Origin of the sequence: Vibrio sp. 10N.286.48.F5 (assembly GCF_041469785.1) — a bacterium.
Lineage (GTDB): Bacteria > Pseudomonadota > Gammaproteobacteria > Enterobacterales > Vibrionaceae > Vibrio > Vibrio crassostreae_C.
Map to the genome: position 1 here is coordinate 1 of NZ_JBFRLG010000005.1, position 112388 is coordinate 112388.

Here is a 112388-nt window from a genome sequence, read left to right on the forward strand (position 1 = left end):
TGGCGTAAAGCAAATAAAAAACCGATAGCTCATCAAGATCTTTGGGAGCTAGTGGATAAACGAAGTGCAGATAAACAAATTGAGGTGAGGAAAGTCGCAGCTTGCTCCGCAGGAAAAGATGCCGCTTATAGATACGCTCTCGCAGTGGCGAATGGTCAGTTATAACGATAATGAATCACTTGTTGGCTGAGCCAACAAGTGATTCCTTTTGTGTGGTCATCGGATCTTAATGCCTTGGGACGTGTTTGATGATTGGAAACTAATTGGTTCACTTAATCCGTAAAATTCAGTAGGTAAATAGTTGGAGATAAAAAGGTATTTTTCTACGTGCCAGTCAATCCCATGGGAACACACAGCATAGGAGGACGTCCCATGAGATTTCTGAAGCTAAAAGAAGTAATGCAAAAGACAGCACTGAGCCGTTCAGCGATTTACCGAAAAATGAATGAAGATCAATTTCCTCAGTCCATCAGCCTAGGGGATAGGGCAGTAGCTTGGGTGGAAAGTGAAGTACAAGACTGGGTGACTGATAGGGTTGCTGAACGCGATGAGCGAATAAACGATCAATAGGGAGAATTAAGGATAAGTAATTAATCGTTATTTGAATTCCCTCAAAGTTACTGTGGCTGTATGGGGCTTACAGGAAGAACATTGGAGAATGGCTTTTATATCATCATACTTCCCGTCTTGCACATGGCTAATAAATTCCTGCTCCCACATTCGATACAGATCTTCAACTTCTGATGAGTGGATACGTTGCCACCCCGATTCAACGGTGAAATAGAGTTGGTGACTAAAATCGAAATCAATGTGGCGCTTTAACTCTGGGTAGTGATTTCCTACATAAGCGAAATCAGTGATGTAAATGATTGTCACGTTTGCTTCATTGGTTATGTTGAGGCCAATTTCAACAGGGTGGCAACCACCGCTTTCAGCGCTATAGTGCTTATCACGGAAGCAAATAGTCAAGCGTTGGCTGGTGGTTTCTAAGCTATCTAAAGTTAATACCGTTTGACAGTGCTCACTTAATAGCTGATGAAACTGCTTGGATACGGGTAATGAGGTTGAAGTGAAGTTTAGTGTTGGCATGTGAGTTTCCTAGGAAGATGTTGAATCAAAGGTTCTATCCATGGCTAGCTTTATATAATCAAAAGCTTATGAAACGGATGGTTAGAAAATAATATTCGAGTAGTAAATTGAGTGTTCAAGGTTGGCGTGCTGATATTGGACTGATGGCACCAGAGATTGATAAAGAAGAAACTACAGTGTTTATCATTTAGTGTGCTCTGTGCCGCAGATAGTTATGCGATAGTTCAGCTATGCACGAAGATAATATATGCCTGAGTTTTTTTTGTTTCGGTGAGTTAGTCTGAACCTTGTTGAAACAGCAGTTTGGGAATGTTTGAAGGAGGATTCCCTAATCGGGAAATCTTGGAAAGCACTAATTTTATCGAGGATTAGATAGATAATGAAAAGAGTAAGGGATGGCGCATGTCGAGATTGCATGTAACTTACTGTTTGCAAGTTAACCAGAAAGCGTGCTCAGTCACCCCATTCGATTCATAGATAGGAGCGGTTAGGGTACAATGCTAAACCGTCGAGACAAGTCGTTGTAATGACGCATTTATTCATTTATGTATTTGGTAGCTAAAAATGATAACGAAAGAAGCACAAATTGAACAAGCGCTCATAGATAAGCTGGGCGATCTGAAGTATTCATACCGTAAAGATATCCGAACAGATCGAGTCTTGAAGCAGAACTTTCGTGAAAAATTTGAGGCGTTAAACTTTGTAAGCCTTACTGACAATGAATTTGAGCGCTTGTATCAAGACATCATTACGGCTGATGTCTTTGAAGCTGCTAAAACGCTGCGTGAACGCGGCTACTTTCAGCGTGAGGACGGCACACCGCTGCATTACACCTTAGTGAATATCAAAGACTGGTGTAAAAATGAGTTTGAAGTAATCAACCAATTACGCATGAACACGGATGAAAGCAATCACCGTTACGATGTGATTTTATTGATCAATGGCGTACCTACGGTGCAGATTGAGCTGAAAGCTTATGACATTGTGACTCGCCGAGCTATGGAACAAGTCGTTGATTACAAAAACGATATTGGCAATGGCTATACCAATACACTGATGTGCTTCATTCAGATGTTTATTGTTAGCAATGAACACCACACTTATTACTTTGCTAACAACCGTAATGAGCATTTTAGCTTCAATGCCGATGAGCGTTTTTTACCTGTTTATCAACTAGCTAATGAAAATAACCGTAAAATTTCTCACTTACATGACTTTGCTGATGCCTTCTTAGCGAAGTGTACTCTCGGTCAAATGATTAGCCGCTATATGGTACTAGTTCAGTCGGAACAAAAGCTTCTGGTTATGCGTCCGTATCAAATATATGCGGTGGAAGCTATTGTTGACTGTATCCATGAAGGGCGAGGAAATGGCTACATTTGGCACACAACAGGATCAGGTAAAACACTAACGTCGTTTAAAGCGTCAACGTTACTTAAAGATAACCCTGATATTGAAAAGTGCTTGTTCGTGGTTGACAGAAAAGACTTGGATCGTCAAACCCGAGAAGAATTTAACAAGTTTCAAGATGGCTGTGTGGAAGAGAACACCAATACAGAAACGTTAGTTCGTCGTATGTTGTCAGAAGACTATGCGGATAAAGTCATCGTTACAACGATCCAGAAACTCGGCTTAGCGTTAGATGAAAACAGCAAGCGCAACCAGAGTAAATTGAAAGAGGGTAAGAAAACCTTCAAAGAGCGATTAGAACCATTACGAGATAAACGTATTGTTTTTATCTTTGATGAATGTCACCGCTCTCAGTTTGGTGAAAACCATAAAGCGATTAAAGAGTTTTTCCCTGAAGCACAACTGTTTGGCTTTACGGGTACTCCTATATTCGAGAAAAACTCAACGTATACTCAAATCGATGGCAATGTGGGTTCCTTTAAAACTACTGAGAGTATCTTTGAACAAGAGCTACACCACTATACGATTACTCATGCAATTGAAGATAAGAACGTTCTAAGCTTCCATATTGACTTTTTTGGCAAACATTCTGAGAGCAAGCAACGAGCAGACGCTAGCAATGATGAAGCTGAAGCAGCGGTGACAAGAGTTACACCACCACCACGGGCTGTCGTTCAAGAGATATTAGAGAAACATGATGCTGTGACGAATCACCGTCGATTCAATGCCATTCTAGCAACGGCTTCTATCAACCATGCGATTGAATACTTCGAAGAGTTTAAGAGCCAGCAAGAGCTTAAAGCGTCAGAATCTGAAGACTATATTCCGTTAAATATTGCTTGTGTGTTTTCGCCACCAGCTCAGCTTAGTGATAAGGACAAAGAAAACTCAGATTTAAATACACTCGCTCGAAATGTGAAAGATATCCAGCAATTACAGGAAGATCTACCACAAGAAAAAGCCGATAACGAAGTTGAGCCTGAGCGTAAGAAGCAAGCACTAATCGATATTATTAATAGCTACAACCATCAGTATTCAACGAATCATACTATTAATGAGTTTGACCTCTATTACCAAGATGTTCAGCAACGGATTAAAGATCAGCAATACGAAAATGCTGATTATCCACATAAAAACAAGGTCGATATTGTCATCGTTGTTGATATGTTATTGACAGGTTTTGACTCCAAATACCTGAACACCTTATACGTGGATAAGAACCTAAAACACCATGGTCTTATACAAGCATTTTCACGTACTAACCGTGTATTGAATGATAGTAAGCCTTGGGGAAATATTTTAGATTTCCGAGGTCAAGAAAAAGAAGTCAATGAAGCGATTAAACTTTTCTCTGGTAAAAAAGAAGAAGGGGCTGAACAGATTTGGTTGGTAGATCCTGCGCCTGTTGTCGTTGAAAAATATAAAGCAGCGGTCGATAAGCTAGAAGCCTTTATGCAAAAGCAAGGCTTAGCATGTGAGCCTTCAGAAGTGACCAATCTTCAAGGTGACGCGCAAAGAGCTTCTTTTATTAATCACTTCAAAGAAGTACAAAAATTTAAGAACCAACTAGAGCAGTACACAGAACTGGATGACGAACAGAAAGCTCAGGTAGCAGAGACATTACCGATTGATACCTTACGTGGCTTTAAAGGAGCATATTTAGAAACAGCCAAAGACTTGAAACGCAAGCTAGACACGAATAAAGGGGCAGGAGACTTGCCTGAAGAGGTCGAACAGCTAGAGTTTGAGTTTGTGTTGTTTGCATCTGCTTTAATCGATTATGACTACATCATGGGATTAATTGCTAAATCGACTCAGGGAACAAGTAAGCAAAGCATGACGCGTCAGCAACTCATCGATTTGATTTGTTCGCAATCGAATCTGATATCTGAACGAGATGAATTAATTGCTTATATACATAGTCTACCTTCTGGTGAAGCATTGAATGTGTCACAAATTCACGCTGGTTACCAAGCATTTAAAATGAAAAAGGCTACCAGAGAACTAAATGATATGGCTATAAAGCACGGTTTAACTACTGAGAGTTTACAAGCATTTGTTGATGGAATTATGGGACGAATGATTTTTGATGGCGAGAAGCTAGGGGATCTGTTGGAACCATTAGAACTTGGCTGGAAAGAACGTACGAAGAAAGAGTTAGCATTAATGGAAGACTTGGTTCCTTATCTTCATAAACTAGCCCAAGGGCGTGAGATTTCGGGATTAGCAGCATATGAGTAAGATTGAAAATCAAACCTTAGTTCCTGAATTTAGATTTCCTCAGTTTTTGGAAGGTAACAACTGGAAAGCAGAAAAACTAGGAACTTTAGGTAAAGTTTCTATGTGTAAAAGAATTCTTAAAAGTGAAACGTCTTCTGTAGGTGAGATTCCATTCTATAAAATAGGAACATTTGGGAAAGTAGCGGACGCTTTTATAAGTCGTGATGTGTTTGAGAAATATAAGAAGAAATACTCTTATCCCAAAAAGGGGGATATTCTTATTTCTGCATCAGGAACTATTGGACGCTTAGTCGTTTTTGATGGTGAGGAGTCTTATTTTCAAGATTCAAATATTGTTTGGATTGATAATGATGAAAAGTTGGTAATTAACAAATTTTTGTATTATTGCTATCAAAATGTAAATTGGGTTGGTGATGGTAACGTTATTTCAAGGTTATATAATGATAATCTAAGAAATATATCAATATTTATTCCATCTCGTTTGGAACAAGAAGCTATTTCTGGCTGTCTATCCTCGATGGATGATTTGATTTCATCGAACGCTAAAAAGTTAAATTTGTTAAAACTACACAAAAAAGGCTTAATGCAAAATTTGTTTCCAGAAGGTGGGAAAAGTGTACCTGATTTAAGGCTTGATGGATTTTTTGAAGATTGGGAAAAGACAACATTTTCTAAACTATTCGAGATCGGAAGTGGTAAAGATCATAAGCATTTAGAAGATGGTGATATTCCAGTTTACGGTACAGGTGGTTATATGCGTTCAGTTAATGATTACTTATACGAGGGTAAAAGTGCATGTATAGGTAGAAAAGGAACGATCAATAGACCAATGCTCCTAGACGGAAAATTTTGGACTGTGGATACTCTTTTTTATACACATTCATTTAAAAGCTGTATTCCAGAATTTGTTTATTTGCTTTTTCAAAATATAGATTGGCTAAAGCTGAATGAGGCTGGTGGTGTTCCCAGTCTTTCTAAAGTAATTATTGATAAGGTTGAAGTTTTCATTCCAGAAGAAGATGAACAACAAGAAATCGTAAATATAATTTTTTCGTTAGATGACTTGATTGAACGGCAAGAAATGAAAATTGAAACTTTAAAAAAATATAAAGAAGGGCTCATGCAGAAGTTATTTCCTTCACTGGAAGGGGTGGAGTCATGAGTTTAATTGAAGTGGCAAACCAAATAACGGAAATGGATGAGCCAGTAGTTCTTATTTATGCCTTTAATGGAACAGGTAAAACTCAGTTATCAGTAGCTTATAAAAATATCACCAAAGAAAGAAATGATAATAAACATGCTGGTGTATATTATAACGCATATAGTGAGGATTTATTTCAATGGGACAATGATGAAAAAAATAATGGTTTAGATATTAAATTATCACTTATATACAGCAATCTAAACCAGTTTCATAGTTTTCTTTCTGATGATCCGAAATCGGTTGAAGATATATTATCTCTGTATAATGTTCGTTTTAGATTTAAGTTTAACTTGTATGAGAATGTTGAGAAAGGAATTGAGTCGATAAGTTTTTATACACTGGAAGATGAAGTCAACCCTATAAAGATATCTAGAGGGGAGGAAAGTATTTTTGTATGGTGTTTCTATCTTGCTTTGTTTGATGTGGATGGCTGGTCAAATGAGCAAGATGCGCATATTTTTATTGATGATCCTGTTTCTAGTATGGATGAGAATAATATATTTGTTACGGCGGATACTATTTTTGATCAAATAGCTTTACACTATTCTCAGAAAAAAATCATAATCACGACACACCATATAGGTCTGTTCTCCATCCTTGCTAACCGTTTAACCAAAGGAGCGGAAAGTGGAAAGTATAAAAACTTAACAGCATGTAGAATATTAAAGTCTTCAGAAGATGGAGTTGTTTTAGATACTCCTAATAGGAATGTTTTTTTGTATCATTTACACCTCTTACAGCTATTGAAAGAAGCTATGAAAACTCAGCTTTATACCTATCATTTTTCATTACTTAGGCAATTACTGGAAAATGTGTCTTCGTTTTTAGGGGATCCTCGTTTGGGGAGGTTATTATCTAAACTAGAACTAGATAATATCGAAGCACTGTTAGAAGTTATAAATACTCATTCACATAAAACACCTTATTACTATCAGACTGAAATGATGAATTCAAATGAAGAAGCTGATTTTAAAAAAGTTTTCAAAAAGTTAGTCGAAGTGTACCACTTTAAATTTTAAGCGAATTATTTATGACACAAGAAGAATTAAATCGATTAGGTAAAACTTTATGGGGTATCGCTGATACTCTACGTGGTGCAATGAACGCTGATGACTTTCGCGATTATATGCTGTCATTTCTTTTTTTACGTTACTTGTCAGATAACTTTGAAGCAGCAGCTAAGAAAGAATTAGGGCGAGATTACCCTGAAGTAAAAGAGATAGAGGTTACAGAGACTCTACCAGATGGAAAGGAAGTTAAGAGAACAGTAAAACTTTCACCGTTAGCTATTTGGTATAAAAGTAATGCTGATGATGTCGCTGTCTTCGAAAAACAAATGCGTCGAAAACTACATTATATTATTAAGCCTGAACACCTGTGGTCAAGTATTGCTGAAATGGCAAGAATCCAAGATGGTGAGCTACTTAAAACTCTAGAAGAAGGGTTTAAGTACATTGAAAATGAAAGCTTTAATAGTAGCTTTCAAGGCTTGTTCTCTGAGATCAATTTAAACTCAGAAAAGTTAGGGAAAAAGCCATCAGATCGTAATGCAAAGCTATGTGCAATTATCCAAAAAACTTCGGAAGGTATAGCTCAGTTCTCAATGGATACTGATACATTAGGCAATGCGTATGAGTATCTTATTGGCGAATTTGCCGCAAATAGTGGTAAAAAAGCAGGGGAGTTTTATACACCTCAACCTGTATCAAGCATTTTGTCAGAAATAGTAACTCTAGATAGCCAAGAACCTAGAGCTGGTAGAAAGAAAAATTTGAGTAAGGTTTTAGACTTTACTTGTGGGTCGGGTTCTCTACTGCTGAATATACGAAATAATATTATTAAGGCTGGTGGTAGCATCGGTAAGATTTACGGACAAGAAAAAAATATCACCACCTATAACTTAGCTCGTATGAACATGTTGCTTCATGGAGTAAAAGATACTGAATTTGATATTTTCCATGGGGATACACTATTAAATGATTGGGATCTACTGAATGAAAAGAACCCAGCTAAAAAGCTTAAGTTCGATGCTGTAGTTGCTAACCCTCCATTTAGTTATCGATGGGAGTCAGATAGAGCTGAATTTAAAGAAGATTTTCGTTTCAAAAATCACGGTATAGCTCCTAAATCTGCTGCTGATTTTGCTTTTCTTTTACATGGTTTCCACTTTTTAAGTGATGAAGGCACGATGGCTATTATCCTGCCTCATGGTGTCTTGTTTAGAGGTGGAGCGGAACAACGCATACGAAGCAAGCTATTAAAAGATGGGCACATTGACACTGTTATTGGTCTACCTTCGAATCTGTTCTTCTCAACAGGTATCCCTGTTTGCATTTTAGTGCTCAAAAAATGTAAGAAGTATGACGATGTTTTGTTTATCAACGCTAGTGATGAAGAGAACTTCGAAAAGGGTAAGCGTCAGAATAAGCTTCGCCCAGAAGATATTCAAAAGATAGTTGATACTTATAGGTTTAGAGATCAAGAGGAACGCTATTCTCGCCGAGTCTCAATGGAAGAGATCGAGAAGAATGATTTCAACTTGAATATCTCGCGATACGTAAGTACGGCTAAAGCTGAAGCTAAGGTGGATTTACAAGCAGAACATAAGAAGCTCGTTGATATTGAAAAAGATATCAATGAAGCCTTAGACAAACATAATAGCTTCCTTAAAGAACTTGGTTTGCCTCCATTACCTAGATAGCAATAGTTTGTAATCTGTTACAGGCTGCATACACAAATAAAGTGGTGCAGCCTTTATTATTTATCTTCATCGGTTAAATTTAGATAACTTTCAACTGTTTAGTCCCCGTTACAGAGAGGCTGCCTTTGGCGGCCTCTTCTATATGCTCACTCCACCAGCTCATCATTGGTCGGCGGCGTTCAAGGTAGTCAGTACGGTTATAAGCACTACGTACTTGGTTATCATCAACGTGGGCTAGTGATGCCTCGATTAAGTCACGGTCAAAGCCCTGTTCATTGAGCGTAGTACTCGCTAGCGATCTTAGACCGTGACTAACCAATCTTCCTGCAAACCCCATACGTTTTAGAGCCATATTTGCCGTTTGGCTGTTACATGGTTTCTTTGGATCGCGATCTGAAGGAAAGATAAATTCACGATGGCCGCTTATCGGCTTCATAACTTCTAATAGCGCCAGCATCTGCTCTGTGAGCGGGATGCGGTGCTCTCTTCTTTTTTTCATTCTCTCGGCTGGAATGGTCCATATCTTTTCTTCCCACTCAACCTCATCCCATCTAGCGCCTGAGGCTTCAGAGGGACGTGTCATGGTATGAAGTTGCCACTCAATTAAACAATGAGTAGTACGCTTTATACTGGCATTGGCGATAGCTCCCATGAGCTCTGGGAGTTCTGCGGGTGTCAGTGCTGCCATATGTTCTTTTTTTGGTTTTTTGAATACTTTATGAATATCTTTAAGTGGGCTGGCCGGAATAAAACCACAGTTAGCAGCATACCCCATGACCTCATTAAGGCGCTGAATTAGTCGCTTAACGGTCTCAAGGCTACCTTTGGCCTCTATGGGTCTGAGGAGATCTACAACTTGTGGAGCTGTAATTTGTTTAACTGGTGTATCGGATAGATAAGGAAAAATATGTAGTTCAAGAGAGCGCCAGATATCAACAGCATAGTCAGAAGTAACATTGTGTTTCTTGATTTCAAACCACTCTTTAGACACATTCAAAAATGTATGCTCATGAACTTCTATGTGTTCCTGTAGTTTTTTCTTTTTGTGTTCTTGAGGATCTATATCTTGTGCGATCAGCTCTCTTGCTTCTTGAGCACTTTTTCGCGCTTGTACAAGAGAAACATCAGGGTAGCGTCCTAAGTTGAGATTGGCGCGCTTTCTGTTTGTTGGGCGGTAGTAATTAAGTTGCCATTGTTTAGAGCCACTTGGTAGAACTCTTAATTTCAGGCCTTGTCCGTCAACGAGACTGTATTCTTTCTCTTTAGGCTTGGCGTTTTTTACTTCTGTCGCACTGAGCGGTTTGGTTTGTCTAGGCATGTTTAGGAACCAAAAGTTAGGAACACAATACTAAGGTTCCTACAATGGTTACTAAAAGTCAAAGATGTAGTGAAACCTCTTGAGATGCTATTGGATACTAAGTTATTGATTTTACATTGCTATAGATACAAAAAAAGACGCCCTGGGACGTCTTTAAATGTAGAATTGGTGGAGCTGGCGGGAGTTGAACCCGCGTCCAAAAATCATTCATCATTGGTACTACATGCTTAGTCGATCTTTAATTTCACCAGCAACCTGCGAACCGACACGCTAGTTAAAGGCTAACCTGAATTATAATTCGCGCTTTTCCTCTCAGGTGGGAGAATCCGCGCTAGCTAGTTTGGGTTTGATCTCTTATTGGTCCCCGTCTTACGAGCGGAAGCTAGGGTAAGAGAGCTCTGAGCAGGTTATTAAGCTGCTAGTGCGTAGTTTTCGTCGTTTGCGACTATTTTTTTGCGGCTTTTAACGTGGCCAACCGCCCCACGGCATGCACCTCAGACTTCAAAATTCCTGTCGAATCCTAAATCAGCCCCAAGTGTTATTTGCATAGTACCAGAAAAGCTTACCCTGTCTAGCACTGTGCGTTTAAGTGCTTAAAATTAACGCAAATTACTCTTCATAATTCGTGCTTTATCTCTCGCCCAATCTTTTTCTTTCATATCAGTACGTTTATCGTGCAGCTTTTTACCTTTCGCTACGCCAACTTTAATCTTCGCCCAAGAGCGAGACCAGTAAAGTGCGGTTGCGACAAGCGTCATGCCTTCACGGTTAATACGACCGATAAGGTTGTCGAGTTCTTTTCTCGACATTAATAGTTTACGGATACGTGTTGGGTTCGCCACGATATGAGTACTCGCTTGAGTTAGCGGAGTAATCGTCATACCACTGATGAATGCTTCGCCATCTCGGATGTATACGTAGCTTTCTGCGATATTGGTTTTGCCTTCACGTAGGGATTTTACTTCCCAGCCTTGTAGCTCAAGCCCCGCTTCTATCTCATCATCGATGAAATATTCGTGGCGAGCTTTCTTATTAAGCGCAATGGTATTACTACCGGCTTTTGATTTTGATTTATTCTTTGCCATAATGGCCTCATTATACGGAATGCGCCCTAGATGGGGAATCCTTTTTATTTGCGCTCTGGCCCAATACAATTAAAATTGCAGTTTGTGTTAATGTAACGCTGTCTTTAACAGGAGTCTATATGCCAAAGGTTACTCGTTCAGCATTAGTGTCTTTTAGTGCCGACCAGATGTTCAGCTTGGTCAATGATGTTGCTCGTTATCCTGAGTTTTTGCCAGGATGTTCTGGTTCTCGTGTGATCGAATCTTCAGATTCCGCGATGGTGGCTTCGGTTGATGTCTCTAAAGCTGGTATCAGTAAAACATTCACTACGTCGAATCGAATGGCGGATGGTGCTGAAATTTTAATGGAGCTGGTAGATGGCCCGTTTAAGAAGCTGGAGGGGGGCTGGTATTTCACTCCTCTAGACGACCAAGCATGTAAGGTTGAACTTAAACTAGAGTTTGAATTTTCTAGTCGAATGATTGAAATGGCATTTGGCAAGATTTTCAATGAACTGACAAGCAATATGGTCAGTGCTTTTACTCAACGAGCGAAACAGGTTTACTAAGCCATGACTATTGAATCAGATATGATCCACGTAGAGGTTGTGTTTGCGCTTCCGCACGAACAGCGTGTGTTTACCTTGGTGGTGAACAAAAACGCGACTGTGGAAGAGATTATTGCGCAGTCTGGTGTTTTGGAACTGTATCCAGAAATCGACTTAGCGAAAAATAAGGTTGGCGTGTTCAGCCGTAACGTTAAGCTAGATGCGACGGTTCGTGATAAAGACCGTATCGAAATCTACCGTGCACTGTTAGCCGATCCAAAAGAGATTCGCCGTAAGCGTGCCGAGCAAGCGAAAGCAGCAGCGGCTAAATCGTAATGCTAAACCAGTTTGACTAAGAAGAGAGCTCGCTATATTGGCGAGCTTTTTTGTACCTGTTGGTTAGACAACGCAGCTAATTTGTTAGCAGATATTAAAAAGCCTGCTCATGTGAGCAGGCTTTTGCGATTCTTGCTTTGTCGACGGATAGTTTTGTCGACTGATAGCTTTATCGGCCGAGAGCTTTGTTGACTGGAAAGCTAGCGAAGGCTTTCGAAGAATTCATCACTGGCTTCAAAATCACCATTGATCGTCACTAAGGTGCCCGTTGCATCAAAGTTAACAACAAGATTTTTTTGAATCGAGTCTTCATGGCCTTTTGTGTGGTGGTAAATGTAGTACCACGTATCTGGGTAGCCATTTTCGATAAGCATAGGTGAGCCCATAACGTAACGAACTTGTGTTTTTGTCATGCCAAACTTGAGCTGATCGACAGCTTCCTGTTCAACATAGTTACCCTGATTGATGTCAATTCGATAAACCAACTTCTCTAATAGAGAGCAACCGGTCAACATTGTTAGTGCAAGTGGAACTGCAACTAACCACTTTTTAATTCGCATAGTTTGAGATCTTTCTTCGCTAAAATACTGCCTGATAATAAACAAGCTCCAGCAAGAAGTAAAAAGCTCCTTGCGCTTTGAGCTTGTTATGACTGGCAATTTTGAATTAAGTTGCAAAATTGCCAAGAATTTTCGGTAAATTATCAGAAAGTTGCTGAATATGTAACCTATGCTGCGATTAATAACTCTTTTGCATTGGCAAGCGTCGATTCGGTAATCTGGCTGCCACCAAGCAGTCGAGCAAGCTCTGAAACGCGTTGTTGCTCATCAAGCGTGTGCATTTGAGTCTCGGTTTTACCTGATTTAGTGTTCTTCGCTACAAAAAGTTGTTGGTGACCGCAACCGGCAACTTGAGGTAAGTGAGTCACGCACATAACTTGTGTCGATTCGCCCAGCTTACGTAGCATTTTTCCGACAACCGCAGCGGTTGGTCCACTGATACCCACATCGACTTCATCGAAAATCAGGCTTGGTGTATCCACTTTTTGCGCTGTGATCACCTGAATCGCCAGTGAGATTCGTGATAACTCACCACCAGAGGCCACTTTCGCAATCGGCTGCATTGGTTGGCCTGGGTTGGTCGAAACAATGAAGGTCACGTTATCCATACCCAATGGAGAAGGGTGTGTGTTGGTGTTGTTCACTTCAATGGCAAACTGCGCTTTTTCCATGCTCAGTTCGTGCATGCTTTGCGTGATCAGCTTGTTGAGCTCTTTTGCGTAACGAGTTCGAGATTTATGAAGCTTCTCTGATTTAGCAACGAACGATTGGTATTGGTTTTCTACCTCGTTGGCCAGTTCTTCCAATTTTTCATCAGAGCAATCAAGCGCTTCAACTTGTTGTAGTAAGTCTTGATGGTGCTTATACAGCTCTTCAGGTAACACGTGGTGTTTACGAGACATCGACATCACTTTAGAGAAACGCTCCTCAACGTAAGCCATACGACCGGGATCAACATCAATGCTGTCTAGGTAGGTTCTTAACTCGTTGTTGGTCTCTTCGATCTGAATAATGGCTTCAGAAAGCAAGTTCGGTAACTCGGCCAATCTTTCATCTAGCTCAGCTAACTGAATTAAGGAGTTATTGGCCGATTGCAGAATACCAAGCGCATTAACTTCTTCGCCTTCATAAATAAGCTCGATAGCTTGCTGACAGGTTGTGGCCAGTTCTCCGCTATTGGAGAGGCGCTTATGCTCTTGTTCGAGGTCTTCATATTCTTCCTCCCCAATAGACAGCTCATTTAACTCTTTGATTTGGTATTCAAGAAGTTGTTTTTGAGCTTGGTTTTGCTGGCTATTTTCACGTAACTCTTTTAAGTGGTTATCCGCTTGTCGCCATGCTTGGTAAGCATTACGTGTCGATTTCAATAGGTTCAAGTGGCCTGCGTATTGATCAAGCATGGCCATTTGATAATCGCTTTTCATCAACTGGTGATGCGCGTGTTGACCATGGATGTTGATCAACAGTTGTCCAAGTGATTTCAATTGCGAAAGAGGGACAGGGCTACCGTTGATGAATGCACGAGAACGACCTTCTTTTGAGATGGTTCTGCGCAGGATGCACTCACTGCCATCAAGCAATTCGTTGTCTTCTAACCAGCGGGTTGCATGCAGATTGTTCTCAAGTAAAAAAGCGGCACTGACTTCGGTTTTTTCTTCACCTTGTCGAACCATTCCTGCATCGGATCTTCCCCCAAGACATAAGCCTAAAGCATCGATAGCGATAGATTTACCCGCACCAGTTTCCCCGGTGATTGTTGTCATGCCTTTAGATAGTTCTAGCTGTAAAGACTTAACAATAGCGAAATTATTAACACTTAAATGAGCCAGCATTTTTATTTACCTGTATAACTGAACAATACTGTATATAAGTTCAGTATATACTGTTTCTTTATACAGTAAAGTCGACAGGTGAAAATTTTTTGCGACCGTTATCAGAATTGAGGTTGTTCGTAGATCACTGAAACCGCTATAGATTCCCAACTCAGTCGTTCCTCCCTCTTGGGAGTGGAGGTATAAGGAACTGCAGAGAAGCTAGAGCCGACGGGCTTTTACTGGCAATAAAAAGGCTGACGAATGTCGTCAGCCTTTCAAATTTTCGGTTACCACTGGAGCGTTTATTCTTTTAGAACAGCTTACTCGACCAACCTAGTTTGTTACGTAGAACATGGTAGTAGTTGTAGTCTTTAGGATGGATCAACTTAAGTACATTCGGGCTTTGGTAAATGTGGATCTCATCACCAGGAGAAACAGGCAGTGAGATTTGACCATCGCAGCTCACCTCCTGAGTTCCACGGTTATCAGGCGATACGATAAGCTTAATACGACGCTTGCCATCCACCACTAATGGGCGGCTTGAAAGGGTATGCGGGAACATTGGCACGAGTGAGATAGCATTTAGGCTTGATGACAGGATAGGGCCGCCGCCGGAAAGCGAGTAGGCGGTAGAACCTGTCGGTGTTGAGACGATTAAGCCATCAGAGCGCTGTGAGAAGGCGAAGCTATCATCGATATACACTTCGAACTCGATCATGTGCGCCACTTGTCCGGGGTGCAGTACTGCCTCATTAAGTGCCGCATTGTGGCTTTTTATCTGGCCGTGACGATGAATTTCCGTTTCAAGTAAGAAGCGCTCTTCTTCCATGAACTCGCCTTTGAGAACATCAGTCAACGCGCTCTGGAAGTTTTCAGGGTTGAGATCGGTTAGGAAACCAAGATTACCTCGGTTAACACCAATCACTGAAATGTCGAAACGTGACAAGATTCTAGCCGCACCGAGCATGTTTCCGTCACCACCGACCACAATGGCGAGATCGGAGCGTTTACCTAATTCAATCAGGCTAGAAAAATGTTCTTTTGGGATGTCGTCTAAAATAGTGGCGAGTCTGTCATCAACAAACACTTGATAACCCTCAGCACTTAACCACTGATAGAGCTCTCTATGAGTCTGAATTGCTTGCTGATCTCGAGGTTTACCGATAATGGCGATGACTTCAAATGGCTTTTTCATAACGTTTCCAAACGAATTAGGCTTGAATCAAAATTCTTCATCCCCATAATAAAGGCAAGTTGAACGTCTATGCGAGTGTTTTATATCAATTTGGGGTGCAAACACGCCTGTCACTTGCATTGAAAACGAATTCTGGAGATATCATGAGCAACGAAGAAAACAAAGTAACCGAAGCAGAGCTAGATCAGATCATCGCTGAAGCTGAGAAAGTTGAAGAAGCTGAACTGAATGAAGACGCTGCTGATGAGCAGGAAGCAAAAATCGCTCAACTGGAAGCTGCACTGCTTTCTAGTGAATCTAAAGTGAAAGAGCAGCAAGATTCTGTTCTTCGCGCGAAAGCTGAAGTTGAAAACATGCGTCGCCGTAGCGAACAAGAAATTGATAAAGCGCGTAAATTCGCTTTGAACAAGTTTGCTGAAGGTCTGCTTCCTGTAATCGACAACCTAGAGCGTGCAATGCAAGCAGCAGACGCTGAAAACGAAGTGGTTAAGCCACTGTATGAAGGTGTTGAGCTAACGCACAAAACGTTCGTAGACACAGTTGCTAAGTTTGGTCTTAAAGAGATCAACCCTGAAGGTGAAGCGTTCAACCCTGAATTCCACCAAGCGATGTCTATTCAAGAAAGCCCAGATCACGAATCAAACACGGTTATGTTTGTGATGCAAAAAGGCTACGAACTAAACGGTCGTGTGGTTCGCCCAGCGATGGTTATGGTTGCTAAGTAATGACGTATTACGTTACCAAGTGGTTGACTGGCGCATTGACTGAATTAGTAGCAGCGACAAAATAAATCACTGGTTTACGTAAAATAAAAAGAGAGGCATAGGCCTCTCTTTTTTTGTGCCTATAACTTGAGAGTCCACGTAAATAAGCATCAAAACCGCATTAAGAATGTCGTTCTTTTTATTTCATTCAGATCAGCGATTTAGAGTTTTGTGTTATGAAACTTGTTGTGATTGAGTAAATGTTTTGATGTCACATTTGTGATGTTTTTGTAAATAAATACTTTTAATTGTTATCTTTATATGTAAAATCCACTGCCATATAGCGATTTTGGTCGCATATATAACTATAAAAGTACAAATTTCAAACACAACAAACTGGAGAAGAACGATGGATAAATCGCTCTCAAGTAAAATTTTTGTAGGCTTGTTCGCCGGTCTACTTATTGGTACTGCTATTCAGTACCTATTCAGCGGTATTGCTATTTTTGATACGTATCTACTTGGCGCTGCCGAAGGTGCTGGTGGTATGTTCGTATCACTTATCAAATTGCTTGTAGTTCCTCTTGTATACGTATCTATTGTTTGCGGTATTGTTGAGCTAAAAGATATTCGTTCATTTGGTCGTCTTGGTGGTAAAACCTTTGGTCTTTACATTATTAACACCATCATCGCGATTTCAGCAGCGCTAACGATTGGTCTTATTTTCCAACCAGGTGCAGGTGCGAACCTTGCGGGTACGGTTTCTGAGACAATTGCGCTTACAACAACTGAAACACCAGACATCTTCTCTCTTGTTGTTAACATCGTTCCTAGCAACCCTGTAGAAGCGTTCGCAAGCGGCGACATGCTACAAATCATCTTCATGGCAATTTTGACAGGTCTTGCTATTCAAGCGCTTGATTCTCGTGGTGGCCCAGCTATCAAGACATTCAAGATGGCTAACGAAATCATGATGAAGCTTATCGGCCTAGTAATGAGCTTGGCGCCTTACGGTGTATTTGCTCTGATGATTCAACTGGGCGCAACACTGGATGCAGACACGCTAATGTCAGTTGCTGGCTATGTGGCGCTTGTGGTTGCAATGCTTGTGTTCTGGATTTTCTTCTTCTATCCAATGATGGTTGGTTCATTCACTGGTATTTCTCCAAAGCAGTTCCTACGTGCAACTCGTGAGCAAGTTCTATTCTCACTATCTACAGCAAGTTCGAACGCAACAATCCCAGTAACAATGCGTACTCTTACTGACAAACTAAACGTATCTAAGTCAGTAGCAGGTTTCGGTGTACCACTGGGTGCAACAATGAACATGTCTGGTGTATCTATCTACATTGCACTCGCAACTATGTTCGTAGCAAACGCGTTTGGTCAGCCAATCAATACTGCTGATATCTTCACTCTTGGTCTAACTATCCTGCTACTGTCTATCGGTGCTGGTGGTGTTCCTGGTGGCGGTGTTGTGATGGTCGGTGTTCTATTGCACCAACTAGGTTTACCACCAGAAGGTCTAGCGATTGTTGCTGCTGTTGACCGTATCTGTGACATGTTCTGTACTTCTTCAAACGTAGTCGGTGATACAGCGGTTAACACTATCGTTGCTAAGTCTGAAAACGAAATTGGCGTTGAAGCTAACGAAGAAGCTGAGCTGCAAAAAGCAGAAGCTTAATTCTTAATTAAGACTCAATAACTGCGAAGCCCCGCTCAACCAGAGCGGGGCTTTTTTGTTTCTGATGATAAGTGCTTTGGGCTATCTGATAACTTAGCTAAAAAGATCTTTGATTGGTGTTAAGTCTCATTTTTTCTTTTTACTCGTGCCGAATTGGCCATCAGTTTTCAATCTTTAATATAGATCACATATAATAATACAATATTATTTTATTGTTCTGACAACCTACATTATGACGACATAAAGGAAACCCAATAATGAAGCTGTCTTACCTTAGCCTACTGACTGCCAGCCTTTTAGCCGCTCCCGCTCTTGCTTCTAATCACGATATTGGTCAACAGTTCAATCTTGACCCTGCAAAAGCGCCTGCACAAAACTTCGATTTATCTAAATGGAAAATTAACCTACCGGAGCTAACGACAGAAGGCTCTAGAAAAGGCAAAACATTGGAGATCGGTAAGCAAGAGTTGTCGAATGTAGACACACCTTACGTTCATCCTAAATGGTTCTACACTGATGCCGAATCTGGCGCGATGGTGTTTGTGGCTCCGAATACAGCACCAACGACACCAAACAGTAAGAATACGCGCAGTGAGCTAAGAGCGATGCTGGCAGACAGCTACTCGGCGCCGAGCAACAACTTCGCGATTTCAAGCCATAAGAACGCGGAAGAGTTTGGCTCTATCGGTGGCCAGATGACGGCAACACTTTCTGTTGATCAGGTGAGTACCAGTGGTAACTACAATAAAACAGGCGCATTTTCAGTCGTCATCGGGCAAATTCACGGCTCGGACAATGAACCTCTTAAAATTGTTTACCGTAAACTACCAGAGCATGAGCATGGTTCATTAACATGGAACTACGAGCTCAACCCGCCGAAAGAATTGAAAAACGCGAAAGATGAAAATGGAAAGAAACTTCGTAAAGACATTCGCCATGATGTATTTGGTCAATACAATCTGAAAAAAGGCAGCTCGGACCCTGCTGATGGCATCAAGCTAGGTGAAGTGTTCTCATACGATGTGAATATCAAAGATAACATCATGCACTTAACCTTTACTAAGAATCCAAACTCAGCCGATCCTATTGTGAAGACGTATGATGTTGATTTGGCCAAGGGTAAGTATCAGGGGCATGATATCGACCTTGGTTATGGACAGGACTGGATGTACTTCAAGGCGGGCGCATACAATCAATGCAACACTAAGAAGTCGAGCTCAGCCTGTGAATGGCGTGGTATGGAAGCGGGTGATTACACTCAAGCGAGCTTCTACCAGTTAGTGCTCAACCAATAATATGGCTGAATCAGTCACCATTTGAACAATATTTAACTGATTAATATCTATTTGAAAAAGACCTTCCACATGAAGGTCTTTTTTTATGGCATCTGGAATAGGGTTGAGGTTTCAATGTGGCGACAAATGCGAGAGTTTCTCAACATTGGAGCCTTAATTGGCAAGGGATCGGTCACTTTTTACCTTTATGTAAAAAGATACGGGAAAAAATAGATTTTTTTTACTTATTCCCTTGAAAACCAGTTTGCAGCCCTTATCTATGGTGCATACGAAAGCAAATTACATTTGCACTTTAATTTTGTGTATTAGGGTTGATTCCCTGATTACCACCCCCACATATGTGGGTATAGCAAAAACTTAATAGAAAATATTTCGGAGATGGCCTGATGGGTAAAATCATTGGTATTGATTTAGGTACTACTAACTCTTGTGTTGCTGTTCTTGACGGCGACAAACCACGCGTAATTGAAAATGCTGAAGGCGAACGCACAACAGCATCAGTAATCGCATACACAGAAGGCGAAACGCTAGTTGGTCAACCTGCAAAACGTCAAGCTGTTACTAACCCTCAAAACACACTGTTCGCTATCAAGCGTCTAATCGGTCGTCGTTTTGAAGATGAAGAAGTTCAACGCGATATCGAAATCATGCCTTTCAACATTGTTAAGGCTGACAACGGTGATGCATGGGTTGAAGCGCAAGGCCAAAAAATGGCTGCTCCTCAAGTATCTGCTGAAGTTCTTAAGAAAATGAAGAAAACAGCTGAAGACTTCCTAGGCGAAGAAGTAACTGGCGCAGTAGTAACTGTTCCTGCTTACTTCAACGATGCTCAACGTCAAGCAACGAAAGATGCTGGCCGTATCGCTGGTCTAGATGTTAAACGTATCATCAACGAACCAACTGCTGCTGCTCTAGCTTACGGCCTAGACAAGCAAGGTGGTGATCGCACTATCGCTGTATACGACCTTGGTGGTGGTACATTCGATATCTCTATCATCGAAATCGATGAAGTAGAAGGCGAGAAGACTTTCGAAGTTCTTTCAACTAACGGTGACACTCACCTTGGTGGTGAAGATTTCGATAACCGCATGATCAACTACCTAGTAGATGAGTTCAAGAAAGAGCAAGGTATCGACCTTAAAGCTGATCCACTAGCAATGCAGCGTGTTAAAGAAGCAGCAGAAAAAGCGAAAATCGAGCTTTCTTCTACTACTCAAACTGACGTAAACCTACCTTACGTTACTGCTGATGCGACTGGTCCTAAGCACATGAACATCAAAGTGACTCGTGCGAAGCTTGAGTCTCTAGTTGAAGACCTAGTTCAACGTTCTCTTGAGCCACTAAAAGTTGCTCTAGCGGATGCTGACCTATCTGTAGGCGAAATCACTGACGTTATCCTAGTTGGTGGTCAAACTCGTATGCCTATGGTTCAAGCTAAAGTAACTGAATTCTTCGGTAAAGAGCCACGTAAAGACGTGAACCCTGACGAAGCTGTTGCAATGGGTGCTGCTGTTCAAGGTGGTGTACTAGCGGGTGACGTTAAAGACGTTCTACTACTAGACGTTACTCCTCTATCTTTCGGTATCGAAACGATGGGCGGCGTGATGACTAAGCTTATCGAGAAAAACACAACTATCCCTACTAAAGCGGATCAAGTGTTCTCTACAGCTGAAGACAACCAAAACGCAGTAACTATCCACGTTCTTCAAGGTGAGCGTAAGCAAGCGACTTACAACAAGTCTCTTGGTCAGTTCAACCTAGAAGGTATCCAACCAGCACCACGTGGCATGCCACAAATCGAAGTAACATTCGACCTAGATGCTGATGGTATCCTGAACGTATCTGCTAAAGATAAAGCAACAGGTAAAGAGCAGAAGATCACTATCCAAGCATCAGGCGGCCTGTCTGAGGAAGAGATCGAAGCAATGGTACAAGAAGCAGAAGCTAACAAAGAAGCGGACAAAAAGTTCGAAGAGCTAGTAACTGCACGTAACCAAGCTGACCAAATGATTCACGGCACTAAGAAGCAAGTAGAAGAAGCTGGTGAAGCTTTACCTGCAGACGAGAAAGCTAAAATCGAAGCGGCTATCACTGCACTAGAAGAAGTTAAGTCTGGTAACGATAAAGAAGCTATCGACGCTAAAGTTCAAGAACTTATGCAAGCAGCTCAAAAGCTAATGGAAATTGCTCAACAGAAAGCTCAAGCTGAACAAGCTGGTGCTGACGCTGGTGAACAACCTAAGCAAGACGACGATGTTGTAGACGCTGAGTTTGAAGAAGTTAAAGAAGACAAAAAATAATTTCGTCGCAGAGTAGCCTGATTTCGTTATCGGAAGTGTCCACCTACTAACGTAGGCTCCGCGCTTCCACTTAGGACTCAAGCTATCTGCTTAGAAATTTGTCTCAAAGACTTATTATTGCGGGCGTCAGAGGTAACTCTCACGCCCGTAAATTTGTATTTAGACTTGTCGATCTAGATAATAGCTTTATTCGGCATTTCAGCCGGCAGAACTTTTATCTAGATTGATACACAGACTACTGAAGTGATCATTCGGTAGTAGCAATTATTTTGGTGACCTAGAACATGTCAAAACGTGATTTTTACGAAGTATTAGGCGTAAGCCGCGATGCATCAGAGCGCGATATTAAAAAAGCGTACAAACGCTTAGCGATGAAATTCCACCCGGACCGTAACCAGGGTGATGAGACCGCAGCAGATAAGTTTAAAGAAGTAAAAGTAGCGTACGAGATCCTAACCGATTCTCAAAAGAAAGCAGCTTACGACCAATACGGTCATGCAGCCTTTGAACAAGGTGGCATGGGCGGCGGCGGTGGTTTCGGCGGCGGTGGCCAAGGTGACTTCGGCGATATCTTCGGTGACGTATTTGGCGACATCTTCGGCGGCGGTCGTCGTGGTGGCGGTCAACAGCGTGCACAACGTGGTTCAGATCTACGTTACAACATGGAACTTTCTCTAGAAGAAGCGGTTCGTGGTGTTTCTAAAGAAATCGAAGTACCAACACTTGTAGAGTGTGATACGTGTGACGGCAGCGGCGCGAAAGCGGGTTCTTCTGCACAAACGTGTGGCACTTGTCATGGCCACGGCCAAGTACAAATGCGCCAAGGTTTCTTTGCGGTTCAACAGACTTGTCCTACTTGTAACGGTAAAGGCAAGATCATCAAAGACCCATGTAACTCATGTCATGGTCAAGGTCGCAAACAGAAGACGAAAACACTTAACGTTAAGATCCCAGCAGGTGTTGATACTGGTGATCGCATTCGTCTATCTGGCGAAGGCGAAGCAGGGGAGCACGGCGCTCCAGCTGGCGACTTGTACGTACAAGTACACGTAAAAGAGCACAATATCTTTGAGCGTGACGGCAACAACCTTTACTGTGAAGTGCCAGTAAGCTTCTCTATGGCTGCTTTAGGCGGTGAAGTTGAAGTTCCAACACTGGATGGTCGTGTAAACCTTAAAGTGCCAGAAGAAACACAAACGGGCCGTATGTTCCGTATGCGTGGCAAAGGCGTGAAAGGCGTTCGTGGCGGCGGTGTGGGTGACCTAATCGTTAAACTAGTGGTTGAAACACCGGTTAAGCTAAGCTCTCGCCAGAAAGAACTACTGCGTGAATTCGAAGAAACATGTTGTGGTGAAGCGGCAAGCAAGCACAAGCCAAAGTCTGAAGGTTTCTTCAGCGGTGTTAAAAACTTCTTCGATGACCTAACTAAGTAATTGATAGTGATTTGAAAATTTTAAAGCCTGCCAGTGTGCAGGCTTTTTTGATCATCTCGTTTAGTTAAAAAATGCAGCCATGTATATGCCTAGTCATTCTTTAATCAAACCAAGGGCATTAATTTCTACTAGTTCCAGCAATCTGCAGGGGATTCTTCACCTGAAGATTTTAGCGTCATTGTTTTGGGAGTGCCTAAGCAAGAGTCACCACTTTGCCCCTTAGTTGACTGTGCCGTGGCAGTTATTATATATGCCATGCTGCTTGAACTTGCGACAGAAAATACATAGCGATCACTTGGTGATTCACACATAGTACAAGCCCCTCCTGAAACAATACTTCCCCAGCTATATACACCATTGTAAGACTGCTCAAGCGTGAGTTGGATTTTTGCCATATCAGCTAATGCTGCTGTTCTATGGGATTTTATTACATGCTCGGTATAGCTTGGGTAGGCAATAGCGGTTAGTACTCCAATAAGAGCCACTGCGATCAATAGTTCGATCAATGTCATCCCTTTGTTACTTAAGTTGTTGTTGTTACATTTATTTTTTCGAATCATCACGAGTAGTTCCTTCTCTATATTCAGCCTATTTTTCTTCGGTGGTAGCATCCTTGCAAGATTAAATACGGTTACGTATCGGTTTACATAGGAATTTGGGAAATGTCTCGCGGGTTTACCTTCTTAGAGCTACTCATAACCATATCAGTGCTCTCTATATTATTGGCAGTTGCCGCTCCAAGTTTTAGTTCGGTCTCGGAAACAGTGAAAATGCAACGGCTAGCTACCGAGCTGAATGGTTTTATGATGCAGGCGAAATCTGAGGCAGTTATGAGAAATACTGATCTTTGGGCTCATTTTCTAATGAATGGTAACTCAAATGACACCGGTGATTGGAAAATTGAATTGACTGAATTCGATGTTCCGAATACCGGTACGGCAATCCTTACAATGGAAGGAGTTTCATTTCGAAACATAGATTTCACCGTTAACTACAGTTCTGAACAAATTAAATTTAGTGGAGTAAACGGTAAAGCTAAAGATGGGCATCTCTTATTTGATATGAACTCTAAGCCTTTAAAGCTTATAACATATAGTACTTCTGGAAGAATGAGAATCTGTGGTGTGGGAGGAGACTTTTATGGTTATCAGACCTGCACTTAAGAGGCAGCAATTCGGTGCAACATTAGTCGAATTAATGATCTCTTCTATTTTAGGAATTGTAGTTATTGGAAGTGTGGGGTCGGTATTTATATCGGGACAAAACATCGCATCCGAGAGAAGTAAAGAATTATTACTATTACAACAAGTTTCAGGAGCTCTTCAATACTTTAAAGAAGATATCCAGCGTGCGGGCTACGATGGAGGGACAGGTGTATCTCTAAAATTATCAGGCTCCACCGATACTTTATATATTTCTCCTGATTCAAAAACGGTTGCATATGCTTACACTCATCAATCAGAGATTCGAAATGTCGCTTTTGTATTTGATTCAGGCTTGGTCAAGGTGTGTGATAGCCCCTCCAGTATCGTAAAAACAGTATCAGCGGCGATTAGTGGGTGCTCTTCTATCTTTGAGCCGAATCAAATTAGAGTCGTTGATTTTCATGCGAATCAGTCAAGTATTGAATCTCAAGGGGTTAGTTCAGGTATTACAACCATTATGATTTCTGCTGAATTAGTAGGAGATACGTCCGTTAATTATTCATCAAGTGTGATTGTAAAAAATAGGAATTGGCGATGAATAAAAATCAACAAGGTGCGGTTGTTTTACTTACAACAAGTGTATTACTAGTTACTGCGTTAATGTTGACTTTTGGTAGTTATCGCTCTGTTTTTTATCAAATAAAAAGATCTCAGAATGAAGTAGAAGCGCGCAAGCAACATTGGGAAGCAGAGGGAGGTCTAGAGTGTGGGTTTACATATATTGTTAATCAAAAATTGCAATCAATACCCAATAATTTAGCGACAGTTTGTAACTCGTATAGTTTTTCTTCCTTAAATGCTGACTTTACAAACCCTGAAATTTTGCTTTCTCAAGTTGGTCATAGCAGTGTTAATAAAAAAATAATCTTTTCATCTTCAGTTGGTTATGGAGCTATGAAGTCGACTTCTGATGTTATTTCTTTTGGCTCAGCACTTTTTTCACCACCAGACCCTGGTGAATTTGACTCGGCTGCTGAAGCTTATGAGTGTATCGGGGCAGTGGTTAAATATAGGTTTATTGCGACTGGTATTACCAATCATGGCGTAAGTAGTTCTATTGAATCTCCAGGAGCCGGGCATGATCCCACTAAGGATTGTAAGCCTTCTCATAAGACATCGACAGCTGTTAAATCAGGGATATGGGAGAACTCCTTTGGAGTGATAAGTTCTCATAATGTTGGGTTAGATATTCAGCGAGATGACACTATCGACCCTTTTAAAGATTTTTTCGGAGTCGATAAAAGTAAGTGGCAAGAGGTTCGTGATGATGTAGATAACGAATTTATTAAAGTTTCAATGCCTTCTAGTAGTGTTGATTGCTATAGCCAATTTTCTGATTCAATAGTGAATGGACAGCCCAATAAAGTTTGGATTGATGGCTCTTGCCAACTAGCGCCAGTTGATGTGACGAATATTGTAAATTTACAGGCTGCACACCCGGGAACCGATTTGTTTTTACTTGTTCATGACGGTGTTTTTGGGGTCACTGGTTCTGGCGATATTAGCGGTGTATTTTTTCATTTTAATAATACTTACTCTCCCACTCCTTCTCAATGGGACTCGATGACGGAAGTGAAACCTTTTGTAAATTCAGTATTTAGTGACCTAATTAATACTATGTATGGTTCTTCAAGTACTCTTACGCCATACCATGCAACTTATGCGCAAGCTGGCGCATTCAGTTTCACGGGGGGACAATTTTTTGATACAGAAGGGCAAATGGCGCTATTTAATAACTCTCTGAATTTTTCATTCAATTCAGATGTTATTGATGAGTTCGAATTTTCACCTAAGCCAAGATGGCAAAAAGGTTCATGGAATGATTTATAAGCAAAAAGGTTTTAGCCTAATTGAAGTACTCATTTCATTTTTATTGATCGGAGTCGGTTCGCTAGGGCTAATTAAGTTACAAACATATGTTGAGCAAAAGTCTGACTTTGCTATTCATAGTGTAGAAGCTTTGAATTTGGCTGAAAATAAGCTGGAATGGTTTAGAACTCGAGGCGCATCTGCCGCTTTATCGAGTATAACGCCTGCGGATTTTGCTACGGATATTGTTGATGGCATGGATCACTCGCATTTTAAATATCAACTTGATTGGACAGTGACGAACAGTTTATCCGGAGCGCTGAAGACCGTTCAGATAACAAGCTCATGGGAAGACCGGTTTGGTAATAATCAAGCGATCGAATTACATACCATGATTTCTAAATACAGCGAGTTCGATTGATTGGGTTTATAACTTCAATGTCGTGATAGTTTGCTCTTCTCGGACATTGTTTACGTGCTAGTTAAAACTCTGTATATGGAATGGTGTTTTTTATGTTTTTATATTGTTGTGGTTGTATGGTATTTTTGCAAAATATGTCTCCATTTATGGAAAATTAGGTGGAATCTTGTGCTTTTTAACAACGACTTTAATAGAATATGTGCTGTACCAATAGGCCGTGGTCAAAACTTATATTAGGCCTAAACAAAACAACATCACATATGGAGTTACAATGAGTAACCAAGCCGTAAAAAAAGCACCATCGACTGAGAAGATCAGTGGTATGGACCGCTTTCTAAACTTCATTGAACGCGCCGGCAACAAAATTCCAGATCCAGCAATCCTGTTCTTCTGGGCTCTAGTTATTGTATGGGTAGCATCTGCACTTTTATCGAATCTTTCATTCGACTTAATCAACCCTCAAACGGGTGCTGCTCTTGAAGTAAACAACCTACTAACTGGTGAAGCGCTTGCTAGCTTCCTAGCGAATATGGTTACCACGTTCACAGGCTTCGCACCTCTAGGCATCGTACTTGTTGCTATGCTAGGTGTTGGCGTTGCAGACTCTTCAGGCTTCATTACGACTGGCCTTAAGAAGATGCTTAACTTCACGCCAGCTAAGCTACTAACGCCGATGCTAATCTTGGTTGCTATCGTGTCTCACACAGCAGCTGATGCAGGTTACGTTCTAGTAATCCCTCTTGGCGGTATCATCTTCCACGCTGCGGGTCGTCACCCTCTAGCGGGTATTGCAGCAGCGTTTGCTGGTGTATCAGGTGGTTTCTCAGCGAACTTTATCCCTTCAGGTATTGATCCGCTACTAGCTGGTTTCACTCAAACAGCGGCAAACGTTCTTGACCCTGCATATGTGATCAACCCTCTAGCGAACATCTTCTTTACTGGTTTGTCTTCAATTCTAATTGTGGCAATTGGTTGGTACGTTACAGAGAAAATTATCGAGCCTCGTCTTGCTAATACGCCTGTAGATGAAGATGCAGAACAAGCACCTGATCTAGGTACGTTCACAGCCATTGAATCTAAAGCATTCAAATTCGCTGGTTGGGCAATGGTTGCCGGTATTGGTCTGCTTATCGCGGCTCTAATGCCTGAAAACTCAGCACTTCGTTCACCTGAAGGCGAATTAACGGCGTTCTCAGCACCAGTAATGAAGTCTATCGTTCCTCTGATCTTCATCCTGTTTATTATTCCGGGTATCGTCTACGGCCGTGTAGCGGGTACATTCAAGAATAGTAATGATGTTATCAAAGCAATGTCTGAGACGATGGCAACGATGGGCGCATACATTGTAATGTCGTTCTTCTGTGCTCAGTTCCTATCTGCATTCGCTCAATCAAACATCGGTACTATGCTGGCACTTTACGGTGCTGAAGGCTTGAAAGCGATGGACCTTCCAGGTGAAGCAACGGTTGTTGGTATGATTCTACTAACGGCTGCAGTTAACCTTCTTGTTGGTTCTGCTTCAGCTAAGTGGGCACTGATTGGTCCTATCCTAGTTCCAATGCTAATGGTTGTGGGTATCTCTCCTGAGCTATCTCAAGCGGCTTACCGTGTAGGTGACTCAGTGTCTAACATCATCTCTCCACTAATGGTGTTCTTCCCACTGGTTGTTGTTTACTGTCAGCGCTACGTTAAGTCGACAGGTATCGGTACTCTAGCTTCTCTAATGATGCCATTCTCGATTGCGATGTTAATCGGTTGGTCTATCTTCTTGCTAGCTTACTGGGCTCTTGGTATCCCACTAGGTATCCAAGCACCTTACACTTACACAATGTAAGATTGAACTAAGCAAAACTAAGCTTTATTCATTGCTAAGCCCGCACCGAAATGTGCGGGCTTTTTTTCGCTATTTTTTCCGTTTTTTATATCCAAGGTTTTTATATCCAAAACTTTCTATATCCAAAACTTTTTATATTCAAAATAAAGGCACTCAGCTTATACTCCGGATTACGGCTAATTGTTGGCCGGTAAATTTAGGAAATCCAAGCCACATGAAAATTCTGCTTTTAGTAGGGTTAATTGTTTTAAATGGTCTGTTTGCCATGTCTGAGATTGCATTGGTAGCAGCAAAAAATAGTCGGCTGAAACGCTTAGCCGAAAAACACCGCTCCGCTCAGGTTGCTCTTGATCTCAAAGAAAACCCAACCCGCTTCCTCTCTACAATCCAAATCGGTATCACGGTAATCGGCCTACTCAGCGGGATTGTGGGTGAGGCGACGCTATCGGCTCCACTAGCCGTTCAACTTGAACTGTGGGGACTAGACCCAACACAAGCGAACATCTTGTCTACTGCGGTTGTGGTGGTAGGTATTACTTATTTCGCTATCGTTGTCGGTGAGTTGGTACCAAAGCGTTTTGCTCAGTCTCAAGCTGAAAACATTGCTGTGTTAGTCGCGCTGCCAATCTTCTGGTTATCTAAAATCGCGACGCCGTTTGTGTTTGCGTTGTCGGCTTCAACGGAAGGTATTCTTAAGTTGATGGGCCGAGGCGGTGAAGAAGATAGCGTTACCGAAGATGATATCCATGCACTTGTGAAAGAGGGCTCAGAATCGGGTGTGATTGAACGCGGCGAACAAGAGATGATTCGTAATATCTTGCAGCTTGATGATCGTCTTGTGAGCTCATTGATGACTCCGCGTCGAGACATCGACTTTCTGGATGTCGACCAACCCGTTGAGCAGATATTAAAGAAACTGCGTTCATCAAAACACAGTGTGTTTCCATTGTGCCAAGATCACCTCAATAAAGTGGTGGGTACAGTGTCAGCCAAAGCCTTGCTGAATCAGGCGGGCAATCTAAGCATTCAAGTGATCATGGGGCTGTCTCGCTCGCCGATCTATGTTCCAGAATCGATGAAAGCTCTGCGTCTACTTGGCTACTTTAAAGAGTCGGGCACCGAGATGGCATTCATTGTCGACGAGTATGGCGATGTTCAAGGTCTTGTGACTCATTACGATATTCTTGAGGCGATTGCTGGCGAGCTATCGAATAATCCGAACGATCTTTGGACCGAGCAAGTGGAAGACGGTTTGTTGGTGGATGGATTGATTCCTATCAGTGAACTGAAAAACCGTTTAGAGCTATCGGATTTTGAGGGCGAAAGCGAGAGCTTCCAAACGCTGAATGGCCTTGTGACATGGTTAATAGGGCGCTTACCGGATGCAGGCGAAGTTGTTCAATACCAGCAGTGGCAGTTTGAAATTATCTCTGTTGAGAACAATCGCATTGTGAGTATCAAAGCGACGCCAATAGCCGATGACATAGAAGACGCTAATAGCTAACAGTTCGACCAACCAGCAAGCGGCAATGGTTCATTGTCTGTTGTTGTCTATTACCTCTTTATTGTTCATTATCTCTAAGATTAGGTATGCTTCACCGCATACCTATTTTCGTTTTTATCCTTTGTTTCTGGAGTTCCCTTTGTCAGACCATCAATTCACCCCTCAAGATGAAATCTTCATGCGACGCGCCATTGAGGTAGCTAAGCAAGCAGAGAGCGAGGGAGAGGTTCCTGTTGGTGCGGTATTAGTGAAAGATGGGCAGATTATCTCTGAAGGATGGAACCGTTCGATTGGCAGCCACGATGCTACGGCACACGCAGAAATTGAAACCTTGCGTAAAGCCGGTCAAACCTTAGAAAACTATCGGCTACTCGATACCACTTTATACGTTACGCTAGAGCCTTGCCCAATGTGCGCAGGTGCCTTGCTACACAGCCGAGTAAAGCGCATTGTGTTTGGTGCTCCAGACTTAAAAGCAGGCGCTGCAGGTACAGTGTTGAATTTGTTTGAAAGCCAGGCCTCATACCACTATGCCGACGTTGAACATGGTTTGTTAGAGGAAGAGTGCCGTGAGCAATTACAAGCGTTTTTCAAGCGTCGTAGAAAAGAGATAAAAGAGAAGCGAAAGCAAGAACGTCTGTTGGAAGAGCAGCGTTTAGAAGCAGAGATGAAGGCTAGCAATAAGAAATAGCAGCGTACTTTCGGCACTCTCTATCGCAAGAGTGCCAAGCAAACTGACTGAGTAACTACATTTACTCAGCAATCATCTGCATGAAAGCGCGATTGCGCCAAATGATCTTCTTCTTATTATTTGAAAGCATACGCTTACGACGGTTTGCAGCAACGGTCTTATCAAGGCGTTTCGATTTCAGTTTCTTCATCATTTCAATGATTTCCTATTTGTCGTCTGACTTTTTAGTTTGGACTAACGATTTAATTATAGTGTTATTCGTTTGTTTGGCCTGTCGCACGCTTGGCTTAAATAGAAGAGCAGTTCTAGTCTAAAGCCAGCATTGCAGTGCAACAGAGCATAATCTTGATTGTGGTGTGCCGTTATAAGGTTCGATTGTTACTGCAATATGACACTCTAGATCTCATCATCATTTTCTTGCCTGCTTCCCTTATCCCTTAGTGACGAAAGAAGAGTCGAAAAAAGACAATAAAAAAGAGCAATGCTAGATGGCATTGCTCTTTTGGGTTTTACTGTGAAGGCTCAGAACTGCTTACTGTCGACTGAGCTGCGCTGATACTCGATTCAGCACCTGAGGTTTCTAAAGGTGGGATCACCACCAAACCTTCAAGGGTCGCTTCTTGTTCTTTATTGCGCTTATTTACATGGCCAATAATGCTTTGGTAATAACGGCGAATGTTTTCAACGTAGTTTCTCGCTTCATCACCACGCGCATACCCATATCGAGTTTGGCTGTAGTACTTCTTCTGTCTTAACAGAGGTAATCTGTCTTTCACATCGCCCCAAGCATCAGGATCTCCTCCTTGTGCCTTCGTGAGGCGACGCGCGTCCATCATGTGCCCGTAACCGACATTGTATGAAGCAAGTGCAAACCAGATCTTTTCGTGTTGAGTGATTGAATCTGGTACTCGGTTCACGATACGACGCAGGTACTCAACACCGCCTTGTACCGACTGGTTCGGGTCGAGACGGTTGGTTACCCCAACACTCTTCGCGGTGGGCAGTGTCAACATCATCATGCCACGAACACCCGTTGGTGAGCGCGCAACAGGGTTCCAGTGTGATTCTTGGTAGGCCAAAGCGGCAATCAAGCGCCAATCAAATTCTTGAGAGTACCTTTGAAATAGCGGCGACCATTTTGGCAACTTGCTGTCCAGTGCGCGGATAAAGGCACGAGTATCAACGTAGTCAAAAGTGCCGATGTGGCCGATGTATTTCTCTTCTAGTGAAGCCAGTTCACCAGACTGTTTTAGGTTACCGAAGAACTCAATCAGCAAAGCATACAGGCTTTCATCTTCCGATCTATTTAGGTACCAAGAGATAGGTTGGTCTTCTGTCAGCTCAAATGCCAAGGCAACATCTGGGTACAAACGTTGCGCCAGTGATAGCTCGATAGAGTCGGCCACTGTGAATAAACGTTCGCCTGTTGATACTTCTTTTAGCAGGTCATTGATGTCTGCATTGCCAACCGCGTCATAGATGAAGTCATCGTGCGTTTTCTGCAGCAGTTTGAGTGTTGGTTCAAAGTGCGAGTCTTTCACCACAACCAAAGAGGGCGTCAGCGTCTCGCTTGATACCGCAGCTTCTGATTCAGCTTGTGCTTTTACAAACTCAGCCTGACGCTCATTCTCAAAATTGATCAATTGCTCAAGGTTTCTTGGGCGCCATTGGCCCTTTTTGTACACGACCTGTTGGCTTACATAGTAATAAGCAGGCGCGGCGCGGTAAGCGCGTGTCAGTTTGTTATTTTGCGTTAAGCCGGTCGCGATAAGGTCGATCTCGCCTTTCTTCAACGCAGGGAATAAGCCTGACAAACGGTAAGCGGGTTTAACCTCAAGCTTTACACCAAGCTCCTGCGCAAATTCACGAGCTAATTCGTAATCCAAGCCAGCAGGACCATCAGGACCGATGTAATAAGAGAGTTGGTTATTTAGGGTGCCGACACGAAGAACGCCACGATCTCGTATCTGCTCAAGGACACTTTTAGGTTCAGATTCAATCTGGCATCCAGCCAACCCAAATAGGGCGATGGCGAGCAGAAGGAACTTAGACGAAAAGATGAGCGTAAATTTAGGCATCAAAATGAAATCTCGAAAAGTGGAAGCTCCTTTATACCAAACCCCGCAAGGCTGGCAAAGCAGGTTTAATTAAACAGTTGTAAAAGTGGTGATAAATGCAGCAAAAGTACCATTTACGCAGAAAGATAAAAAAAATCACGCAAACGGTTGCTTTTGGTGTTACGTCACAAAAAGAAATGCTTTATAATGCGCTCGCATTGAAGAGGTGGGATCGGCATAGGTTTTTAAACCTTCGGGAATAGCTTCGAAGAAAACAGTTAGGTTTTTCCTTTAACCCACTGAATTTATTCCAATACTACCTTAATCAACTGCATAAGAGACGTAAGCACATGAGAATTTTGCGTGGCTCCCCAGCTCTATCTGAGTTTCGTGTTAACAAGCTTTTAGAGCTTTGTCGTGAATTAAGCTTACCTGTAACAGGTATTTACGCTGAGTTTGCCCACTTTGCTGATCTAACGGCAGACCTAGATGAGTCTGAAGTTGAGAAGCTAGAAAAGCTACTGACTTACGGTCCAACGATTGAAGAGCATGAACCTGAAGGTTTACTGCTGCTTGCAACGCCACGCCCAGGCACTATCTCGCCTTGGTCTTCAAAATCAACAGATATCGCACACAACTGCGGACTGGCTAAAGTGTCACGTCTAGAGCGCGGTACTGCTTTCTACATTGAAACCTCTGCTGAACTTTCTGAACTTCAACTTGTTGAGCTGAAAGCAATCCTGCACGACCGTATGATGGAAGTGGTTTTCACTGACTTCGAATCAGCGGCGGCACTATTTACCGTTGCTGAGCCTGCTCCTTATGCGGAAGTTGACCTACTAACTGGTGGACGTAAAGCGCTTGAAAAAGCAAACGTTACCCTAGGTCTTGCACTTGCAGAAGATGAGATTGATTACCTTCTTGAAAGCTTCACTGAGAAGCTAGGTCGTAACCCGACGGACATCGAGCTAATGATGTTTGCACAAGCGAACTCAGAGCACTGTCGTCATAAGATCTTTAACGCTGATTGGACTATCGATGGCGTTAAGCAAGAAAAATCATTGTTCAAGATGATTAAGAACACCTTTGAAACGACACCAGAACATGTTCTGTCTGCTTATAAAGATAACGCAGCGGTAATGACAGGTTCTGAAGTTGGTCGTTTCTTCCCAGATCCAGAAACTCGCCAGTACAGCTACCACCAAGAAAAAACACACATCTTGATGAAAGTTGAAACGCACAACCACCCAACGGCAATCTCACCGTGGCCAGGCGCATCGACAGGTTCAGGCGGTGAAATCCGTGATGAAGGCGCAACCGGTATTGGTGGTAAGCCAAAAGCGGGTCTTGTTGCTTTCTCTGTATCTAACCTTAAGATCCCGAACTTCGTTCAACCTTGGGAAACTGACTTTGGTAAGCCAAGCCGTATCGTTACTGCTCTGGATATCATGCTTGAAGGTCCTCTTGGTGGCGCGGCATTCAACAACGAATTTGGTCGTCCAAACCTACTTGGCTACTTCCGTACTTACGAAGAGAAAGTAAACTCTCACGCAGGTGAAGAAGTGCGTGGTTACCACAAACCAATCATGCTAGCTGGTGGTCTTGGCAACATCCGTGATGAGCACGTTCAGAAGAAAGAGATCCCGGTAGGTGCAAGCCTAATCGTTCTAGGTGGTCCTGCGATGAACATCGGCCTTGGCGGCGGTGCGGCATCTTCAATGGATTCTGGTTCTTCTTCTGAAGATCTTGATTTCGCTTCTGTACAACGTGAAAACCCAGAGATGGAGCGTCGTTGTCAGGAAGTTATCGACCGTTGTTGGCAGCTTGGTGATGCGAACCCAATCGCATTTATCCACGATGTGGGCGCGGGCGGTATCTCGAATGCTCTTCCTGAGCTAGTCGACGATGGCGAGCGTGGCGGTATCTTTAATCTACGTGACGTGCCAAACGATGAGCCGGGCATGAGCCCACTTGAGATCTGGTGTAACGAATCTCAAGAGCGTTATGTAATGGCGGTTGCTGATAAAGACATGGCAACGTTCGACGCGATTTGTAAGCGTGAACGTGCACCGTACGCAGTGGTTGGTAAAGCAACTGAAGAACGTGATCTGAAATTAGAAGATTCACACTTCGACAACACGCCAATCGACATGCCAATGGACATCCTATTAGGTAAAACACCTAAGATGCACCGTGACGCGAAAACGCTAAAAGCTAACAACCCTGCGATTGACCGTTCTGGCATCGAGATGAACGAAGCGGTTGACCGTGTTCTTCGCTTGCCAACAGTCGCTGAGAAAACATTCCTTATCACCATCGGTGACCGCTCGGTAACAGGCCTTGTAGCTCGTGACCAAATGGTTGGTCCATGGCAGGTTCCTGTTGCTAACTGCGCAGTAACAGCGGCAAGCTACGACTCTTACCACGGTGAGGCTATGTCTCTTGGTGAGCGTACGCCAGTGGCACTTCTAGACTTCGGCGCATCGGCTCGTCTAGCGGTTGGTGAAGCAATTACTAACATCGCAGCGACCAACATCGGCGATATCAAACACATTAAACTGTCGGCTAACTGGATGTCTCCAGCAGGTCACCCAGGTGAAGATGCAGGTCTTTACGAAGCGGTTAAAGCGGTTGGTGAAGAACTATGTCCAGCTCTGGGTCTAACTATCCCAGTGGGTAAAGACTCAATGTCGATGAAGACTAAGTGGGAAGAGAATGGCGAGCAGAAAGAAGTAACGTCTCCGCTATCTCTTGTTATCACTGCGTTTGCACGTGTTGAAGATGTTCGTAAGACGATTACTCCTCAGCTTCGCACTGACAAAGGTAATACAAGCCTAGTTCTTATCGACCTAGGTAACGGCAAAAACCGTATGGGTGCAACAGCACTTGCACAGGTTTACAAGCAGCTTGGTGACAAGCCAGCAGACGTAGACAACGCAGCGCAACTAAAAGGTTTCTACGAAGGCGTTCAAGCACTTGTAGCGAACGACCAAGTTGTCGCTTACCACGATAAAGGCGATGGTGGTCTATTCGTAACGCTAGCAGAAATGGCATTCGCAGGTCACTGTGGTGTTAATGCAAACATTGAAGCGTTAGGTGAAGACACGCTAGCAGCACTGTTCAACGAAGAGCTAGGTGCAGTAATCCAAGTCCGTAACGACGACCTAGACGCAGTACTTTCTACTCTTGCAGCTAACGGTCTAGAAGCATGTTCTCATGTGATTGGCAGCGTTGTTGGTGAAGGGGAAGCATCAGATGAACTAGTGATTAAGTCTGGCGAGTCTGTAGTGATTGAACGTAACCGTACTGAACTACGTACTATCTGGGCTGAGACAACGCACAAGATGCAAGGTCTGCGTGATAACCCAGTATGTGCTGACCAAGAACACGAAGCGAAGAAAGACAACTCGGACCCAGGTCTGAACGTGAAACTGAGCTTTGACGTAAACGAAGACATCGCAGCACCGTTCATCAACACAGGTGCTAAGCCTAAGATGGCGATTCTACGTGAGCAGGGTGTTAACTCTCACGTTGAAATGGCAGCAGCATTCGACCGTGCAGGCTTCGAAGCAACTGATATTCACATGAGCGACATCCTAACAGGTCAAGCGGTACTAGAAGAATACAACGGCCTTGTGGCTTGTGGTGGCTTCTCTTACGGTGACGTACTAGGCGCAGGTGAAGGTTGGGCTAAATCAGTTCTATTTAACGACTCGACTCGTGACCAATTTGAAAACTTCTTCAAGCGTGAGGATACCTTCTCTCTAGGTGTGTGTAACGGTTGTCAGATGTTGTCTAACCTACGTGAGCTTATCCCTGGTGCGGAGTACTGGCCACGTTTCGTTCGTAACGAATCAGAGCGTTTTGAAGCTCGTTTCAGCCTAGTTGAAGTTCAGAAGTCTGATTCTGTATTCTTCAACGGTATGGAAGGTTCTCGTATGCCTATCGCTGTTTCTCACGGTGAAGGCCGCGTAGAAGTGCGTGACAACGACCACCTAAACGCGATTGAAAACTCAGGTACGGTTGCTCTACGCTACGTTGATAACAACGGTAACCAAACGCAGCAATACCCGAACAACCCGAATGGTTCGCCAAACGCTATCACAGGTCTAACAACGACGGATGGCCGTGTGACTATCATGATGCCTCACCCAGAGCGTGTATTCCGTACTGTTGCTAACTCTTGGTCTCCAGAAGGTTGGGGCGAGAATGGTGCTTGGATGCGTATGTTCCAAAACGCACGTAAGAATGTGGGTTAATCACTTTCTTACAGGCCGCATTAATCTAGGCTAGGTTATGCAAAACTGAAAAGCGCAGATCGAAATGTCTGCGCTTTTTTTGGTGGTGAGTGTGGTGTAGGGATCACCGTATAGTGGATGTGTGTATAACAAACTTTTGGACAGAAATGAGTTTTGGAAAATCAAACATTAGCAAATGACTAATAACTTCAGGTATGACAAATAACTAAACCTGATAGAAAAACTGCCACCAAAGAGCAAAAGACAAGACCTGACCCTATTGTTTTTTGTACGCAAAAAAACAGCAGTCAGTGATAGGGTTTAATCGCCAAATAAATTCTACGCAAACTACCATTTTCATGCCGGGCTAAATGACATGGTTCAGCATGCACTCCCAAGGGCCTCAAAGGGAAGATTGAGCACCTTCTGCCCATTTGGTCAGCTTTAAATCGTCCAAAATAAGCAGCACGCAAGGCACAACAATTGACGCTAGTAACGTAGCCGAGACTAAGCCAAACGCAATACTGGCAATTAACGGGATCAGAAATTGCGCTTGCGTACTGGTTTCGGTTAACAGTGGAAGCAATCCTGCAAATGTGGTTAACGAGGTGATAAATATCGCTCTAAATCGGTCACGTACCGCCTCTCGACAAGCGTCTATCAAGCGCTCGCCTTGGGCGATATTATTCTTAATAAAATTGACCAACAGAATGTTATCGTTAACGACGATACCCGCTAAGGTAGCAAAGCCAACCAAGCTTGGAATAGTCAAATCGAACCCCATGCCCAAGTGCCCCCATACCACACCAATCCAGCCCATAGGGATTGCCAGCAGCACAGCAATCGGTTGAGTGTAGCTTTGTAACAGGAACACTAAAATAAGATAAATCCCCACCACGCCAAGAGCAAAGAAGGTCGCCAGCGAGGAGCCCGTATCTGAGCTTTCTTTATCCTGACCTTGCGAGGTGAAGGTGATGTCTGGGAATTTGTGTTGAGTTTGCGAGACAAATTCGCTATTGAACTGCAGCATGATTTCACGCGCATTGGCAACCCGCGTATCGATATTGCCTTGCACAACCACAGTGTTCATCCCATTAATGCGGTGAATTCGCGAGAAGGCTTGTTTTCTGTCAAACGTCGCAACACTTGATAATGGAACTAGGGTTCCATTGCCTGCCGTCACCATCAAGTTATTCAACTCATACAGGCTAGCTTGGTGCGTAAACTCATCCAGTCTCACACTAATATCCACCAGCTCGCCTTGTTGGAAAACCGTCAGATCAGTACTGCCTTTTACCGCGCTGCGCAGCGTTTGAGCAATGTTGGAAGCATTAACTCCCATCACGCCAGCTTCATCTTTAAGGTTAACGTGAAATTCGGTTCTGCCCTCACGCAGATCGGTGGAGAGGTTATAGACACCGTCAAATCCCTTCAACCATTTCACCAGCGAGCGGCTGACTTGATTGAGCTCTTGTAACGACTCACCCTGAACCCGAATATCAATGCCATTGCCAGCAATGCCCCGTTCTTTATCGGTAAACTTGAGTGAAACCACATCCGCCGTAGGGCCTACTTTTTGTTTCCAATCTTGGATCAGATCTTTAATGCTCTGCTGCCTAAATTGCGCTGGCAATAGATCGGCACTGACGGTTGCCATATGCGGCCCCGACTCATTAGCATCAGCATTTGAGTTGAACATGATCGTGGTGCTCGCGACCAAAGGTTTTGAGCTTGGGTATTTCTCTGCGTATTCTTGGTTGAGTTCATCAAGCGCGTTTGAAACCTTCTCCACCACCGCCTCTGTCTGGCTCAGTAAACTGCCTTGAGGGAGCAAGATACGCGCCTGCAGCACATCACTTTCCAAGGCAGGCATGGCTTTGAATTTCAGCCAACCTGACGAAATGGAAGCGGTTGAAATCATCACCACCATCACCAATATCCCTACTGAAAGATAAGGTGCATTCATCGCCTTGACACTCACTGGCACAAAGAATCTGTCTCTGATGTTTTCAAAACCGGCAATGAACTTGTCCCGTATAGGATTAGAGCGAGATTCAGTATGGCTATGTGCCAAATGAGACGGCAAGATCAAGAAAGCTTCTATCAGACTAACAAGCAAGGTAATCAATAACACGATGGGAATATAGCGTAGTACTTCGCCCATCTTGCCTGTGAGAAACATCAGCGGCCCTATCACCATGATGGTGGTAGCAAACGATGCAATCACACCTGGGAAGACTTGTTTGGTACCTTCAACTGCAGCGTCAAACGCGGGTAGCCCTTGTTGCCTCTTGGCAGCGATGTTTTCTGCAATGATCAACGAGTCGTCCATTAGCAGACCAATCGCGACAATCAGCCCGACCAGCGTCATCATATTCAGGGTATAACCGAGAAGTTGTATCGCAAAAATGGCGCCAAGGAATGAAACCGGCAGCCCCATGGTGACCCAAAAGCTAAAGCGAATATTAAAAAACGCCCACAACATCAAAAATGCCAGTGCTAATCCCTGTGCGCCATTGCTGGTGAGGATTCTCAGACGCTCAATAATATTGGTGCTGGAATCTTGGGTGATGGTTAAAGCGACGCCTTCAGGGGCTCTCGCCTGTTCTTTTTCAACGATGCTGACGATCGCATCTTTGACCGTTAAGGTATCTTGAAATTGCGTTTTGGACACCTGAAGCAAAGCGGCACGCTGACCATTGAACAGGATTTGATTTTCATCGCTAGTGAACTTCTGCTGAATAACGGCAACATCACCGAGGCGAACCTGAGTCCCCGTCTCACTGGATTTAATCACGATATTTTCGAAGTCTCTGACGTTGCTGCCTAAGTGGTCGAAGCGGACGCTGATCTCTTCCAAGTCATTACTAAATACGCCAGCAGGAGTGCTGATACTTTGCTGTTGTACTAGATTGGACAAGTCGGACACACTCAGGCCGTACTGCTGCAACTTCCACTGCGATACGCGAATTTCTATTTCTTGATCCGCAAAACCGCTCACGGTCACCTGAGCGATCAATGGGCTCTCTTTTAACTTGTGCTTAATTTGTTGGGCATAGAGATATAAGTCCCTATCTGACATATTGCCGGTAATCGCGACACTGGCCACCGTTGCCACTCGGTCCAGTTTCGACACCGTGATCTGCTCAACTCGATCCGGAAAATCACTGATGGCGTTAACCTGCTGTTGAATATCGCTGGTTAAAGTGTCAATGTCTTCATCATCGCCGATTTCCACATTGGCGATGACCAAACTCTCTCGGGCATCACAGCTTAACTCTTTAATTCCACTCAGCTTATCGAGAGAATCTTCCAACGGGTAACACACTTCTTCCATCATCTCAAAAGGTGACGCGCCCGGATAAACGATCCGAACCTCAATATTTTTGGTCGGCGTCAACGGAAAAGTGTCTTTCTGCAGTTTGGGCAAGGCAAAAGCCCCTAACAGCAGTACCGCCATCATCAGGACATTGGCGCCAGTGGTGTGCCGAGCAAAAAAAGCGATCATAATTTGCCCTCTTTCTGAATCGCGTTTAGGGCTTTAAATCCGCTCTGCGTATCCAACCAAAGGCCGATTTTCTCATCCGGTTGCGGTTGTAAAGCCATCCCCTCAACGGCGGGTGAAAGTTTACTTAGCACAACCACATCACCGAATTCCACGCCAGATTTGATCACCGCAACCTGCCCTTGGACGAAATCTATCCTGACAGGTTTGCTTTTCAGTTTACCTTCAGAGACAGTGTAAACTTTACCATCATGGATGGCGTTTATCGGTAGCAAGACTTGTTGCTCCATCATTGGTGCTTTAATCGTGACTTTAACGAAAGTCCCACGAATAAGTGGTGGCTTCTCCCCGGGAATGGCTTGCTGATAGGGCTGATTTACTTGTGCAACTAGGCTTTGGCTTTGAGTCTGAGCATCGATTTCACCGCCGGAGCGGCTGATCTCGGCAGGCCAAGTAATTACTTTATCGCCTGCTTGGAGCTCGACTGTCGCGCTCAAGTTGCTATGAACATCTTCGTCAAGCGAGTCAAAGCGATTGGAATTTCTTAGCGGACGCATTTTACCAAGCGGAAACTGCGCGCGAACCTCAACGGCATCGATGTCATCCGCTTTGAGCAGCAATTCCCCCTTGTTGACATACTCGGCGAGTCCAACCAAGGTTTCGACAATGCGAATATCAAATGGGGCTTTAATTACGGTTTGTTCGAGATCTCGGTTTGCAAGTGCTAGTTCCGTTTGCAAAACCTTTTGCTGCGCTTGATTAATTGCCAGTTGGTTTTTCTGTGTCTGGAGCTGTTGCTGGCTGCTGAGCAAGTCTTTGGTCGCGCGGTCTTTCTCTGTTTTGGAGATATGCCCGGTTTCACTCAATTTGATTGAGCGGGCATATTCTGACTGTTGTACCTCAAACTCTTTCTCTGCAATCTTGAGCGAATCGATAATGGTCTGATTCGTTAGCATTAGCACTTCAAGCTCAGCTTGCAAACGGGCAATAGTAAGTTGATAAGCGGTGGGGTCAATTCTAAGGAGTTCGCTGTCTTTGCGGATAATAGCGCCCGTTTTGTATTGCTCAGAAACCCACACAACCGCGCCGTCAAGTTCAGACTGTGCCTGCCAGTCTTGAACAGACTCGGTATGTCCATATCCGATGGCAGAAGGTTGGATATTTCGCGGCTCGACTTTCAACACCCGAACCACCTTTTTAGCAGCCGTATTACTCGCATTAGGCGGTTCAGCCTTCATCCCTGGTGCGATCACCAATAACGCGATGCCCAACAAAACAGGAGGAACAAACAGAGCCCTTTGTAACCAGCTATACCTAGTCATAGCGATTCCCTTACTATATATTAGCTTTTCCTTAAGCAAAAGGTAGCACACCAACATAAGCGGATTTGCTTCCTTGATCTCAAAATAAGTCAGGCCTCACAAATGGAGGCCTGATTGAATTGAGCTACTGATTGTTTTTGCCTTTGCCCATGGTATTTTTGGGGTTCACCATGCCTTGATGAGCATTAAACTCTTGTTGAGAGATAGCGCGATCCGCGTTGCTATCTAACGAAGCAAAACTGTGGCTTTGATTGATATTTTTCAACGTACGTCCCTCTTCTGCTCGCTGGGCAATACGTTCTGAGCGTGCTTGATTGAACTCGGCTTCGGTTATCTTGCCATCACCATCGAGATCAAACTGTGAAAATACTGGGCGTGACATATTGTTATTCATGCCTTTATTCATTTCACCAGCCATTGCTCCGAAGGCAATAACGATACCGAGTAACGCGATTATCGTGCTTTTGATTTTCATGACGTTTTCCTTCTCTTTGTTTCACTACTTAAGAATATACTAATGTAAGTAAGATAACGTCATGTGATGTAAAGGTATGTAAAGATGGCTAAGTAGATATCGATTTATGTTCTTATCGGTTTGTAAGCGCAGCGCAACAGAAATTATGAAACTTCTGCCGCTAGTACTCTGGTAAGAGTACAGGCATAGCTATGTCCAAATGGTTTTCAAATTATCCCAAACTTTCAGCCACCGAAACCGAAACCGAAAAGCCAATGATATAAAATCCCTAGTTTCGAAAAATATGGCGATTTTTAGACATTCAGAGTGTTTTCGAACTTTTGCCCAGCAGTTTGCCTTGCAAATATCCAACAGACAAGGGATTACTTTTAGTAGGGCAAATACATGTTAACATTCTGTTAACTCTGACTGGTAATGGGGCAATAATGATTCCCAGAACATACAAAAAAGCCGCTGGATTGAACCCCAGCGGCTTATTATTTTCTAGCATCTAGCATCTAGCATCTAGCATCTAGTGCTTAGATTAGTTGTTGCTGTGCAGCTCGCTGTTTAGCTCAACCGCAGACTTGTTCGCTAGGCACTCGATTTGGCCTGTGATTGAGTTGCGACGGAACAGAAGATCAGACACGCCAGCAAGATCGCGAGCTTTAATGATTTCTACTTCATTGCCTTCTTTATCTAGCATGCGAACCTTAGTACCCGCAGTCACGTAAAGACCAGACTCAACTGTACAACGGTCGCCCATAGGGAAGCCAAGACCAGCGTTTGCGCCTAGTAGGCAGTTTTCGCCGATAGAGATAACCATCGTACCGCCACCAGACAGAGTACCCATGATAGAAGCGCCGCCGCCGATGTCTGAACCGTTACCTACAACAACACCCGCAGAGATACGACCTTCAACCATGCTCACGCCAGTTGTACCAGCATTGAAGTTGATGAAACCTTCGTGCATTACTGTTGTGCCTTCGCCTACGTGTGCGCCAAGACGAACACGAGAAGTGTCAGCAATACGAATACCTGTTGGTACTACGTAGTCCACCATTTTAGGGAACTTGTCTACGCAATCTACAGACAGAGCACGACCTGCAAGGCGAGCTTCGATTTGACGCTCAGCCAGCTCAGGTAGGTCGATAGGGCCTTCGTTTGTCCATGCGATGTTGTGCAGTAGACCGAAGATGCCGTCCAGTACCGTACCGTGTGGTTGTACTAGGCGGTTAGAGATAAGTTGTAGCTTTAGGAAGCCTTCAGCAACTGATGCTGGCTTCTCGTCAGTAGCAAGAACAACAAGAACAAGTGGCTGTTCAGACGCTGCCGCTTTTTCTGCTAAAGATGCGTTAGCTGCATCATCGTTTGCTGCGAATGCCTTCGCCAGTTCTGCGCTTTGTGCAGCAGAGATTTCGATAGCTTGGTTGCCTTCAGAGTAACCTGATACTTCTGCCACAGCCGCTACAAGAGCGTCGCTTGGGTTTAGAAGTGGGTTAGGGAAGAACGCTTCAATGATTTTATTGTCGCGGTTTTTGGTTGCCGTACCGAAGGCTAGTGAAAAGTAAGCCATGTTGAATCTCCATGTGTTGAGTCTTGATTTTGCTATTCCAAAACAACGACTCGAATAACAAGCGCTGCCGTTAGCAAAGTTAATTTAATTGCGTTCATCATAAAGAGAGCGCCCTCGTTATGAAAGGGCGTATCGGGATAAAGTCTGTAAAATGATATTGCTTGTCTTTTGAGAGATAGTTTTCATTATCCGGATATTATACCTCGCTCTTAAATATGGGCGTTCTTACTTAAGTAGCGCGGTGCCATTTCATTTCCATGCCTGACACTTATCTTTAGTCCATCCTCTTGTTAGCCGTATCAATAGAGTGAGTCACACTTTCTTTATAAATTCATGTTTATTATCAGAATTATTCGACTTCTGTTGATTAATCGCTTGTGCCTACAGTTAGGGTAAATACTCAACTTTCCAGACATGTAATTAAGAGAACGATCACTAAAACCCTGCAAGATGTCAGTATATTGCCTGCCATAACGACATTAAAACGATTAATAAAGGATCTTCTATGAATTTTACTAAGTCTTTACTGGTGTTATCTATCGGCGTAGCGATGGTTGGTTGTGGCTCGGACAGTGACGATATCGCAGTGACATGTGACACTGCCGCTTCTTGTACCAAGTTTACTGTTTTACATACCAACGATAACCATGGTCGCTTCTGGGAAAATAGTAAGGGTGAGTATGGAATGGCGGCTCGTAAGACGTTGATTGATAGTATTCGTGCGGAAGTGACTCAAAACGGTGGTGAGACGATCCTACTGTCCGGTGGTGACATTAATACTGGTGTTCCAGAGTCTGATATGCAGGATGCGATACCAGATTTTGTTGGCATGAACCTTCTTGGTTACGATGCGATGGCATTAGGTAACCATGAATTCGACAACACCTTGGATGTGCTTGAGATGCAATCTGAGCTAGCTGACTTCCCGATGCTTGCGGCGAATATTTATATCAAAGATGGAGACACAGTTACTGATGAACGCCTTTTCTCTCCATATAAAGTATTCACCATTAATGGTTTAAAGATTGCTGTTATTGGCCTGACAACCAAAGATACGGCTAAATTAGTTAATCCTGACAACGTCGCGACAATTCACTTTGCCGACCCACAAGTTGAAATCAAAAAAGCCATAAAAGAAATAGAGGCCAATGAAACGGTTGACCTGATTTTTGCTACCACGCATATGGGGCATTACGCAGATGGTCAGCATGGTAGTGAAGCGCCTGGCGATGTATTGCTTGCTCGCTCTCTAGAAGAAGGTCAGCTAGATGCAATTATTGGTGGACACTCTCAAAACCCTGTTTGTATGGAAGGCAATGAATACGCCGACTTCAACCCAGGGGATGACTGCAAACCTGATCAGCAAAATGGTACCTACATCATGCAAGCTCACGAGTGGGGTAAGTATGTAGGCAGAGCTGACTTTGAGTTTTATGACGGCAAACTGCATTTAGCGAAGTACGATCTGGTTCCTGTGAACCTAAAAGAGAAGGATGAAAACGGTGATTATCAGTTTATTCAATCTGAAATAAAGCCTGATGCAGCTGTAAAAGCTACTCTCTACCCATATCAACAACAAGGGCAAGATCTCCTCGATGTCATCATCTCAAAGACAGATGCAAAACTGGAAGGTGATCGTGATGTTGTTCGTTCAGAACAAACTAATCTTGGTCACTTGTTAGGAGAAGCATACCGCACTTATGAATTGGTGAATGCTGACTTTGGTGTAATGAACTCTGGTGGTGTCCGTGACTCAATTGCGGCAGGAGACATTGCTTATCGTGATGTACTGACGGTTCAACCTTTCGGGAACTTCGTGACTAAAGCAACGATGACAGGTGCTGAAGTAAAAGCGTATTTGGACGTTGTTGCGACGAAGACTGCAGGATCCGGCGCTTATGCCCAACTCGACAATATCAGCTTAACGGTTGACTGCGATTTGAGTGATGTGACCATTCGAGACATCAATGGCAAAGGTTTTGATTTAGCAGACACTTACACGTTCTCCGTGATCAGTTTCAGTGCGGCTGGTGGTGATGACTACCCAGTAATTGACGTTGAATCGACACAGTTAACGGATGCCTCGGTACTGCGCGAATTCTTTGTTAAGAACCCTGATGTCACTGCAGCGAATTACGCACCAGCGGATGGTGATCTAATCTACATGAGTAAAGGTTTAGAAGTAAAAGGCTGCCCTGCGAACTAATTTATAATTCGTAAACAAAAGCGCCAAAGAAAATAGCCAGCGAATCGCTGGCTATTTTTGTATCAGAAATTTGTTGTTCTGAGCTGAAACAAACAGTGCCTTATAAGCTTGCTCAATCCCTTCAATCAACATCTGCATACCGATTACCGCGAGTATCAACCCCATCATTCGAGTAATCACGTTCAGTGCGCTTGGTCCAACGGCTTTAACGAAGCGCTCGCCAAATACAAACAATACGTAGGTTAAGGCGCATAGTAGGCCAAAGGCGACGATGGTTTCGTAGATGCCTTCGGTGCTGGCAAAGTTCATCGCGGTGGCAATGGTGCCCGGTCCGGCTAATATTGGCATTGCCAGTGGCGAGACGGCGATACTGAGCGCCGCATCTTGTTGAGCGTCTGAGTTGACCTTCTCTTTTGCTTTAGAGTGTGTTGAGTCACCTTGCAGCATATGAAAGCCAATCAAGAACACGAGGATCCCGCCGGTGATACGAAGCGCGTAAAGCGTGATACCAAAGAGGTCGAAGATGAGTTTACCCGAGACAGCAAAGGTGCTGACGATGATGAAGGCGATGAACACTGAGCGGAAAGCGATAGACTTGACCGTTTCCCTATCATTATCACCTGTTAATCAAAGAAAGATCGGTGTGTTGGCGATAGGGTTCATGATGGCAAAAAAGCCCATGAACACGGTAATGGTATGAATGATGAGCTCTTTCATATTATTCCTTTGAAAATATGTAGTTAAATACGACAGCAGAATGTATTTAATCTTAGATACAAATAATTATTAGAAATAGATAGTAGAGCAAGTGTGAATAAAAAACAGCCAGCATAAGGCTGGCTGTTTGGTTTTAGTGATAGGTGTAGAGTTTTAGTCGTCCGTTATTGCTTGATTCTCAACTAACAGACTCTACATAACAGGCAGATTGTGGGACTCACTTTGTCGTTATGCGTGTTGAGATTCACTCACTGCCACAGCCAATGCAACCGTCGCTCCGACCATTGGGTTGTTGCCCATGCCGATGAAGCCCATCATCGCCACGTGAGCAGGAACTGAAGAGCTACCTGCGAACTGAGCATCAGCGTGCATTCTGCCCATGGTATCGGTCATGCCGTAAGACGCTGGGCCTGCTGCTACGTTATCTGGGTGCAATGTTCGACCTGTACCGCCACCTGAAGCAACTGAGAAGTATGGCAAACCTTGGCGAGTGCGTTCTGCTTTGTAGATACCCGCTACTGGGTGTTGGAAGCGTGTTGGGTTGGTTGAGTTACCCGTGATACTCACATCCACTTCTTCTCTGTGCATGATCGCTACACCTTCACGTACATCATCAGCGCCGTAACACAAGATCTCGCCACGAGGGCCTTGTGAGAAGCGGCGACGTTCTGTTTCAACTAGCTCACCCGTTTGGTAATCAAATTGAGTGCGAACATAAGTAAAGCCATTGATGCGAGAGATTAGGTAAGCGGCATCTTTACCTAGACCGTTCAAGATAACTTTCAATGGTGTTTTGCGTGATTTGTTCACGTTCAGTGCAATCTTGATCGCACCTTCTGCTGCAGCAAAAGATTCGTGACCCGCAAGGAAGGCGAAGCAGTGACTTTCTTCATTGAGAAGACGAGCGGCTAGCGCGCCATGTCCAATACCAACTTGGCGTTGTTCAGCAACACTGCCAGGTTTGGTGAATGCTTGAAGACCTTCACCAATAATATTAGCGGCTTGTTCTGCGCTGGTGGCTTTACGAAATAGCGCCAGTGCTGAGCCTAGGATATAAGCATCGGCAGCGCTTTCAAAAGCGATAGGTTGTGTGTCCATCACTAATGCTTTTGGGTCGACATTATGTGATAAACAGTATTGGTTTGCTTGCTCTAAAGAGTCGAAGTTCATTTCTGCCAATACGCGAGTTACTGATTCATTAAATTGAGTGTTCATCATATCTTTCCTCTTTTATTGGCAAAAATTATTGTTGACGTGGGTTAATGGTGGTCACGGCTTCGTCGAAGCGACCATAAGTCCCTGTCGCAAGGTCGGCCGCTTCATTCGCTGGCACGCCTTGGTTAATCGCCTTCATCATTTTGCCGAGGTTGAGATATTCGTAGCCAATCACTTCGCTGTGATCATCAAGTGCAAGCTTGGTTACGTAACCTTCTGCAAGCTCTAGGTAACGAACGCCTTTTGCTGCGGTTGAGTAGCTGGTGCCAACTTGGCTGCGCTGTGTTTGACCTAAGTCTTCTAGTGCTGCGCCGATCTCTAGGCCACCTTCAGAGAAAGCCGACTGAGTTCGACCGTAAACAAACTGCAGGAAGATTTCGCGCATCGCGACGTTAATCGCGTCACATACCAAGTCAGTATTCAGCGCTTCTAGAATGGTTTTTCCGGTGAGGATTTCCGCAGCCATCGCGGCAGATTGAGTCATACCTGAACAACCAATCGTTTCGATTAATGCTTCTTCGATGATGCCGTTTTTTACGTTAAGAGTCAGTTTTGCAGCACCTTGTTGTGGTGCACAAGTGCCAACACCGTGGCTTAAGCCAGAAATAGCGATGACATCTTTTGGGCTAACCATTGCGCCTTCAACTGGAATTGGAGCTGAATTGTGAAGATCACCCCTTTGAATAGGGCACATTGATTGAATTTCTGAAGAGTAGTGCATAATGTTTTCTCACTTATAGAGCCATTTAAGGCCTAGGGCGTTGAGAAAACAGGACGTGTTGGAAGAGGTGCGGCTAATTCACTACAGATCTTGAGTATCGATAATCCAAAGGTGTCATGGAACTTGGTCTTAATAGACTAAGTCCATTTCAAAATGGAGGAATAGCGATACGTCCAACAGTATTACCTGTTTTCGATTCTGTAGGAGTCATTAGCACTGTTCGGAAAGAACGGGCGGTTGAAGCAAAAGCTTAGGTGGAACCCCATCACCTGATGGCTATAGATTAGATCTTCCTCACACTTTCATGCAAGCGAATGTTTAGAGCGATTTCGACTATAAACAAGCTTCATTATATTTCGATAAGTATAAAAAAACGCCAATAACGAACTCTGATTAGAGGCGTCATTGACGTTTTTTAGAAAGATATCAGCTAGTTAAGCTGCATCTTCTTCTGCGTCTTCAACAGCTTCAAGCTTCTTAGCTTTTTTCGGAGCTGGCTTACGCTTAGCACCTAATGCGTAAAGAACTTCTTCTTTGTTCTTCGCTAGGTACATTGCAAGTTCTTCTTGCTTGCCTTCATCTTCAACTAAATCGCTTTTGCCTAACAGTTCAAAAAGCTCATCAGCCATATCCAGCATTTTGTCGTATGCGTCAGCTTCGGCTTTAGAGGTAAAAGTCATTTTCTCTTCTCCGTTGCGTTCCACCACGTACTTGACGATAACAGCCATGGTTAATCCTCTAAGTTTGATAAATTTTACTGGCTTTTTATACAGTTTCTGATGTTAAAAGTCCAGTTGGAGCCCGTACTATGCGGCCTCAATCTTGATGTGCCGCCCAGTCTTCACAATAACTCATGAAAGATTTCAGCAGTGGGCTTTGATATTTGTCTTTATGGACCAGCATCCAGAATCGGCGTTTCATATCAAGTGGCACATTAAGCGCTTTTACTCGGCCTGAATCGATCGCTCGCTGAGCAGCTAAACGGGACAAACAGGCAAAGCCAAGACCGGCAGAAACAGAGTTGATGATTGCTTCTGTGGTGTTGAGTTCAAAAGATTCATACCAATGTTCGATGCGCGGTGCGACGGCACGAAGGAAAAACTCGCGAGTCCCTGAGCCTGATTCACGTAAAATCCAATGGCTGTCTTCTAAATCGCTTAAAATCACTTTTTCTTTGGCAACGAGAGGATGTTGATTACTAACAATAATGCACATTTCATCGCTGCTAAACTGACTCGAAATGAGTTCAGGGTGTAATGTTTTTCCTTCAATTAGCGCGATATCAAGTTCATAATCCACCAACTTTTGGCAGATCAGGGCACTGTTTGAAATGAACAAGCTTTGATCCTGATGTTGAGTTCGTTCGCGAAAGCCTGACAAAATAAACGGTGCGACCTGATTACCAATCGTGTCACTCGCGCCGACCTTTAGATTGCCACTTAAAGGCTGATCATCACGGAACAAAACATCAATACCAGCAGCACGATGTAATATTTCATCCGCCAATGGAAGTAACTTATGTCCCTCTTGGTTGAGAATTAATCGGTTGTTGACCCGGTCAAATAGAGAGTGGCCGAGTTGTTTCTCCATTTCGCCTAGTGCCATGCTGACCGCAGCTTTAGACAGAAACAGAGCCTCAGAGGCAGCAGTCAATGTCGAGTGCTGAGTAATAGTGACGAACACTTTGAGCTGTTTTATTGAAATATTAGCCATCAGATTCCTAGTTTTACTCTGCTGGTGAAAATGGATTCTGTTCAGTATTGATGAACACTTGTTATATATAATTGGATATTGTTTAACGAAGCGCAAGCGTATTATGGCTTCAACAAGCTGATGAGTTCACAAGTTTAGTGAATTAGGTTTAAGAGAGGCTGACATGATTCAACGTATTAAATATAGATTAACAGGAGCTCCAACACCCATGGCAGGGTTAGCACTCGCAATTGCAAGCTTAGGCTGGTGTTGGGATGGTGTTCTAGTCGCACAAGGTATCTTACACACACCGGGTTTGGTGCAGTGGATCAGTGCTGGCATTGCGGCGGTATTACTTCTTGTTTTAGCTGTGAAATTTTTGATTCATGGTCACCTATTGCGTGAAGATCTTGCTCACCCTGTTGTCGGCAGTGTGGTACCAACATTTGCAATGGGGTGCATGGTGGTGTCAGCGTCTTTGGCGCCAATCTCTCAATTCTTACAAGAAGCTATGTGGTTGGCTTCTGTGGCTTTGCATGTTGTGTTTCTAATGAGCTTTTTGTACCACAGAGCTAAAAACTTTGAGATTCACCACATGGTGCCAAGCTGGTTTGTGCCACCGATCGGTATTATCGTCGCTGACGTCTCTTTCTCAGGTAATCCAGTTTTAGAGCCAGTAGCTAACGCGACTTTGGTATTCGGCTTATTGGTTTACGCAGTAATGCTACCAATCATGGTTTACCGTTTGATCTTCTCTCACGAAGTGCCAGATGCTGCAAAACCAACGATTGCGATTATGGCAGCACCGGCAAGCCTATCTTTGGCGGGTTACTTAACCGTTACTGCTAACCCTTCACCTGTGATCATTGGTTTACTATTTGGTATTGCAGTGTTGATGACGTTCATTATCTATATGGCGTTTTTCAAACTACTTCGTCTTCCATTTAGCCCTGGTTATGCAGCGTTTACCTTCCCAATCGTGATTGGTGCAACAGCCTTGTTCAAACTGGCTGCGTGGATGCAAGCACAAGGTATTGAAGCGCATTACATCAATCAAGTGTTTGGCCTAGCGTATCTAGAATTGATTGTGGCAACGTTTGTAGTGGGTTATGTGGCGGTTCGTTATTACATGAATTACAAACCTCACCGTGTTCTAAGCGCGGTAGGCAGTAGATTGTAAGAAGCAATAGTTCAAAAGATAAACGGAGCTTAAGTTTTCAGTATTTCATAAGCTTATATTCCTAATCCAAACTCGGCACTTATGCTAATCTGGCTTTATATTGTGGCAAGATTAGCGTGAGTGCACTTTGTTTACTGTTTACCATTCCAATAAAGTCGATACTTTAAAAATCCTTCTCGTTCATTTAATCAAAAGTGATCCTTTAGCCAACCCTTTCGAAAAAGAGCAGATCTTGGTTCAGAGCCCAGGTATGTCTCAATGGCTTAAGATGGAACTCGCCAAAGAGTTTGGTGTAGCAGCAAATATAGACTTTCCTCTTCCAGCAACCTTCATTTGGGATATGTTTACCCAAGTGCTTCCTGATGTACCTAAACGCAGTGCTTTTAACAAGGAAGCGATGACGTGGAAGCTGATGAGTTTGCTACCCGCTAAGCTTGACCACCCTGATTTCTTACCCTTACAACGCTATCTTGAAAACGACGAAGATGATTCGAAGCTGTATCAATTGGCTGAGAAGATTGCCGATATCTTCGATGGATACTTGGTATATCGTCCTGAGTGGATGGCGATGTGGGAAGCGGGCGAGCCCGTTACAGAATTGATTGATGGTGAAGGGCAGCAAGAACACCCTTGGCAGCCAATTTTGTGGAAGGCACTCTACGAGCAAACCCTGTCTCAAGGCCAATCGAAATATCACCGTGGTAACCTGTACCACGACTTCATTGAAGCGCTAGCCAACCAACAAGGTCAGCTACAACGCTTGCCGAAACGTCTGTTTGTGTTTGGTATATCGTCGCTGCCTCCTCGTTACATGGATGCCTTGAAAGCGCTGGGTGAGCAGATTGATGTTCACCTGATGTTTACCAACCCTTGCCAACATTACTGGGGCGATATTCGTGACCGTAAATACTTGGCTAGAGTGGAAGCGCAACGTCGTAAGCAGTTTGCTCTGATTGATGGCTTGCCTCAGCTAGAAGGCGAAGTCTCACCATTAAAAGATGGCATTGAAGCCAATATTGAAGACGAACTGCATACCAGCCAAGCGGTAGGCAATAGCTTACTCGCATCTATGGGTAAGTTAGGTAGAGATAACCTGTTCTTGCTATCTCAATCAGACAGCGAAGAGCATGAGTTCTTTATTGATGTCGAGAGAGATAACCTGCTGCATCAACTGCAAGCCGACATTCTCCAGTTAGAAGAACACCAAGATGATCACATCTTAGACTCCAGCAACCACAAACAAGTGGTTGAGCTGGGTGATCGCTCATTGACGGTACATGCTTGTCACAGCCCAATGCGTGAGGTTGAAGTTCTTCATGATCAGCTGTTAGCAATGTTTGACGCTGACCCGACATTAAAGCCACGCGACATTATCGTGATGGTGGCAGACATCAATGCTTACAGCCCTGCGATTCAGGCGGTATTTGGTAATGCTCCGGGTGAGCGTTATATCCCTTACTCGATCTCGGATCGAACGGCAGACCAAGAGAGCCCGATTCTGACCGCGTTCATGCAGTTGGTCGCGCTACCGAATACGCGTTGTTTAGCGTCTGAGTTGTTAGAGCTACTAGAAATCCCAGCGATGATGGCACGCTTTGGCATTGATGAATTTCAATTCGAGCAAGCTAAGCAGTGGGTTGAAGAAGCAGGCATCCGTTGGGGTGTCGATTCGTCTACCGCAACTGAGTTTGATTTGCCTGCCACCGAGCAAAATACCTGGCTATTTGGTATCCAGCGAATGTTATTGGGTTATGCGATGTCGGATTCTGCGGGTCTGTTTGAAACCGAACACTCTCCAATTGCAGCTTATAACGAAGTTCAGGGCATTAACGCCGAACTTGCTGGTAAGTTAGCGCACTTTATTGATCGTGTTGCCCATTACCGTCAACGCCTTGCTGAGACGCAATCCATCGATATGTGGCGTGAAACCTTGCTGCAAATGATTGATGATTTCTTCGCCGTTGAGCTAGAAGGCGAGGTGGTGCTTAAGTCGATTCGTGATGCACTTTCTCAACTGAATGAACAGCTTGATGATGCCTTGTACGAACAAGAGCTATCGCCAAGCATTATCTATCAGTACTTGAATAATAAACTGTCGGGTGCGCGTATCAGTCAGCGTTTCTTAGCGGGGCAAGTTAACTTCTGTACCTTGATGCCGATGCGTTCTATCCCGTTCAAAACCGTCTGTTTGTTAGGCATGAATGATGGGGTTTACCCTCGCTCAATGCCGCCAGAAGGTTTTGACCTGATGAACGGGCGCACTCGACCTGGTGATCGTTCTCGTCGTGATGATGACCGTTACCTATTCTTAGAAGCGATGTTGTCGGCGCAAGAGTGTTTATACATCAGCTATGTCGGCCGTTCGATTCAAGATAATACTGAGCGAGTACCGTCGGTATTGGTTTCTGAGTTGATTGAGTACTGCCACCAGAACTACTGCCTAAGTGCAGATCAAGCGTTACCAAGTGATGATTCTGGTATCAAACTGACTCAAGCAATCAGCTTTGAACACACCATGACACCATTTAGCCCAGCAGCCTTTACGCAAGGTGATGCAGGTCATGTATTGAGCTACGCCAAAGAATGGCTTCCTGCGGCAAATCGTTCTGGTGAGCGCAGTGGTGAATTCAATCGCGCTTTGGATGACTATTTGCTTGGTGCGAGCTATCCGTTAGAACTCGATTTGGTTGAGCTACAGCGTTTCTGGCGTTTGCCGGTGCAATACTTCTTTAATCGCCGTCTAAAAGTCGTGTTTGAGCCACCGCTTCCGGTAATGGAAGACGACGAGCCGTTCGTGCTTAATGGCTTAGAAAGCTTCCAGCTTAAAGATGCGCTGCTGCAAGTGTTGCTGGACCACCCAGAAGGCGCAGACGAAGCGGTGCGACTGTTTGTCTCTGAGCAAAAAGCCCAAGGTCGATTACCGGTCGGCGCCTTCGGTGACATCGAATTTGAAACCAACCGTGTTCAAGCGGAAGACTTAGCCAAAGAGATTAGATTTGTGAGCGGATCACCGCAGCAAGATCTCGAAGTGAATATCGAGTTTGACGTGTTAGGCGAAGGTAAGCCTGTTCGCTTGATGGGGTGGTTAACTCAAAACTATCAATCAGGTCTAGTGCGTTTCCGTAGCGGCAAAATACGCTCTCAAGATTACTTGGCTGCGTGGATTGATCATCTATCCTGCGCTGTTATGGGACACGGAAAAACGACCCATATTATTGGCTATGACAGAAAAGAGGGCGTGGTTCACCAAACGCTACAACCTATCGGCGATGCGCAGCAAGCGAAGAGTATATTAGCTGAGTTAGTACGACTGTTTTATCAAGGTATGACTGCACCATTGCCATACTTCCCGAAAACGGCATTAGCTGGTGTTGAAGCGGGCTTTAGCCGTGGTAAGTGGGTCGATGATGAAGAAAAGTCACTTAAGAAAATGGCCGATACTTTTAATGACAGCTTCGCTTTCACTGGCGAGGGGCGAGATACCTACATCTCGCGTATTTGGCCTAAATGGGACGATGAGCTGGCTGCTGAGTCGCGTATGTATTCAACGCTTGTGTTACAGGCGGCAAGGTTGGCGGCGGCTGATCTGGAAGATCAGGAGTAGGTGGCTGTGATCGACAAGATCAGTAGCGTTTGCGCTGAATTAATGAAAGACAAAAGAGAGTCGCTGGTAAGCGTTTGGTACGCTTGCTTTCAAGATGAAGGGAATCAAGGTGAATAGAAGCAAGGTACAGGAAATAAAGTGGCCGCCAGTAAATCATTATTAGTGTAGGGCGTTCGCTGTACGGCCACAGGTCAGAGGGACCATTATTCTGTGGTTCAAAGTAACGCCGTAAAGTACAAAACTCGTACGTGCTCCTGAACTCGTGGGCGCATAGTAGCGAGGCGATCCGAATTGATCCGTGAGAGAGATCGCACTAACTATTAACAAATTAGCGTAGGACGTAAATTGAATGACGTTTTCCACGCTAGGTCACATTTGTAACAACACATTTATCAGAAGGCAGTAAGGCATGACGACCACAAGCAGTGTTCAGGTAATCGCTCCACAGACACTCGATACCATGACGTTTCCACTTCATGGCGCGCGTTTAATTGAAGCATCAGCGGGTACAGGTAAAACATTTACCATCGCTGGCTTGTACTTACGCCTACTGCTCGGGCATGGCACGGCCGCTCCACAAGGTGATCTGACTGAAGCCACTCGACACCATGAGCCGCTAACCGTAGACCAAATTCTGGTGGTGACCTTTACTGAAGCAGCTACGGCTGAGCTGCGAGATCGTATTCGTGCTCGTATTCATGATGCACGCATTGCGTTTGCACGTGGGCAAAGTGACGACCCAGTGATTGCGCCTTTGTTACAAGCCATCGATGATCATGCTGGCGCGGCTAAAACTCTGCTTAACGCTGAAAGACAAATGGATGAGGCTGCGGTATACACCATTCACGGTTTCTGTCAGCGAATGTTGACTCAAAATGCTTTTGAGTCTGGAAGCCGCTTTGATAACGAATTTGTGACCGATGAAAGCCACCTAAAAGCACAAGTAGTTGCTGACTATTGGCGTAAACAGTTTTACCCGCTGCCCATTCAACTGGCTGGTGAGGTTCGTAATATCTGGGGTTCACCTGCTGCGTTATTAGCAGACGTAAATCGTTATCTGACAGGATCTCCGCTGAAATTGACGGTAGATGCGATGTCGGGCGACTTGCAAACTCTGCACAACCAAAACCTAGATAAAGTGAAGCAACTTAAAGCGCTGTGGTGTGAATCCGAAGCGGACTTTTTGGCTTTGATCTCTGCTTCGGATTTGAACAAGCGTAGCTACACTAAGAAATCTCTGCCGACATGGTTAGAAGCTGTGACAGCATGGGCGCAGAGCGACACTCATGATTACCAGTTTCCAGATAAACTAGAGAAGTTCTCACAAGCAACGTTAATTGAAAAAACACCAAAAGGCACCGCGCCTCAGCACGCGGTGTTTGAGGCTATTGAGAATTTCTTAAATTCTCCTGTAGATCTAAAAGCTCCATTGCTGGCGCATGCGATTACTCATTGTCGAATCATGTTAGCTAAGGCTAAACAGCAGAAGCAGTGGTTATCGTTTGATGACCTACTGACCCAGTTATCTGCGTCGATCGATGTCGATGAGCAGTCACTGCTGGTGGAGAGAATCCGTACCTTATACCCGGTGGCGATGATCGATGAATTCCAAGATACCGATCCGCTGCAATACAGTATTTTTAGCCGAATCTACCTCGATAATCCGCAGTGCGGCTTGTTTATGATCGGTGACCCGAAGCAGGCTATCTATGGTTTCCGCGGTGCAGATATCTTTACCTACATTAAGGCAAGAAACCAAGTTAGTGCTCACTATACGTTAGGCACTAACTGGCGTTCGAGTGCTGATATGGTCAGCGCGGTAAACCAAGTGTTTATGAATTCGGATAGCCCGTTTATCTACGACCAAGACATTCCATTTCTGCCCGTCGCTGCCAGTCCATCGGCTGACAACCGCCAATGGGTGATGAACGGAGAAACTCAACACGCACTGACCTTTTGGTTACAAGAAGCAGAAGATAAGCCACTACCTAAAGGCGAATATCACAAAGCCATGGCCGAGGCGACGGCGAGTCAAATTCAAACCATTCTGACCGCTTCTCAAAACCAGCAAGCCTATTTTGATAACGGCAAAAAACAACATGCCGTGAATGCGGGTGATATTGCTGTTTTGGTTCGAACCGGTAGTGAAGGTCGTCTGATTAAGAACGCGTTGTCGGAACAAGGCATTGCGAGCGTGTATTTATCCAACCGAGACAGTGTGTTCACCAGCTTGGTCGCACAAGATATTCAACGTTTGTTGCAGGCGGTGCTGACACCTGAAAATGACCGAGCATTACGCGCCAGTTTAGCGTCGGAGTTGTTTGCTCTGGATGCCGCATCATTGGATGAACTCAACAACGATGAAGTGGTGTGGGAAAACGTCGTTAACGAGTTTAGAGAATATCGTAAGTTGTGGCTTCAGCGCGGCGTGTTGCCAATGCTTCGCAGCGTGATCAGTAAACGACATCTCGCGGAACGCTTACTGGAAGAAGAAAATGGTGAGCGCTCACTCACTGATTTAATGCACATTGGCGAATTGTTGCAACAAGCTAGGCAGGAGCTCGACAGTGACTATGGCTTGTTGCGTTGGTTGGCAGAAGCGATATCAGATGCACAAAATGGTTTAGGCGGCAGTGAAGATGACATTCAACGTCTTGAGTCAGAGAGAAACTTGGTTCAAATCGTTACTATTCACAAATCGAAAGGTTTGGAATATGACCTTGTATTCCTCCCATTTGTCGCGAGTTACCGAGAAGCGAGCGAAGGCAAATTCTACGACCATGATTCAGACACCACAGTACTCGATATTACTGGCAGCGACAGTGCCTTAGCGCAAGCCGATAAAGAACGACTAGCGGAAGATTTGCGCCTGGTTTATGTAGCGCTGACTCGTGCGGTTTATGGCTGTTTTATTGGTATAGCGCCACTGCGTAAAGGGCGTTCAACCAAAGAACCGACAGGCGTGCATTTGAGTGCGATGGGCTACTTGGTTCAAAACGGACAAGAGCAAGGCATCGCCGAGTTGCATCAAGCTCTATCGGCAATTGAAGGCAAAAATTCAAGTGTGCTGTTAGCCGAAACACCAACCGCTCATGAACAGGTGTTTGTACAAACAGAGCAAGTGAGTGACGACTTACATGCTAATGAACTCAAGGCTTCAATCGACCGAGCTTGGCGTATCACCAGTTACTCGGGGCTTGTAAAGCAAGGCAGTCACGGCGCGAGCCATGACGCGACCATTGAGGTGTCTGGTTTTGATATTGACTCGGCTGATGAGCAGGATGAGTCTGAGTTGATTGAGCCTGAACGCTCTATCTTTACGTTCCCTCGTGGTGCTCGCCCAGGTACTTTCTTACACACCTTGTTTGAGGAGGTTGAATTTACCGAGCCAGCAACCAGTGAACATAACACGCAAGTAATCACTCACTTATTAGAATCAGAGCAATATGAATTAGAGTGGCTACCTGTGCTTCAGCAACTGGTCGATACAGTGCTGAACACCGCATTAGACGGCAAGAACTTAAAGCTAAGCGAGAAAGACTCGACGCAACGTTTAGTTGAGATGGAATTCTTACTGCCGATCGAAGTATTGGCTGCATCTGAACTGAATCAAACCATTCAATATCACGATCCATTGTCAGCCAAAGCGGGCGATCTAGGTTTCCAAACCGTGCAAGGTATGTTGAAAGGCTTCATCGATTTGGTGTTTGAGCACCAAGGTAAATACTATGTACTCGACTGGAAATCGAATCACTTAGGAGATGATGTTGCTGTCTACCATGGCGAGGCATTGAAATCGGCGATGGCCGACCATCGCTATGATTTGCAATATCAAATCTATGCATTGGCGTTGCACCGTTTCTTACGCAGCCGCGTTGCCAATTACAGCTACGAACAACATTTTGGTGGCGTGTACTACTTGTTCTTACGAGGAATGGACGGCCAATCTCAGCAAGGTATTTTCTCGGCCAAACCAACACTGGCTTTACTTGATGAAATGGATCAATTGATTGACGGTAAAGTGATAGACAGACGTTCGGCACAATTGAATGACGATGAAACTGGACAGATGGGGCTTTTATAATGACAACAACGACCACTAATACCGGCATAGATACTGCGAACACAGCAAAGCCAGTTTCACTTATTCCTGAGCAACTGATGGATGTACTCCAGTTTCTTGCGGATAAGGGTTCTATTCGTCAGTTGGATTATCAATTTGCCCGTTTTCTTGCTCAGCAAGCCACGAGCTACCCTCAAGAGATCGGCTTTCTCGCGGGGGTAGTGAGCCATGAATTAGGCAAAGGACACATTTGTACTCAGCTTATACAGCAGCATACGACAGGCCCTGAACTAGCGGCAGATCTTGCTCAGTTACTTGGGTTATACGGTGAAACTGCACTGCAATTGAACCAAAAACTGTTGGGTATTGATTGGGTGGCTGTGCTTCAATCATCAAACTTAGTGGGAACGACCAACGATTGTGTTAAGCCTCTAATGTTCGATGGGCAGCGTGTCTATTTACAGCGTTATTGGAACTACGAAGTTGTGTTGGCTGAGACCTTAAACCGTTTAAGTAAGCCGGTAGAGTTCAATACTGAGCAGAAAAAAGCGCTGACTGAAACGCTCAATCTGCTTTTTGCACGTAGCTATCATTTTCTGTTTAACGCCTTATCCAAGGCTGAAGCAAGCCAACAAACGTCTCAGGTATTACGCCAACAATTGGTGTGTGACCATCTTGATATTGTGAATGAGCAGGCTTTAGATTGGGGATCAATCGACCAAGCGATTGTACAAGCTAAGCAGGTAACGGACTTAGATGTGTTGGACGACTTGGTGCCGTTATCGGCATGTTTGAACTGGCAAAAAGTGGCAGCCTCGGTGGCGCTGAGTCGTCGCTTTGCGGTGATTTCCGGTGGGCCGGGTACCGGTAAAACGACCACAGTAACCAAATTACTGTCGGCGATGATCGAGCAATCGCTCAGCCAAGGTAAAACGCCAACGATTAAGCTGGTGGCACCGACAGGTAAAGCGGCGGCGCGTTTAACCGAGTCGATTGGTAAAGCGATTGAGCAGCTGCCATTAGCGCCTGAAGTGAAGGCCAACATACCAACTGAATCGAGCACGTTACATCGATTACTCGGCGCGATTCCTAACCGTGCTGAGTTTAGACATAACCGACGCAATCCACTCCACCTTGATATCTTGGTAGTGGATGAAGCTTCAATGGTTGATCTGTCGATGATGTATAAGCTGGTGGATGCACTTCCTGAGCACGCAAGGCTCATCTTATTGGGTGATAAAGACCAACTCGCTTCAGTAGAGGCAGGTGCTGTGCTCGGTGATATCTGTTCATTCAACTCTGCAGGGTACAGCACAGCGCAAGGCAATTTGATTGCAGAGATGACAGGTTTTGATGCGATAGCTAAACCAAGACAAGACAAAGCTGGAGCGGTGAATCCGCCTGCGATTGCGGATAGCTTGTGTATGCTGCAGAAGAGTTATCGTTTCGATGCGCGCTCCGGTATCGGTCAGCTGGCAAAAGCAATCAATAATGGTTCTGCGAATCAAGTAGACCAAGTGTTTGCCAAAGGTTTTGGCGATATCGAAAACCACCCTCTGTCGAGTGACAGCTATAACCTGATGCTGCGTACTTTGGTTAACGAGTATGGTGCGTACCTCAATAGAATGAATGTGCCGTTGGAAGAGTTAGAAACTCAAGAAGCGAGAGCGAAATCGGTACTCGATTTGTTCAGCCAATGCCGACTGTTGTGTTCCATTCGTGAAGGGGATTTTGGTGTTAAAGGCCTCAACCACAGAATTGAAAGAGCACTGGCCGCAAGGCGTTTGGTGAGCCCTCATAATGATGAGCTGTGGTATCACGGACGTCCTGTTATGGTGACGCGAAATGATCATGGCTTGGGTTTGTACAATGGTGATATTGGTATCTGTATGCTTGAGGCGGGTTCTAGTCAACCTGACTTAACCCCTCGTTTGAAGGTCTATTTTGAGTTGCCCGATGGCAGCGTAAAAGCTGTGCTACCAAGCCGAGTGCCCGATCATGAAACGGCTTATGCAATGACAATACACAAATCTCAGGGTAGTGAATTTGATCTGACCTTAATGATCTTGCCGCCAGATTTCAGCCCTATTTTAACGCGGGAGCTTATCTATACAGGTATTACACGTGCGAAGAAACGACTGATGATGTTCAGCGATACAAATGTGTTGAAGCGTGGGATTAAGGTGAAAACAGAGCGAGTGAGTGGTTTAGGCAGTCGCTTAACGAATTAGTCGTTATGGACGGCTAGAGAAGGTTTTGAACTTAGGGCTAGATAAACTCAAAGCAACCATCCTTGGTTGCTTTGAGCGTTATTAGGAATGAGAGCCTAAAAACGCTCGAGTAAACGATATGTGGTTTATCTTGTACTTTGCTTGGCAATTCAAAATAAACTCTTTTAGATTCTCGCTAACAGGGAACACGCAGTGTACGTCTAGCCCTTCTAAGAATTGGTTATCAGCCATATCCCAAAAACTTTGCAGCGAGTTACAAACAATGGTTCTCATATCAATATTGCTCTTTTTGCTGTTTATATTAACGAGCAGAGCTAATGTTAGCGTGCTGGCCGTCAACGGGTATAGCAATCCGTGCAGTGACCACCTCAATGAGTTCGACATGACTATCGAGATGGCAATTCCAATAAAAACATTTGTTATTTTGTTAAAGCGACCAAATTCTAAACAATTTTGTTTGTGAGTTAAAGTGCATACCTAATAAATCTCATATAGAAAACGATTACATTTGCAATTATTTTTCCTTTGAAGTGAGATTTTAGTCCAAAACTTTATTTACACATTTAACGCTAAGATTTTTGAGTTACGTTGATAGTTGTACAGCCCCTGTTTTTCCATCGGTAGCTCATCAACTCCGATCTCGTAAAACCCTTGTTCACGGAACCAATGCAGGCTATGTGTGGTTAAAACGAAAATTTGGTCGATATCACGAGACTTCGATTGATGACGCATGTAGTCCAGTAATATTTGCCCGCGGTTGCCATCACGATAATCAGGATGAATAGCCACGCACGCCATCTCCGCCATATGATCTTCCGGGTATGCGTAAAGCGCTGCGCAACCGATAATCAGCCCGTCTTTTTCAATAATGGTAAATCGGTGGATTTCTTGCTCTAGCTGTTCTCGAGAGCGGCGCACTAAGATGCCTTGTTCTTCAAGAGGGCGAATAAGGTCAAAGATGCCGCCAATATCGTCGATCTGAGCTTGTCTTACTTGCTCGGCGCTCGCCATCACTACTTGGGTTCCAATACCATCGAAAGAGAACAACTCTTGGATTAATGCGCCATCTACCTTGTAGCTGATTAGATGACAACGAGGCACACCAGCTCGACAAGCGGAGATCGCTCCTTTCAAGAAGCGCAGTGTTCCTGTGCTCATGTCTTCGGCAGGATTTTGAGATTCCGTTAATCGTTCTAGAATTTGCTTGGCATCTTTAGGGAAGAGTTCGGCGAGCACGTTACCGCGTTCATCTGTTACCCCTTGTTCGGAGCAGAAGCCAATCAGCTTGTCGGCCTTTAGACGAATAGCAACTTGGGTAGCGACCTCTTCAGAAAGTAGGTTAAAGCTTTCGCCTGTCACGGAGCTGGCAATAGGGCCAAGCAGTACAATTGAACCTTGGTCAAGCGTGCGATTGATCCCTTCGATATCGATTCGACGAATACGCCCGCTGTGGCAATAATCCGTACCGTCATCCACGCCAAGCGGTTGAGCCGTAATGAAGTTACCACTCATAACATTGAGTTGAGTGCCTGCCATCGGCGTGTTGTTTAAGCTCATTGAGAGGCGTGCGGTGATGGCAAGTTGAAGCTGTCCAGCAGCCTGCATAGCGACGCCCAAAGAATATTCATCAGTGACCCTAATATTCTTGTGATAAGGCGTATGGCAATCTTGCTTGGCGAGCAATTGGTTGATCTGCGGTCTTGCCCCGTGAACGAGAACAATCTTTACTCCAAGGCTGTGGAGCAAGGCTATATCACTAATAATGTTACCAAAGTTCCTGTCGGCAACGGCTTCGCCTCCCAGCATAATGACCATGGTTTTGCCACGGTGAGCATTTACGTAAGGGGTTGATTGTCTGAAACCTTTTACTAGCGCTGTACTTCTTAATTTCACAGAACAAGTCCATTTTGTTTATTTATTCGATAATTTAGCATTTAAATTCAAATGTAAACAACACCTTTTTGGAATAAAGCGCAAACTATTCTTATCTAGGCTTCAATATATAAACTGTCTCAGTGTAGAATGCGCATAGCATCCTTATGAGTAGTCACCGAATGCAACAAGCTCCAGCAACAAAGAACAAAATCGATGAGATAACCAAAGGTCTCTACAGCGAAGCTGATCAGCGCAATCAATCTAAGTTGAAGCGTAAGATCATTGAACGCTGTTTAATGGTTCTAGCCTTAGTGGGTTCGTTTGCGGTGGTTTCTTTGTTCGGCGATGTGCTTTCCCGAGTGCAAAATGCGGCGACGCCCGACAATCTGATATACGGCACTTGGATAGAGCAAGATGTTGCACATTATGCGACCGATGAGTTTGTTCTGAATGCTAATGGTGTGTCAGTTCGTGGGTCTGTTGTTTCGACGAGCTTTGACTTTGATGGAAACTACTTTGAATACAAGGCGGGTGATAAAACCTATCGCTTCCGCATGACCAATTCTGACAATACAGAAATGGTGCTCGATTCTGACAGTCACTACAATCCCATCTTCCGCCTTAAGGGCCATATCGATAACTCCGTCCGATAGGTTATCTTCTTGTAAACTCTTACAATCTAAGATTGTGTTATCTGACTGTTTTTGTCATCCTCGATGCATAGAATTTTTAGGATGACTCTTGTGATTAAAAAATGGCTTCCCCTTGTCGCTGCCTCTTTGTTATTTGGCTGTGCTCAACCCACTGATCTTGCTCAGCAACACCTTGATGACGAATTTCCTCGCACCTTGAATAAGGTCGATCAGGTTGAATCCAATAAACCAAGAGACTACACCGCATTTGCAGAACAAGCTGAGATGGTGGTTTCTAAATCCCCTTCGATGGCTAAAATCTATGAGCCGCTTTATCAACAACTCAATGAGTGGGCGATGCTGAGTGGAGATCCAAGCGAGCTAGCGAATTTTGGCGTTCAAACCGCTCAACTAGGTGGTGGTGATAAACAAGGCAATGTTTTGTTCACGGGCTACTTTTCTCCTGTGATGGAGCTGCGCCACGAAGCGAATGAAGAATATCGTTACCCTGTTTACGGGCTTCCTGAGTGTGGTAAAGAGTGTCCAACACGCCAAGAGATTTACAACGGCGCACTAGAAGGTCAGGGCCTTGAGTTAGGTTACTCAGCAAACCGTATCGACCCATTTATGATGGAAGTACAGGGCAGTGGATTTGTACACTTCGGTGATGATGACACGCTGCAGTATTTCGCCTACGCGGGTAAGAACAATAAAGCTTATGTGAGCATTGGCCGTGTTCTGATTGAACGAGGCTTAGTTCCACGCGAAAAAATGTCGCTAAAAGCAATCAAAGAGTGGGTATTGGCAAACGATCCTGAAGTGGTCAAAGAGCTGCTTGAGCAAAACCCATCTTTCGTGTTTTTTGAAGCGAGAGACGACCTATCTGTGATGGGTAGCGCGGGCATTCCTCTATTACCTATGGCGGCGGTTGCGGGCGATCGCTCTATCTTGCCTATGGGGACGCCGATTCTTGCTGAGGTTCCACTACTGAATGCTGATGGTACTTGGAGCGGCGCTCATCAACTAAGACTGCTATTGGTTTTGGATACGGGCGGCGCGGTTAAGCAAAACCATTTGGACCTTTACCACGGCATGGGCCCTCGAGCGGGTACAGAAGCGGGCCATTACAAGCATTTTGGTCGTGTGTGGAAGCTCGGTTTAGATGGCAGCGCAACTGAAGCGCCTTGGGCTTTGCCTCCTGAAAAGGTTGAGTAAACGACGATAAAATAGAGCATTGAAAGCGAATCGCTAATCCCCTAGACTTTTAATTCAAGAGTGCGTATAAAACGCACTCTTTTCTTTTTCTCAGAAATAAATTGGCGGCAATAATGCGTGAATTGACCACACCAGCTTCAGAAAACTATGACCAACGATTTGGTGGCACTCGCCGTCTGTATGGCAATAGTGAAGTCGACATACTTAGAGCGGCACATGTGTGTGTGATCGGTATTGGTGGCGTCGGTTCATGGGCGGTTGAAGCGCTTGCACGTACTGGTTTAGGTGAGCTAACGTTGATCGATATGGATGACGTGTGCGTGACTAACATTAACCGTCAGATCCACGCTATGTCGGGTACGGTTGGCAAGAGCAAAATCGAAGTGATGGCTGAGCGCGTTAAGTTGATTAACCCTGAGTGTAAAGTGAACCTGATTGATGACTTTATTGGTCCTGACAATCAGGCTGAGTATTTGTCGAAAGAGTTCGATTTTGTTCTCGATGCGATTGATAGCATGAAAGCTAAGGCTTCGCTGTTGGCGTATTGTCGTAGTAACAAAATCAAAGTGATCACCACGGGTGGTGCGGGTGGCCAAGTCGACCCAACTCAAATCAAAGTGGCTGATCTGACGAAGACGATTCAAGACCCGTTAGCGAAGAAATTGAAAGACACATTACGTCGTCATCACAATTTCCCTAAGAACCCAGCACGTAAGTTTGGCATCGATTGTGTGTTCTCGACTGAGCAACTTAAATATCCTCAAGCTGACGGCAGTGTATGTGCTGCGAAAGCGACCGCAGAAGGGCCAAAACGAATGGATTGTGCGACAGGTTTTGGCGCAGCAACGGTTGTAACCGCGACGTTTGGCTTTGTGGCTGTTTCACGTATCGTTGAAAAGCTGATTCAAAAGCACTCTAAGTAACGTCTTCTACTCAATTAACAATCGACTGGATATTAAAATGACCACATTCCCAAGCTCTCCATTCGGCACTGAAATTACCAGTGATGATATTGTCGCGAAGATGCAGACATTCAGCGGCTGGGAAGACCGTTATCGCCAAGTGATTCAATGGGGTAAGAAACTGCCAACGATGCCAGATGAACTGAAAAGTGAGCAGGTGATTGTCTCTGGCTGTGAAAGCCAAGTGTGGTTGGTTTCTCAAAATATCGACGGTGTTTGGCACTTTTGTGCTGATTCTGATGCGCGTATCGTTCGCGGTCTGATTGCTTTGGTGATGGCTGCGTATGATGGAAAAACATCAGAGCAGGTTCAAGCGTTCGATATTGATGGTTACTTTGAACAAATCGGTTTAATTACCCACCTTAGCCCATCTCGCGGTAATGGACTAAAAGCGATTGTTGCTCAAATCCAAGAGCTAAGTGCTTAATACCTCCTAGATACACAAAAGCAAAAAGGGTTGACGTTAAACGCCAACCCTAAATAATTTCGCTACTCGCTACTCGCTACTCGCTACTCGCTACTCGCTACTCGCTACTCGCCATTCCCTAAAGCATATCAACGGCTTTTTCTATCGCCGCTACGAGCTTTTCAACATCATCCATGTTGTTGTAAATACCAAATGAAATTCGAACAGTGCCTTTCACATTAAGTGCATCCATTAATGGGTGAGCACAATGATGCCCTGCACGTACTGCGATACCTTGCTGATCCAGTAGGGTCGCTATATCTTGATGGTGAACACCATCCATCACAAAAGTAATCACACTGGCGTTGGGTTGATACCCTAAAATCTGAATGTCATCCAGTTTACTGAGCGCAAGATAAGTCTCGTGTTGTAGCTGGTGGATATGATTTTCGACATCTTGCTGTGCAAAACCACGTAACCATTCTATTGCAGTGCTTAATGCTATCGCTCCGGCCACATTTGGCGTGCCCGCTTCAAATTTCCCTGGTAACTGTGAAAAAGTAGTGCCAGAAAAAGAGACGCGCTCAACCATTTTTCCACCACCGTGCCAAGGTGGCATCGCTTTGAGCAATTCAAGCTTGCCGTAAAGCACACCGATACCCGCAGGGGCATAGAGCTTGTGACCTGAGAAAACGTAGAAATCTGCACCTAAAGCAGCAACATCAATAGGCTCATGGACGATGCCTTGCGCGCCATCGACCACAACAATCGCATTCATCTTGTGTGCTTTTTCTATGACGGCTTCAATCGGCTGACGAGAACCCGTCACGTTGGTTATCTGAGCTAATGCAACAATCTTGGTTCGTTCATTTAAAAGCGTATCAAACGCGACTAGGTCAAATTCACAATCCGATGTCATCGGTACTTTCACGACTTTAGCCCCGGTTTGTTCTGCCACAATTTGCCAAGGGACAATGTTAGCGTGATGCTCCATTTCACTCACTAAGATCTCATCGCCAGGCTGAAGAGTACTTCTTGCGTAAGTTTGAGCAATTAAATTGAGCGCCTCGGTGGCACCACGAGTCCAGATGATCTCTTTTGAAGAGCTTGCACCGATAAACTGAGCGACCTTATCTCTGGCTGCTTCAAACTGACTGGTCGCGTTCGCTGTTAAACTATGGCTACCGCGGTGAACATTGGCATTTTGCTTGGAGTAATACTGGCTAATGGCATCAATAACTACCTGAGGTTTTTGTGTCGTTGCCGCGCTGTCTAAGTAAATCAATGGTTGTTGATTGATGGTTTGTGATAGCGCAGGGAACTGCTCTCGGATGTGATTGATATCAAGCATCTATTCTTACCTAAAATCTTGGAAATTGGTGCCAGCGTTATGCTTAGCGGTATTGTTATTTTATCGCGACTTGTTGACCGTTGCTGACTAATCTTGATGATTCCAGCTATTTTCTTGCTCTTTGACCTGATCGAACAGTTTTTGGTTAACGGGAACTTCTATCTGATGCTTAAGCGCTGTTTTTATTAGGTGTCCAGTGATGAAGTCGATCTCTGTCTTACGTTGGTAAAACATATCCTGCTTCATGGATGAGTTGTTTTGAGCCGTAGCGTGGATAACCTTGTTGACACTTGCTTCTAATCCGTCGAATGAACAAGCTATCTCTTCGGCCTGCATAACTTGTGTGAGCTCTTCAACGATAGAACTTAAAATACCCTCAAACCTTTGGTCTGCAAGTTCACCATTCTTGATTTGTTCCAACCCAGTAAGTGGGTTGATAGCACAATTTATGGCGAGTTTAGTCCAAAGCGCGGTTTTTATTTGTGGGTTCCAACTCACAGCGGGGAGAGCATGATCCAACACATCAACTAAAAACGTGCACTGCTGACCCGTTTGGTTAAAAGCACCTAACTGGGTTTGCCCTATTCCTGTGTGAGATACACTATTACGATCAGGTTTGAATGCTGCTTGGGTCGTGGTTGCCAATACTATCGGGTGAGTATCAATTTGAGTGGCGATGTTGTCGACCGCCCCCATTCCGTTATGCATGAATATGAGAATGGTGTCGGGATCGAGATGTTGAAGCAGTGGAGTGGTTGCTTCTGCTATTTGCCAAGCTTTGACCGTGAAAATAACCAAGTCACTCGCTGATAGCTTTTCGATATTGTTGTTACTGAAGGAAAGGGAAGCTTGTCCATCAAGTGATAAGTCAATTGAGTTATCAGTGGAACGACTCCACAAAGACACATTATGACCAGCTTGAAGTAGTTTTATTGCCCATAAAGAGCCGATGGCCCCTGGCCCAACAATAGTGATGTTCACAGCAATACCGAGATAAGAAAGTGATGCTGCAAGGATAGCGAGGCATTAAATGAAAGCAATAAAAAATGGCACCCGAGGGTGCCATTTAGGAAACTTTCTTAGAAGTTCGATTAGAACTTGTAAGTTACTGCAACGTAGTGACCGAAGCCTGTTGATTTGAATCCATCAGTATCTTTAATACCGTAGATGTCTTTGTAACCTTTTAGGCCGTAACCAACAGCAAAACGATCTGAGTGCCAGTAGATACCATTGTACATTGCACCACCGTTACTTGCAGAAGAGTACTTGTCTTCCAGACCAAATTGGTAATCGATGTAACCTTGGTAAGAGACGAATGAACCGTTCTCGAAGAAGTAGAAAGGTTTAAACCAGTTTGCAGAAACTTGGTAACCGTTCCAATCTTTGTTGTTTGAATCGTATGTACCGTAAAGGTTTAGGCCAATTTTGCCTAACCACGGAACCATTACGTCAGAACCTAAACCAACTTTTTGAGTGTTAACGCCAGAGTTACCACCCCATTCCATAAGTGTAGATACGTAAAGCTCTTGAACTGGACCGAAAGAAAGATCTTTACCTGTAAGTCCGTCTAGAGACATACGAGGAGCGAACTTCATGAACATCTTTTCAGCACCAGCTTTATCGCTGCCTGGATCAGACGTTAGGTTGAATACGTCAACATAGCCATAAAGGTCGAAGATTCCCGAGCGGCCACCGAATTCCATCTCTAGGTAATCATGTGAAGACTCACCTGGAAGTTCGTCAATTGCAGCCATAAGGTTGAATTGCATCCATTTGTAATCGTTCTTATGGATGTCGCCGTCAGAATAATCAGCCGCCATTACTGGAGCAGATGCTGCTGCAAGTAGGCCAAGAGTTAAAAGTGATTTACGCATAATGGAACTCTCTATGTTTGAAATAAGTAACCCGCTAATCCGTGCGTGTTTATGATGTCCGAATGCCGAGCATAATAGCGATTTTGTTCTCAAATAAAAGTGAGACGGAGTGAAAATTACAATTATTAAGGTGAAGCTGATCACACTAATGATCTAAATGATGGAACTTTAATGTGGCAATGCATCTTGATGCACCTTGGATTCTATTGATTTTGTGAAATCTGATTATTTTGTAGATAAATTGGTGAATTGATGCTCTAAGCAAACGATTATACTAAATAGAGTGATATGCATATCAAAATCAACAGTATTCTTTTCTAAGCGTTTTCTCTTAAAAAATCACAATTCAACCCGTCTTACAATCCAGTCTTTGATCTATCTTTGACCGAAAACGGTGGGTATTGCTGGCAGCACTCCGGCGCTAAGTGATGTGAAATTCAAAGATTATGCGAATGGCATTTATGTTGCGGCGGGGTCTTACTTTGTGACGATTACTGTAGCGGGTCAGCCTTTGGTTGTGGCGATTGATGATTCGATGGGGACGGGTTTTAACCTAATTGTCAGTGAAACAACAGACTAGATCTGAAGACAGAACGTAGAAGAGGGTAGATCAATGCTACCCTCTTCTTATTTGTTTTCTTTGACTCTATTCTTGGTTAGTTTTGGCTTTCTCTAATAAATCCGTGAAAAAGTGGCGTAACGAGTAGAGCATGATCAAACTTGGAATCACCATAAGTGCGGTCAGTATAAAGAAGGTTGACCAATCATTGAGGTAATCGACCAATTCACCACTAAATGAAGCCAGTGTTGTTCGACCGAAGTTACCCAAGGATGCGAGTAATGCATATTGGGTTGCAGAGAAGGCCTGCCCGGTTAATAGTGTTAAGAAAGAGACAAAAGCTACTGTTGAAAAGGCGGTCGTGAAGTTATCGACAATAATCGTTGCCAAGAACAGTGTTTCACTTGGGCCTGCTTGAGCGATCCATGCAAACATTAGATTACTGGCTGCCATGGCAACACCGCCAATCATCAGTCCGCGTACAATGCCGAATTTTACATTGAAGACGCTGCCTACCAAAGTGAAGAATATCGTCGCGCCCCAGCCAATTAACTTGGAGTAATGACCGATCTGTTCATTACTGAAACCTATCTCTTTATAGAAGGTGATCGACATGCGACCTAGGAAGGCTTCACCTATCTTAAATAGGAACACAAACAGCAATAGAGTAATGGCAACTTGAACTCCGTTTCTTTTGAAGAAATCATAAAATGGTTCAATTACCGTCACACTGAACCAAGCGACAAGCTTTGAGCCGACCACTTTATTGTGTCGCTGTTGTGCTTGTTCTTGTAGGGCTTCACGTTGTGTATTTGGCTCTCCGACAAAAAGAGTAAACAGCATTAGTACGACAACGACGCCTGCCATTCCGTAATACACGCCATTCCAACCGATTGAGTCTGCGTTAATAAAGGCAAGGTAGCCTGGTAGAGAATACCCCGTCCACCAACCAATTACGGCCATTGCAGAAGCTTGCGGCAGTTTTGATGCTTCGGATTTTGGGAAGGTATCAATACGAAATGCATCAATCGCGATGTCTTGCGTGGCTGAGGCAATGGCAATAGCGAGCGCCAACATTGAAGTAAACGCCAAGTTCTCTGCGGGATTGACGCCTGCGATGAATAAGGTACCGATTAAAACAATGGATTGGCAGAAAAAGATCCAACTGCGTCGCTGGCCGAGTATTGCGTGAAGCACCGGCAGTTTTACTCGGTCTACCAATGGTGCCCATAGAAAGTTAATCGCATACACGGCAAACACACTGCCAAAGTAGCCGATGGCAGCACGCGTTAAACCTGCATCTTTTAGCCAACCAGACATATTGGATCCAATAAGAACCCATGGGAAGCCACTTGAACAGCCGAGCATAAACACCCAAAGTAGGCGTTTATCTAGGTAGCTGCGGAAAGTCTGCATCCAAGAAAGAGAGGGAGTGCCTGATGACATAGGGCGTCCTTGTGTAGAAAAACGCCCTTAAGAAATAAGGGCGTTAGATTGGATTACTTAAGAAGGGTCACTTTAGTGATGACGATTGGGTCAACTGGTATGTCTGACATGCGGCCCATTCGCTTGGTTGGAATCGTTGCCATCTTTTGAACAACATCAAAACCTTCAGTTACTTTGCCGAATACAGCGTAGCCTGGGTTGCTACCTTTTGCGTTCAAGAAGTCATTATCAGAGAAGTTAATGAAGAACTGACGAGTTGCAGAATCTGGCGCATTAGTACGAGCCATCGCGATTGTTGCTGTATCGTTCTTCAAGCCATTGCTGCCTTCATTCTTGATAGGAGCGTAAGTTGCTTGTTGATTCATCTCTTGATCGAAGCCGCCACCTTGAGCCATAAAGCCAGGAATAACACGGTGGAAGATAGTGCCTTCATAGCTGCCGTCAGCAACGTATTTTAGGAAGTTCTCCGCACTAACCGGTGCTTGTTCTTGGTTAAGCTCAATAGTGAAGTCGCCTAATGTTGTTTCCACGTTTACTTTAGGACCAGCCCAAACGCTCACGCTCACTAGCATTAATGCGATAGAAGATAAAATACGACCCATTAGAAACGTTCCTTCATGTAAGTTTGTAGCTCTTGGTCGTTAGCGATCTCAGTAAGAACCAAGTTGATCACGTCATTAAGAACCATAGAGATGTCGTCGTTAGATGCACTCAATGCACCAGTGCGTGTTGCAGTGCCGTTGAATGTTTTAACTAGTTTGCCTTCAGGCGTTTCAGCGGTAACTTCAAGCGTTACTTTACCGTCCATTTTGTTTTCCATAATGGTGTGCTCTACGGTAACGAGTGCTTCTTGAATCTCTAAAACAATCGAGTTTTCACTGTTTACGCTCGCACGAAAACCTTGAGACTCTAACTGCTGTGCAACAGCATTTTCTAGAGAAATACGCATGTTTTGCTTAGCGTGAATTGGCTGAATGTTTGAACGGCCACTATCAACCAATGCAACATATTGAGCGGCACGAACATCTTTACTGGTTAGTGTGTATGTTTTGCCTTGTACAAGGTTGCTTGAGCTTAGTGAAGCTTCTGGCATTACATTGATCTGTTCTTGCTGAGGGGCTGAACATGCTGTCAAAGCCATAATAGAAGCAGCCAAAATCAGTTTTTTCATTCCTTTATCCTTTCTAAATTCACACCAGAAGCTCGGTATCTTAAATTCTTGTGAAGTCGTTTCTGCTTATTTATTAAAATTCGCAGGCTCTCTTGTTGCTTGTAATATCTCAAATTTTTGGTTTAGTTCAAGCGTTTCAACGTTAGCTTCACCAAATAGTCTCGCTAGTTTGACATCGTATCCGAGGTGTCGGTTGCCAATAACAATTAATTTGCCTCCATTGCTAAGAACATGCTTTGCATCACAGAACATTTGCCATGCAATGTGATCAGTAATCGCTTGTTGCTGATGGAATGGAGGATTACACATCACTAAGTAGGTGCTGTTTTTCTTAAAGCCATCTAAACAGTTGTTGGCGATGAACTGGAAGTTGCCGTCTTCACCAAGGTTATCCTTGACGTTTTGGCGTGCTGACTCCACAGCCATAAAGCTTTCATCCACACAGGTGATACGAGCTTGTGGGTTCAATTGCCCTGCTTTTACACTCAATACACCGTTGCCACAGCCTAGATCGATGATATGACGTAGCTCAGGATCTTGTGGGATGTGCTCTAGCATATAGCGAGCGCCTTGATCGAGTGCTTCCCCTGAGTAAACATTTGGTAAATTTTTCAGACGGATATCTTCACCGTCCACATCCCATTCAACAAAAGGCTCTACCGTTTGAATTGGCTGGCAGTTTGGAGATGAGAAGACTAAGCGGTGTTTTTTCTTCGCTAGTGATGTTTTGGTTTCGCCTAGGTATTTTTCGAACAGGTTAAGCGTAGAGGTGTGAATCTCTTTTACCTTGTTGACGCCAATCACTTGGCAGCCTACAGGCAATGCTTGGCGTAGCTGGCTCAGTTGCCAGATTAGGTGACGATTTGTTTTTGGCAGCTGCATGATCACAAGGTCGATACCGTGTGGGATATCATCCATCGTGTTCAAGAAGTTCACTCGGTTACTTTGATTGCGCTGCAAGTTTTTCAGGGCGCCACGGTGAGAGATAAATGAGTCGCTCATCATAGTGACATCATGATCTTTCGAGAACCAAGTCGATAGGGCACCGAAGCTGTCGTTCATGATCAGGATGTGTTTACCAGGTTCAAGGTTCATCTCTTCAACATGGCTAATAATGTATTCGTCGCCCGCATCCCAAGCTTGAAGGGTTTCATTTGAACGTTTCGGGAAACGATGTAAGGTCAAAGTTCTGTCGTGAAGGGTAAGTTCGGTTTTCATTGCTTGAGATACTTATGTAAGAAATAACAAAGATATTGTCTCAAATGCAGGCTGAACAAGATAGAAAAAACTCAACCAAACCTATGCCATTTGCTATGAAATACTCAGACACTCGACCTGTTAGGGTTTATACTCAGCCCACGGATAATGCCAATACGTTATTAAGGAATCACAATGATCCAAGAAGTTATCGAAACAAAATTGCACAATGAGTTTTCACCAAGTCATTTAAACGTGGTCAATGAGAGCTATATGCACAATGTTCCGGCTGGTTCTGAGAGTCATTTCAAAGTGATTGTTGTCAGCGATGTGTTTGAAGGTTTGCGTCTTATTGCTCGTCATCGAGCGGTAAATAAGGCACTTTCAGAAGAGTTAGCCAATAATATCCACGCACTGTCTATTCACACTTATACAAAAGATGAATGGATGAAGCAGCTAGATAGCGTGCCAGACAGTCCAATGTGTATGGGTGGCGGAAAGTAAGAAGGCCTATATACAGAGAAAAGCGCCATGGCGCTTTTTTTGTCGTCAAACGTATGTATTTTTCGTTCTTATATCACCCAAACTGATGTCAAATTGAACGAGCTCAAATACCTACAATGAGTAATGTTTTTATTAACAGTGTTTCAACATAACTAGTAAAATATTAGTTTGTGACAGAGTATTAATCTCTTGTTTAAAACACGATTCAAAAGCCATTTTATCTGTGCGGCTCGTCAAATTTATACATATTTGAGAGGCCATATGCTTCAAATCTCACCAAATAAAGGCTGTATTCAAGTTATTGGTCATGGCATCGAGTTGTCAAAAAATGCTAGAATATCGCACCTGATAAATCTCACATGATTCGTGTGGTGATTTTATTATGAAAATGTTGCGATTTTGGTATCTCAAATTTACCAAAACCGGACACTGTAATGTCGTGTCTAAGGGCGATTTTAAAACGTCCTGAATTTACGCAATTAAAAGAATCTTTTTCCCGATAAAGTAGTGCAAGTGCGTATGATTACAATAAAGAAGGGTTTGGATCTTCCTATCGCAGGAACTCCATCCCAGGTGATTAATGATGGTAAGTCCATCACTAAAGTCGCCTTGCTTGGCGAAGAGTACGTTGGTATGCGTCCTACGATGCATGCTCGCGTTGGTGATGAAGTGAAGAAAGGCCAAGTTCTTTTTGCAGATAAAAAGAACCCAGGTGTTGTATTTACTTCTCCAGCAAGCGGTAAAGTTATTGAAGTGAACCGTGGTGCTAAGCGTGTTCTTCAATCAGTAGTGATTGAAGTAGCAGGCAATGAGCAAATCACGTTCAATAGCTATGAAGCTAACCAACTAGTAGGCCTTGACCGTGAAACGGTTAAAGCTCAGTTAGTTGAGTCTGGCGCATGGACCGCTTTGCGAACTCGTCCGTTCAGCAAGGTTCCAGCAGTTGATTCTGAAACTCAGGCTATTTTCGTTACTGCTATGGATACTAATCCGCTAGCAGCTGAGCCAGAATTAATCATTAACGAGCAGTCTGATGCTTTCGTTGCTGGTTTAGATCTTCTTTCAACTCTGACTAACGGTAAAGTGTACGTTTGTAAAAAAGGTACTAGCTTACCTCGTTCAGCTCAGTCTAACGTTGAAGAGCATGTTTTTGATGGCCCACACCCTGCAGGTCTTGCAGGCACGCATATGCATTACCTATATCCGGTAAATGCACAAAATGTAGCGTGGAGCATTAACTACCAAGATGTTATCGCATTCGGTAAGCTTTTCCTTACTGGTGAGATTTACTCTGAGCGTGTTGTTTCTCTGGCTGGTCCAGTGGTGAACAACCCACGTCTAGTTCGTACTCAAATTGGTGCTAGCCTTGAAGAGTTGACAGACAGCGAGTTAATGCCAGGCGAAGTTCGTGTGATTTCTGGTTCTGTACTTACGGGTACTGAAGCAACAGGTCCACATGCTTTCCTTGGTCGTTACCATCAGCAAGTTTCTGTTCTACGTGAAGGTCGTGATAAAGAGCTATTCGGCTGGGCTATGCCTGGTAAGAACAAGTTCTCTGTTACTCGTTCATTCCTTGGTCACCTGTTTAAAGGTCAGTTGTTCAACATGACAACGACAACAAACGGTAGTGACCGCTCAATGGTTCCAATTGGTAACTACGAGCGCGTAATGCCTCTAGATATGGAACCTACATTGCTGCTTCGTGATCTATGTGCAGGCGACATTGATAGTGCTCAAGCACTAGGTGCGCTAGAGCTAGACGAAGAAGATGTAGCATTGTGTACCTTTGTATGTCCAGGTAAGTACGAGTACGGTCAACTACTTCGTGAATGCCTAGATACGATTGAGAAGGAAGGGTAATTTTCATGGGCCTTAAAAAGTTTCTTGAAGACATCGAGCATCATTTTGAGCCAGGTGGTAAACACGAGAAGTGGTTTGCGCTTTACGAAGCAGCAGCGACAGTGTTCTACACGCCAGGTCTTATTACAAAGAAAAGCTCGCACGTTCGTGATAGCGTTGATTTAAAACGTATCATGATCATGGTTTGGTTCGCGGTATTCCCAGCAATGTTCTGGGGTATGTACAACGCGGGTGGCCAAGCTATCGCAGCACTTAACCATATGTATGCAGGTGCTGAACTAGCATCTGTTATCAGTGGTAACTGGCACTACTGGCTAACCGAAATGCTTGGAGCCTCCTTAGGAGCCGATGCAGGTGTTGGCAGCAAGATGCTACTTGGTGCGACTTACTTCCTACCTATCTACGCAACGGTATTCATCGTTGGTGGTTTCTGGGAAGTTCTGTTCTGTATGGTGCGTAAGCACGAAGTAAACGAAGGTTTCTTTGTTACTTCTATCTTATTCGCGCTTATCGTTCCGCCAACACTTCCTCTATGGCAAGCAGCACTAGGTATTACCTTCGGTGTTGTAGTCGCTAAAGAGATCTTCGGTGGTACGGGTCGTAACTTCCTGAACCCTGCACTTGCTGGCCGTGCGTTCCTATTCTTTGCATACCCTGCACAGATTTCAGGTGACGTAGTTTGGACTGCTGCAGATGGTTTCTCTGGTGCAACTGCTCTTAGCCAATGGGCTCAAGGCGGCGGTAGCGCACTAATGAACGTAACATCTGGTGAAGCAATCACTTGGATGGACGCATTCATTGGTAACATCCCAGGTTCTATCGGTGAAGTATCGACTCTAGCACTTATGATCGGTGCTGCGATGATCGTTTACATGCGTATCGCTTCATGGCGAATCATTGCTGGTGTTATGATCGGTATGATTGCTGTATCAACATTGTTTAATGTGATCGGTTCTGATACTAACGCAATGTTCAGCATGCCTTGGCACTGGCACCTAGTTCTAGGTGGCTTCGCATTCGGTATGTTCTTCATGGCGACTGACCCAGTATCAGCTTCATTTACCAACAAAGGTAAGTGGTGGTACGGCATCCTAATCGGCGCAATGTGTGTAATGATTCGTGTAGTTAACCCTGCATACCCAGAAGGCATGATGCTTGCGATTCTATTCGCAAACCTATTTGCTCCTCTGTTTGACCACGTTGTAATCGAGAAGAACATTAAGCGGAGACTAGCGCGCTATGGCAAGTAATAACGATAGCATTAAAAAGACGCTGTTTGTTGTTATCGCATTGAGCCTAGTGTGCTCAATCATCGTTTCAACAGCTGCAGTTGTTCTTAAACCTAAGCAACAAGCTAACGCGGTTCTAGATCAGCAAACTAAGATCCTTGAAGTTGCGGGCATTGAACTTGCGGGTAATATCCCTGAACTGTACGCAGAGAACATTGAACCTCGTCTAGTTGATTTCGCTACTGGCGATTTCGTTGACGGCGATGCTGCTGCATACGACCAACGTAAAGCGGCAAAAGATCCAGCTCAGTCAATCAAGCTTTCAGCTGAAGATGACATCGCTAAGATCCTTCGTCGTGCTAACACGGGTACTGTATACCTTGTGAAAGATGGCGCTGAAACTTCTAAAGTTATCATCCCTGTTCACGGTAACGGTCTATGGTCAATGATGTACGCATTCGTTGCGGTAGAAACTGATGGCAACACAGTTTCTGGTATCACTTACTACGAGCAAGGTGAAACTCCTGGACTTGGTGGTGAAGTTGAGAACCCATCTTGGCGCGCTCAATTCGTTGGTAAGAAATTATTCGACGAAAACCACAAACCTGCTATTCAGGTTGTTAAAGGTGGCGCTCCTCAAGGTTCTGAGCACGGTGTAGATGGCCTTTCTGGTGCGACACTGACTAGCGTTGGTGTTCAACATACATTTGACTTCTGGTTAGGTGATATGGGCTTTGGTCCGTTCCTAGCAAAAGTTCGTGACGGAGGTCTGAACTAATGTCTAGTGCAAAAGAAATTAAAAAGAGCATCTTAGCGCCGGTGTTGGACAACAACCCAATCGCGCTACAGGTTCTTGGTGTGTGTTCTGCTCTTGCGGTAACCACTAAGCTAGAAACAGCATTTGTTATGACTATCGCGGTAATGTTCGTTACTGCTCTGTCTAACTTCTTCGTTTCTTTGATCCGTAACCACATTCCTAACAGTGTGCGTATCATCGTTCAGATGGCAATTATCGCATCACTAGTAATCGTGGTAGACCAAGTGCTTAAAGCATACCTATACGATATCTCTAAGCAGCTATCTGTATTCGTAGGCCTAATCATTACTAACTGTATTGTAATGGGTCGTGCTGAAGCATTCGCAATGAAGTCTGCGCCAATCCCATCTCTAATCGATGGTCTTGGTAACGGTCTTGGTTACGGTTTCGTTCTTATCACTGTTGGTTTCTTCCGTGAGCTTCTAGGCTCTGGCAAACTATTTGGTATGGAAGTACTACCTCTAGTGAGCAACGGTGGTTGGTATCAGCCAAACGGCTTGATGCTTCTAGCACCTTCTGCATTCTTCCTAATTGGTTTCTTGATTTGGGCAATTCGTGTGTTCAAACCAGAACAAGTAGAAGCGAAGGGGTAAGGTAGTCATGGAACATTATATTAGTCTGCTAGTTAAATCGATTTTCATCGAAAACATGGCGCTTTCTTTCTTCCTAGGTATGTGTACATTCCTAGCGGTATCTAAGAAAGTTAAAACTTCTTTTGGTCTTGGTGTTGCGGTAGTTGTAGTACTTACAATCGCTGTTCCTGTAAACAACCTTGTTTACACACACATCCTGAAAGAAAACGCGCTTGTTGAAGGTGTCGATTTAAGTTTCCTTAACTTCATCGCATTCATCGGTGTTATCGCGGCACTTGTACAAATCCTAGAGATGGTTCTAGACCGTTTCTTCCCACCTTTGTACAACGCACTAGGTATCTTCCTTCCACTGATCACAGTTAACTGTGCAATCTTTGGTGGTGTATCTTTCATGGTAACTCGTGACTACAACTTTGCTGAATCTGTTGTTTACGGCTTCGGTTCTGGTGTGGGTTGGATGTTAGCTATCGTTGCTCTTGCGGGTATCCGTGAGAAGATGAAGTACTCTGACGTACCTCCAGGTCTTCGTGGCCTTGGTATCACGTTCATTACTGTTGGTCTGATGGCGTTAGGCTTTATGTCTTTCTCTGGTGTTCAACTGTAGGGTAAGCACCCAGTAATAAGGAATAACAAATGTTTAGTATTATTCTTGGCGTAGCGATGTTTACCATTATTGTACTGGCTCTAGTACTAGTGATTCTTTTCGCTAAGTCTAAGTTAGTACCATCAGGTGACATCACTATTTCAGTAAACGGCGACCCTGAAAAGGCGATCGTTACTCAACCTGGTAGCAAGCTACTTGGTGCCCTGGCTGGCGCTGGTATCTTCGTATCTTCTGCTTGTGGTGGCGGTGGCTCTTGTGGTCAGTGTCGTGTAAAAGTTAAGTCTGGTGGTGGCGACATCCTTCCAACTGAACTTGATCACATCACAAAAGGTGAAGCTCGCGAAGGCGAACGTCTTGCATGTCAAGTTGCTATGAAAACTGACATGGAGATTGAACTAGACGAAGATATCTTTGGTGTTAAAAAGTGGGAATGTACTGTTATCTCGAATAACAACGAAGCTACTTTCATCAAAGAACTTGCTCTAGCGATCCCTGAAGGTGAAGAAGTTCCGTTCCGCGCGGGTGGTTACATTCAGATTGAAGCTGAACCACATCACGTGAAATACGCAGATTACGATATTCCTGAGGAATACCGTGGTGACTGGGATAAGTTCAACTTGTTCCGTTATGAGTCTATCGTTAAAGAGCATTCGATCCGTGCTTACTCTATGGCTTCATACCCAGAAGAGAAAGGCATCATCAAGCTTAACGTGCGTATCGCAACTCCGCCGCCAAACAACCCTGACGTAGCTCCTGGTGTTATGTCTTCATACATCTGGTCTCTTAAAGAAGGCGACAAATGTACTATTTCTGGTCCATTTGGTGAGTTCTTTGCTAAAGACACAGACAATGAAATGGTATTCATCGGTGGTGGTGCAGGTATGGCGCCTATGCGTTCTCATATCTTCGACCAACTTAAGCGTCTTAAGTCTACTCGTAAGATGTCTTACTGGTATGGCGCGCGTTCTAAGCGTGAGATGTTCTACATTGAAGATTTCGATGGCCTAGCGGCTGCAAACGAAAACTTCGTGTGGCACTGTGCACTGTCTGATCCTCAACCAGAGGACAACTGGGACGGTTACACTGGTTTCATCCACAATGTACTGTACGAAAACTACCTGAAGGATCACGAAGCTCCTGAAGATTGTGAGTACTACATGTGTGGTCCACCGATGATGAACGCTGCTGTTATCGGCATGCTGAAAGATCTTGGTGTAGAAGATGAAAACATCCTACTAGATGACTTCGGTGGTTAATCCACTTAAGTGATTGATATTATGGCTGACTCCTACGAGTCAGCCATTTGTTTTTCTAAGACAGCTTTTGACAACATACTGGCTTATATAAGAAAGAGTAAGGCATTCAAAATACCTATTTTTTACTCTTATTTTTCCTTATATAAATCCTCAACATTAGACAGGAGTAAGCAAGTGAGAATTTGGCTTGTTGCATTAACTTCTTTGATTTTTCTTGCGGGCTGTGAGCAGTCAAGAGAGCAAGTGCATTTGAGTGGCCCAACGATGGGCACGAGTTACAATATTAAATACATCAATGGTGATGAATTTCCTGAGTCTAATGAAGTTCATACAGAGATCGATCGTCTACTTGAAGAAGTAAACGACCAGATGTCGACTTACCGTGAAGATTCCGAATTAAGCCGTTTCAACCAGCATAAAGGTGCGGATGCGTTCGAAGTATCTGAGCAAACAGCGACGGTTGTGAAAGAAGCGATTCGTTTGAACGGTCTTACTGAAGGAGCTCTGGATGTAACGGTTGGTCCGTTAGTTAACTTATGGGGTTTTGGTCCTGAAGCTCGTCCTGAAGTTGTGCCATCAGATGAAGAGCTGGCGGCTCGCAAGGCTAAGATTGGTATCCATCATCTTAGTGTTGAAGGCAACATGTTGAAGAAAGACCTACCTAACCTGTATGTCGATCTATCCACGATTGCAAAAGGTTGGGGTGTTGACGTCGTCGCTGACTACCTTGATTCTATCGGTATTCACAACTACATGGTTGAAGTCGGTGGCGAAATTCGTCTGAAAGGTTTAAACCGTGAGAACGTGGGCTGGCGTATCGCGATTGAGAAACCAAGCGTTGATGAGCGTAATATTCAAGAGATCATCGAGCCGGGTGATATGGCTATCGCAACCTCTGGTGATTACCGTAACTATTTTGAACGTGATGGTGTTCGTTACTCACACATCATCAACCCTGAAACAGGAAAGCCTCTTCACCATAAAGTGGTTTCTGTGACTGTTTTAAACCCGTCTTCAATGACTGCAGACGGCTTATCTACGGGCCTTATGGTCTTAGGTGAGGAAAAAGGAATGGAAGTCGCAAACCAACATAACATCCCAGTGTTCATGGTGGTAAAAACAGCAGATGGCTTTAAAGAAATTGCTTCTGAAGCATTTAAGCCATACTTAGGTAAATAAGGTAAGCGAGATAATTATGAATACATTTCTGATTACATTTGGTGTTTTTCTTGCAGTAATCGCAGCGATGTCAATTGGCTACATTATCCAAAAGAAAGTTGTGAAAGGTAGCTGTGGCGGTTTGGGTGCTGTTGGTATTGATAAAGTATGTAACTGCCCTGAACCTTGTGACGCGCGTAAGAAGCGTGAAGCACGTGAAGCTTACCGTGAAGAGAAGCTGGCTGAGCGTCAACAAAAAGAAGCGGCTTGGAGTAAAGACCGTATCGCTTAATTGGTGACAGTCATAGGGGATAGAGTTATCTATGCCCTCAAATTGAAAAGCTCAAGATTATCGTCTTGAGCTTTTTTAGTTTTGAGGTCTAGCAATTAATCTTGGTATACCAAAAATGGAAACAGAGGCGAATGACTATTGTTCGATTTGCATGCTGTTACGCGCAAACACTAGTTGGTTTCTACCTTGCTCTTTTGCCGTATAAAGAAGCTCATCAGCGGCTTTGATCTGTTCATCTAACTTCGCGTCTAAATCGGTTACGCCGATACTGATACTGACCTTGATTCTTTGAGAGTCATGCTCAACAACATGGCTTTCAATGGCTTCTCTCATGGACTCTAAGTTGTCAACAAAGCTTTCAAATGCGCCGCACGACTGAATACAAAACTCTTCGCCACCAAAGCGCACAGCGACATCGTCTTTGAAATGATCTTTGATTATTTTCCCTACATCGATCAGCACGGCATCACCACCATCGTGTCCAAAGGTATCATTCACTTTCTTAAAGAAGTCGATGTCCATCATCGCGATGTTTCGTTGATCGCAGCCTTTACAAGGATGATTGAACAGGTAGCGACGATTCCATAAGCCAGTAAGAGCATCCTCGTTGGCATGTCGAAATAGCTCATTAGCCGCTTCTTTCATATCAAGCAGCTGATGGATACGGCAGAAAAACTCTTCTTGGTTAAAAGGTTTGTAAAGGAAATCGTTGGCACCCGCTTTAAGGAATCGCGCTGTCATAGTGCGATCATCACTCCCGGATAATCCTAGAATGGCCAACTGGTTTCTGTCGTGATCGCGTCGAATCTCACGGATCATCGCTATACCGTCTTTCTTCGGCATATCATGGTCTGTAACAACGAACGTAATATCGGGATCGTTATGAAGGAGCTTTAATGCTTGTTCGCCATCTTCGGCTTGGATAGTTTGGATATATTGGTGTTCTAGAAGTTGAGCTATGTAACGGCGAACGACCGCTGAATCATCGACAACCAATGCTTTGTGATGGCGATTATTCGAAATTCTTTGAACCAGGGGAAGTAGGTAGCTTACTGATGACATACTGTCTTTAAGTATGTAATCGATAACGCCTTTGGCTAGGACTTGCTCTCGCAGTTGATTGTCGAACATCCCGGTCAGGACAATGATTTTCTGTTGATAGCCTAAGACGAGATCAATGATCTCGCCGTCTTGGCCGTCAGGTAAACAGTAGTCGAGGACTGCACACAAGAAATCCGTTTCTTGCTCTAAGATCGCTTTGGCTTCTTCTACAGATTCCGCCAACGCAACTTCATAGCCATCGTTCTTAAATTGTTGGTAAAGATAGTTTCTGAATGCGCGACTATCCTCTACCACTAGTATTTTTTCACTCAAAAGCTATCCCTACTTATAGACTAAATACTCCTAACAATACTATCAGAATAGTGGGCGGCGAATGAAGTGAAACCTGTTGAGCTGGACTCGAGATCGTTTTAAATCTGAGAATAATTGATTATACTGTTCATAGATACAGTTGTAAGGTTGAGTTATTTCCAAATGTGCAGTTCGGACCAAGAGAAAGTCAGAAAAATAATCCATGTCGATATGGATTGTTTTTACGCGGCTGTAGAAATGCGTGATAACCCTGCTTACCGAAATCGCCCGTTAGCTGTTGGTGGGCATGAAAAGCAACGCGGCGTTTTGAGCACCTGTAATTATGAAGCCCGCAAGTTTGGTGTTCGCTCTGCAATGCCTACCGGAAAGGCCCTACAGCTTTGTCCTAATCTATTGGTTGTGCCGGGAAGAATGTCGGTCTATGTCGAGATATCTAAAAAGATCCGTGAAATCTTCTCTCGATACACATCAATCATTGAACCACTTTCCTTGGATGAAGCTTTCCTTGATGTCACCGATTCTAAGCGGTGTCACGGTTCAGCAACACTTATTGCCGAGTCTATTCGCCGTGATATTTGGAACGAACTGAACCTGACAGCTTCTGCAGGAATTGCACCGATTAAATTCTTGGCGAAAGTGGCCTCAGATCTGAATAAGCCCAATGGTCAGTTTGTTATCCCTCCACAAGACGTGCAATCAGTGATCGATGAGCTACCACTTGAAAAGATTCCCGGTGTCGGCAAAGTGAGCATAGAAAAGCTGCACCAAGCGGGTTTCTTTACTTGTAAGGATATCAAAGAGTCTGACTATCGAGACCTGCTACTCAAGTTTGGCCGTCAAGGTGCATCACTCTGGAAGCGCAGTCATGGCATTGATGATCGAGAAGTTATCATCGAGCGCGAGCGAAAATCGGTAGGTGTAGAGCGCACCTTTACCCAAAACATTTCAAGCTACGCAGAATGTTGGCAGGTAATCGAAGATAAGCTATTTCCTGAACTCGAAACTCGCTTAGAAAAGGCTAGCCCAAGTAAAGCGATCATCAAGCAGGGCATTAAGCTCAAGTTCGCCGATTTTCAACAAACCACGATTGAGCACATCCACGCCTCTCTCGATCGTGAACACTTCAAAGAGCTGCTTAGTGAAATACTGAAAAGACAACAAGGGCGAGAGATACGCCTACTTGGTTTAAGTGTAATGCTGCAACCCAAAGACCAAATGCGTCAGTTGAGCTTCTTTTAAAGATAATGAGTGAGATGAATACCGACTACGCTTCATAGCCTAGTCGGTTTTTTATAAGTAAGAATTACCTAGGAAGTTGTTTTACTCGCGCTAAGGTATCACTGAACGGTTGCTGCTCTAGCTTGCCGTAACCGACCATTTTACTGGCTTTGAGTTTGGTTGAAAGCGGGGTGGCGATTCCACATAAGAAGCGAGTAATTGCCTCGTCGGTAATCAGTTGTTGGCTAGCCGAAATAAACTCATGTATCCATGTCATCACCGTCTCATCATCGATAGGTTCAACATCAACGGTTGGTAAGATTGCCACTTCTCCTCGACATACAGAGCAGTGACCGCAGTTTGTTGGTGCTTTATCATCGGCAAAATAACTCGCAAGGCGTGAGCTTAGGCAAGTATCCGCCTCAAAGAAATTCAGCATTTGGTTAAGGCGGTTTATCTCGCTGTTTTCTTTTGCTTTAAACAACTCAGTTAGACGCTCTGACAGTTGCATCATATCTTCAGAAGTATTGTGGATCGCGTAGACATCGGTGATCTGCTTGCTTTCTAGTTCAATCCAACCTTGTTCATTGAAGTAGTCGATAGCCGCAATCACACGCTGACGATCGGCTTGGAAGTGTGTCCAAAGCGCATCGAAGTCGACTTGGCACCACACTCTTGCTTGAGGAGAGCATTGGAAAATCGCTTCGACAAATTGACGACGTTCACTTTGAAATTGCTCTGTGATCTGCTGTTTCGGACGAATGAACTTAAATTTGTAGTCTGCGAAGTAGCTGTACTTGGGCTCAATCACACCTTCAATTTCGAGATACACCAGTAGTGTTTTTAGCGGTAACTGACGAATGTTGGATTCACGTGATAGTTGATTAAGCATGATCTCCCATTGATTCGAGCCAGAAGCGCCAATGTTTTGATTTTCGTAGATCTCTTTTAATACCGCTTGGATCGATATGTTGTCTGGCGTATCACCAAAAACGAAGTTCTCGAGTGTGCTTAAACCGTGTTTGTTAGCCAGTAAAATACATTCAGACGCTTGCCCATCTCGACCAGCTCTGCCGATCTCTTGTGAGTAGTTTTCGATCGATTTTGGTAAGTCAAAGTGAATCACTCGGCGAATGTTGGACTTATCCACGCCCATACCAAACGCGATAGTTGCGACGATACAGCTCACGTCATCATTCATGAATTGGTGTTGAATAGCATCTCTATTTTCAGGCTTAAGACCCGCATGGTAAGCCACTGCATTAACGCCAGCATTGCGAATCTGCTGAGCCACCATCTCTGCCGTTTGTTGAAGGGTGACATAAACAATAGTCGGAGCGAGAGAAGCTTGGTTAACCACATTGCACAAGGTTTCTAGCTTACTGGTTTGTTCACAAGGTTGAATCGACAGATCGAGATTTTGACGATAGAAACCCGTAACCACAACGCGCTCCTCATCAATTTCAAACTTTGACTTCATATCTTGGATAACCGCTGTAGTCGCAGTGGCTGTCAGTAGTAGAACCTGAGGAATATTGAGCTGTTTTTGGTATTGAGGAAGCTTCAGGTAGTCGGGTCTGAAGTTGTGTCCCCATTCTGAAATACAGTGCGCTTCATCGACCACAAGCAGTGAGATCGACACTTGGGAGATAAACTGACGAAAGCGTTCGTTCTTCAAGCGCTCGACGGAGATCATGAGGATCTTGGTGTCACCGTTACGCACTGACTGCATAACCTGTTGTGTGGTTTGTCGGTCTTGGCTTGATTCGATTGCCGCTGCGCTAATGCCTTTACTGTGCAGGAAAGCGAGTTGGTCTTTCATCAAGGCTAACAGTGGCGATATCACCAAGGTTAAGTGCGGTAACTCTAATGCTGGTAATTGATAGCACAGCGATTTACCTGAGCCTGTCGGGAATATCGCGGCAGTCGAGTGACCAGATAGAACGTTATCAATGACTTGCTTTTGCCCATTGCGCAGTGAGTCGAATCCGAATACTTGTTTTAGCTTCTGCTCAATCATTTATGTTCTACCTGAGTTATTAAGTGTCGTATTGATGCTAAAGCGGGCGCCTATTCATGATAGCGTCGCTTGATGAATCAAATGTCTTGCACCTGATTGTACCTAATTCTATTCTGTAGCTCCTATAGAAAAGCACCCCAATAGTATGAATAAGTCAGAGCTTCGCCAAATAATCATAGAGCAACTCGAATCCCGATTACGTATCGCACAATCTGCGACTCAGCGTGCGATTGATGCTGCGACCGATGAAGAGACTGTGCCTGAACATAAGTACGATACATTGGCATTAGAAGCTTCGTATCTTGCCCATGGTCAAGCGATGCGAGTGCAGGAGTGTGAAGATGATATCCAGTGCTACCGGAATCTCGTCTTACGAGACAGTGAAAAGATTGCAGTAAGCAGCTATGTTGTGGTTATTGACGAAAATGATGAATGTAAACACTTTTTCATTGGGCCAAGAGTCGGAGGACTTTCTGTCGCGTGGAATGATAATGAGGTTGCTATCGTAACGGTGAACGCACCTTTTGGTCAGGCTCTAATGGGTAAAGAAGTCGGTGATGAAATTGAGTTTAAGGTTGCAGATAAACAGTTTTGCTATGAAGTAATATCTATCGACTAACTGAGTAACGGATATATATAAAACGTTTCTCTGACAAAGAAGCATATACCAAGGGTATAGTAATCTGTCAGATTGATGAGAGGATGTTATGAAAAGCTATGTATTTATGAAAAACAGTGTATTAATTGCATCGTTAACTGCGGCGATGGCAGTTGTGAGCCTGCCAACGTTTGCTGCTCAGTGTCGAGTTGATTTGAAGAATGAACTAAGAATCGATGATCAAAAAGTCGAAATCCATCAAGTGAATGGTGATACGGCCGTTTTTGATGATAACAACGACCTCTATATCCATGGTGAGAAGGTTGAGCTTGATGCCGACCAACAAGCGGCGATTGAGAAATACCGCGAAAATATGAGTGAGTACTTACCTCGAGCGAAACAAATGGCGAACGATAGCTTAGCGTTAGCCAATGACGTGATTGATGATATCGCGGCTAGCCTGGATTCACCTGAGTCATTTGATAATGTAAAAGAATCGATGAAAACCTACTTTGCAGAACTGGAAGCGCGTTATTACAAAGATGGCGAATTAGTGTTACCTGCAGAAAGCTTTGATTCGATGGCCAATGGCTGGTCTGAAGATTTCGAGAAGGCGAAAGAAATCTTTAACCAAGAATTTATCTCTAGCGCTTTTAATGCGATGTCAGAAAAAATGAAACAAGATGGTGGCCTAAACCTGACTGAATTGGCTGACAGTATGGCTGAATTAAAGCTGAAAGTTGAAGAGCGAATGAAAGAACACTCTCAACAAGTACAGGAGGAAGCGAATGAGTTCTGTGATTCACTTGATGAGATGGCGGAACAAGAGCAAGAACTGCATGAAATCATTCCGAACTTAAAAGATTACCAAGTCTTCACAAATTAATTCGAGTCTAGTGATGAATAGTAAGAGCACCGGTCGGTGCTCTTTTTGTTTGTATAAATGGAACCACACGGCGAGTATTTATCTCAATTCAATCCATTTCCTTCTTAAGCCTACTGCTTCGCTTTGTTGCTTATAATTGAACGATAAGACTGGTTTTTTGTTAATTTTGTTGTTCTAAATAGCGCATTGATTGTAAAAATCAGAGAATTGTTCATTTATTGGTTGTGCCTATCATTGCTTTTTATTACTGTACTTCTCAACTAGTTCACTGATTTTTAATGCGGGCGATATGGACCAACAATCTTCCTCTTCAAGAGAGCACTTTAGCTCTCGTTTAGGTTTTATTTTAGCAGCGGCTGGTGCAGCGGTTGGCTTGGGGAATATTTGGGGTTTCCCGACTCAAGTTGCTAGCAACGGTGGTGGCGCTTTCCTTTTAGTCTATTTGATCATGATCTTCGTGGTTGCTTTCCCTATGTTGGTGGTTGAGATGGCTATAGGCCGTCACGGCCAAGCAAACCCAGTTGATAGCATGCGATCTTTGACGACAAACCCTTTGGGTAAGAAAGTCGGTGAGTTTGTCGGTTGGGTTGGACTGAGTGTACCAAGCGCAGTGTTGGCGTTTTACAGTATTGTTGGTGGCTGGTTGATCTGTTTCCTAATTGGTGCGGTCGCGGATCTTATCGGCCTAGAAGCGATTGCTGATTGGTTTAAGGGCTTCAGTGTTGAGCGCAACGTATTTGGTACCGTCGCGTTCTATGTACTGACTATCTTGATTGTGCAGGGCGGTGTTAAGCAAGGCATCGAGAAATGGTCGACTCGTTTGATGCCTGCGCTGTTTGTTTTATTTGGCTTATTGTTTGTTTACATCATGACGCAATCTGGCGCGATGGAAGGCCTAAAACATTACCTTATTCCAGACTTTGAGAAAGTGTGGGATAGAAAACTGGTTCTGGCGGCAATGGGACAGGGGTTCTTCTCACTCACTATTGGCGGTTGCTCGATGTTGGTTTATGGCTCTTACTTAAGCAAGAAAGAGAACCTACCAAAAATGGCGATGAACGTAACTCTGGTGGATACTGCTGTCGCTTTTATTGCTGGATTAGTGGTGATGCCAGCAATGTTTGTTGCGATGCAAAAAGGCGTTCAAATCTACGCTGAAGACGGCTCACTATTAAGCTCTGACACTCTAGTATTCACGGTTTTGCCGTTGATGTTTGATAGTTTAGGTGTGCTTGGACAGATCTTTGCGATTGTGTTCTTTTTACTACTAACGATTGCTGCACTGACTTCTTCGATTTCGATGCTTGAAGGCCCGGTTGCGCTAGTGAGTGAGCGTTTCAATACTAGACGAACGCCAACAAGCTGGGTGATTGGTGGTGCTATCGCGCTGTTTAGTGTGGTGATTGTTTACAACTTTGCTGCGATGTTTGGCATGGTAGCGATGATTGCAACTCAGTATCTTCAACCAGTCGCTGCACTGATGTTCTGTGTGTTTGGTGGTTGGGTATGGAGCCGAGCTTCAAAAGTGAAAGAGCTTGAACAAGGCAGCCCTGATTTTCAACTTGGTTGGTTTGGTAAGGTTTGGCCAATGTATGTGAAGTTTGTGTGCCCAATTTTGGTAGCAACGGTTATCTGGGCATCTTTCGGTTAATGCAGAACCCTATCTGGGGTTTTTGAAATTACCTCCTCTGAACTTGAAATATTAAGCACAAAGCCACTCATAAAGAGTGGCTTTGTTGTTTTTATATAAAGCTTAGTGGCACGAAATATAAAGCTATAGCGGCACGAACAAGATAGAAAAAAGGCGCTGAACATAATATTCAGCGCCTTTGCATTGTTCGTTAAGCAATCGTGATTACTTAATTTCCATACCTTGAGCTTGCAAGTCCGCATGGTAAGAAGAACGTACAAACGGGCCACACGCTGCGTGAGTAAAGCCTAGCTCTAGAGCAATCTCTTTCAGCTCATCGAACTCAGAAGGCGGCACGTAGCGTTCTACTGGTAAGTGGTGACGGCTTGGTGCTAGGTATTGGCCTAGTGTCAGCATAGTCACACCATGTTCACGAAGGTCTTTCAGTACTTGAACGATCTCTTCTTTTGTCTCACCAAGACCCATCATCACACCTGATTTTGTTGGGATATCAGGGTGCTGCTCTTTGAATTTCTTCAGTAGATCAAGAGACCACTTGTAGTTCGCACCTGGACGCGCTTTACGGTATAGACGTGGCGCTGTCTCTAGGTTGTGGTTGAAAACATCTGGCGGGTTGTCTTTCATTAGGTCAAGCGCAACGTCCATACGACCGCGGAAGTCTGGAACCAGTGTTTCGATACGAATATTTGGGTTGAGTTCGCGAATCTCACGGTTACAGTCAGCAAAGTGCTGAGCACCGCCGTCACGCAAGTCATCACGGTCAACTGAAGTGATTACAACGTACTTCAGTTTCATGTCTTGAATTGTTTTAGCTAGTTTCTTCGGCTCTTCAGCTTCAGGAGCAACAGGGCGACCATGGGCAACATCACAGAACGGGCAGCGACGAGTACAGATAGCGCCAAGAATCATAAACGTTGCCGTACCGTGGTTGAAACACTCGGCTAGGTTAGGACAAGACGCTTCTTCACAAACTGAGTGCAGGTTGTTTTTGCGCATTGCTGATTTGATTTCTTGAATACGATGGCTGTCTGAAGGAAGTTTAATCTTCATCCATTCAGGCTTACGTAGAACTTCTTTCTGTTCAGCAGGCATATTCTTTACGGGAATTAATGCCATTTTGTCAGCGTCACGATATTTAACGCCTTTTTCCATTTGGATTGGTTTGCTCATGATTTTATGCTTCTGCTGTAATGTTACTGGTGGCTTGAATGTCTACTTGGTCATAGCCGAGTAGCTCTACGAGCTCTTGTATTAACTGTTGCTCAACGTTTTCTAGTTCACTTGGTCCACCGAGTTGGCTTACCTGCGCCATTTCCATACCTTGGTAACCACATGGGTTAATACGCAGGAATGGAGACAGGTCCATATCGACGTTGAGTGCTAGCCCGTGGAACGAGCAGCCACGTCGAATACGTAATCCGAGTGAACAGATTTTCTTGCCATCGACATAAACACCAGGAGCGTCAGGTCGGGCAGCTGAATCTATATTGTAAGCTTTCAGAGTATTGATTACGAGGTTCTCGATATGAGTAACCAAATCACGCACTCCGAACTTCTTGCGGCGGATGTTAATCAGAAAGTAAGCGACTAATTGGCCTGGGCCGTGATAAGTCACTTGGCCACCGCGATCGCTTTGTATTACAGGGATATCACCAGCATTCAATACATGCTCGGCTTTACCTGCTTGTCCTTGAGTGAAGACAGGGTTGTGTTCAACCAACCAAACTTGGTCTACGTCTTCTTCCGTGCGTTCGTCTGTGAACTTATGCATGGCTTTCCATACAGGTTCGTAATCCTGACGGCCTAATTTTTTTACGATTAGCTTATTTTGCAAAGCTGCACTCCCTCAAGGATTAATAAAGTGAACGCATTATAAACGCGAAACATGATTCTAACTACAGACGGACTGCAAGGTTTTTCAACTTTCTTTGTATTTATTGAAAATTAAGTTGAATGAATTTGAGCTAGATAGGGTGCTTTAAACAAAAACAGCGGCAATAAGCCGCTGTTTTTCATGTGCAATCGGAGATTACAGAACCATACGAACGATTTCGATCTCGCCCAGTTCTTTATAAAGAGTTTCTACTTGTTCAATTGAAGTCGCAGTAATATTGATAGAAACAGAGTGGTAGTTACCTTTCGCACTCGGTTTTAGCGTTGGGCTGTAGTCACCAGGAGCATGACGCTGGATCACTTCTAGTACTAGCTCAGTCAGTTCTGGCTTAGCGTGGCCCATTACTTTGTAAGTGAATGAACAAGGGAACTCTAAGAGGTCTTTTAGTTTTGCATCAGAATTGATGTTCATGATTAGCTCCAAAAGGCTAGACGCTCGCAAATTGGCGAAATGTCGATAAAAAGCGTGTTCGGTCAACAGACACGAGTAATAAGGCGGAATATTACGTGTAAATATCACCGAACTCAAGATCAACAAAAGCCGCACATGGCGGCTTTTGGTTCACTAATGAGCAAATCATGAACTTACTCATTAGGTTAGCTATATAACAAGCTTAGGTTTTACCTAGAACAAACCTTTGGCTTGTTTAGAATAAACCCTTGAATAGAAGAACTAGGTAGTCCCATAGACGGCTGAATAGGCTGCCTTGGTCTACATCTTCAAGTGCTAGTAGGGGGTATTCAGCAACGTCTTCACCGTCTACTTGGTAGAATAGTTTACCAACTACATCGCCTTTGCTGATTGGCGCTTCTAGCTCTTTCTCAAGAACGAAGCTTGCCTTCAGGTTCTTAGCTTGACCACGAGGTAGCGTCACGAAAGTATCTTCGTCGACACCTAGCGCAACTGTGTCCTTGCTACCCATCCAGATCTTCTCTTCTACGAAAGTTTCACCGGCTGTGTGTGGTGCCACTGTTTCAAAGAAGCGGAAGCCGTAGCTAAGCAGTTTTTTGCTTTCTGTTTTACGAGCATTCGCATTCTTGGTGCCCATAACTACAGCAACTAGGCGCATTTTGCCTTCTGTCGCTGAGCTTACTAGGCTGTAACCTGCGTTGCTTGTGTGGCCTGTTTTGATGCCATCAACGTTCATGCTCTTATCCCATAACAGACCGTTACGGTTGTATTGGGTGATGCCGTTGTAAGTGAATTTCTTCTGTGAGTAGATACGGTACTCGTCTGGTACGTCGCGAATCAGCGCCTGACCAAGTAGCGCCATATCGTAAGGCGTTGAGTATAGGTTCGGGTTGTCTAGACCGTGCACGTTAGCGAAGTGCGTGTCTTTCATACCGATAGAGCTTGCCCATGCGTTCATTAGGTCAACGAATGCATCTTCAGATCCGGCGATGTGTTCAGCCATCGCAACACAAGCATCGTTACCTGACTGAACAATGATACCGCGGTTCAGTTCTTCAACTTTAACCGTTGTACCTACTTCAACGAACATCTTAGATGAATCTGGGAAGTTTTTAGCCCAAGCATTTTCACTGATTACAACATCGTCGTTTAAGTTGATGTTGCCACGTTCTAGCTCTTGGCCAATTACGTAGCTCGTCATCATCTTGGTTAAACTTGCTGGAGAAAGTTGAGTATTCATCTCTTTCTCTGCTAGTACTTTGCCTGAATGGTAATCCATCAGAACAAAACCTTTAGCGGCGATTTGAGGTGCATCAGGAACAACAATAGGAGCGGCGAATGACGATGTAGCTATCGTTGCAGAAAGAGCAACAGAAGTAGCAAAAATCGATTTAACAAGTTTATTAGATTTAATCATTTTGAATGCAATTATTTGGTGAACTATTCATATATTAACAGAATCACTCTGTCACACCAGAGCGCTGATTACCAGAAGTAACTGTTAGATTAATTAGCGAGTTAGGGTGTGTTTTTTTATATAAGCTGACGGGTAACCCATTAGCTTAACTTGTTCTAATTTCTCTTGAGTCAGAGCATAGTCATGAAATGGCCCAATCATCAGACGGTAGTTGTCATCATTTGGCTGCAAGAACGTTGCTACTTCTAGCTTTTCGGCTAGATCTTTCGCTAACTTCTCTGTTCTATCTTCATGTGGAGATGTTGCGACTTGAATAATAAATTGCGGTAAAGCAGCCTTTTTATTTGCGTCGGTTGGCATAGCCACAGTAATGACTTCAATCTCAACATTTGCCGTGCCGGTTCTCAACACATCGAGCTTGTAAGCTGCCGCATAACTAAGGTCAATGATTCGGCCTTCATGGAATGGGCCGCGGTCATTGATACGAACAATTGTCGTTTTGTTGTTGTCAGTATTCGTCACTTTTACATAGCTTGGAATTGGCAATGTTTTGTGCGCCGCAGACATCGAATACATGTCGTAGATCTCGCCGTTCGACGTTAAGTGGCCATGAAATTTCTTACCGTACCAAGAGGCTTTGCCTTTCTCAGTAAAACCTTCGGTTTTCTTTACGATCTTGTAGTCTTCGCCACGCAAAGTGTAATCCGTATTACCACCTAAACTATAAGGTTCATACTGAGGGTGAGCATCCTCGAGATGCTCTACTGAGATCGGTGCGTCTGGTGCAATATCTGAATCAATATCGTAGCGCCCTGTTGGCTGCTTTGAAGAACAACCATTGATTAAAATCGCTAGCCCCAAGATAGAGACTATTTTTTTGATTGGCAGCTCTTCAACCAAGGATGCTTTGTTTTGAAACGTTGTAATAGACATCGATTAGGTCGCCTTTGAGAATGCTTTTCTGTGTGTATGTATCGACATTAAAATACCAAAACCAGCCATGAGGGTAACCATTGAAGTACCGCCATAACTGACTAGAGGAAGAGGAACACCAACCACAGGTAGAATGCCACTTACCATGCCAATGTTTACAAAAATATAAACGAAGAAGCTCAGTACAATACTGCCGCCCATCATTCGACCGAATGCGGTTTGAGCTTGGCTCGCAAGCACTAAGCCACGTCCAATAATAAACAGGTAGATCGCAAGCAAGAACAAGATACCGATCATGCCCCATTCTTCGGCGATGACCGCAAAAATGAAGTCGGTGTGGCGCTCTGGAATGAATTCTAATTGAGATTGAGTGCCTTGCAGCCAACCTTTTCCTGATATACCACCCGAACCTATCGCAATCTTACTTTGAATAATGTGGTAACCCGCACCTAATGGATCTGATTCAGGATCAAAAAGGGTTCTAACACGCACTTTTTGATATTCACGCATCAAGAAGAACCATAGGATTGGGATAAATGCCCCTAATGCGATTGCCGCGCTAGCAATGATTTTCCAACTGATACCAGCCAGGAATATCACGAAGATACCAGATGCGGCGATAAGGATAGATGTACCTAGGTCAGGCTGCTTTGCGATTAGAATCGTCGGTACAAACACCATCACTAGCGAGATCGCTAATGTTTGGAATGTTGGTGGAAGTGAGCGCTTACCGATAAATCGTGCCAGCATCAAAGGCACCGCGAGCTTTAATAGCTCTGACGGTTGGAATCGAACAAAGCCGAAGTTTAACCAACGCTGGGCGCCTTTAGAGGCTTCACCAAAGAACAACACGCCCAATAGCAAGATGACACCACCTACAAATAGCAGTGGTGCCAAGGTTTCATAAGTACGAGGTGAGATTTGCGCTAGGAAGATCATCACACCTAAAGACAGAGCCATGCGCATCGCCTGGCGGTCCATCATCGCAAGGCTTTGTCCGCTTGCGCTGTACATGATCAGCAGGGCAAAGCCCATTAAAACCAGAATGCCAAGCAAAAGCGGCAGGTCGATATGCAGCCTTTCGAATAGGGCTCTATTTCGTCCAGTTGAAGGATCAAGTTTCATTATTTAATTGGCTCACTTTGATAATCTTCTGCAAGGATAATATGGTCTAAAATCCTTCTTACTACTGGGCCGCCGTTAGAAGAACCGCCACCTGCGTTCTCTAGAACGATAGTCACGACGGCTTCAGGATCTTCAAAAGGCGCGTAACCCGTAAAGAGGGCGTGATCGCGTAAGTGCTCTGCGATTTCGTCCGCGTTGTACTCTTCATCTTCTTTTAAGCCGAATACCTGCGCGGTACCCGATTTACCAGCGGTTTGGTAAGACATCTTCTGGAATGAACGTCTTGCCGTACCTTTCTTACCGTGGTTAGCCAGCCTCATACCTTCCTGAGCGATATCCCAATACTTCTTCTTAACCCCGGTTAGCGGTGGGTAAGTTTCAATGTCCGACATGATTTGTTCATCGAATGGACGACCGTTATCAATGGTTGAACGAAGTAGGTGAGGTGCGGTTACTTCACCTTCATTGACCAAAACTGATGTGGCTTTTGCAATCTGCATGGGTGTTGCAGTCCAGTAGCCTTGGCCAATACCAACTGGGATGGTGTCACCTTGGTACCAAGGCACACGGTGTCTTGCCATCTTCCAATCACGAGTTGGCATATTGGCTTTGCTTTCTTCATAAATATCGATGCCAGTATAATCACCAAAGCCGAACATCATCATCCATTTGGATATGCGATCAATGCCGAGATCATAAGCAATTTGGTAAAAGAAAGTATCCACTGACTCTTCAATCGCTTTCTCTATATCAACGACCCCGTGTCCCCAACGCAACCAGTCACGGAATGGTCTTGTTTTTGAATTAGGGATCTTCCAATAACCTGGGTCATTACGCGTTGTATTAGGTGTAATCACACCTTCTTGCAGAGCCGCAACAGCAATGAATGGCTTGATCGTCGATGCTGGTGGGTAAATACCTAGCGTTGCACGGTTAACCAAAGGGCGGTCTTTGTCTTGAAGCAGGGCGTTATAACCTTTAGACGAAATACCATGTACGAATGCATTTGGGTCGTAGCTTGGGCTAGATACCATGGCTAACACGCCATTGTCTTTCGGGTCGAGAACGATAGCTGAGCCACGGCGGCCATCCAGTAACTTATGTACGTATAGTTGTAGCTTGATATCCAAGTTGAGCACGATATCTTTACCCGGAACCGACGGTACAAATTTTAGAGTACGGATCACTCGTCCACGGCTGTTAACTTCGACTTCTTGATAGCCAGCGGTACCGTGAAGCATGTCTTCGTAGTAGCGCTCAATACCAAGTTTACCGATGTCGCGAGTGGCTTGGTAATTGGCGTCTTTCTCTTCGCGAACCAGGCGCTGCATATCACGGTCATTGATGCGCGATACGTAGCCAATCACGTGAGTTAACACATCACCATAAGGGTAGAAACGTTTTAGCGTACCTGTAACTTCAACGCCTGGGAACTTATGTTGATTTACAGAGAAGATCGCAACTTGTTCTTCGGTAAGCTGATTCAGAATAGGTACTGACTTGAAGCGTCGTGAATTGCGACGATCACGATCAAATAGTTCAATGCGCTCTGGCGGGATCTCGATTAATTCTTGTAGACGGACGAGCGTGTCATCCATATCTTTGATTTTTTCTGGTGTGATTTCTAGGTTGAAAACCGGGCGATTTTCGGCAAGAAGCACACCATTACGATCATAAATCAAACCACGGTTGGGGGCGATTGGAACGACCTTGATACGGTTATCGTTAGAGCGGGTTTTATAGTCTTGATATTGATTGACCTGAATGTTGTACAGATTAACAACCAACATCGATATCATGACTATGATCCCCGCAAACGCAACAAAAGCACGATTAGTAAATAGTCGTGCTTCTGCTTTGTAATCACGGATTTGGCTACGTTTACGTAACATTAACGCTTATTCTCGATGATAAGGGTGGTTAGCAGTGATGCTCCAAGCTCGATACAAGCTTTCAGCCATGATAACGCGTACTAATGGGTGAGGGAGAGTAAGCGCAGACAGAGACCAACTTTGGTCTGCGGCCGCTTTACATGCAGGTGCTAATCCTTCAGGCCCGCCAATTAGGATAGATACGTCACGTCCATCCAGCTTCCAACTTTCTAATTGCTCAGCAAGTTGAGGTGTATCCCACTTTCTACCTGGGATATCGAGCGTGACAATACGGTTGCCTTTTGGAACTGCAGCCAGCATCGCTTCACCTTCTTTTTGAAGAATGCGTGCAATATCTGCATTTTTACCGCGCTTTCCTGCAGTAATTTCAATGAGCTCTAATGGCATATCGTGAGGGAAGCGGCGTTTGTATTCTTGAAACCCTTCTTCAACCCACTTTGGCATTTTTGTGCCAACTGCGATTAACTGGATCTTCAAAGCTTAGCCCCAAAGTTTTTCTAGTTGGTACAGCTCACGATGCTCTTCTTGCATAACGTGAAGCATGCTTGTGCCCATATCTAGAACAACCCATTCACCTTCTTGCTGACCGTCCATACCTAGAGGTTGCATACCCGCTTTACGCACTTCATCAGCAACATGCTGTGCAATAGAGGCAACATGGCGTTTAGAGGTGCCAGTACAAACAATCATGTAATCAGTAACGCTTGATTTGCCTTCTACATCGATAGTTACAATCGATTCTGCTTTCATGTCGTCGGCTTTGTCTGCAAGAAAATCTTTTAGTTCTTCACGTAACACTGGGTGTTCCTTTAATCTGAATTTAGCTTTGTTTAGGGGCTGTCGACCCTAGAATATAACACGCTTTTATGCGTGGAATGGTATTGAAGCTGAAGGGATACAAAACTCTACGCTTAACTGATGAATTAGTGGCCAAGGCGACTGCTCATATTGAGTTTTTGTCATCAATTCAGCTTGAGTGAGCAACGCGAACAAAGAGTGTAATTGAGAAATCGAAACTCTTGTTAGCGCAGCGTTATAAAGAGGCTTTTTAGATTGCCAGATACGGTGTTTTTCGAAGACCTGACCAATCGGCATCTGTTTCATTTGTTGCTGCATTTGTAATAGCAGAGCAAGCTCTCGTTGTATGCTACGTAATAAAATGACGGGTTCGACACCTTCAGCTTCTAGCTGACGCAGGATTCGTTGTGCTCGATTTCCTTTCCCTGCCAATAGGGCATCACTCCAATGGAATGGAGTGAAGTGGTTGTGGCGGCTCAGCGATTCTTTTAAGCGTACTAACGTGAGTTTTCCATCTGGGTATTGGAGAGCCAGTTTTTCTAGGCTTTGGGTGAGAGCAAATAGATTACCCTCATGCCATTGCGCCAGCATTTGAATCGCTTCAGGGTCTGGCGTTAAACCGATTTGACGGCAACGCGCTTGGACAAACTGAGGTAACCGACTGACATCTGGCGTTAGGCAACTGACCCAGTGACCCTGATTCGAAAGAGCCTTAAACCACTTAGCGCTTTCTTGAGCTTTGGTGAGCTTAGTGCCCACCAAGATTAACAAGATATCACTGTGGATATGCTCGGAGATTGCGAGTAGCTCTTTCGCTATTGCGGCATTGACGCCTGACTCTGGCAGTTCAAGCTCGATGACCTGACGGCTAGAGAATAGGCTCAGTGCTTGAGTGCAGTCGTAGACTTGATTCCAGTCGAGACTGCTATCAATCGCAAAGCGGTGACGTTCTTCAAAGCCTTGCTGTTTTGCAGCCTTTTGAATCGCTTCTCGGCTCTCTTGCAACAGTAGCGGTTCGTTACCAAAAATTAGGTAAACATTACTCAACTGTTTAATAAGTTGCTCTGATAAGCGGTCAGCAAAAATACGCATCAAATAAACCTATTACTCAGCCGAATCGCTAAGTGTTGGTTGTTCTTCTGAAGCTGGTACGATCTCAACATTCTTGATGTTGTATTGCTTTTCGAGTTCTTTCACTTGAACGTGCTCTAGTGCATCTAGGTCCATGCTATCAGCTGCAATGTTCGCTTTTAGTCGAGCCATCTGACGAAGGATTTGGCTTGTTGCCAACTTACGCATCTCATCTTCGATCATGTCTCGTTCAACCGACTTCGCAAGTGCAGTTAGCGGGTTATCTAGGTAACTACGGGTTACGCTGGTTGAGAACGTCTTTGAGCCTAGATCCGGGACAGTTACGCGGTATGAAGCGCGGAATGTCAGTTCTTTCTCTGCTGCACGAGTGTTTTGGTATAGAGACAGAGTTCGCTCACCTACGCTCTCACTAATAATATGCAGGTTAGGTGTATTCTCAGCCGGTGGCACAATTTCTACATCATTCATACGCAGTTGACCCTTCATCATACGTGTAAACGTACTGTATTGGTCGTAACTGGTTACGGAGATCTTGTTGAGTTCTTCTGGTACGGAGTAATCACCACGTAGGTGGAAACCACACGCACTTAATAGGCTGACGGTTAAAACAACAACAGTAACTTTCAATGAAGATAGTGAAATCAGGCGCATTATTTGATGGCTCTCATGAAGGTAGAATACTTATTTAAAGGCTTTAGTTCGTTTGAGTGGTTAGGCTCAAGTCTAAAGCGCTTAAATAAGTAGACAGGGCAATTAGCTACCCTGTCTACAGACTGCTTTTGATGAATTAAGTTCGTTAATTCTTTAGCAATTGCATTGTGCTAACGAAATTAGTTAGCAACGATGTTTAGAAGCTTACCTGGTACGAAGATAACTTTACGGATAGTTAAGCCATCTAGGAACTTCTTAGCGTTCTCATCGTTTAGACCAAGCTCACGAACTTGCTCTTCTGTTGCATCAGCAGCAACGGTTAGTTTCGCACGTAGCTTACCGTTGATCATAACAACGATAGTTTTCTCGTCTTCAACTAGCGCTTTCTCATCGAAAGTTGGCCATGTTGCTGAGTCTACGTTTGATTCACCCAGTGCAATCCACATTTCGTAAGAGATGTGTGGCGTCATTGGGTAAAGCATGCGAACAACAGCTTTTAGCGCTTCATCAAGGATTGCACGATCTTGTACAGACTCTTGAGGTGCTTTCGCTAGCTTGTTCATCAATTCCATGATCGCAGCGATTGCTGTGTTGAACGTTTGGCGACGGCCGATATCGTCCGTTACTTTCGCGATAGTTTTATGGATATCACGACGAAGTGCTTTTTGGTCGCCAGATAGCGCAGAAGCATCAACAGATTCAGCAGCACCCTTAGAAGAGTGAGCGTGAACCAATTTCCAAACACGTTTAAGGAAGCGGTTAGCCCCTTCAACGCCAGACTCTTGCCACTCAAGCGTCATGTCTGCAGGTGATGCAAACATCATGAATAGACGTACTGTATCAGCGCCGTACTTGTCTACCATCTCTTGTGGGTCGATACCGTTGTTCTTAGACTTAGACATTTTGATCATGCCTGAGTGTTCAACTTCACGACCTTGATCGTCGACTGCTTTTTCGATGCGACCTTTACCGTCACGTTCAACCGTTACGTCAGTCGGTGCAATCCACTCTTTGGTGCCTTTTTCGTTTTCGTGATAGAACGCGTCAGCCAGAACCATGCCTTGACATAGTAGTTGCTTGAACGGTTCATCAGACGTCACGTAGCCAGCATCACGTAGAAGCTTATGGAAGAAACGAGAGTAAAGCAGGTGCATACAAGCGTGCTCGATACCACCAACGTATTGGTCAACTGGTAGCCAGTAGTTTGCTTTCTCTGGATCTAGAATGTCGTCTGCTTGCGGTGAACAGTAACGTGCGTAGTACCAAGAAGACTCCATAAACGTATCGAACGTGTCAGTCTCACGTAGAGCGGGTTCGCCGTTGAATGTTGTTTCAGCCCAAGACTTGTCAGCCTTGATTGGGCTCGTTACGCCATCCATTACTACATCTTCAGGAAGAATGACTGGCAGTTGGTCTGCTGGTACTGGGTGAACTTCACCGTCTTCAGTGGTTACCATTGGGATTGGAGCGCCCCAGTAACGTTGACGAGATACACCCCAGTCACGTAGACGGAAGTTTACTGTCTTCTTACCTTTGCCTTCAGCTTCAAGCTTCGCAGCAATTGCATCGAATGCTTCTTGGAACGCAAGACCATCGAATTCACCAGAATCAAACAGTACACCTTTTTCAGTGTAAGCCGCTTCAGACACGTCTAGTTCAGAACCATCTTCAGGTTTGATTACTGGGATGATATCGATGCCGTACTTAGTTGCGAACTCGTAGTCACGTTGATCGTGAGCAGGAACCGCCATTACCGCACCTGTGCCGTAATCCATAAGTACGAAGTTTGCTACGTATACAGGAACAACACGACCGTTAAGAGGGTGGATAGCCGTTAGGCCAGTATCCATACCTTTCTTTTCCATCGTTGCGAGTTCAGCTTCAGCAACTTTAGTGTTACGACACTCTTCAACGAATGCAGCAAGCTCTGGGTTGTTCTTCGATGCTTTCTCTGCAAGAGGGTGACCTGCAGCGATACCAACGTAAGAAACACCCATTAGTGTATCTGGACGTGTTGTGTACACTTCTAATGGTGCTTCTTCGCCGTTAACAGCGAAAGATAGCTCAACACCTTCAGAGCGGCCGATCCAGTTGCGCTGCATGGTCTTAACCATTTCAGGCCAACCTTCAAGGTTGTCTAGATCGTCTAGTAGCTCTTGAGCGTACTCAGTGATTTTAATAAACCACTGTGGAATTTTCTTTTGCTCTACTGGAGTGTCACAACGCCAGCAACAACCGTCTTCTACTTGCTCATTTGCCAGTACTGTTTGGTCGTTTGGACACCAGTTCACTGAAGATGTCTTCTTGTAAACCAGGCCTTTTTCGTAAAGCTTAGTGAAGAACTCTTGTTCCCAACGGTAGTACTCTGGAGTACACGTTGCGAATTCACGGTTCCAGTCGTAACCAAAGCCTAGAAGCTTAAGCTGGTTCTTCATGTACTCAATGTTTTCGTAAGTCCATGGTGCAGGTGCTGTATTGTTTTTAACAGCGGCGTTTTCTGCAGGTAGGCCGAATGCATCCCAACCAATTGGCTGCATTACGTTTTTGCCTTGTAGACGTTGGAAACGAGATACCACATCACCGATGGTGTAGTTACGCACGTGACCCATGTGCAGTCGGCCACTTGGGTAAGGGAACATAGAAAGACAGTAGAATTTTTCTTTGTTTGGGTCTTCACTTACAACGAAAGTCTCGCTGTTATCCCAGTGTTGTTGAACCTTTTGTTCAATCTCTTGCGGGTTATATTGTTCTTGCATCGATGGTATCCGGTTATCTTGGAATTTGTGAGTTCGGTTAGAACAGAATCTTACAGATCGTCATAGAATACCTAAAGGAGCTGAGTACAACAATAGTTATACCCTTCATACTTGCAGTTGCCGCTTAGTAGATTGTGTAATTTTCACTGAATTTCGCAGGGCAACTATACTTAAGAGTATGAATTGCATTTGTTTGTAAGCGGGAGTGCATTGCAGCGCATCCGTTTGCTCACTAAAAGGTTGGTTATCTTAAGGAGGTTGTTATGCCGAAGAAAAAAGCGCTCTATGAAGAAGTCGTCGAAGAGGTGATTGAAACGCTGAAGCATAGCCCTGAAGAGCTCAACAACAAAATCGAAACGTCGGGCAAGTTTGCGAAAGCAGCTAATGATATGACTAAAGATGAGCTTTCATTGATCTCTGCCTACGTGAAGTCGGACTTAAAAGAGTTTTCCGAAAGCTATGAAGAGAGTAAAAGCGGTCCATTCTATTTGATGATTGCGGACTCTATTTGGCAAGGGCTGTTGGATATTACTGATCGTACTAAGGTGGAATGGGTTGAACTGTTCCAAGACTTAGAACACCAAGGCTTGTATCAAGCGGGTGAAGTCATTGGCTTGGGAACCTTAGTATGTGACGAGTGTGGTCACCAAACCGAATATAACCACCCAACCAATATCATTCCATGCATTAAATGTGGTTCTAAAGGGTTTAGTCGTAAAGCCCTTAAACCGTAAGCTTCTGAACCATAGCGTATCAACGCAAAACCACAGCAATGAAAAAGGGTTGACCCGATCAGTCAACCCTCAAATCACTTTTCGTCGAATCTAGCTTTTTGGCTTTCTAATTACCCAACCAATCACCAAGCTGAGCATCGCCCAGATATACAGTGGCCAAGTACCTACTGTGTGATAAGGCGTTTGACCATCCGTTGAAATGAGTTCAGCTTTTAACACTGCCGTTTCAAACTGAGGCACTTGCTTGATTATATTGCCTTTGTAATCAGTAACTGCCGTCACACCGTTGTTGGTCGAGCGAATAACCGGCTTACCAAGCTCCAGAGCACGCATCTGTGCAATTTCCATATGTTGCAGAGGGCCAATCGAACGACCAAACCACGCATCGTTAGAGAGCGTTAAAATAAAGTCAGTCTCGTCGGTTACGTTCTGTCTAACTTGATCATTAAAGATGATCTCATAACACAGTGCCGGCGCTAAGTGACGACCATTTGCCACTATGTTTGGTTGAACAAAGTCGCCACGGCTAAATGATGACATTGGCAAGTTAAAGAAAGGTGCTAATGGACGCAAGATATCTTCAAACGGCACAAACTCACCAAATGGTAACAGGTGGTGTTTATGGTAGCGTTCGTCTGGATCGTAGCTGTACTCACCGTATGGATTCACACCGAGAGAAAGAACACTGTTGTAGTATTTCTTATCTTCAGACTGATTCAGCACACCGGTAATGATCGAACTGTTGTTCATCTTCGCTGCGCTATCCAAGTTACGTAGGAAAGATGGGATCTCAACTTCGAATGCTGGAATAGCCGCTTCAGGCCAGATGATGATATCCGCTCCCCAGTTTTCTCTGCTTAGGTCGGTGTACTTCATCATGGTTGGCCAGCGATGACTCGGTAGCCATTTACTGTCTTGATCGACGTTGCCTTGTATCAAGACGACTGACGTGGTTTTTTCAGGGTTCGGCGTGACCCAGTCGATGTTGCGAATACCAAAGCCTGCACTAAATACGACGGCGGGAATGAGAGCGATGCTCCAAGCCCGGTTAACAATCGCATAAGTGAATGCAGAGGCTGAAACAATGATCGCTAAAGTTACTAGCTCTACGCCGCCAATCGGTGCAAATGAACCCAATGGCGAATCGATTTGGCTGTAGCCTAACCAAAGCCAAGGGAAGCCCGTCATTACCCAGCCACGCAGCCAATCACAGACTAGCCAGAATGCAGGAGCTGCAAGGAAAAAGCGGCTTAGGTTATTGGCAGGGAAGAATTTATTCAAACCCCAGGTAAATAGCCCTGAATAAACGGCTAGGTAGCCAACAAGCAATGCCATCAAAAATAGGTTGGCTGCCAGTGGCATGCCGCCAAAACCATCAATGCTGACGTATACCCAGCTGATACCTGTGGTGAATTGACCTAAACCCCATGCGTAGCCAATCCAAAGCGCACTTTTAGGAGAGCGGTTGTGGATCAGTAACAGCAACAAAGCTGGGCTGAGAATAGCAAGAGGCCATATAGAGTATGGAGCGAATGAAAGGGTGGTTATAGCGCCAACAAAAACGGCCGCAAGCGGCCGTAATAGGCGATGAATAAAGGTATTAGTCATCTAATTTCTGTCATCTCTTTAGAGAGAAGTTGTTATTCTTCGATAGTCGGAAGAGGCTGTTCGTCAGGAATGGTTACCTGTAGCTGAATCACACGACGGTTATCTGCTGATGTTATTTTGAAATGGTAGTTTTCGATTTCTACAATTTCGCCACGAACCGGCAGGTGGCCGAGTGCTGTCATCACCATACCGCCAACTGTATCCACTTCGTCGTCACTAAAGGCAGTGTTAAACGTATCGTTGAACTCTTCAATAGTGGTTAAAGCTTTTACAGAGAAGGTATGCTTACTCAGCTTACGAATATCTAGCTCTTCTTCATCGTCGAACTCGTCTTCAATTTCACCAACGATTTCTTCGAGGATATCTTCAATGGTTACCAGGCCAGAAACTCCACCAAACTCATCGACAACGATAGACATGTGGTAACGCTCTTCTTGGAACTCCTTAAGCAGGCGATCAACTCGCTTACTTTCAGGAACAACCACGACAGGGCGAATCACTTGTTCGATATCAAATGGAGCACTTTCTGAACCCAAATACTTAAGTAGGTCCTTCGCTAATAGAATGCCTTCAACATGGTCTTTATCTTCACTGATCACTGGGTAGCGAGAGTGTTGAGCATCAGTAATGAGCGCAATCAATGTATCTAGATCATCTGTGCGTTCAACTGTAACCATTTGAGAGCGAGGCAGCATGATATCGCGTACTCGCATCTCTGAAATTTCCATAACACCCTCGAGCATGTCGCGTGTGTCGTGGTCAATTAGGTCATTAATTTCTGAGTCGCGGATTACATCTACGAGCTCTTGGCGATCTTTTACTTCACCTTGAAATAGTTGGCCTAGGCGTTCAAAGAAGGACTTTCTACTCGGACCTTCAGATTTTTTACTTCCCTCAGAAGTGGGGGGGTTACCTTCGTTCATGATTTCTCAAAAAATAACGCTATCAGAAGTGTGATAGCACACGTTACAACTCAGATTCCTGTGAAAATCACAGGTTCGATGAGTTATTGTTTCTCTGCAACCTACTTTACTAGAATCAATTTACTTTTCTAGAATGTAAGGGTCTTCAAACCCCATAGATTGCATGATTTCTGTCTCGAGTGACTCCATCTCTTCAGCTTCATCATCTTCGATATGATCATAACCTAGCAGATGCAGACTGCCATGTACAACCATATGAGCCCAGTGTGCTAGCAGAGGCTTACTTTGCTCTTCTGCTTCTTTTTCGACAACTTGGCGGCAGATAATGAGGTCGCCCAGTAGATCTAACTCGATCCCTGGAGGAGCCTCGAATGGAAAAGACAACACGTTAGTTGGCTTATCTTTGCCACGATATTCATGATTGAGCTGGTGGCTTTCTTGTGTATCAACGATACGAACCGTCAACTCAGCGTTCTCTTGAAACTGAGGAATTGTCTTGTCCAACCAAAGCTGAATATCTTGCTCAGTTGGAAGACCTTGCTCATTTTCGACCGCTAATTGCAGGTCTAGTTCAATAGACATCTATTTATCACCTTGTTCTGCAATTACAGAGCTATTTTGTGTTGCTAATTGTGTCGTAACTACCTGCTGAGCCTCAAGAAGTTTGGCTTCACGCTCTTCACGTTTACGCTTTTCAAACTCTTTGCGCTCTTTCTGGTCTTTTGCTTCCCACTTCTCGTATGCGTTGACGATACGAGCAACTACAGGGTGACGAACGACGTCTTCAGACATGAAGAAGTTAAAGCTAATGTCGTCGACTTCATTGAGCACTTCAGTCGCATGGCGTAAGCCTGATTTTGCACCACGAGGTAAATCGATTTGCGTAATATCACCTGTGATCACAGCGCGTGAGTTAAAACCGATACGGGTTAAGAACATCTTCATCTGTTCTACCGTGGTGTTTTGGCTCTCATCAAGAATGATAAACGCATCATTCAATGTACGACCACGCATGTAAGCCAGTGGCGCAACTTCAATTACGTTACGTTCAATCAGCTTCTCAACTCGCTCAAAGCCAAGCATCTCAAACAGCGCATCGTAAAGTGGACGTAAATATGGGTCTACTTTTTGGCTTAAATCACCCGGTAGGAAACCAAGCTTCTCACCGGCTTCAACAGCAGGGCGCGTCAATAGAATGCGACGAATCTCTTGGCGTTCAAGTGCATCAACTGCTGCAGCAACGGCTAAGTAGGTTTTACCTGTACCTGCTGGCCCAATACCAAAGGTGATGTCATGAGTCACCATGTTCATTAGGTACTGTGCTTGGTTTGGCGTTCGAGGTTTGATGACGCCTTTTTTAGTCTTAATGGTCACTTCTTTGCCGTAGTCAATTTCAGACTCGACGTGTTGCTCCAAAATGCCTGACTCGGTGATCGCCAGATGTATTTGCTCTGGTTCGATATCGATTATGTTGCCTTTAACTGGAGCCGTTTCAACATAGAGGTGTTTGATGATGTCTAAAGCTGCGGCTGTAGTGTGAGGCTTACCGACAATGGTGAAAAAGTTGCTACGGTAATTAATCTCAACGCCCAGACGACGCTCAAGATGCTTGATGTTGTCGTCAAATGGTCCGCATAAACTTGCCAAGCGCTTGTTGTCTGCTGGTTCTAGATTTATCTCTAAGGTAACGATTTTATTGCTCAAATTAGCCTCTCATTTTGTGCCACTCACTCTTAAATAAAACAAAGAGCAAAAAGCCCGATTTAGACCGGGCTTCTGATGGTGATATCCCTATTTCTAAGATGGTCACTTAGTTAGGTAATTTCAAGCTTTGTGTTTGCGCTTTGTGCTCAAACAGTTGTATTGCCTATGGCGTAAATGTCGCTACACCTAGCTCGTCTTCACGTTTTGTTTTTTCCATCATTTCTGCTGGAGTCATAACAACGCGTAGACCCATGTCTTTTTCTGTGCGAACTAGCTCACCACGTAGTGAGTTGGTGTAAACCTCAGTGATCTTCACATCTACGAATTGACCGATTAGGTCTGCAGAACCTTCGAAGTTCACAACACGGCTGTTTTCTGTACGGCCGCGAAGTTCCATTAGGTTCTTTCTTGATGGGCCTTCAACAAGGATACGTTGCTCTGTGCCTAACATTAGACGAGAGAAACGCATAGCTTGTGTGTTTACCGTTTGCTGCAGTTCGTACAGACGATCTTTCTTCTCTTGTGCTGGTACATCACATGGGTAATCTGCCGCTGGCGTACCTGGACGTGGAGAGAAAACAAAGCTGAAGCTCATATCGAAATCAACGTCTTTAATTAGCTTCATTGTATCTTGGAAGTCTTGCTTAGACTCACCAGGGAAACCAACAATAAAGTCAGAGCTGATTTGAATGTCAGGGCGAGCTTTACGCAGTTTACGGATAATAGATTTGTACTCGATAGCCGTATGTGGGCGCTTCATCATCGTAAGAATACGGTCACTACCACTTTGTACTGGTAGGTGAAGGAAGCTCACTAGCTCTGGTGTGTCTTTGTAAACTTCAATGATGTCGTCACCAAACTCAAGCGGGTGGCTTGTTGTGAAACGAATACGGTCGATACCGTCGATAGAAGCAACAAGACGAAGCAGTTCTGCGAATGAACAGATATCGCCTTCGTGTGTTGGACCGCGGTATGCGTTTACGTTTTGACCTAGCAGGTTAACTTCACGTACGCCTTGCTCTGCAAGTTGAGCAACTTCGAAAAGTACATCATCCATTGGACGGCTAACTTCTTCGCCACGTGTGTATGGTACAACGCAGTAAGTACAGTATTTAGAACAACCTTCCATGATAGAAACGAACGCCGTCGCGCCTTCAGCTTTTGGCTCTGGCAGGTTATCGAACTTTTCGATCTCTGGGAAAGAGATATCCATTACTGGCTTTTCGTTAGACAGTGATGATTTAATCATCTCTGGCAAACGGTGTAATGTTTGTGGGCCAAAGATAACGTCTACGTAAGGTGCACGTTGACGAATGTGATCACCTTCTTGAGTCGCTACACAGCCACCCACACCGATCACCACACCTTCTTTTTTATCTTTAAGCGTTTTCCAACGACCAAGCTGGTGGAATACTTTTTCTTGCGCTTTTTCGCGGATAGAACAAGTATTCAATAGTAGTACGTCTGCTTCCTCAGGTACTTCAGTTAGCTCATAGCCATTTGCAGCGTTAAGCAGGTCGGCCATTTTTGATGAATCATATTCATTCATCTGACAGCCCCAAGTTTTAATTAGCAGTTTCTTACTCATTATATGTTCGCTCGATCGTTAGTTTAATTTAAGGGAGCAAATCGCCCATTATTCATCCGCTAGCCCCGTTTGTCATAATTCGGTATTCAATTTTATGACAGGCTCTAGCGGCAAGCGGCGTATTGTACTGGTTTCAAAACCGACTGACTAGTAGTCTGAACAAATCTCTTATGTAGTGGTTTTTATTATCGTTAACGCCATATGCCATAAGGGATAACCCTTTTTTCGAATAAGGTTTTTGGTTACAAGTTAGTTATGAAAAAGTACAATCAAAAACAGTCAAAGAATCAAACTGATAAGTACGAAATATGAACAGTTACGATATTGTAGTAGTCGGTGGCGGCATGGTTGGCGCAGCAACAGCAATCGGTTTTGCAAAGCAAGGTCTGAGTGTTGCGGTGATCGAAGGTTTTGCCCCACAAGCTTTTGATGAATCGCAAGCGATGGACATTCGTGTGTCAGCGATTTCTCAAGCATCGGTCGATTTGCTTGAAGATCTTGGTGCATGGCAAAGTATTGCAGCAATGCGAGTGTGTTCTTATAAACGTTTAGAGACGTGGGAGCACCCAGAGTGTCGTACTCGATTTGATGCTGCCTCACTAGACCTTCCTCGTTTGGGCTATATCGTTGAGAACAGACTCATTCAATTAGGTTTATGGTCTCAATTTGATGCCTACGACAATCTCGAACTGTTATGCCCAGAAAAGCTCGATGTGATTGAGTTTGGTGAAATCAATATCGTAAAGCTTCAATCAGGGGCTGAGTTGTCTGCGAAGTGGGTGGTTGGTGCTGATGGTGCGAATTCAGCCGTTCGCCAACAAGCTGGAATTGGCATCACGGCTTGGGATTATCGACAACACTGTATGCTTATCAATGTAGAAACAGAACAACCTCAGCAAGATATTACTTGGCAGCAATTTCTACCAAGTGGCCCTCGTTCATTTTTGCCTTTGTGTTCTCTAACCTCTGACGGTCAAGAAGTCGGGCTGGGCTCGTTAGTTTGGTATGATTCTCCACTGCGTATTAAGCAACTGTCAGCAATGGCCCCTGAAAAACTACGTAACGAAGTACTTACTCACTTTCCTAAAGAGTTAGGTGATATCAAAGTCTTGAATTCGGGTTCTTTTCCTCTGACACGACGTCATGCTCAATCATACTCGAAGAATAACTGTATTTTGGTCGGAGACTCTGCGCATACCATCAACCCTTTGGCTGGGCAGGGTGTTAACTTAGGCTTCAAAGATGTATCAGTACTGCTGGATGTCACCAAAGAAAAGGGTGAATTGAACCAGTCTGTAGCAAGACGCTATGAAGTGATAAGAAGAGGCGACAATCTAATGATGCAAAGTGGCATGGATTTCTTCTACAAGACATTCAGCAACGACATTGGCCCACTGAAATTTGTACGTAATGCTGCTCTAAAACTAGCTGAAAATTCAGGCCCGATTAAAGCTCAAGTATTGAAATACGCTTTGGGTCTCTAATTGAGCGTTTAAGACTGCTTATGAAAAGAAGGAGAGCGAATGCTCTCCTTTTTTGTATCAGATGACTACTATCGCTGTTGCGTCACACAAACCGGTGCATCGATCTCTAAAGAGTACCCTGTATAAACCAAAGACCCATCTTCATTATCTCGCTTGAATGAGGTGATGTTGTTGGAGTGCTGGTTGGCGGCGATAAGCCATTTCCCATCGTTCGTTATATGGAAGTCTCTTGGGAATTTGCCTTCAGTGTCGTAGCTATCAATGAAAGTCAGCCTTTGAGTCTCAGAGTCGATTTTGAAGCTACTGATCATCGATTGATGTCGACAAGAAACATAGAGAAATTGCTCATCCGGTGATAGTTTTATTGCAGCTGTTGCTTCTCCTTTTTCCATATTTGGAAGTGCGTCGATCTCTTCGACAATACTCCATTTCCCAAGAGTTTTCTCCATCATCAGTATCGTTTCAGAGAGTTCACAGATTACATAGGCTTTATTTTCGTCTTTGTTGAAGACGAGATGACGAGGTCCATTGCCCGCAGGGACTTTAATGGATTGCATTGGTTCGTCTAGAAACTCTTCCTGTTCTTCATCAAAGCAATAGAAATTGATTCGATCAGCGCCAAGGTCGATAGTGACAAATTGTGGTGAGTTTTGTAAGAACAGGCATTGATGGGCGTGTGGGCTAGTTTGTCTCTCTTTGTTTGGCCCGGAACCAACCATCTGGATTGTTTTGAGTCGTTTATCGATGCTGCCGTTGATACTTAAGCTAAAAATATCGAATGTGCCTGATGAGTATTGCGACGTGATAGCAAACTTATTGTGTGGATCTATCGCGACGTGACAAGGGTGATCTCCCGAGATGAGGCTTGTATTGTGTGTTAGCTGTGAATCAACATTAGGTATATGAATGAGCTGGGGCTGTTTTTGCTGGTCCACTTCCGATGCAGTATAGATCCCAGTCTTTGTTACAGTAATAAAAGAGGGGTTAGTACACTCTGTAATGAGTTCTAAAGGTAATAGTTGACCGTTTTCCAAGTCTAACTGAGCCTGATACACGCCTTGGCTTTTACTGGGAGTGTCTGTGTAGCAACCGATCGTTAAAGTGAGATTTTTCATAAGGCGTCATACTCAATTAGAAAGTGGAGCAGACATTGTCTTATAAAAAAGTCATGAAGTGATTAAATAGGGAGAAATACTTGGTGACTTGGCTAGCAGATTTACATATTCCAAATAAAACAAAACCCAGCTAAAAAGCTGGGTTTTGTTCAATAATGGTGCGGTCGGAGAGACTTGAACTCTCACACCTCTCGGCGCCAGAACCTAAATCTGGTGCGTCTACCAATTCCGCCACGACCGCAGCAAATCTTTATAGTCATACTGAATATTGGTGATTCAATAAGACGTTGTATAAATGGTGGCTACTGCGGGATTTGAACCTGCGACCCCATCATTATGAGTGATGTGCTCTAACCAACTGAGCTAAGTAGCCA

The 112388-nt window shown here is 44.2% G+C and carries 90 protein-coding genes, 2 tRNA genes, 1 other RNA gene, 3 pseudogenes and 1 riboswitch; of the genes and pseudogenes, 46 read left to right on the forward strand and 50 right to left on the reverse strand.

What is annotated here, in order from left to right; all coding sequences use genetic code 11:
- Together AB4185_RS05470 and AB4185_RS05475 are read left to right on the forward strand one after the other, a co-directional pair.
- Positions 1-165 (forward strand): annotated as a pseudogene (locus AB4185_RS05470) (ribonuclease HI); the annotation flags it as partial.
- 177 nt (positions 166-342) lie between these two features.
- The gene (locus tag AB4185_RS05475) at positions 343-570 is read left to right on the forward strand and encodes an AlpA family transcriptional regulator (protein WP_372135111.1); all 228 of its coding nucleotides are present in this window, start codon (positions 343-345) and stop codon (positions 568-570) included.
- A gap of 27 nt (positions 571-597) precedes the next feature.
- Here AB4185_RS05475 and AB4185_RS05480 read toward each other — a convergent pair whose 3' ends face one another.
- Complete coding sequence (locus tag AB4185_RS05480; protein WP_372135077.1) at positions 598-1089, reverse strand: DUF2787 family protein; 492 nt, start codon at positions 1087-1089, stop codon at positions 598-600.
- Between the two features lie 564 nt (positions 1090-1653).
- On the opposite strand from AB4185_RS05480, the gene AB4185_RS05485 reads away from it, so the two are divergent.
- The 4 genes from AB4185_RS05485 to AB4185_RS05500 are packed head-to-tail and all read left to right on the forward strand — an operon-like array spanning position 1654 to position 8645.
- Positions 1654-4740, forward strand: coding sequence for a type I restriction endonuclease subunit R (locus AB4185_RS05485; RefSeq protein WP_372135079.1), 3087 nt, complete (start codon positions 1654-1656; stop codon positions 4738-4740).
- Positions 4733-5902 (forward strand): restriction endonuclease subunit S, encoded by a 1170-nt coding sequence (locus AB4185_RS05490; RefSeq protein ID WP_372135081.1) that lies wholly within the window; start codon positions 4733-4735, stop codon positions 5900-5902. The genes AB4185_RS05485 and AB4185_RS05490 overlap by 8 nt, the downstream gene beginning before the upstream one ends.
- Positions 5899-6963: an AAA family ATPase gene (locus AB4185_RS05495; RefSeq protein ID WP_372135083.1), complete on the forward strand. Its 1065-nt coding sequence runs from the start codon at positions 5899-5901 to the stop codon at positions 6961-6963. The genes AB4185_RS05490 and AB4185_RS05495 overlap by 4 nt, the downstream gene beginning before the upstream one ends.
- A gap of 11 nt (positions 6964-6974) precedes the next feature.
- Positions 6975-8645: a type I restriction-modification system subunit M gene (locus AB4185_RS05500; protein WP_372135085.1), complete on the forward strand. Its 1671-nt coding sequence runs from the start codon at positions 6975-6977 to the stop codon at positions 8643-8645.
- Between the two features lie 79 nt (positions 8646-8724).
- On the opposite strand, the gene AB4185_RS05505 is transcribed toward AB4185_RS05500, so the two are convergent.
- The 3 genes from AB4185_RS05505 to smpB all read right to left on the reverse strand — a co-directional run bounded on the left by AB4185_RS05505 (position 8725) and on the right by smpB (position 11048).
- On the reverse strand, positions 8725-9963 hold the full coding sequence (locus AB4185_RS05505; protein WP_372135087.1) for an integrase domain-containing protein: 1239 nt from the start codon (positions 9961-9963) through the stop codon (positions 8725-8727).
- A 166-nt stretch (positions 9964-10129) separates the two neighbouring features.
- Positions 10130-10496: a transfer-messenger RNA gene (gene ssrA / locus AB4185_RS05510) on the reverse strand.
- A 66-nt stretch (positions 10497-10562) separates the two neighbouring features.
- Positions 10563-11048, reverse strand: coding sequence for an SsrA-binding protein SmpB (gene smpB, locus AB4185_RS05515; RefSeq protein WP_004735156.1), 486 nt, complete (start codon positions 11046-11048; stop codon positions 10563-10565).
- Positions 11049-11167: 119 nt separating this feature from the next.
- On the opposite strand from smpB, the gene AB4185_RS05520 reads away from it, so the two are divergent.
- Positions 11168-11596 carry an SRPBCC family protein gene (locus AB4185_RS05520; RefSeq protein WP_010438915.1) on the forward strand — a complete coding sequence of 143 codons (429 nt, stop codon included), beginning with the start codon at positions 11168-11170 and terminating at the stop codon, positions 11594-11596.
- 3 nt (positions 11597-11599) lie between these two features.
- Positions 11600-11911, forward strand: coding sequence for an RnfH family protein (locus AB4185_RS05525; RefSeq protein WP_004735158.1), 312 nt, complete (start codon positions 11600-11602; stop codon positions 11909-11911).
- 200 nt (positions 11912-12111) lie between these two features.
- On the opposite strand, the gene bamE is transcribed toward AB4185_RS05525, so the two are convergent.
- From bamE to nadK, 3 genes are all read right to left on the reverse strand, one after another.
- A complete protein-coding gene (bamE, locus tag AB4185_RS05530; RefSeq protein ID WP_010438918.1) occupies positions 12112-12471 on the reverse strand; it encodes an outer membrane protein assembly factor BamE in 360 nt (119 codons plus the stop codon).
- A gap of 167 nt (positions 12472-12638) precedes the next feature.
- The gene (recN, locus tag AB4185_RS05535; RefSeq protein WP_017059862.1) at positions 12639-14303 is read right to left on the reverse strand and encodes a DNA repair protein RecN; all 1665 of its coding nucleotides are present in this window, start codon (positions 14301-14303) and stop codon (positions 12639-12641) included.
- 292 nt (positions 14304-14595) lie between these two features.
- Positions 14596-15480: an NAD(+) kinase gene (nadK, locus tag AB4185_RS05540; protein WP_372135089.1), complete on the reverse strand. Its 885-nt coding sequence runs from the start codon at positions 15478-15480 to the stop codon at positions 14596-14598.
- A 143-nt stretch (positions 15481-15623) separates the two neighbouring features.
- On the opposite strand from nadK, the gene grpE reads away from it, so the two are divergent.
- The 5 genes from grpE to dnaJ all read left to right on the forward strand — a co-directional run bounded on the left by grpE (position 15624) and on the right by dnaJ (position 22896).
- Entirely contained in the window at positions 15624-16205 is a 582-nt protein-coding gene (gene grpE, locus AB4185_RS05545; RefSeq protein WP_017069543.1) for a nucleotide exchange factor GrpE, read from the forward strand.
- A 388-nt stretch (positions 16206-16593) separates the two neighbouring features.
- The gene (locus tag AB4185_RS05550) at positions 16594-17868 is read left to right on the forward strand and encodes a dicarboxylate/amino acid:cation symporter (RefSeq protein ID WP_019823920.1); all 1275 of its coding nucleotides are present in this window, start codon (positions 16594-16596) and stop codon (positions 17866-17868) included.
- Positions 17869-18125: 257 nt separating this feature from the next.
- Entirely contained in the window at positions 18126-19163 is a 1038-nt protein-coding gene (locus tag AB4185_RS05555) for a polysaccharide lyase family 7 protein (protein ID WP_372135091.1), read from the forward strand.
- Positions 19164-19549: 386 nt separating this feature from the next.
- Positions 19550-21463 carry a molecular chaperone DnaK gene (gene dnaK, locus AB4185_RS05560; RefSeq protein ID WP_017067645.1) on the forward strand — a complete coding sequence of 638 codons (1914 nt, stop codon included), beginning with the start codon at positions 19550-19552 and terminating at the stop codon, positions 21461-21463.
- Positions 21464-21747: 284 nt separating this feature from the next.
- On the forward strand, positions 21748-22896 hold the full coding sequence (gene dnaJ, locus AB4185_RS05565; protein ID WP_136975828.1) for a molecular chaperone DnaJ: 1149 nt from the start codon (positions 21748-21750) through the stop codon (positions 22894-22896).
- Between the two features lie 128 nt (positions 22897-23024).
- Here dnaJ and AB4185_RS05570 read toward each other — a convergent pair whose 3' ends face one another.
- Complete coding sequence (locus tag AB4185_RS05570; RefSeq protein ID WP_102497419.1) at positions 23025-23456, reverse strand: type IV pilin protein; 432 nt, start codon at positions 23454-23456, stop codon at positions 23025-23027.
- A gap of 102 nt (positions 23457-23558) precedes the next feature.
- Here AB4185_RS05570 and AB4185_RS05575 point away from each other — a divergent pair, with 102 nt between their 5' ends.
- From AB4185_RS05575 to tadA, 7 genes are all read left to right on the forward strand, one after another.
- Entirely contained in the window at positions 23559-24059 is a 501-nt protein-coding gene (locus AB4185_RS05575) for a GspH/FimT family pseudopilin (protein WP_017095315.1), read from the forward strand.
- Positions 24037-24639, forward strand: a complete 603-nt coding sequence (locus AB4185_RS05580) for a PilW family protein (RefSeq protein WP_136974101.1) — start codon at positions 24037-24039, stop codon at positions 24637-24639. Before AB4185_RS05575 ends, AB4185_RS05580 begins: the two co-directional genes overlap by 23 nt.
- Entirely contained in the window at positions 24636-25931 is a 1296-nt protein-coding gene (locus tag AB4185_RS05585) for a hypothetical protein (protein ID WP_010438941.1), read from the forward strand. Before AB4185_RS05580 ends, AB4185_RS05585 begins: the two co-directional genes overlap by 4 nt.
- Positions 25921-26331 (forward strand): prepilin-type N-terminal cleavage/methylation domain-containing protein, encoded by a 411-nt coding sequence (locus tag AB4185_RS05590; protein ID WP_102385574.1) that lies wholly within the window; start codon positions 25921-25923, stop codon positions 26329-26331. Before AB4185_RS05585 ends, AB4185_RS05590 begins: the two co-directional genes overlap by 11 nt.
- Positions 26332-26602: 271 nt before the next feature.
- Positions 26603-28165 carry an AbgT family transporter gene (locus tag AB4185_RS05595; protein ID WP_017059875.1) on the forward strand — a complete coding sequence of 521 codons (1563 nt, stop codon included), beginning with the start codon at positions 26603-26605 and terminating at the stop codon, positions 28163-28165.
- A 214-nt stretch (positions 28166-28379) separates the two neighbouring features.
- The gene (locus tag AB4185_RS05600) at positions 28380-29669 is read left to right on the forward strand and encodes a hemolysin family protein (RefSeq protein ID WP_017067641.1); all 1290 of its coding nucleotides are present in this window, start codon (positions 28380-28382) and stop codon (positions 29667-29669) included.
- Positions 29670-29808: 139 nt separating this feature from the next.
- Positions 29809-30360 carry a tRNA adenosine(34) deaminase TadA gene (tadA, locus tag AB4185_RS05605; protein WP_050619892.1) on the forward strand — a complete coding sequence of 184 codons (552 nt, stop codon included), beginning with the start codon at positions 29809-29811 and terminating at the stop codon, positions 30358-30360.
- 61 nt (positions 30361-30421) lie between these two features.
- On the opposite strand, the gene AB4185_RS05610 is transcribed toward tadA, so the two are convergent.
- Entirely contained in the window at positions 30422-30553 is a 132-nt protein-coding gene (locus AB4185_RS05610) for a hypothetical protein (RefSeq protein ID WP_017059878.1), read from the reverse strand.
- Positions 30554-30869: 316 nt separating this feature from the next.
- Positions 30870-32438, reverse strand: coding sequence for a membrane-bound lytic murein transglycosylase MltF (gene mltF / locus AB4185_RS05615; protein ID WP_017059879.1), 1569 nt, complete (start codon positions 32436-32438; stop codon positions 30870-30872).
- Positions 32439-32767: 329 nt separating this feature from the next.
- Between mltF and purL the strand changes: the two genes are divergently transcribed.
- Positions 32768-36676 carry a phosphoribosylformylglycinamidine synthase gene (gene purL, locus AB4185_RS05620; protein ID WP_017068539.1) on the forward strand — a complete coding sequence of 1303 codons (3909 nt, stop codon included), beginning with the start codon at positions 32768-32770 and terminating at the stop codon, positions 36674-36676.
- Between the two features lie 382 nt (positions 36677-37058).
- On the opposite strand, the gene AB4185_RS05625 is transcribed toward purL, so the two are convergent.
- The 4 genes from AB4185_RS05625 to dapD form a co-directional block, all read right to left on the reverse strand.
- Complete coding sequence (locus AB4185_RS05625; protein WP_372135093.1) at positions 37059-40163, reverse strand: efflux RND transporter permease subunit; 3105 nt, start codon at positions 40161-40163, stop codon at positions 37059-37061.
- Positions 40160-41482, reverse strand: coding sequence for an efflux RND transporter periplasmic adaptor subunit (locus tag AB4185_RS05630; protein ID WP_032545691.1), 1323 nt, complete (start codon positions 41480-41482; stop codon positions 40160-40162). The genes AB4185_RS05625 and AB4185_RS05630 overlap by 4 nt, the downstream gene beginning before the upstream one ends.
- A 124-nt stretch (positions 41483-41606) precedes the next feature.
- Positions 41607-41957, reverse strand: a complete 351-nt coding sequence (locus AB4185_RS05635) for an EF-hand domain-containing protein (RefSeq protein ID WP_372135095.1) — start codon at positions 41955-41957, stop codon at positions 41607-41609.
- 523 nt (positions 41958-42480) lie between these two features.
- Positions 42481-43512 (reverse strand): 2,3,4,5-tetrahydropyridine-2,6-dicarboxylate N-succinyltransferase, encoded by a 1032-nt coding sequence (gene dapD / locus AB4185_RS05640; RefSeq protein WP_371725094.1) that lies wholly within the window; start codon positions 43510-43512, stop codon positions 42481-42483.
- Positions 43513-44017: 505 nt separating this feature from the next.
- Here dapD and ushA point away from each other — a divergent pair.
- Positions 44018-45718, forward strand: coding sequence for a bifunctional UDP-sugar hydrolase/5'-nucleotidase UshA (gene ushA, locus AB4185_RS05645; protein WP_017064205.1), 1701 nt, complete (start codon positions 44018-44020; stop codon positions 45716-45718).
- A 51-nt stretch (positions 45719-45769) separates the two neighbouring features.
- Here the strand turns inward: ushA and AB4185_RS05650 are convergent.
- From AB4185_RS05650 to AB4185_RS05670, 5 genes and pseudogenes are all read right to left on the reverse strand, one after another.
- A pseudogene (locus AB4185_RS05650) lies at positions 45770-46435 on the reverse strand (MarC family protein).
- A 228-nt stretch (positions 46436-46663) separates the two neighbouring features.
- Entirely contained in the window at positions 46664-47653 is a 990-nt protein-coding gene (locus tag AB4185_RS05655) for a GGGtGRT protein (protein ID WP_372135097.1), read from the reverse strand.
- Positions 47654-47678: 25 nt separating this feature from the next.
- A complete protein-coding gene (locus AB4185_RS05660; RefSeq protein ID WP_017071044.1) occupies positions 47679-48371 on the reverse strand; it encodes an iron-sulfur cluster assembly scaffold protein in 693 nt (230 codons plus the stop codon).
- 194 nt (positions 48372-48565) lie between these two features.
- A riboswitch (Fluoride riboswitch) is annotated at positions 48566-48650 on the reverse strand.
- 155 nt (positions 48651-48805) lie between these two features.
- Positions 48806-49099 carry a YebG family protein gene (locus AB4185_RS05665; RefSeq protein WP_008223840.1) on the reverse strand — a complete coding sequence of 98 codons (294 nt, stop codon included), beginning with the start codon at positions 49097-49099 and terminating at the stop codon, positions 48806-48808.
- Between the two features lie 88 nt (positions 49100-49187).
- On the reverse strand, positions 49188-50084 hold the full coding sequence (locus AB4185_RS05670) for a LysR family transcriptional regulator (RefSeq protein ID WP_017059889.1): 897 nt from the start codon (positions 50082-50084) through the stop codon (positions 49188-49190).
- Between the two features lie 208 nt (positions 50085-50292).
- Between AB4185_RS05670 and AB4185_RS05675 the strand changes: the two genes are divergently transcribed.
- The 4 genes from AB4185_RS05675 (at position 50293) to recD (ending at position 61141) form a co-directional block, all read left to right on the forward strand.
- Positions 50293-51243 carry a TDT family transporter gene (locus tag AB4185_RS05675; protein WP_137001990.1) on the forward strand — a complete coding sequence of 317 codons (951 nt, stop codon included), beginning with the start codon at positions 50293-50295 and terminating at the stop codon, positions 51241-51243.
- A 127-nt stretch (positions 51244-51370) separates the two neighbouring features.
- The gene (gene recC / locus AB4185_RS05680) at positions 51371-54847 is read left to right on the forward strand and encodes an exodeoxyribonuclease V subunit gamma (protein ID WP_372135099.1); all 3477 of its coding nucleotides are present in this window, start codon (positions 51371-51373) and stop codon (positions 54845-54847) included.
- 409 nt (positions 54848-55256) lie between these two features.
- On the forward strand, positions 55257-58931 hold the full coding sequence (recB, locus tag AB4185_RS05685; RefSeq protein WP_372135101.1) for an exodeoxyribonuclease V subunit beta: 3675 nt from the start codon (positions 55257-55259) through the stop codon (positions 58929-58931).
- Positions 58931-61141, forward strand: coding sequence for an exodeoxyribonuclease V subunit alpha (gene recD / locus AB4185_RS05690; RefSeq protein ID WP_372098230.1), 2211 nt, complete (start codon positions 58931-58933; stop codon positions 61139-61141). Before recB ends, recD begins: the two co-directional genes overlap by 1 nt.
- An 81-nt stretch (positions 61142-61222) precedes the next feature.
- Here the strand turns inward: recD and AB4185_RS05695 are convergent, their stop codons facing one another.
- Complete coding sequence (locus AB4185_RS05695) at positions 61223-61414, reverse strand: hypothetical protein (protein ID WP_372103810.1); 192 nt, start codon at positions 61412-61414, stop codon at positions 61223-61225.
- 282 nt (positions 61415-61696) lie between these two features.
- The gene (gene argA, locus AB4185_RS05700) at positions 61697-63034 is read right to left on the reverse strand and encodes an amino-acid N-acetyltransferase (RefSeq protein ID WP_017064194.1); all 1338 of its coding nucleotides are present in this window, start codon (positions 63032-63034) and stop codon (positions 61697-61699) included.
- Between the two features lie 161 nt (positions 63035-63195).
- Here argA and AB4185_RS05705 point away from each other — a divergent pair, with 161 nt between their 5' ends.
- The 4 genes from AB4185_RS05705 to csdE all read left to right on the forward strand — a co-directional run bounded on the left by AB4185_RS05705 (position 63196) and on the right by csdE (position 66252).
- Complete coding sequence (locus tag AB4185_RS05705) at positions 63196-63669, forward strand: DUF2850 domain-containing protein (RefSeq protein ID WP_017064193.1); 474 nt, start codon at positions 63196-63198, stop codon at positions 63667-63669.
- An 81-nt stretch (positions 63670-63750) separates the two neighbouring features.
- Positions 63751-64863 carry a murein transglycosylase A gene (mltA, locus tag AB4185_RS05710; protein WP_017064192.1) on the forward strand — a complete coding sequence of 371 codons (1113 nt, stop codon included), beginning with the start codon at positions 63751-63753 and terminating at the stop codon, positions 64861-64863.
- 113 nt (positions 64864-64976) lie between these two features.
- A complete protein-coding gene (gene tcdA, locus AB4185_RS05715; protein WP_017079921.1) occupies positions 64977-65786 on the forward strand; it encodes a tRNA cyclic N6-threonylcarbamoyladenosine(37) synthase TcdA in 810 nt (269 codons plus the stop codon).
- A gap of 37 nt (positions 65787-65823) precedes the next feature.
- The gene (gene csdE, locus AB4185_RS05720) at positions 65824-66252 is read left to right on the forward strand and encodes a cysteine desulfurase sulfur acceptor subunit CsdE (RefSeq protein WP_017059900.1); all 429 of its coding nucleotides are present in this window, start codon (positions 65824-65826) and stop codon (positions 66250-66252) included.
- A 118-nt stretch (positions 66253-66370) separates the two neighbouring features.
- Here the strand turns inward: csdE and csdA are convergent, their stop codons facing one another.
- The 3 genes from csdA to AB4185_RS05735 all read right to left on the reverse strand — a co-directional run bounded on the left by csdA (position 66371) and on the right by AB4185_RS05735 (position 69456).
- On the reverse strand, positions 66371-67582 hold the full coding sequence (gene csdA, locus AB4185_RS05725) for a cysteine desulfurase CsdA (RefSeq protein WP_372135103.1): 1212 nt from the start codon (positions 67580-67582) through the stop codon (positions 66371-66373).
- An 87-nt stretch (positions 67583-67669) separates the two neighbouring features.
- Entirely contained in the window at positions 67670-68563 is an 894-nt protein-coding gene (panE, locus tag AB4185_RS05730) for a 2-dehydropantoate 2-reductase (RefSeq protein ID WP_229647798.1), read from the reverse strand.
- A gap of 110 nt (positions 68564-68673) precedes the next feature.
- On the reverse strand, positions 68674-69456 hold the full coding sequence (locus AB4185_RS05735; protein WP_017059903.1) for an outer membrane protein OmpK: 783 nt from the start codon (positions 69454-69456) through the stop codon (positions 68674-68676).
- 360 nt (positions 69457-69816) lie between these two features.
- Here AB4185_RS05735 and AB4185_RS05740 point away from each other — a divergent pair.
- A pseudogene (locus AB4185_RS05740) lies at positions 69817-70036 on the forward strand (2-dehydropantoate 2-reductase); the annotation flags it as partial.
- A gap of 66 nt (positions 70037-70102) precedes the next feature.
- On the opposite strand, the gene AB4185_RS05745 reads toward AB4185_RS05740, so the two are convergent.
- From AB4185_RS05745 to AB4185_RS05760, 4 genes are all read right to left on the reverse strand, one after another.
- Positions 70103-71461 carry an AmpG family muropeptide MFS transporter gene (locus tag AB4185_RS05745; RefSeq protein WP_372054392.1) on the reverse strand — a complete coding sequence of 453 codons (1359 nt, stop codon included), beginning with the start codon at positions 71459-71461 and terminating at the stop codon, positions 70103-70105.
- 53 nt (positions 71462-71514) lie between these two features.
- Entirely contained in the window at positions 71515-72063 is a 549-nt protein-coding gene (locus tag AB4185_RS05750) for a peptidylprolyl isomerase (protein WP_017059906.1), read from the reverse strand.
- On the reverse strand, positions 72063-72632 hold the full coding sequence (locus AB4185_RS05755; RefSeq protein WP_017059907.1) for a YajG family lipoprotein: 570 nt from the start codon (positions 72630-72632) through the stop codon (positions 72063-72065). The genes AB4185_RS05750 and AB4185_RS05755 overlap by 1 nt, the downstream gene beginning before the upstream one ends.
- Positions 72633-72698: 66 nt before the next feature.
- On the reverse strand, positions 72699-73850 hold the full coding sequence (locus AB4185_RS05760; RefSeq protein WP_017059908.1) for a methyltransferase: 1152 nt from the start codon (positions 73848-73850) through the stop codon (positions 72699-72701).
- 174 nt (positions 73851-74024) lie between these two features.
- Between AB4185_RS05760 and bolA the strand changes: the two genes are divergently transcribed.
- The 9 genes from bolA to nqrM all read left to right on the forward strand — a co-directional run bounded on the left by bolA (position 74025) and on the right by nqrM (position 82142).
- Complete coding sequence (bolA, locus tag AB4185_RS05765) at positions 74025-74333, forward strand: transcriptional regulator BolA (protein WP_017059909.1); 309 nt, start codon at positions 74025-74027, stop codon at positions 74331-74333.
- A 519-nt stretch (positions 74334-74852) separates the two neighbouring features.
- On the forward strand, positions 74853-76193 hold the full coding sequence (locus tag AB4185_RS05770) for a Na(+)-translocating NADH-quinone reductase subunit A (protein ID WP_019823845.1): 1341 nt from the start codon (positions 74853-74855) through the stop codon (positions 76191-76193).
- 5 nt (positions 76194-76198) lie between these two features.
- Positions 76199-77443, forward strand: coding sequence for an NADH:ubiquinone reductase (Na(+)-transporting) subunit B (locus AB4185_RS05775; protein WP_017067139.1), 1245 nt, complete (start codon positions 76199-76201; stop codon positions 77441-77443).
- Positions 77433-78200: a Na(+)-translocating NADH-quinone reductase subunit C gene (locus AB4185_RS05780; RefSeq protein ID WP_017059911.1), complete on the forward strand. Its 768-nt coding sequence runs from the start codon at positions 77433-77435 to the stop codon at positions 78198-78200. The genes AB4185_RS05775 and AB4185_RS05780 overlap by 11 nt, the downstream gene beginning before the upstream one ends.
- Positions 78200-78832, forward strand: a complete 633-nt coding sequence (locus AB4185_RS05785) for an NADH:ubiquinone reductase (Na(+)-transporting) subunit D (RefSeq protein WP_008223083.1) — start codon at positions 78200-78202, stop codon at positions 78830-78832. Before AB4185_RS05780 ends, AB4185_RS05785 begins: the two co-directional genes overlap by 1 nt.
- A gap of 7 nt (positions 78833-78839) precedes the next feature.
- Positions 78840-79436, forward strand: coding sequence for an NADH:ubiquinone reductase (Na(+)-transporting) subunit E (gene nqrE / locus AB4185_RS05790; RefSeq protein WP_009848375.1), 597 nt, complete (start codon positions 78840-78842; stop codon positions 79434-79436).
- A 29-nt stretch (positions 79437-79465) separates the two neighbouring features.
- A complete protein-coding gene (gene nqrF, locus AB4185_RS05795) occupies positions 79466-80692 on the forward strand; it encodes an NADH:ubiquinone reductase (Na(+)-transporting) subunit F (protein WP_017059912.1) in 1227 nt (408 codons plus the stop codon).
- 174 nt (positions 80693-80866) lie between these two features.
- Positions 80867-81871, forward strand: a complete 1005-nt coding sequence (locus AB4185_RS05800; RefSeq protein ID WP_017059913.1) for an FAD:protein FMN transferase — start codon at positions 80867-80869, stop codon at positions 81869-81871.
- A gap of 16 nt (positions 81872-81887) precedes the next feature.
- Positions 81888-82142 (forward strand): (Na+)-NQR maturation NqrM, encoded by a 255-nt coding sequence (gene nqrM / locus AB4185_RS05805; protein ID WP_009848378.1) that lies wholly within the window; start codon positions 81888-81890, stop codon positions 82140-82142.
- Positions 82143-82277: 135 nt separating this feature from the next.
- Here nqrM and AB4185_RS05810 read toward each other — a convergent pair whose 3' ends face one another.
- Positions 82278-83516, reverse strand: a complete 1239-nt coding sequence (locus tag AB4185_RS05810) for a response regulator (RefSeq protein ID WP_017064183.1) — start codon at positions 83514-83516, stop codon at positions 82278-82280.
- 162 nt (positions 83517-83678) lie between these two features.
- Here AB4185_RS05810 and dinB point away from each other — a divergent pair, with 162 nt between their 5' ends.
- Positions 83679-84755 (forward strand): DNA polymerase IV, encoded by a 1077-nt coding sequence (gene dinB / locus AB4185_RS05815; protein WP_029235195.1) that lies wholly within the window; start codon positions 83679-83681, stop codon positions 84753-84755.
- A gap of 64 nt (positions 84756-84819) precedes the next feature.
- On the opposite strand, the gene AB4185_RS05820 is transcribed toward dinB, so the two are convergent.
- Positions 84820-86754 (reverse strand): ATP-dependent DNA helicase RecQ, encoded by a 1935-nt coding sequence (locus tag AB4185_RS05820; protein WP_017064181.1) that lies wholly within the window; start codon positions 86752-86754, stop codon positions 84820-84822.
- A 145-nt stretch (positions 86755-86899) separates the two neighbouring features.
- On the opposite strand from AB4185_RS05820, the gene AB4185_RS05825 reads away from it, so the two are divergent.
- The 3 genes from AB4185_RS05825 (at position 86900) to AB4185_RS05835 (ending at position 89889) form a co-directional block, all read left to right on the forward strand.
- A complete protein-coding gene (locus AB4185_RS05825; protein ID WP_372135105.1) occupies positions 86900-87373 on the forward strand; it encodes a GreA/GreB family elongation factor in 474 nt (157 codons plus the stop codon).
- Between the two features lie 88 nt (positions 87374-87461).
- Positions 87462-88238, forward strand: coding sequence for a YggN family protein (locus tag AB4185_RS05830; protein WP_372135106.1), 777 nt, complete (start codon positions 87462-87464; stop codon positions 88236-88238).
- Between the two features lie 289 nt (positions 88239-88527).
- A complete protein-coding gene (locus tag AB4185_RS05835) occupies positions 88528-89889 on the forward strand; it encodes a sodium-dependent transporter (protein WP_017064178.1) in 1362 nt (453 codons plus the stop codon).
- 204 nt (positions 89890-90093) lie between these two features.
- Here the strand turns inward: AB4185_RS05835 and lipA are convergent, their stop codons facing one another.
- The 12 genes from lipA to leuS all read right to left on the reverse strand — a co-directional run bounded on the left by lipA (position 90094) and on the right by leuS (position 102858).
- Positions 90094-91059, reverse strand: a complete 966-nt coding sequence (gene lipA / locus AB4185_RS05840; RefSeq protein ID WP_017064177.1) for a lipoyl synthase — start codon at positions 91057-91059, stop codon at positions 90094-90096.
- Between the two features lie 4 nt (positions 91060-91063).
- Positions 91064-91723, reverse strand: a complete 660-nt coding sequence (gene lipB / locus AB4185_RS05845) for a lipoyl(octanoyl) transferase LipB (protein WP_004737632.1) — start codon at positions 91721-91723, stop codon at positions 91064-91066.
- A 195-nt stretch (positions 91724-91918) separates the two neighbouring features.
- Positions 91919-92197, reverse strand: a complete 279-nt coding sequence (gene ybeD / locus AB4185_RS05850) for a DUF493 family protein YbeD (RefSeq protein ID WP_026084358.1) — start codon at positions 92195-92197, stop codon at positions 91919-91921.
- Between the two features lie 232 nt (positions 92198-92429).
- Complete coding sequence (locus tag AB4185_RS05855) at positions 92430-93611, reverse strand: serine hydrolase (protein ID WP_017067140.1); 1182 nt, start codon at positions 93609-93611, stop codon at positions 92430-92432.
- Between the two features lie 93 nt (positions 93612-93704).
- A complete protein-coding gene (locus AB4185_RS05860) occupies positions 93705-94544 on the reverse strand; it encodes a septal ring lytic transglycosylase RlpA family protein (RefSeq protein ID WP_372098214.1) in 840 nt (279 codons plus the stop codon).
- A gap of 3 nt (positions 94545-94547) precedes the next feature.
- Positions 94548-95669, reverse strand: a complete 1122-nt coding sequence (gene rodA, locus AB4185_RS05865) for a rod shape-determining protein RodA (RefSeq protein WP_017062334.1) — start codon at positions 95667-95669, stop codon at positions 94548-94550.
- On the reverse strand, positions 95669-97561 hold the full coding sequence (mrdA, locus tag AB4185_RS05870; protein WP_017062333.1) for a penicillin-binding protein 2: 1893 nt from the start codon (positions 97559-97561) through the stop codon (positions 95669-95671). The genes rodA and mrdA overlap by 1 nt, the downstream gene beginning before the upstream one ends.
- Positions 97562-97567: 6 nt before the next feature.
- Positions 97568-98038 (reverse strand): 23S rRNA (pseudouridine(1915)-N(3))-methyltransferase RlmH, encoded by a 471-nt coding sequence (gene rlmH, locus AB4185_RS05875; protein WP_017068506.1) that lies wholly within the window; start codon positions 98036-98038, stop codon positions 97568-97570.
- Positions 98039-98041: 3 nt separating this feature from the next.
- On the reverse strand, positions 98042-98359 hold the full coding sequence (gene rsfS / locus AB4185_RS05880; protein WP_004735247.1) for a ribosome silencing factor: 318 nt from the start codon (positions 98357-98359) through the stop codon (positions 98042-98044).
- 66 nt (positions 98360-98425) lie between these two features.
- A complete protein-coding gene (gene holA, locus AB4185_RS05885; RefSeq protein ID WP_372135109.1) occupies positions 98426-99451 on the reverse strand; it encodes a DNA polymerase III subunit delta in 1026 nt (341 codons plus the stop codon).
- A gap of 12 nt (positions 99452-99463) precedes the next feature.
- Positions 99464-100102 (reverse strand): LPS assembly lipoprotein LptE, encoded by a 639-nt coding sequence (lptE, locus tag AB4185_RS05890; RefSeq protein ID WP_017068504.1) that lies wholly within the window; start codon positions 100100-100102, stop codon positions 99464-99466.
- Between the two features lie 179 nt (positions 100103-100281).
- Entirely contained in the window at positions 100282-102858 is a 2577-nt protein-coding gene (leuS, locus tag AB4185_RS05895; RefSeq protein ID WP_017068503.1) for a leucine--tRNA ligase, read from the reverse strand.
- 263 nt (positions 102859-103121) lie between these two features.
- On the opposite strand from leuS, the gene AB4185_RS05900 reads away from it, so the two are divergent.
- Positions 103122-103592, forward strand: a complete 471-nt coding sequence (locus tag AB4185_RS05900; RefSeq protein WP_017062329.1) for a zinc ribbon-containing protein — start codon at positions 103122-103124, stop codon at positions 103590-103592.
- A 90-nt stretch (positions 103593-103682) separates the two neighbouring features.
- On the opposite strand, the gene lnt is transcribed toward AB4185_RS05900, so the two are convergent.
- The 5 genes from lnt to miaB all read right to left on the reverse strand — a co-directional run bounded on the left by lnt (position 103683) and on the right by miaB (position 109415).
- Positions 103683-105200: an apolipoprotein N-acyltransferase gene (gene lnt / locus AB4185_RS05905; RefSeq protein ID WP_017064170.1), complete on the reverse strand. Its 1518-nt coding sequence runs from the start codon at positions 105198-105200 to the stop codon at positions 103683-103685.
- Positions 105201-105232: 32 nt separating this feature from the next.
- Entirely contained in the window at positions 105233-106123 is an 891-nt protein-coding gene (gene corC, locus AB4185_RS05910; RefSeq protein WP_012603382.1) for a CNNM family magnesium/cobalt transport protein CorC, read from the reverse strand.
- A 120-nt stretch (positions 106124-106243) separates the two neighbouring features.
- Entirely contained in the window at positions 106244-106705 is a 462-nt protein-coding gene (gene ybeY, locus AB4185_RS05915; protein WP_012603383.1) for an rRNA maturation RNase YbeY, read from the reverse strand.
- A complete protein-coding gene (locus AB4185_RS05920) occupies positions 106706-107827 on the reverse strand; it encodes a PhoH family protein (protein ID WP_017062327.1) in 1122 nt (373 codons plus the stop codon). It abuts the gene before it with no gap.
- A gap of 163 nt (positions 107828-107990) precedes the next feature.
- Positions 107991-109415 carry a tRNA (N6-isopentenyl adenosine(37)-C2)-methylthiotransferase MiaB gene (gene miaB, locus AB4185_RS05925; RefSeq protein WP_065584439.1) on the reverse strand — a complete coding sequence of 475 codons (1425 nt, stop codon included), beginning with the start codon at positions 109413-109415 and terminating at the stop codon, positions 107991-107993.
- A 308-nt stretch (positions 109416-109723) separates the two neighbouring features.
- On the opposite strand from miaB, the gene AB4185_RS05930 reads away from it, so the two are divergent.
- Positions 109724-110899: a 2-octaprenyl-3-methyl-6-methoxy-1,4-benzoquinol hydroxylase gene (locus tag AB4185_RS05930; protein WP_017064167.1), complete on the forward strand. Its 1176-nt coding sequence runs from the start codon at positions 109724-109726 to the stop codon at positions 110897-110899.
- Between the two features lie 68 nt (positions 110900-110967).
- Here the strand turns inward: AB4185_RS05930 and AB4185_RS05935 are convergent, their stop codons facing one another.
- The 3 genes from AB4185_RS05935 to AB4185_RS05945 form a co-directional block, all read right to left on the reverse strand.
- Positions 110968-112014, reverse strand: coding sequence for a lactonase family protein (locus AB4185_RS05935; RefSeq protein ID WP_372127779.1), 1047 nt, complete (start codon positions 112012-112014; stop codon positions 110968-110970).
- A 156-nt stretch (positions 112015-112170) separates the two neighbouring features.
- Positions 112171-112255: transfer RNA gene (locus tag AB4185_RS05940), tRNA-Leu, on the reverse strand.
- A 55-nt stretch (positions 112256-112310) separates the two neighbouring features.
- Positions 112311-112387: transfer RNA gene (locus tag AB4185_RS05945), tRNA-Met, on the reverse strand.
- Position 112388 lies beyond the last annotated feature (1 nt).

What these genes read in the sequence shown, in the direction of transcription:
- AB4185_RS05490 (WP_372135081.1), top strand. Translation starts at nt 4,733, where the DNA reads ATGAGTAAGATTGAAAATCAAACCTTAGTTCCTGAATTTAGATTTCCT.
- AB4185_RS05745 (WP_372054392.1), bottom strand. Translation starts at nt 71,461, where the DNA reads ATGTCATCAGGCACTCCCTCTCTTTCTTGGATGCAGACTTTCCGCAGC.
- recD (WP_372098230.1), top strand. Translation starts at nt 58,931, where the DNA reads ATGACAACAACGACCACTAATACCGGCATAGATACTGCGAACACAGCA.
- AB4185_RS05600 (WP_017067641.1), top strand. Translation starts at nt 28,380, where the DNA reads ATGAAAATTCTGCTTTTAGTAGGGTTAATTGTTTTAAATGGTCTGTTT.
- AB4185_RS05830 (WP_372135106.1), top strand. Translation starts at nt 87,462, where the DNA reads ATGAAAAGCTATGTATTTATGAAAAACAGTGTATTAATTGCATCGTTA.
- AB4185_RS05705 (WP_017064193.1), top strand. Translation starts at nt 63,196, where the DNA reads ATGCAACAAGCTCCAGCAACAAAGAACAAAATCGATGAGATAACCAAA.
- nqrF (WP_017059912.1), top strand. Translation starts at nt 79,466, where the DNA reads ATGTTTAGTATTATTCTTGGCGTAGCGATGTTTACCATTATTGTACTG.
- lipA (WP_017064177.1), bottom strand. Translation starts at nt 91,059, where the DNA reads ATGAGCAAACCAATCCAAATGGAAAAAGGCGTTAAATATCGTGACGCT.
- lptE (WP_017068504.1), bottom strand. Translation starts at nt 100,102, where the DNA reads ATGCGCCTGATTTCACTATCTTCATTGAAAGTTACTGTTGTTGTTTTA.
- ushA (WP_017064205.1), top strand. Translation starts at nt 44,018, where the DNA reads ATGAATTTTACTAAGTCTTTACTGGTGTTATCTATCGGCGTAGCGATG.
- AB4185_RS05825 (WP_372135105.1), top strand. Translation starts at nt 86,900, where the DNA reads ATGAATAAGTCAGAGCTTCGCCAAATAATCATAGAGCAACTCGAATCC.
- AB4185_RS05485 (WP_372135079.1), top strand. Translation starts at nt 1,654, where the DNA reads ATGATAACGAAAGAAGCACAAATTGAACAAGCGCTCATAGATAAGCTG.
- smpB (WP_004735156.1), bottom strand. Translation starts at nt 11,048, where the DNA reads ATGGCAAAGAATAAATCAAAATCAAAAGCCGGTAGTAATACCATTGCG.
- AB4185_RS05670 (WP_017059889.1), bottom strand. Translation starts at nt 50,084, where the DNA reads ATGGCTAATATTTCAATAAAACAGCTCAAAGTGTTCGTCACTATTACT.
- AB4185_RS05660 (WP_017071044.1), bottom strand. Translation starts at nt 48,371, where the DNA reads ATGCACTACTCTTCAGAAATTCAATCAATGTGCCCTATTCAAAGGGGT.
- lnt (WP_017064170.1), bottom strand. Translation starts at nt 105,200, where the DNA reads ATGACTAATACCTTTATTCATCGCCTATTACGGCCGCTTGCGGCCGTT.
- AB4185_RS05505 (WP_372135087.1), bottom strand. Translation starts at nt 9,963, where the DNA reads ATGCCTAGACAAACCAAACCGCTCAGTGCGACAGAAGTAAAAAACGCC.
- leuS (WP_017068503.1), bottom strand. Translation starts at nt 102,858, where the DNA reads ATGCAAGAACAATATAACCCGCAAGAGATTGAACAAAAGGTTCAACAA.
- csdE (WP_017059900.1), top strand. Translation starts at nt 65,824, where the DNA reads ATGACCACATTCCCAAGCTCTCCATTCGGCACTGAAATTACCAGTGAT.
- AB4185_RS05520 (WP_010438915.1), top strand. Translation starts at nt 11,168, where the DNA reads ATGCCAAAGGTTACTCGTTCAGCATTAGTGTCTTTTAGTGCCGACCAG.
- AB4185_RS05610 (WP_017059878.1), bottom strand. Translation starts at nt 30,553, where the DNA reads ATGATGAAGAAACTGAAATCGAAACGCCTTGATAAGACCGTTGCTGCA.
- AB4185_RS05555 (WP_372135091.1), top strand. Translation starts at nt 18,126, where the DNA reads ATGAAGCTGTCTTACCTTAGCCTACTGACTGCCAGCCTTTTAGCCGCT.
- csdA (WP_372135103.1), bottom strand. Translation starts at nt 67,582, where the DNA reads ATGCTTGATATCAATCACATCCGAGAGCAGTTCCCTGCGCTATCACAA.
- AB4185_RS05820 (WP_017064181.1), bottom strand. Translation starts at nt 86,754, where the DNA reads ATGATTGAGCAGAAGCTAAAACAAGTATTCGGATTCGACTCACTGCGC.
- dinB (WP_029235195.1), top strand. Translation starts at nt 83,679, where the DNA reads ATGTGCAGTTCGGACCAAGAGAAAGTCAGAAAAATAATCCATGTCGAT.
- AB4185_RS05785 (WP_008223083.1), top strand. Translation starts at nt 78,200, where the DNA reads ATGTCTAGTGCAAAAGAAATTAAAAAGAGCATCTTAGCGCCGGTGTTG.
- AB4185_RS05480 (WP_372135077.1), bottom strand. Translation starts at nt 1,089, where the DNA reads ATGCCAACACTAAACTTCACTTCAACCTCATTACCCGTATCCAAGCAG.
- AB4185_RS05525 (WP_004735158.1), top strand. Translation starts at nt 11,600, where the DNA reads ATGACTATTGAATCAGATATGATCCACGTAGAGGTTGTGTTTGCGCTT.
- AB4185_RS05570 (WP_102497419.1), bottom strand. Translation starts at nt 23,456, where the DNA reads ATGATTCGAAAAAATAAATGTAACAACAACAACTTAAGTAACAAAGGG.
- AB4185_RS05930 (WP_017064167.1), top strand. Translation starts at nt 109,724, where the DNA reads ATGAACAGTTACGATATTGTAGTAGTCGGTGGCGGCATGGTTGGCGCA.
- bamE (WP_010438918.1), bottom strand. Translation starts at nt 12,471, where the DNA reads ATGCGAATTAAAAAGTGGTTAGTTGCAGTTCCACTTGCACTAACAATG.
- AB4185_RS05575 (WP_017095315.1), top strand. Translation starts at nt 23,559, where the DNA reads ATGTCTCGCGGGTTTACCTTCTTAGAGCTACTCATAACCATATCAGTG.
- dnaJ (WP_136975828.1), top strand. Translation starts at nt 21,748, where the DNA reads ATGTCAAAACGTGATTTTTACGAAGTATTAGGCGTAAGCCGCGATGCA.
- miaB (WP_065584439.1), bottom strand. Translation starts at nt 109,415, where the DNA reads ATGAGTAAGAAACTGCTAATTAAAACTTGGGGCTGTCAGATGAATGAA.
- AB4185_RS05500 (WP_372135085.1), top strand. Translation starts at nt 6,975, where the DNA reads ATGACACAAGAAGAATTAAATCGATTAGGTAAAACTTTATGGGGTATC.
- purL (WP_017068539.1), top strand. Translation starts at nt 32,768, where the DNA reads ATGAGAATTTTGCGTGGCTCCCCAGCTCTATCTGAGTTTCGTGTTAAC.
- mltA (WP_017064192.1), top strand. Translation starts at nt 63,751, where the DNA reads ATGACTCTTGTGATTAAAAAATGGCTTCCCCTTGTCGCTGCCTCTTTG.
- AB4185_RS05855 (WP_017067140.1), bottom strand. Translation starts at nt 93,611, where the DNA reads ATGATTAAATCTAATAAACTTGTTAAATCGATTTTTGCTACTTCTGTT.
- AB4185_RS05590 (WP_102385574.1), top strand. Translation starts at nt 25,921, where the DNA reads ATGATTTATAAGCAAAAAGGTTTTAGCCTAATTGAAGTACTCATTTCA.
- ybeY (WP_012603383.1), bottom strand. Translation starts at nt 106,705, where the DNA reads ATGTCTATTGAACTAGACCTGCAATTAGCGGTCGAAAATGAGCAAGGT.
- nqrM (WP_009848378.1), top strand. Translation starts at nt 81,888, where the DNA reads ATGAATACATTTCTGATTACATTTGGTGTTTTTCTTGCAGTAATCGCA.
- AB4185_RS05585 (WP_010438941.1), top strand. Translation starts at nt 24,636, where the DNA reads ATGAATAAAAATCAACAAGGTGCGGTTGTTTTACTTACAACAAGTGTA.
- AB4185_RS05675 (WP_137001990.1), top strand. Translation starts at nt 50,293, where the DNA reads ATGGCAGGGTTAGCACTCGCAATTGCAAGCTTAGGCTGGTGTTGGGAT.
- recB (WP_372135101.1), top strand. Translation starts at nt 55,257, where the DNA reads ATGACGACCACAAGCAGTGTTCAGGTAATCGCTCCACAGACACTCGAT.
- AB4185_RS05835 (WP_017064178.1), top strand. Translation starts at nt 88,528, where the DNA reads ATGGACCAACAATCTTCCTCTTCAAGAGAGCACTTTAGCTCTCGTTTA.
- AB4185_RS05755 (WP_017059907.1), bottom strand. Translation starts at nt 72,632, where the DNA reads ATGAAAAAACTGATTTTGGCTGCTTCTATTATGGCTTTGACAGCATGT.
- AB4185_RS05780 (WP_017059911.1), top strand. Translation starts at nt 77,433, where the DNA reads ATGGCAAGTAATAACGATAGCATTAAAAAGACGCTGTTTGTTGTTATC.
- AB4185_RS05760 (WP_017059908.1), bottom strand. Translation starts at nt 73,850, where the DNA reads ATGAAAACCGAACTTACCCTTCACGACAGAACTTTGACCTTACATCGT.
- AB4185_RS05550 (WP_019823920.1), top strand. Translation starts at nt 16,594, where the DNA reads ATGGATAAATCGCTCTCAAGTAAAATTTTTGTAGGCTTGTTCGCCGGT.
- recN (WP_017059862.1), bottom strand. Translation starts at nt 14,303, where the DNA reads ATGCTGGCTCATTTAAGTGTTAATAATTTCGCTATTGTTAAGTCTTTA.
- AB4185_RS05775 (WP_017067139.1), top strand. Translation starts at nt 76,199, where the DNA reads ATGGGCCTTAAAAAGTTTCTTGAAGACATCGAGCATCATTTTGAGCCA.
- AB4185_RS05935 (WP_372127779.1), bottom strand. Translation starts at nt 112,014, where the DNA reads ATGAAAAATCTCACTTTAACGATCGGTTGCTACACAGACACTCCCAGT.
- AB4185_RS05475 (WP_372135111.1), top strand. Translation starts at nt 343, where the DNA reads ATGGGAACACACAGCATAGGAGGACGTCCCATGAGATTTCTGAAGCTA.
- rodA (WP_017062334.1), bottom strand. Translation starts at nt 95,669, where the DNA reads ATGAAACTTGATCCTTCAACTGGACGAAATAGAGCCCTATTCGAAAGG.
- AB4185_RS05695 (WP_372103810.1), bottom strand. Translation starts at nt 61,414, where the DNA reads ATGAGAACCATTGTTTGTAACTCGCTGCAAAGTTTTTGGGATATGGCT.
- dapD (WP_371725094.1), bottom strand. Translation starts at nt 43,512, where the DNA reads ATGGCTTACTTTTCACTAGCCTTCGGTACGGCAACCAAAAACCGCGAC.
- AB4185_RS05770 (WP_019823845.1), top strand. Translation starts at nt 74,853, where the DNA reads ATGATTACAATAAAGAAGGGTTTGGATCTTCCTATCGCAGGAACTCCA.
- AB4185_RS05665 (WP_008223840.1), bottom strand. Translation starts at nt 49,099, where the DNA reads ATGGCTGTTATCGTCAAGTACGTGGTGGAACGCAACGGAGAAGAGAAA.
- holA (WP_372135109.1), bottom strand. Translation starts at nt 99,451, where the DNA reads ATGCGTATTTTTGCTGACCGCTTATCAGAGCAACTTATTAAACAGTTG.
- AB4185_RS05495 (WP_372135083.1), top strand. Translation starts at nt 5,899, where the DNA reads ATGAGTTTAATTGAAGTGGCAAACCAAATAACGGAAATGGATGAGCCA.
- AB4185_RS05735 (WP_017059903.1), bottom strand. Translation starts at nt 69,456, where the DNA reads ATGCGTAAATCACTTTTAACTCTTGGCCTACTTGCAGCAGCATCTGCT.
- mltF (WP_017059879.1), bottom strand. Translation starts at nt 32,438, where the DNA reads ATGCCTAAATTTACGCTCATCTTTTCGTCTAAGTTCCTTCTGCTCGCC.
- AB4185_RS05635 (WP_372135095.1), bottom strand. Translation starts at nt 41,957, where the DNA reads ATGAAAATCAAAAGCACGATAATCGCGTTACTCGGTATCGTTATTGCC.
- AB4185_RS05595 (WP_017059875.1), top strand. Translation starts at nt 26,603, where the DNA reads ATGAGTAACCAAGCCGTAAAAAAAGCACCATCGACTGAGAAGATCAGT.
- tcdA (WP_017079921.1), top strand. Translation starts at nt 64,977, where the DNA reads ATGCGTGAATTGACCACACCAGCTTCAGAAAACTATGACCAACGATTT.
- AB4185_RS05655 (WP_372135097.1), bottom strand. Translation starts at nt 47,653, where the DNA reads ATGATGAACACTCAATTTAATGAATCAGTAACTCGCGTATTGGCAGAA.
- AB4185_RS05860 (WP_372098214.1), bottom strand. Translation starts at nt 94,544, where the DNA reads ATGTCTATTACAACGTTTCAAAACAAAGCATCCTTGGTTGAAGAGCTG.
- AB4185_RS05625 (WP_372135093.1), bottom strand. Translation starts at nt 40,163, where the DNA reads ATGATCGCTTTTTTTGCTCGGCACACCACTGGCGCCAATGTCCTGATG.
- AB4185_RS05750 (WP_017059906.1), bottom strand. Translation starts at nt 72,063, where the DNA reads ATGGGTCGTATTTTATCTTCTATCGCATTAATGCTAGTGAGCGTGAGC.
- bolA (WP_017059909.1), top strand. Translation starts at nt 74,025, where the DNA reads ATGATCCAAGAAGTTATCGAAACAAAATTGCACAATGAGTTTTCACCA.
- nqrE (WP_009848375.1), top strand. Translation starts at nt 78,840, where the DNA reads ATGGAACATTATATTAGTCTGCTAGTTAAATCGATTTTCATCGAAAAC.
- mrdA (WP_017062333.1), bottom strand. Translation starts at nt 97,561, where the DNA reads ATGTTACGTAAACGTAGCCAAATCCGTGATTACAAAGCAGAAGCACGA.
- AB4185_RS05630 (WP_032545691.1), bottom strand. Translation starts at nt 41,482, where the DNA reads ATGACTAGGTATAGCTGGTTACAAAGGGCTCTGTTTGTTCCTCCTGTT.
- nadK (WP_372135089.1), bottom strand. Translation starts at nt 15,480, where the DNA reads ATGAAAAAGCCATTTGAAGTCATCGCCATTATCGGTAAACCTCGAGAT.
- dnaK (WP_017067645.1), top strand. Translation starts at nt 19,550, where the DNA reads ATGGGTAAAATCATTGGTATTGATTTAGGTACTACTAACTCTTGTGTT.
- AB4185_RS05900 (WP_017062329.1), top strand. Translation starts at nt 103,122, where the DNA reads ATGCCGAAGAAAAAAGCGCTCTATGAAGAAGTCGTCGAAGAGGTGATT.
- corC (WP_012603382.1), bottom strand. Translation starts at nt 106,123, where the DNA reads ATGAACGAAGGTAACCCCCCCACTTCTGAGGGAAGTAAAAAATCTGAA.
- grpE (WP_017069543.1), top strand. Translation starts at nt 15,624, where the DNA reads ATGAGCAACGAAGAAAACAAAGTAACCGAAGCAGAGCTAGATCAGATC.
- AB4185_RS05580 (WP_136974101.1), top strand. Translation starts at nt 24,037, where the DNA reads ATGGTTATCAGACCTGCACTTAAGAGGCAGCAATTCGGTGCAACATTA.